The sequence below is a fragment of the Roseovarius sp. CH_XMU1461 genome, from assembly GCF_037027165.1.
Classification (GTDB): Bacteria; Pseudomonadota; Alphaproteobacteria; order Rhodobacterales; family Rhodobacteraceae; genus Roseovarius; species Roseovarius nubinhibens.
Genome location: NZ_JAYMDV010000006.1, coordinates 54,805 through 136,180, shown reverse-complemented (window position 1 = coordinate 136,180; position 81,376 = coordinate 54,805). Strand labels below are relative to the sequence as shown.

Below are 81,376 nucleotides of genomic sequence, written 5' to 3'. Positions count from 1 at the left end.
AAGACGGTCTGCGCTTCGCCATCCGTGAAGGCGGTCGTACCGTCGGCGCTGGCGTCGTCTCGAAAATCATCGAATAAGAAAACCCTCTGGGTTCGACGAGGGAGGCCGGGTGGTCCGGCCTTCCTCCTATCAACTCCAACGCCGCGAAAGGCTAAAAAATGCAAAGCCAAAACATTCGCATTCGGCTGAAGGCATTCGATTACCGCGTACTGGATGCCAGCACGCAGGAGATCGTTAACACCGCGAAGCGCACTGGCGCGAACGTGCGTGGCCCGATCCCGCTGCCGAACAAGATCGAGAAATTCACCGTTCTGCGTGGTCCCCACGTGAACAAGAAATCTCGCGATCAGTTCGAGATCCGGACGCACAAGCGTCTTCTCGACATCGTAGACCCGACCCCGCAGACCGTGGACGCGCTGATGAAGCTCGACCTGGCCGCTGGCGTCGACGTCCAGATTTCGGTCTAAGGAGGGCAGTTCGTTATGTTGCGCTCTGGTGTTATCGCAAAGAAAGTCGGCATGACCCGGCTTTTCATGGAAGACGGCAAGCAGATCCCTGTGACCGTTCTCCAACTGGACAAACTGCAGGTGGTTGCCCAGCGTACCCCCGAAGCCCATGGCTATTCGGCGGTTCAGCTCGGTGCTGGCTCGATCAAGGCAAAACGCGTGAGCAAAGCCATGCGCGGTCACTTCTCGATCGCCAAGGTGGAGCCCAAGCGCAAGATCGCGGAATTCCGCGTCGCGCCTGAGAACCTGATCAACGTGGGCGAAGAGATCACGGCCGACCATTACTTCGAAGGTCAGTTCGTGGACGTTTCGGGCACCTCGATCGGTAAAGGTTTTGCCGGTGCCATGAAACGGCACAACTTTGGTGGTCTGCGCGCCACGCACGGTGTTTCGATCAGCCACCGGTCGCATGGTTCGACCGGTCAGTGTCAAGACCCGGGCCGCGTCTTCAAAGGCAAGAAAATGGCCGGTCACATGGGTGCTGCCCGTGTCACCACCCAGAACCTGCAAGTGGTCAAAACCGACGCCGACCGTGGCCTGATCATGGTCAAAGGCGCCGTGCCGGGCTCCAAAGGTGGTTGGGTGACGGTCAAGGACGCAGTCAAGAAACCGTTCCCCGAGAACGCGATCCTGCCTGCTGCTCTGAAATCCGCCGCTGAAGAAGCCGCGAAAGCCGCTGAAGAAGCCGCTGCAGCCGCAGCCGCCGAAGCAGAAGCCGCCGCAAAGGCCGCAGCTGAAGAGCAGGCCGCACAGGAAGCCGCAGCACTGAACGAGGCCGAGGCCGACATTCAGGCTGAGAAGAAGGAAGGCGAAGAATGAAACTCGACGTGATCAAACTGGACGGCGGCAAAGCCGGCTCGGTCGATCTGGGCGAAGACATCTTCGGCCTGGAACCGCGTGCCGACATCCTGCACCGTGTGGTCCGCTGGCAGCGTAACAAAGCGCAGCAAGGCACCCACAAGGTCAAGACGCGGTCGGAAACCAGCTACTCGACCAAGAAGATCTACCGCCAGAAGGGCACCGGTGGCGCACGCCATGGTGACCGGAACGCGCCGATCTTCCGCAAAGGTGGTATCTACAAGGGCCCGACGCCGCGCAGCCATGCGCATGATCTGCCCAAGAAGGTCCGCATGCTGGGTCTCAAGCACGCGCTGAGCGCCAAGGTCAAAGCTGGCGAGCTGGTCATCATCGAGGCAGCGGATTCCGCTGGCAAAACCTCGGCTCTGGCCAAGCAAGTCAAGGATCTGGGTTGGAAACGCGCCCTGATCATCGACGGTGCCGAAGTGAACGCAGAGTTCGCCAAGGCCGCGCGCAACATCGAAGGTCTCGATGTGCTGCCGTCGATGGGCGCAAATGTCTATGACATCCTCAAGCGTGACACGCTCGTGCTCACCAAAGCGGGTGTCGAAGCACTGGAGGCTCGTCTGAAATGAGCGCGAAAGCAGAACATTACGACGTGATCCGCAAGCCGATCATCACCGAGAAGGCCACCATGGCCTCGGAAAACGGTGCGGTTGTGTTTGAAGTGGACATCGACAGCTCGAAGCCGCAGATCAAAGAGGCCGTCGAGGCGCTCTTTGGTGTCAAGGTCAAGGCCGTCAACACCACGATCGCAAAAGGCAAGACCAAGCGTTTCAAGGGGCAACCCGGCAAGCGCAAGGACATCAAGAAAGCCTATGTGACGCTCGAAGAGGGCAACACGATCGACGTCTCCACCGGCCTCTGATCGGCCCGGAGTGACATCTTAGGCCCCGGCTGTGCAAACGGCCGGGGCCTTTCTGTTTCGCCCCTCGCGTGACCGGATCTGGCGGCGCGGGGCCTTGGGCGGGGCAGGGGTGGAGGCAGGGGGCGATTTATTGGGCAAGTCCCTTGACCTTGGGGGCGGTGTCGCCTAAACGAGCCCATCGGCAAAGCCCCGGATTCGTCCGGGGCTGTGCGTTTGTTCGCAAGAGCATCTAACCGGGCACCTACGGGGGCCTATAGACCAGGCCACCTTCGGGGGGCTGTAAACATAGGCAGGCAAGACCTGCCGTTAGCTAACGGAAGACAGAAAGCATGGCACTCAAGTCGTATAAGCCAACGACGCCGGGCCAGCGCGGGCTGGTGCTGATCGACCGTTCGGAGCTGTGGAAAGGACGCCCCGTCAAAGCCCTCACCGAGGGTCTGACGAAATCGGGTGGCCGGAACAACACCGGACGTATCACATCGCGTCGTCGCGGTGGTGGGGCGAAACGCCTCTACCGGATCGTAGACTTCAAACGGAATAAATTCGACGTGGCGGCAACCGTCGAGCGGATCGAATATGACCCGAACCGGACCGCCTTTATCGCGCTGGTGAAATATGAGGACGGCGAACAAGCCTATATCCTCGCACCTCAGCGTCTGGCCGTGGGCGACAAAGTGTACGCCGGCGCCAAGGTCGATATCAAGCCGGGCAACGCGATGCCGTTCTCGGGCATGCCGATCGGTACCATCGTTCACAACATCGAACTGAAACCCGGCAAGGGCGGCCAGATCGCACGCGCCGCGGGCACCTATGCCCAGTTCGTTGGTCGTGATGGTGGCTACGCTCAGATCCGTCTGAGCTCGGGCGAGCTTCGCATGGTGCGTCAGGAATGCATGGCCACCGTCGGTGCCGTGTCGAACCCCGACAACTCGAACCAGAACTACGGTAAAGCCGGTCGTATGCGCCACAAGGGCATCCGTCCGAGCGTCCGTGGTGTCGTCATGAACCCGATCGACCACCCCCATGGTGGTGGTGAGGGCCGTACCTCGGGTGGTCGTCACCCGGTGACGCCCTGGGGTAAGCCGACCAAGGGTGCCCGCACCCGCAACAAGAACAAGGCGTCGCAGAAGCTCATTATCCGCTCGCGCCACGCCAAGAAGAAGGGCCGTTAACACATGGCACGTTCTGTATGGAAAGGCCCCTTCGTTGATGCCTACGTCCTGAAAAAGGCCGAGGCAGCACGCGAGTCGGGCCGCAATGAAGTCATCAAAATCTGGTCGCGTCGTTCGACGATCCTGCCCCAATTCGTGGGTCTGACGTTCGGCGTTTACAATGGTCAAAAACATGTGCCGGTCAACGTGACCGAGGACATGATCGGTCAGAAGTTCGGTGAGTATTCGCCGACCCGTACCTACTACGGGCATGCGGCCGACAAGAAAGCGAAGCGGAAGTAAGTCATGGGCAAGGAAAAAAACCCCCGCCGCGTGGCAGACAACGAAGCAATGGCCAAACTGCGCATGCTTCGCACCAGCCCGCAGAAACTGAACCTGGTTGCGGCGATGATCCGTGGCAAGAAGGTCGACAAGGCTCTGAACGACCTGACCTTTAGCCAAAAGCGGATCGCGCAGGACGTGAAGAAATGCCTTCAGTCCGCCATCGCCAACGCTGAAAACAACCATAACCTGGATGTGGACGAGCTGATCGTGGCCGAGGCCTATGTCGGCAAGAACCTGGTCATGAAGCGCGGTCGCCCGCGTGCCCGTGGTCGGTTTGGCGCCCTGCGCAAGCCGTTCTCGGAACTGACCATCAAGGTGCGTGAAGTTGAGGAGCAAGCCTAATGGGTAACAAAGTCAATCCGATTGGCATGCGCCTTCAGGTGAACCGCACCTGGGACAGCCGCTGGTACGCCAACACCAAGGACTATGGCAATCTTCTGCTCGAAGATATCGCGATCCGCGAATTCATCGAGAAAGAGTGCAAGCAAGCCGGCATCAGCCGTGTGATCATCGAGCGTCCGCACAAGAAGTGCCGCGTCACGATCCACACTGCGCGCCCGGGCGTGATCATCGGCAAAAAAGGCGCCGATATCGAAACCCTGCGCAAGAAGCTGGCCGCAATGACCGACAGCGAACTGCACCTCAACATCGTTGAAGTGCGCAAGCCCGAGCTGGACGCCGCCCTGGTGGGTGACAGCATCGCGCAGCAGCTGGAACGTCGTGTGTCCTTCCGTCGCGCCATGAAGCGTGCCGTGCAGAACGCGATGCGCATGGGCGCCCTGGGTATCCGGGTGAACGTCGCTGGCCGTCTGGGTGGTGCCGAGATCGCACGTACCGAATGGTATCGTGAGGGTCGGGTTCCGCTGCACACGCTGCGTGCCGATATCGATTACGCCCACTCTGAAGCCATGACGCCCTACGGCATCATCGGTATCAAGGTGTGGATCTTCAAGGGTGAGATCATGGAGCACGACCCGTCGGCCCGCGATCGCAAAGCCCAGGAACTCCAGGATGGTCCTGCGCCGCGTGGCGCCGGCGGCCGTCGCTGAGGAGGGTGAAAGATGCTACAACCAAAGCGTACAAAATTCCGCAAGATGCACAAAGGTCGGATCAAGGGCCAAGCCAAAGGCGGTTCTGATCTCAACTTTGGGTCTTTCGGTCTGAAAGCCACCCAGCCCGAGCGCGTCACTGCGCGGCAGATTGAGGCGGCGCGTCGTGCGATGACCCGTCACATGAAGCGTCAGGGTCGTGTCTGGATCCGGATCTTCCCGGATACTCCGGTGACCTCGAAGCCTACCGAAGTTCGGATGGGTAAAGGTAAGGGGTCGGTCGACTTCTGGGCCTGCAAGGTGAAGCCGGGTCGCGTGATGTTCGAGATCGACGGCGTGGCCGAAGATGTGGCGCTCGAAGCGCTGCGTCTGGCGGCGATGAAACTGCCGATCAAGACCCGTGTGGTTCAGCGCGAAGACTGGTAAGTCTTTTCGATACCAAGATAAAAAGCCCCCGTCGCGATTGCGGCGGGGGCTTTTTCTTTGGCGGGTGCTGTGGGATTGAGGCGGTCCGGGGGAGTGTGGTCCGTCAAGTTAAGCGGCCCGTTACAGCGCAAGGCGGAGCTGGCAAGCGGGGCCTGTTCGACGCTGATAGAGCGACTTCGGATGAGGGCGCGCGAGGTGTCGCCCGCCGGAAAGGGGCCGGGGATAAGTTTCAACTTGGGCCAAAAATGGCGGGTCGGTAGGTCGTCGGTATCACGTCGGTAAAGCGACTGTGGTGATTTCCGGGCGGTGGGCGGGTGCCGCCTGGCCCGTCTCAGTTGATCGAAATGTGCAAAAATGCGACAATGCAAGGCCGGGTAGGGTGATCTTGTGTTGGTGGCGCACATTGGGGGGCAGCGAGATGACAGAGACCGCATGGTTCTATGAGCTGAAGGGCGAAAGACGTGGGCCGGTGTCGGAGGCGCAGGTTGAGGCGCTGGTGGATGCCGGGATCATAGATGCCCATACGCGGGTTTGGTCCGAGTTGCTCGACAGCTGGACGCCCGTGTTCAAGACCGATTTGCGCGGTTTTCTGAGCGGGCCCATCGGCGCGCCGCCGCTGGATCAGGGCGGGGCGTCGCCAGAGGTTCAGGAAGAGGGGCGGACTCAGGGGCCGAGCCACAGGCGTGAACCCGGGACGGGGGCGGCACAGGGGGCACCGGGCGCGGCGCAGGATCAAGCGCCACCGCTGAGCGACATGGCGACAGCGGCAATGGGCGAGGTCTGGGAGGCGGAGACGCTGGCGGGCGGCGAAAGCGATGTGGCCTATGTCAAACAGCACTTCATGCGGCTGGAGCCGTCGCGCTATGTGACCTATCTCTTTTTCGTGCCGCAGATCCTTCTGTCGGGGCTGCTGGGCTTTGCCAGCCTCACGGCCGAGACGGTTCTGACGCGGGCGCATTTCTATGATCTCTGGATGAGCGACGGCATGATTGCGGTCACGTCGCTGCTGTTTTTCGGCGGCATGATCGCCTTTCTCACCTTTGTCTATCGCGCGGCGCAGAATGCCGGGGCCTTGACGCGGGGCAGCTTCAAGCCCGCGCCATGGGCTTGCGTCGGGTGGTATTTCGTGCCGGTCCTGAACCTGTGGATGCCGCTGAAGACGATGTTGGCCATCGCGGCGGTCTCGGACAGGTGGCACCGCGCGCCATTCAAGATCTGGCAATGGTGGCTGCTGGTGCTGGGCTCTGCCGTGCTGTCGCTGACGGCGACGCTGATGGTGGAGAGCCGGGTGCATCTCTTTGGGTCGTTCAACGGCACGCTGGTCTTTTTCGCGATCTCGCTTCTGGGGGAGGCGGCGGCGATCGGCTGTGCGATGGAGATGATGAAGGCGGTCAACCGGATGCAGAGCAGGCATCGGGACGAGATACTCGAGACGCGCGGCATCGACTGAGCCAGGGCTGTCGCCTCTGTTGCGCCATTGCGACGGGCCGGATCGCGCCGGGTGCGGGGCTGGATCGGGCGGGGCGGGGCGTTTTGTGCTATACTCCGCCCCTGAGCCAAGAGGGAGATGGAGAGATGTATGCACGGGTCACGCCTTATCAGATGAAGCCCGGGTCGCGGGGGGCGGCCACCAAGAAGCTCGAGACGCTGAAGGAGCGCATCCTTGGGATGAAGGGGATGCACAGCTTTACCAATGTGATGAATGACGACCACGCCGGTTACATCATCGCGCTGGTGGAGAGCCGCGCGCTCTCCGAGGCCAATGCGGAGACGGTCAAATCGCTCTGGGGAGAGTTTGCCGAATATCTGGTCGAGCCGCCGAAGCCGCAGGGCTATGACGTGATTGTGGATTGGCACAAGTAAGCCCAAGTGACTTGGATCGAAGGGGACCGGCGGCAGAGCGCGCCGGTCTCTTTGTGTCTGGTGGGGGGCTGCCCGGGTATCTGCCGGGGGGATCAGGCCCAGCGGTAGTTGAAGCTCACCGAGATGCGGTCGTCTTCGGACATGTTCATCGGCACTTCGTGACGCAGCCAGCTTTCCCACAAGAGCACGTCGCCCACGGCGGGGGTGACATAGATGAACTGACGCAGCTCGTCGCGGGCGGTTTTGCGGCGGGCGGGGGCGGCCATCATCATCGCGTGGCGCGGGTCTTCGAGCTTGAGCGCCGAGGTGCCGCCGGGCATCGAGACATAGGTGGTGCCGCTGATCACCGAATGCGGGTGGATATGCGAGGCATGGCTGCCGCCCTCGGGCAGGATGTTGATCCAGAGATCCTCGAGCTCGAGCGCGCGACCGTCGAGATCGAACTCGAGATCCTCGGCAAAGGCCGCGACATGGGCGTCGAGCGATTTCACCAGATCGGCAAAGATCGGAAAGCGCCAGGGCAGGTCGGTGAGCGAGGCGTAAGAGGTATAGCCCGGATAGCCGTTTTCCTCGCACCAGCCCTGACCGGCCTCGTCATCCTCGGCGATGGCATAGCAGGAGGTCTCCATTTCCTCGGCGTCGATGGCGGGGCCATGGTCCGACAGCGGGGCGTGATAGAGACGGGTGACGAAGAGCGAGGAAATCTGTGCCATGGGGGCCTCCTTGGTTGCCTGCGTCCTAGCGGATTTGGCGGAGGTTGGCGAGGGGGGAGGGCTGATCCAGCCTTTGACAGCAGGCGGATTTGATTTCACGATAGGGGTATAGGTTTAGAGGGTATTCATTTGCTTCAAGACATTTCCGACCTGATTGTTGATTGCGATGATTTCGCAACCGTCGCCAACAGAGCGCAGCAATTCTGCCCCTTTGAGGCCATTGGGATGGTTCGGCAGGAAATCCGGCATTCCAGTTTTCTGTGCTACCTCATGGACCCGTCTCGCCCGCATGGCTTGGGAGAGATAGGGCTGCGCGCCCTCTTGATGGCTTTGGCCAAGGATCAGCCCGCGGAGAAGCTCGATTTTCATTTCCGTGAGCTCGCGCAGGCACGGGTTTGGCGTGAGAGGTTTCACATCGACATCCTGATCGAGATACCGCCGTCCGGCGGTGGCGGCAAAGGATTGGTGGTGGCGGTCGAGCTCAAGGTCGATGCCGCCGAGCGACAGGACCAATTGTCCGATTATACGACACGTTTGGCGAGGCATTACAGCGACCGGAGCTGGAAGCGGGTTCATTGCTTTTTGACACCCGACGGGCGGGCGGGGGGCACCCACGGGGAGATTGAATGGATCAATATCTCCATGGGCGATCTCCTCGCACGGATCGATGCGGGGATCGAGCGGGCCGGAGAGACGGGAGAAGCAAGCCAGCTCTTCAAATCTTATCTGAACATGATGAAGAGGCATAATATCGTGAAAGAAGACAGCGACCCAGAGCTGACACGCGCCGTGCAGGAGGTCTGGAGAAAGCACAAGGAAACGCTTGATTTTCTCATGGAGCATCGACCTGATCCTCTGGCCGAGGTTTGGTCAGAGTTGGGTGCCCGTCAAGAAATGGTCGCAGAAGCACTGAGGAAATGTGCCGACATCGCTGTTGTGCCCGACGATGCGGGTCATCGGATTTACAGGTTTTCCTTCGAGGGCTTGAGGGAGGACTGTCCTAATCTTTTTCGCGGCTCGTCCCGCTGGCTAAGTTCTGGGGCGCAATGTGTGTTTGAGGTCACGCTTCAGCAGGAGGCAGTGGTGGCCAGCCTTGTGGTCGGTCCTGCGGGTGAGCAGCCTGAGTTTCGTGAGGCGCTCATGGCTGTCCTCGATGAGGGGCAAGCTGCTACGGGGAGGACTTACGCTCATTACTGGACCAAGACGATTGCCACTTGGGATGAGATGCTCTTTGTCGAGGACAAGCTCGAGGCTCTCATCTCGGCGTTGAGCACCTATGCCGGCGAGCGGGCGAAAGAGGCCATTACGGCGATCCGGTCCGCCCAGGAGCAGATGGTGAACGCTGATTAGGCCTCCTGCCGAGGGTTTACTCTGCGGCGATGCGCATGGTGGATTGCGCGGATTGTTCTGCGAGGTCGGCGGCGAGGCGGCGGGCGAGGCGCTTTTGTTGGCGCCAGACGGGGACCACGGCGGCGGATTTGGGGGCGCCGCGGTCGGCTTCGAGATCGGGGCAGAGGGCGCGGAGTTCGGCGCGGGCCTGATCGGTCAGCGCGTTCCAGGCGGTTTCGCCGAGCAGCAGGCTCTCGCTCGGGGCGCCTTCGGCGGTGAGGATGGCGTGATCGTCCAGAAGCAGGTGGATATAGCGGAAGCTCTCGCGGGTACCGTCCACGTCGACGCCATCGAGGGCGGTGAGGTGAAGGGCCGCGACGAGGGCGTGGTCGCTGTCGAAGAGCCGGCGGCAGAGCGGTGAGTGGACGAGCATCCGGTGCTGGCGCGAGATCCAGAGATCGGCGCGGGGCAGGCCCTGGCCCAGGGCGCCGGCGCTGATCTTGATGGGGCGGAGCCGGGGGCTCTCGGCGATGTCTTCGGGGGTGATCTGACGCTGGCCGATCCAGCGGATGGCGCGGGGGCCTTGTTCGGTGCTGACCAGATCGCCGATCTGCAGGCTCTCTACCGGGACCGGGCCATCGGGCGTGTCGATGGCGGTGCCGTCGACGAAACAGACCATCAGCGAGATATTGTCAACAATCGCGCCGAGCGAGTCGTTCGGCCCAAGCTCGGTGAAGCGAACCGTGTAGTTGCCGGCGTCGGGGAAGGTCACCGGCAGCGAATATTGCTGCATCGTGTTGGCGGTGGGAAAGAAGCTCTGGGTGGCGATCACATTGCCATTGCTGTCGAGAATGTCGACGCGGAAGCCTTCGCGGCCGGCGTTGGAGTTCGAGGCGGTGCGCAGGGCGGAATCGAAGGTGAGTTCGGTGGTGGTCGGGTAGGGCACCTCGACCACTTGCTGCATCACGGTAACCTGATTGGAGTAGCCGTCCATTTCGGCGACACGGCTGGTGCCGCCGTTGCCGAGATAGGCGCCTTCGTTGTTGGTGGCCTCGATGTCATTGCCGTTCCAGCCGGCGGCGCCATTGTCAAAGCCGCCGTTCGTGATCAAATCTCTGGGGGGCACGGGGTCTCTCCTAATACGTTATCTATACTCATGATCTAAAATTATGCGCGCCGCGGGGGGGGGCGGTCGGGGGTAGGCTAGTCCGGGAATGGTTCAAAACTATGGCAAGCCCCGGGAGAAATCCGGAGCTTGCGGTGGGTTTGTGCGAGCGGTGTTATTCGGCGGCGATGTCTGTGAGGGCTTGGCCCGTGGTTTCGGCAGGAGGGGCTGCTGCGAGATCGGCGGCGAGGCGGCGGGCGAGGCGTTTTTGTTGGCGCGAGATCGGGATGACGGCGGCGGATTTGGGGGCGCTGCGGTCGGTGTCGAGATCGGGGCAGAGGGCGCGGAGTTCGGCGCGGGCCACGTCGGTGAGCGCGTCCCAGGTGGGGTCGTCGAGCAGCAGGCTCTCGCTCGGGGCGCCTTCCGCGGTGAGGATGGCGTGATCGTCCAGAAGCAGGTGCAGGTAGCGGATGCTCTCGCGGCTGTCATCGACCTCGACGCCATCGAGGACGGTCAGGTGATGGGCCGAGACGAGGGCGTGGTCGGCGTCGAAGAGCTTGCGGCAGAGCGGGGTTTGGATGAGCATCCGGTGCTCGGGTGACACCCACAGATCGGCGCGGGGCAGGTCTTGGCCGAGGGCGCCGGCGCTGATCTTGACGGGGCGCAGCTGGGGATTGGCGGCGAGGTCGTCGGGGGTGATCTGGTGCGCGTCGATCCAGCGGATGGGGCGGGGGCCGTGTTGAGTGCTGACCAGATCGCCGATCTGCAGGCTCTCGATCGGGGCGGGGCCGTCGGGCGTGTCGATGGCGGTGCCTTCGACGACACCGACCAGCAGCGAGATATCCTCCTCCAGCACGGCCACGTTCGGCGCGAGCTCGGTCAGGCGCAGGGTGTAGCTGCCGGCCTCGGGGAAGGTCACGGGCATCGCATAGGCCTGATAGGTGTTGGAGGGGGGGAAACTCTGGCTGGCGATCCCATGGCCCGCGCGGTCGAGAATATCGACGCGAAAGCCTTGGCTGTCGGCCGTGGCGTTGGGTTTGGGGCGCAGAAGGGAATCGAAAGTGAGCGCGGTGGTGGTGGCCTCGGGCAGGTCGATCACCTGTTGCATCACGGTGATCTGATTGCCGGCATCGTCGGTTTCGACGACGCGGTCGGCGCGACCGTTGCCGGGATAAAGGTTTTGAGAAATTCGGGCGTCGACATCGGCTCCGGTCCAACCGGTCGCGGGATCGTCGAAACCACCGCTCGTCATAACATCTCTGGGGGCCACGGCCTCACTCCAATACACATGTTTACTCATACACACAGGCAGGCGGGCGGGCCCCGGTGGGGGTCTTTGGCCTGCTTGGGATCAAGGTTAACGGCAGAATCGTTCAAAATTAAGGCAAAGCCCGCGGCGGGCCATAATGTTGCCATAGTTGTCGCCCGGGGATTGCGGCGGGGCAGGCGGTCTGGCAGAAGAGGCAGGCGCGGTTTGGCCTTTATTTTCCGTGCTGCGCGCTTGGGGGTTGCTTTATCCCCGAACTGGGTCTAAACGGCCCCTTCATTCACCTACTCCACCGGAATCAGGGTGACGCGATAATCGCGGCCCCCCGGTGATGTTGAAAGGAACATGGCTATGAACGCCACCGAACTGCGTGATAAAACGCCTGATCAGCTCAAGGAAGAGCTGGTCAACCTCAAGAAAGAGCAATTCAACCTGCGCTTTCAGGCCGCGACCGGTCAGCTGGAGAACCCGGCCCGTCTGCGTCAGGCCCGTCGTGCCGCCGCGCGCGTCAAGACCATTCTGAACGAAAAAGCCCAAGCGGCCGCCGAGTAAGGAGCGAGAGACATGCCCAAACGTATCCTTCAAGGTCGCGTGACCAGCGATGCAAACGCCCAAACCGTCACGGTTTCGGTCGAACGTCGTTTCAAGCACCCCGTGCTGCAGAAAACCATCCGTAAGTCCAAGAAATACCGGGCTCACGATGAAAACAACGCTTTCAAAGTCGGCGATACCGTCCGCATCATCGAATGCGCGCCGAAATCGAAAACGAAACGTTGGGAGGTTCTGGAGGCGTAAGCCCCCGGAGCCTTTCGGCTTAACGAAACCCTGGGGCCAATGACGCTTAGCGGTCCCAAAGGTCGGGAGACACCAAATGATCCAGATGCAGACCAATCTGGATGTCGCTGACAACTCCGGCGCTCGCCGGGTGCAGTGCATCAAGGTTCTGGGTGGTTCCAAGCGTAAATACGCATCCGTTGGCGACATCATCGTCGTCTCGGTCAAGGAAGCCATCCCGCGCGGTCGCGTGAAAAAGGGCGACGTCCGTAAGGCCGTCGTCGTGCGCACCGCCAAAGAGGTTCGTCGTGAAGACGGCACCGCCATCCGTTTTGACCGCAACGCCGCCGTGATCCTGAACAACGCAGGTGAGCCGGTCGGTACGCGTATCTTTGGCCCGGTGGTTCGTGAACTTCGCGCGAAGAACTTCATGAAGATCATCTCGCTCGCCCCGGAGGTGCTGTGATATGGCTGCTAAACTGAAAAAAGGCGACAAGGTCGTCGTCCTGTCCGGCAAGGACAAGGGCAAGGAAGGCACGATCACTTCGGTTGACCCCAAGTCGGGCAAAGCCGTGGTCGAAGGCGTGAACATGGCGATCCGCCACACCCGCCAGAGCCAGACCAGCCAGGGCGGCCGTCTGCCCAAGGCGATGCCGATCGATCTGAGCAACCTCGCGTTCCTCGACGCCAACGGCAAACCGACCCGCGTGGGTTTCAAAACCGAAGGCGACAAGAAAGTGCGCTTTGCCAAGACCACGGGGGACGTGATCGATGCTTGATACCGCAACCTACACCCCGCGTCTGAAGACCCAGTTCAAGGAGGCGATCCGCCCCGCCTTGAAAGAGGAATTCGGCTATAAGAACGACATGCAGATCCCGCGTCTGGAAAAGATCGTTCTGAACATCGGCTGTGGCCGCGAAGCGGTCAAAGACAGCAAGAAGGCCAAATCGGCGGTCGAAGATCTGACCACCATTGCCGGCCAGCGCGCTGTGATGACCATCGCCAAGAACTCGATCGCGGGCTTCCGTGTTCGTGACGGCATGCCGATGGGCGCCAAGGTCACCCTGCGTGGCGACCGCATGTATGACTTCCTCGATCGTCTGATCACTGTGGCCATGCCCCGTATCCGCGACTTCCGCGGCGTATCGGGCAAGAGCTTTGACGGCCGTGGCAACTATGCCATGGGCATCAAAGAGCACATCATCTTCCCCGAGATCAACTTCGACAAGATCGATGAATCCTGGGGTATGGACATCGTCATCGCAACCACGGCTCAGACCGACGCCGAAGCAAAGGCACTGTTGAAGCACTTCAACATGCCCTTCAACAGCTGACGCCGCGGGAGGATTTGAATAATGGCTAAAAAAGCAATGATCGAACGCGAAAAGAAGCGCCAAAAGCTGGTGGAGAAATACGCCACCAAGCGCGCCGCGTTGAAAGAGATCGTCAACGACGAGAGCAAGCCGATGGAAGAGCGTTTCCGCGCCTCCCTGAAGCTGGCCAAACTGCCGCGCAACAGCTCGGCAACCCGGCTGCACAACCGCTGCCAGCTCACCGGGCGTCCGCACGCCTACTATCGCAAACTGAAGATCAGCCGGATTGCGCTGCGCGAGCTTGGCTCGTCGGGTCAGCTGCCCGGCATGGTCAAGTCGAGCTGGTAAGGAGGGCACGATATGAATGATCCTATCGGCGATATGCTCACCCGTATCCGCAACGCGGGTATGCGTGGCAAGTCCACCGTCATGGTCCCGGCCTCGAAAATGCGCGTGCGCGTTCTCGATGTGCTGGCAGGCGAAGGCTACATCCGTGGCTATGAAGAGATGACCGGTGCCAATGGCCACCCGGCGATCGAAATCAGCCTGAAATACTTCGAAGGCACCCCTGCCATTCGCGAAATGAAGCGGGTCTCCAAGCCCGGTCGTCGCGTCTACATGGGCGTCAAGGACATCCCGACGGTCCGTCAGGGCCTGGGTGTGTCGATTGTCTCCACCCCCAAAGGTGTGATGTCGGATGCAAATGCACGCGCGGCCAATGTCGGTGGCGAAGTGCTCTGCACCGTATTCTGAGGAGGCCTGAACCATGTCTCGTATCGGAAAACAGCCCGTAGCCCTTCCCGATGGCGTCACTGCCACCGTGTCGGGTCAGACCCTCGAAGTGAAAGGCCCGAAAGGCGTCAAGACCTTCACCGCGACCGACGATGTTACCCTTGAGGTGACCGATGGTCAGGTGACCGTGACGCCCCGTGGCAAGTCCAAGCGCGCCCGTCAGCAGTGGGGCATGACCCGCACTGTGGTTTCGAACCTCGTGTTCGGCGCCAAGGACACGTTCAAGAAAGAGCTGGAAATCCGCGGTGTGGGTTACCGGGCTCAGCTTCAGGGCAATGTTCTGAAACTGAACCTCGGCCTCAGCCATGATGTCGATTTCCCCATTCCGGAAGGTGTGACTGTTACCGCGCCCAAGCCGACCGAACTGGTCGTCGAAGGCACGGACAAGCAGCTCGTCGGTCAGGTCGCGGCCAATATCCGCGACTGGCGTCGTCCCGAGCCCTACAAGGGCAAAGGCATTCGCTACAAAGACGAGTACATCTTCCAGAAGGAAGGCAAGAAGAAGTAAGGGACGCGAAAAAGATGGCAAACAGCAAGAGAACTCTGTTTCTGAAACGCCGCCTGCGCGTTCGGAACAAACTTCGCAAGGTCAACGCCGGGCGTCCGCGCCTGAGCGTGCACCGTTCGAACAAGAACATCAGCGTGCAGCTGATCGACGATGTGAACGGCGTGACGCTGGCTTCGGCCTCGTCGATGGAAAAAGATCTGGGCGTTGTCGGCAAGAACAACATCGAGGCCGCCACCAAGGTGGGTGCCGCGATTGCCGAGCGCGCGAAGAAAGCCGGTGTGGTCGAAGCCTATTTCGACCGTGGCGGTTTCCTCTTTCACGGCAAGGTGAAGGCTCTGGCCGACGCTGCGCGTGAAGGTGGTCTGAAGATCTAAAGGTGCAGGCGGCCTTTCGGGGCCGCCTCGATGATCCGGAGGCGGGACCTTGTGTTCCGCCTACCTGGATTGAGTGATTGGCACGATTGGCCGTGCCGCTTGGAAAGGACGCCAGATGGCAAGAGAAGATAACCGTCGGGACCGCCGCGATCGCGACGAGACCCCGGAATTCGCAGATCGCCTGGTCGCGATCAACCGCGTCAGCAAAACCGTTAAAGGTGGTAAGCGCTTCGGCTTTGCCGCTCTGGTCGTTGTTGGCGATCAAAAAGGCCGCGTCGGCTTTGGCAAGGGTAAGGCCAAGGAGGTCCCCGAGGCCATCCGTAAAGCCACCGAGCAAGCCAAGCGTCAAATGATCCGCGTGCCGCTGCGCGAGGGCCGGACGCTGCACCACGATGTCAAGGGCCGTCACGGCGCTGGCAAGGTGGTCATGCGCACCGCACCGCAAGGTACCGGTATCATCGCCGGTGGTCCGATGCGTGCCGTGTTCGAGATGCTGGGTGTGCAGGACGTGGTCGCCAAGTCGATCGGGTCGCAAAACCCCTATAACATGATCCGCGCAACGCTGAACGGTCTGACGCAAGAATCGAGCCCCCGTATGGTGGCCCAGCGTCGTGGCAAGAAAGTCGCCGACATCCTGCGCAAGGAAGATGCCCCCAAGGTCAGCGGTGAGCAGGCCCCCGTGGTAGAGGAGGCCTAAACCATGGCTAAAACCATCGTCGTCAAGCAGATCGGCAGCCCGATCCGCCGCCCCGCCAAACAGCGTCAGACGCTGATCGGCCTGGGCCTCAACAAGATGCACAAGACCCGCGAGCTGGAAGACACCCCGTCGATCCGCGGCATGGTCCGGAAGATCCCGCATCTCGTCGAGATCGTCGAAGAAAAAGGCTAAGCTCTGCGCCTTGCAGATTAGTCAGACACCCCGGCTCGCAATGGCCGGGGTGTTTTCATATGCGGGGCGTGGGAGTGTCCAGGGCCGGTGTGTCGGGGGGCGAGGGCAGGGGGCGGCGGTGAGGCGCCTCAGATGCCCTTGCAATGGCTCTGCCTTGGGTCTATACGCCCGCGGGTGGCCTTTGGGCCGCGACTCGATCAAACCAAGAAACGCCGTGGTTGGCCCCATCACGCTTCGGGGGCCACATCCGGCAAAGGAGAAGCGACATGAAACTCAATGAACTGCGCGACAATCCTGGCGCAACCAAACGCAAAAAACGCGTTGGCCGTGGTCCCGGCTCTGGCATGGGTAAAACCGCCGGTCGCGGTATCAAAGGTCAGAAGTCCCGTTCGGGTGTGGCGATTGCCGGCTACGAGGGTGGCCAAATGCCGCTCTACCAACGTCTGCCGAAGCGCGGCTTTAACAAGCCGAACCGCAAGGCCTATGCCGTTGTGAACCTGGGTCTCATCCAGAAATTCGTCGATGCCAAGAAACTCGACGCGAAAAAAGCCATCACCGAAGATGCGCTGATCGAGAGCGGCCTCGTGCGTCGCAAGCTCGACGGCATCCGCGTTCTGGCGAAGGGCGACGTGACTGCCAAGCTCAACATCGAAGTGACCGGCGCCTCCAAGGCGGCCGTGGACGCGGTGGAAAAAGCGGGTGGCTCGCTCAAGGTCTCCGCAGCAGCTGTGCAGGCGGCCGAATAAGAGGTTGTGGGCGCCGCTCGTGGCGCTTACATACCTTTTCAAGTTTTCCAACTGACGCCGCCTGAGCCGGAAAACGGCTCTGGCGGCGTCTGCATATGAAAGAGACGCCTGAATGGTATCCGCAGCAGAACAAATGGCGGCCAACACCAGCTGGTCCGCATTCGGCAAGGCAACCGATCTTCGCAAACGTATCTTCTTCACGCTTGGGCTGTTGATCATCTATCGGCTTGGCACCTGGGTGCCGGTGCCGGGAATCGATGGGGCAGAGCTTCGGGAATTCATGGAAGGTGCAGCGGCCAGCATCGGCGGCATGCTGAGCATGTTCACCGGCGGCGCGCTCGGCCGGATGGGGATTTTTGCCCTCGGCATCATGCCCTATATCAGCGCCTCGATCATCGTGCAGCTCATGACGGCCATGGTGCCGGCGCTTGAGCAGCTCAAGAAAGAGGGCGAGCAGGGCCGCAAGAAGATCAACCAGTACACCCGCTATGGCACGGTGGCGCTGGCGACCTTGCAGAGCTATGGCCTCGCGGTCAGCCTGCAGTCGGGCGGTCTGGCAAGCGATCCGGGCATGTTCTTTATCGCGTCTTGCATGATCACGCTGGTGGGCGGCACGATGTTCCTGATGTGGATCGGCGAGCAGATCACCGCACGCGGCATCGGCAACGGCATCTCGCTCATCATCTTTGTCGGCATCATCGCCGAGCTTCCCGCCGCGCTGGCGCAGTTCTTTGCCAGTGGCCGGTCGGGCGCGATGAGCCCCGCGGTGATCGTGGGTGTCATGCTCATGGTGGTGGTGACCATCGCCTTTGTGGTGTTCATGGAGCGCGCGCTGCGCAAGATCCACATTCAATATCCGCGCCGTCAGGTGGGGATGAAAGTCTATGACGGCGGCAGCTCGCACCTGCCGGTCAAGGTCAACCCGGCGGGCGTGATCCCGGCGATCTTTGCCAGCTCGCTGCTGCTGCTGCCGGTGACCATCAGCACGTTTTCGGGCAATCAGACGAGCCCGGTGATGTCGACGATCCTCGCCTATTTCGGGCCGGGGCAGCCGCTCTACCTCATCTTCTTCGCGCTGATGATCGTCTTCTTTGCGTATTTCTATACCTATAACGTGGCCTTCAAGACCGATGACGTGGCGGACAATCTGAAGAATCAGAACGGGTTCGTGCCCGGTATCCGTCCCGGCAAGAAGACCGCGGAGTATCTCGAGTATGTTGTGACGCGTATCCTGGTGCTTGGGTCCGCCTACCTTGCGGCAGTTTGTCTCCTTCCGGAGATTCTGCGTTCACAGCTCGCCATTCCGTTCTATTTTGGCGGCACGTCGGTTCTGATCGTGGTGTCCGTCACTATGGATACGATCCAGCAGGTGCAGTCGCATCTTCTGGCCCACCAGTATGAGGGGCTGATTGAAAAATCGCAGTTGAGCGGTAAGGGAAAGCGTCGCTCGCGTAGAAAAGGGACACAACGTCGATGAATATTATCCTTCTCGGACCGCCGGGTGCCGGCAAAGGCACTCAAGCGCAACTCCTCGTGCAAGAGCGCGACATGATCCAGCTGTCGACCGGCGACATGCTGCGCGAGGCCAAGGACAGCGGCACCGAGATGGGTAAGATCGTCGCCGATGTGATGGCGCGGGGCGAGCTCGTCACCGACGAGATCGTCATCGGCCTGATCCGCGAAAAGCTCGACGGGGACCGCAAGGGCGGGTTCATCTTCGACGGGTTCCCGCGCACGCTGGCCCAGGCCGATGCGCTGGCGGGTCTGCTGGCCGAGAAGGGTGAGAGCCTTGATGCGGTGATCGAGATGCAGGTGGATGACGAGACGCTGGTCAAGCGGATCGTCAACCGCGCCGAAGAGGCCCGGGCCGCAGGCAAGCCGGTGCGCGCCGATGACAACGCCGACAGCGTGCGCATCCGGCTCATGGAATATTACAAGAAGACTGCGCCGCTCATTGGCTATTACCACGCCAAGGGGCAGCTCAAATCGGTGGACGGCCTGGGCGCCATCGACGAGGTGCGCGGCGCGATCGGCTCGCTGCTGGGCTAACCGGCGCGCGGCGAGATCAAGAGATCGAGACATGGCAGGCACCCGAAGCGCGCGCTTCGGGTGTTTTGCGTTTTTGGGGGGCGGCTATTTTCTGGTGGGGCTGGACCGGTGGGGCAGGGGCGTGGTGTTCTGCTCGCAGGGGTCACCTTATCCGGTGGGATAGTGCCTATGGATTTTATGGGAACGGCGGTATAGCGTCTTTCGAAATTCGTTTCGATACACATGATGTTCAGCAAAAGGGATAGGACAAATGAAACGTTCTTTGCTCGTGATGTGTGTGTTGCTCGCAGGGTGCGCGGAAACTTCAGTTACTCCGATTTCGAAGAATAGCTTTTTACTAGACGTCAGCGCCGAGCCGGTTTGTGGCAGCACCGGCGCGTCTAAAGTCGCCGGAAAGATGGCGGCGATAGAAACTCTGCGTGCCGGCTATGACGGGTTTCTGATCCAAGGTGCAGGCATGCAAAACAATACGCAGGTCATTCAGACCGCCCCGACCGGCGCCTATACCAGCAGTACCTACACTGGGTATGGGAACACGATGACGGGTCACTCCACCACGACCTACACTGGCGGCGGGCCGATGATTTTGGGAAGCTATGATCAACGTCTTGTGGTGCGGATGGTCAAGCGGAACGAGCAGCTGTTCAAACAGGCTGTAGATGCGCGGCAATATCTGGGCGCGGATTGGCAGGAACTGGTGAAGTCGGGCATCAACACATGCACCTAAAGAGCCTTCTTTCTGTTTGCGGGGTTGTCGCCCTTGGTTTTGCCTCGCCCACAGCGGCGGGGATGATGGTCGACAACCCCGGGTTTTGCGATGCCAGTGATGGCGAGCAGGAGCTGGCGGATATGGTGACGCTCGAACCGGAGGGGATCTTCAGCCATGGGCTGCGCTGTGTCTGGGTCGGGGCGCCGCAGAGCTATCGGCCGGGGCGGGTGGTGCGCCATCTTGAGGCCGAGTGCGATGACGGGGCGCGGCAATGGCGGGTCGGGTTCAATGTCACGGTCAATGAACGGTCGCGGGTCAATGTGGTGAGCCGCGAGAGCACCGGCCTGCCGGAGTATTATTTCGACTGTGACAGCTGGGGCTGGAAGGGCTGGGACGCGCAGTCAAACACTGGTAGAGACCGGTAAGAGCTGCTGTCGCATAATCGTCCGGCGGGGCAGAGGACCGCGCAGATCGGCCTTGGGCGGCTATAGCTCTTGACGCCCCTGACAAATCCCCCTAACCAGCCCTATCTCTCATGAGATGCTGATTCTGACCGGGTCGCCCCCGAGACGGATCGACCACCTTAGATCAGCTGCGGCCCGATGCGTCCTGCTTCGGGCCTGTGTTGTGAAAAAAGGGTCTGGTACTACGGACCCGCAACGAAAAGGAAAGTGACACGTGGCACGTATCGCCGGCGTAAACATCCCGACCCATAAACGGGTCCCGATCGCCCTGACTTATATCACCGGTATTGGCAACACTTCGGCCAAAGCCATCTGCGAAGCGGTCGGCATCGACCTGACCCGTCGCGTCAACGAACTCTCGGATGCCGAAGTTCTGGCCGTTCGCGAACATATCGACGCCAACTACATGGTGGAAGGCGACCTGCGCCGTGAAACGCAGATGAACGTCAAGCGCCTGATGGACCTCGGCTGCTATCGCGGCCTGCGCCACCGCCGGAACCTGCCGGTTCGCGGTCAGCGTACCCACACCAACGCTCGTACCCGCAAAGGCCCCGCAAAGGCCATTGCCGGTAAGAAGAAATAAGGGAGGGCTTGATCAATGGCACGTGATACTCGTCGCGGGAAGCGCAAGGTTTCCAAGAATATCGCCACTGGTGTGGCGCATGTGAACAGCTCGTTCAACAACACCAAGATCCTGATCTCGGACGTGCAAGGCAATGCGATCGCTTGGTCGTCGGCCGGCACCATGGGTTTCAAAGGTTCGCGGAAGTCGACCCCCTATGCCGCACAGATGGCCGCAGAAGACGCGGGCAAGAAGGCACAGGAACATGGCATGAAGACCCTCGAGGTCGAAGTGCAGGGTCCGGGTTCGGGCCGTGAGAGCGCGCTGCGCGCCCTGGCCGCTGTCGGTTTCAACATCACGTCGATCCGTGACGTGACGCCGATCGCCCACAATGGCTGCCGCCCGCCGAAGCGCCGCCGGGTCTAACTATTTATTCTGGGCTGGGGCCGCGTGTTTTCGCACGGCCCCAGTCCGTCATTTTGAAACCTCGGGCGTTTCCGGCCTTTGGACATGGGGCCGGGAACAGGAATGGAGGGACGCATGATCCATAAGAATTGGGCAGAACTGATCAAGCCGACACAGCTCGACGTCAAGCCGGGCAATGACCCGCTGCGTCAGGCGACTGTTGTGGCGGAACCGCTGGAGCGGGGCTTTGGCCTGACGCTGGGCAACGCGCTGCGCCGCGTTCTCCTGTCGTCGCTGCAAGGTGCCGCCATCACCAGCGTTCAGATCGACAATGTTCTGCATGAGTTTTCCAGCGTTGCCGGTGTCCGCGAAGACGTCACCGACATCGTGCTGAACCTCAAGGGCGTTGCCCTGCGCATGGATGTCGAAGGCCCCAAGCGCCTGTCGATCTCGGCCAAAGGGCCGGGCGTCGTCACCGCCGCCGACATCTCGGAAACCGCTGGCATCGAAGTGCTGAACCGCGACCATGTGATCTGCCACCTCGACGAGGGTGCCGATCTCTATGTCGAACTGACGGTCAACACCGGCAAAGGCTATGTCGCGGCTGACAAGAACAAGCCCGAGGACGCGCCGATCGGCATGATCCCGGTCGATGCGATCTACAGCCCCGTGCGCCGTGTCAGCTATGACGTGCAACCGACCCGTGAAGGTCAGGTTCTCGACTATGACAAGCTCACCATGAAGATCGAAACCGATGGCTCGATCACGCCGGATGATGCCGTGGCCTTTGCTGCGCGTATCCTGCAGGATCAGCTGTCGATCTTCGTGAACTTCGACGAGCCCGAGGCCGCTGGCCGTCAGGACGAGGATGATGGTCTCGAGTTCAACCCGCTGCTTCTCAAGAAAGTGGACGAGCTGGAACTGTCGGTGCGCTCGGCCAACTGCCTGAAGAACGACAACATCGTCTATATCGGGGATCTGATCCAGAAAACCGAAGCAGAGATGCTGCGCACGCCGAACTTTGGCCGCAAGTCGCTCAACGAGATCAAGGAAGTGCTCTCGGGCATGGGTCTGCATCTCGGCATGGATGTCGAGGACTGGCCGCCCGACAACATCGAAGATCTGGCGAAGAAGTTCGAAGACGCCTTTTAAGAATTCGGCTGCGCCTTCGGGCGCAGTCGCATACCCCGGGCAATCCCGCCCCCAGGAGAGCGGCTGACACGCATCAGACCGCCGGACAAAGCAAAAACAGAAGGACTTAAACCATGCGTCACGCAAGAGGTTACCGCCGCCTGAACCGCACCCATGAACACCGCAAGGCGCTGTTCGCGAACATGGCAGGCTCGCTCATCGAACATGAGCAAATCAAGACCACGCTGCCCAAGGCCAAAGAACTGCGCCGCATCGTGGAAAAGCTGATCACGCTCGGCAAGCGTGGCGATCTGCACGCCCGTCGTCAGGCCGCCGCTCAGCTCAAGCAAGACCAGTATGTCGCGAAGCTTTTCGACGTGCTCGGCCCCCGCTACAAAGAGCGTCAGGGCGGCTATGTGCGCGTTCTGAAAGCTGGCTTCCGCTATGGCGACATGGCGCCGATGGCGATCATCGAATTCGTCGAGCGTGACGTCGATGCCAAAGGCGCAGGCGACAAAGCCCGCGTTGCCGCCGAAGACGTGGCTCTGGCCGACGACTAAGACATTCGACCTCCTTGAGGTCAGGGAAAGCCGCCGGAGAGATCCGGCGGCTTTTTCGTGTCTCGGGGGCAGGGATCAATCAGCGTCGAGTTCGGCTTTGATGATCTCTTCGATCTTTTCGATCGGGTGGTTGGTCAGGTTCTTGGGGATGTCGGCGACTAGTTTGTTGAGCACTTCCTGGTGCATTTCCTGACGCAACACGCCCAAAACCTGCGGCGCGGCGGCGATCACCAGATGATCGAAGGCGCCTTTATGGGCCTCTTTGTAGAGAATATCCGACAGGTCCTTGGCAAAGCGTTCCTTGGCCAGTTCGTGCCAGTCGGTGTCATCCAGCGCCGAGCGCTGGCCGACGCCGGTGTCCCGCATCCGGCCCGGGCGGTTGGCGGATTGTTCGATGTCCGACGGGTTCTCTTGATGCTCTTCGTCGGTCACTTCGAAATGCGGGTTCTCGTGATCGGTCAGGTTGCGGATAAAGAGCGCCTTTTCGCTGTCGGTGACCACGACCATCGTGTTGTTTTTCAGTCTCGCCATGTGCTTAGCCCTCTTTCTTGTCGTTGCCGGTGCCGTGGTGACCGCCGAGCCCGCCTTGGCCCTTTTCGTCGGATTTGGTGACGCGGGTGGCGCCGGGGCGGTCGTCGGTCGCCTGTTTGAGAAGGTCGCGGGTGCCGACCTTGCGTTCGAGATTGCCATCGGCGCGGCCCTGTTGGCCGGGGGTCTTGGCGTCGTCGGTATAGGCCTCCGTTTCGCGGCGGCCATCTTTGGATCTTGCACGTTCTGCCATGGGGTACCTTCCTTTCTTCTGCTCTCTCAACGCGGCAGGAGAGGGGGCGGTTCCGGCGCGGCGGCTTGCATTCGCGCGGCTCGGCGACATATGACTGAGACCAGTTCATCAGTGAGGGACGATGCCCCAGATGCGATATCTTCTTGCCGGATTGTGTTTTGCCATGTTGCCCCCCGCTGGCGCGGCGCTGGCCCAGGATCAGATGCAGGTGCCGCAGAGCCCGGCCGAGATCAGCCTCGGCTTTGTGCCGGTGGTCAAATCGGCGGCCCCCGCCGTGGTCAATATCTATGCCCGCCGGGTGGTCGAGACGCGCAGCAATCCGTTCATGGATGATCCGTTCTTTGGCCGGATGTTTCGCGATTTCGGGCAGAGCCGGCCACGGGTGCAGAACTCGCTCGGCTCCGGGGTGATCCTGTCGGCGGATGGGATCGTGGTGTCCAACCATCATGTGGTCGGCGGGTCGACGGATATTCGCGTGGTTCTCAATGACCGGCGGGAATATAGCGCGCATGTTCTGCTGGCGGATGAGGATAGCGATCTGGCGGTGCTGCAGCTTGACGGCGCAGAGGACCTGCCGGCGTTGGAGCTGCGCGAGAGCGGCACGGTCGAGGTCGGCGAATTGGTGCTGGCCATCGGCAACCCGTTTGGCGTGGGTCAGACGGTGAGCAGCGGCATCGTGTCGGGGCTGGCGCGGTCGGGGCTGGCCACTGGCAATGGCCGGGGGCTGTTTATCCAGACCGATGCGCCGATCAACCCGGGCAATTCCGGCGGGGCGCTGGTCGATGTGGCGGGGCGGCTCATCGGGATCAACACGTCGATCCTGTCGCGGTCGGGTGGGTCGAACGGCATTGGCTTTGCGATCCCGGCGGATATGGTGGCGCAGTTCGTGGCGCAGGCCCGGTCGGGCGAAGAGCGGTTCGAGCGGCCCTGGATGGGGGCGACCGGGCAGCCGGTGTCGCAGGATATGGCCGAGGCGCTCGGGCTTGACGGGCCCTATGGCGTGGCGCTGACCGAGCTGCACCCGGCGAGCCCCTTGGCCGAAGCGGGCTATGGGGTGGGGGATGTGATTCTCACCGTGGATGGCACGCCGGTCTTTACGCCCGAGGAAATCCTCTATCACCTGGCGGTGGCGGGGGCCGGGGCCAGGGTGGTCATCGAGGGGATGGTTGAGGGCGAGATGTCGCAAACCGAGGTCACTTTGGTCAAGGCGCCGGATGTGCCGCCGCGCGCGCCGCTGACGACCTCGGAGGCGACAGTTCTGCCCGGCATGGCGCTGTCGACGATCAACCCGGCGGTGCAGGCCGAGTTTGGCCTGCCGATGGGGATCGAGGGGGTGATCATCGAGGACCCCGGCCCGCTGGGCGCGCGGCTCGGGGTGCGGCCGGGCGATATTCTGCGGGCGGTGAATGACATGCGGGTCAGCACCGGGGCCGAGGCCGAAGAGGCGCTGGCCCGGGCGAGCCGTCGGCTCAACCTCGATATTCTGCGTGGCGGGCGGCGTGTCGTCCTGCGCTTCAGGCTCTGAGCGGATGGCGGATCTCTTTGACAGCACAGCGGGGCAGGCCCCTGCAGGCAAGCCGGGGCCGAGGCCGCTGGCCGATCTGATGCGGCCACAGTCTCTGGGCGAGGTGATCGGGCAGGAGCAGGTGCTCGGCCCCGAGGCACCGCTTGGGGTGATGCTGGAGAACGGCAGTCTCGGCTCGCTCATCCTCTGGGGGCCGCCGGGGGTGGGCAAGACCACCATCGCGCGGCTCCTGGCGGCGGAGACCGATCTTCATTTCGTGCAGATCAGCGCGATTTTCACCGGCGTGCCGGAGCTGCGCAAAGTGTTCGAAGAGGCGCGGATGCGCCATGGCAACGGGCGCGGGACGCTGTTGTTCGTCGATGAGATCCACAGGTTCAACAAGGCCCAGCAGGATGGGTTTCTGCCGCATATGGAGGATGGCACGATCCTTCTGGTGGGGGCGACGACCGAGAACCCGAGCTTTGAGTTGAACGCCGCTTTGCTCAGCCGGGCGCAGGTGCTGGTGCTCGAGCGGTTGGCGAACCGCGATCTCGAACGGCTGGTGCAGCGGGCCGAGAAGATGATGGACCGGGCGCTGCCGCTCACCGGGGAGGCGCGCGAGGTGCTGCTGGACATGGCCGATGGCGATGGCCGGGCGCTGTTGAACCTGGTGGAGCAGGTCATGGCGTGGAAGAGCGCGCAAAAGCTCGACCCGGAGGCGCTGTCGAAACGGTTGATGAAACGCGCCAGCGTCTATGACAAGAACGGTGAGGAGCATTACAACCTCATCTCGGCGCTGCATAAATCGGTGCGGGGCTCGGACCCGGATGCGGCGCTTTACTGGTTTGCGCGGATGCTCAAGGGGGGCGAGGACCCGCGGTATCTGGCGCGGCGGATCACCCGGATGGCGGTCGAGGACATCGGGCTTGCCGATCCGCAGGCGCAGGCGCAGTGTTTGCAGGCTTGGGAGACCTATGAGCGGCTCGGCAGTCCCGAGGGGGAATTGGCGCTGGCGCAGGCCTTGGTCTATCTGGCGCTCGCGCCGAAATCCAACGCCGCCTATGTCGCTTATAAGACAGCCATGCGCGAGGCGGGGCGCACCGGGAGCCTGCCGCCGCCGAAACATATCCGCAATGCGCCGACCAAGCTCATGAAAGAGCAGGGCTATGGCGCGGGCTATGCCTATGACCATGATGCGGAGGACGGGTTTTCGGGGCAGAACTATTTCCCCGAGGACATGCCCCGGATGGCCGCCTATTTCCCCGTCGAGCGGGGATTTGAGCGGGAGCTGCGCAAGCGGTTGGATTTCTTCGCGAAATTGCGGGCGAAACGCGGCTAGGGCCGGAAGCCGCCAGAGAGAATCGCAGTGAGGTGGCGCTAACAGCACCGGGCGGGGGCGTGGGGCCTCGGTCCGGGGTTCGGCGTCGCGCGCAGGCGCGTGCTGACGCTCAGAGACGTGTTCTGGCGCAAAATCGCCCCATAATGTGATCGAAACCTTCCATAAATCCTCTGGCGGTACGGCAGGTTTCGTGTTTTGTTATCAATATGTCGCTTTCAAGCCGCCACATAGGCCATGTTGCACGAAACTCTATGCTTGGGGACCAATCCGAACCCGGTTGGTCACTGCGACAGCATCATAAAAAAATATAAGCTCAGGGAGAGACCATGAAAAATTCCGAGACTGACATGCTGATGAAGCGTCTAGCGGAGGAGGCTCGCCAGGGCCGGATTTCGCGCCGCTCGTTCATGCATTATTCGATGGCGGCCGGGATGACCGCCTCGGCTGCGACAGGGCTCTGGACCGGATCGGCGCAGGCGGCCCCCAAGCGGGGCGGCACGCTGCGCGTGGCCCAGCATGATGGCAACACGTCGGATCAGCACGATCCCGGCCAGTACCAGTCGAACTTTGAGATCGGCTTTGGCCATACGGTGCGCGCCTATCTGACGATGATCAATCCCGATGGGACGCTTGGCCCGGATGTGGCCAAGGAATGGTCGGCCTCGCCCGATGCGACCGAATGGACCTTTGTGATCAACGAAAAAGCCACCTTCCACAATGGCAACAAGGTGACCGGCGCGGATGTGGTGGCCTCGATGAACCATCACCGGGGCGATGACACGACCTCGGCGGCCAAGGCGCTCTTGGCGGATGTTGTCGATCTGACCGACAATGGCGACAATTCGGTGACTTTCAAACTGTCGGGCGGCAATGCCGACCTGCCGTGGCTGATGACCGATTATCACCTCGCGATTCTGCCCGCCAAGGAAGACGGGTCGATCGAATGGCAATCCGGCATCGGCTGTGGCCCCTATAAGGTGGCCGAGCTCGAGTTCGGCGTTGGTGGCCGTTTCGTGCGGCATGACGACTGGCACGGTGAGGGCGCGTGGTTCGACGAGATCCAGATCCTCGTGATCAACGATCCGAACGCCCGTCAGACCGCGCTTGTCACCGGCGACGTGGATACGGCGAGCCTTCTCGACAACAAGACGCTGGCGCTTTTGTCGCGTGATCCCAATATCGAGGTCGACAACGTGGCCTCGGCGCAGGCGATCACCATGCCGATGTTCTGTGACCAGGCACCGTTCGACAATGTCGACGTGCGCAACGCGCTCAAGCTGGCGATCAACCGCGAAGAGCTGGTCGAGAAGATCACCTTTGGCGCGGCGACCGTGGGCAATGACTTCCACCATTCGCCGGCAATGCCCTATTGGCCCGAGGATATCCCGCAGCGGGAATATGATCCCGAGCAGGCCAAGGCGCTTCTCAAGAAGGCCGGGGCAGAGGGGCTCACCGTCAACCTGTCGACCGCGGATTCGATCACCACGGGGGCCGTGGATGCGGCGGTTCTCTACTCGGAACAGGCCAAGGCGGCGGGGATCACGATCAACGTCGTGCGCGAGCCCAATGATGGCTATTGGTCGGATGTCTGGCTCAACAAGCCCTGGTGCATGGTCACCTGGGGGGCGCGCCCGACGCCGGATGTGATGTATAGCCTCGCCTATAAATCCGACGCGGCCTGGAACGAGAGCCATTGGCAGAATGAGCGGTTCAACGAACTGCTGCTCGAAGGCAAGGCCGAGCTCGACGATACGCGGCGTGGCGAGATCTATCACGAGATGGCGATGCTGGCGCGTGATGATGGCGGTACGGTGATCCCGTATTTCCCGAACTTCATCTATGGCCGCCGGTCGAACGTCAAACATACCGGTGCGCTGGCACCGTCCTGGCAGATGGACGGCTATCGCTATGCCAGCCGTTGGTGGTTCGACGGCTAAACAATCGGGCCCGGCATCAGAAGGTGCCGGGCCTTTTCAGCCGCTGTGCCCGTTGGGGCAGGGCGGCTGACGCATCTCTGGGCCCCACGGATCGCGGCAGAGCGACCACCCGGTCCAGACACAAAATGCGCAATTGACCACCTCCGGTCTTTTCCCAAAGCTGGAGGCAAAAATAAAAATCAACAGGAGGGACACATGGGAGACATTCTGAGACTGGTGGGCAAACGGCTCGGTCTCGGTCTGGTAATTTTGCTGGTAATCTCGGTCATCATTTTCTTCATGGTCGAACTGCTACCGGGCGATATTGCACAGGCCGTGCTCGGACAGGGCGCAACCGAAGAAAACCTGGCCGCGCTGCGCAAGGAGATGGGGCTCGATCAGCCTGCCATCGTGCGCTATTTCGATTGGCTTCTGGGGGCGCTGACCTTCGACTTTGGCCAATCCATTGTTACCGGCAATTCCGTCGCTGCGATCATCGGCGACCGCTTTACCAAGACCTTGTTCCTCGCGGCCTATGCGGCCGTTATCGCGGTGCCCGTGGCGATCACGCTCGGGGTGGTGGTGGCGCTGCTGCGCAACTCGATCTTTGACCGGGTGGCCAACGTCGTGACGCTGACCTTCATCTCGTCGCCCGAGTTCTTTCTCGGCTATATCCTGATCCTCTATTTCGCGGTGAAATGGGGCATGTTCCCGGCCATCTCGTCGATCAATGACGGGATGACATTCTTGGAGCTGCTCGAGCGGACCTTCCTGCCGGCGCTGACGCTGGTTCTGGTGGTGGTGGCGCATATGATGCGGATGACGCGTGCGGCGATCATCAACCTGCTGGCCTCGCCCTATATCGAGATGGCGCGGCTCAAGGGCACGCCGCCGTGGAAAGTCATCGTGAAACACGCGCTGCCCAACGCCTGGGCCCCGATCATCAACGTGATCGCGCTCAACCTTGCCTATCTCATCACCGGGGTGGTGCTGGTCGAGGTGGTGTTCGTCTATCCGGGCATCGGTCAGGCGCTGGTGGATGCGGTGAGCAAGCGGGACTTCCCGATCGTTCAGGCCTGCTGCCTGATCTTTGCGGCGACCTTCATCCTGCTCAACCTCGCGGCTGACGTTGGTTCCATTCTCACCAACCCGCGCCTGCGGCATCCGAAGTAAGGAGGACCTGATTATGAGTATCTTTGTCATCGGGTTCTATACCCTTCTTTTGGCGGGCTCGACCGCGGCGGCCTATTTCAACTATCGCCAAGCTTTCATGCTGCTGTTTTCGCTGACGCTGGTGTCCTTTGTTCTGGGCATCATCGGCGGCGCGGGGGCGCTGCAATGGGTGGCGATCTGTGCCGGGCTTCTGGCGCTGTCGGCGATGATCTCCTACGCGTTCCGCGAGTTCCTGATCCTGATTGTCAGCGACAACATGGCCAAGGAATTGCGGACTGCGCCGCTCACGGCGGCGTTCGGGATGTTCGTCATCTTCACCTATGCGATTGCGGCGATCTTTGCGCCGATGATCGCGCCCCATGGCGAGGCCGAAGTGATTTCGAGCGCCTTTGCCCCGGCGGATGAGAATATGCTTCTGGGCGCCGATCAGCTTGGCCGGGACATGTTCAGCCGTCTGATCTATGGCGCGCGGAACACGATCTCGCTGGCGCTGGTGGGGACGGTTCTGGCCTTTACGCTCGGGGCGCTTGCCGGTCTGTTGGCGGCGGTGCGCGGCGGTTGGTTCGATCAGGCGATGGGCCGGTCGGCGGATGTGATCATGTCGATCCCGTCGCTGATCTTTGGTCTGCTGATGGTGTCGATCTTTGGCTCGCTGCCGACCAACCCGGCCTGGCTCAACCTCTTTGGCGGCAATGCCGGGCAGGCGGATTTCGTTCTCGGCACCGCGATGATGGTGTTCTTTGGCATGTTGGTGGGGCTTTTGGTTCTTGCCACGATTGCCGAGAATATCGCGGGCTGGATCGTCAAGGGCGCCATCGTTCTGGGCATTGTGGTGCTGATCTCGATGGCGATGTCGACGATTTTCAACTCGTCCGAGATCATCCTGATCCTCGTCGTGTCGGTGATCTATTCGCCGCGTGTCTATCGTCTTACTCGGGCGGTGGCTGGCAACGTGGTGGTGATGGATTACATCGAGGCGGCGCGGCTTCGTGGCGAACGGCGCTGGTATCTCATCCGTCGCGAGATCCTGCCCAACTCGACCGCGCCGCTGGTGGCGGAGTTCGGGCTCGAGTTCTGTTTCGTCTTCCTGCTGATCTCGGGGCTGAGCTTCCTTGGTCTCGGTATCCAGCCGCCGACGGCGGATTGGGGCTCGATGGTGAAGGAGAATGCGACGCTGATTTCGTTTGGCGAGATCACCCCGCTGATCCCTGCTGCGGCAATCGCGTTGCTGACCGTGGCTGTGAACTTTGTGGTTGACTGGATGCTGTTCCGGTCCTCGGGCCTGAAGGAGCAATAATCATGAGCCAAGACAAATCAGTCCTCCTCGAGATCAAGGATCTGCGGATCCAAGGCTACTCGGATGAAACCTGGGTCGACATCATCAAAGGTGTCGACCTGACCCTCCACCGCGGCGAGGTGATGGGCCTGATCGGCGAGTCCGGCGCAGGCAAATCGACCATCGGCGCGGCGGCCATGGGCTATGCACGGGACGGGACGCGGATCGTCGAGGGCTCGAAGATCGAGTTCGACGGGATGGAGCTTACCACCGCGTCCGAATCCGAGCGGCGGGCGCTGCGCGGGTCGCGCATCGCCTATGTGGCGCAATCGGCGGCGGCGTCTTTCAACCCGGCGCATAAGCTCATCGATCAGCACACCGAAGCGCCGCTGCAATACCGCATCAAGAAGCGGATGGAAGCGCAGGAAGATGCGGTCGATCTCTATCGCAGGCTGCGTCTGCCGAACCCCGAGGAGATCGGGTTTCGCTATCCGCACCAAGTGTCGGGCGGGCAGCTGCAGCGGGCGATGACGGCGATGGCCATGTCGTGCCGGCCGGATCTGATCATCTTTGACGAGCCGACCACCGCGCTTGACGTGACGACCCAGATCGAGGTGTTGGCCGCGATCCGCGATATCGTGGATCAATTCAACACCGCCGCGATCTATATCACCCATGACCTCGCGGTCGTGGCGCAGATGGCGGACACGATCAAGGTGCTGCTCAAGGGCAATGAGGTCGAGGAAGCGCCGACCGAAGAGATGCTCAAGAACCCGAAGGAGGATTACACCAAATCCCTCTGGGCGGTGCGCAGTTTCGAGAGCCCGCAGCGGCATCGGCCCAAGGATGCTACGCCGTTGATTTCGGTGCAGAATGTCGATGCGGCCTATACCAACGGACCGAAGATTCTCGATGATGTCAGCTTTGACATTTACGAGGGGATGACGGTCGCTGTGGTGGGGGAATCCGGGTCCGGCAAATCGACCACGGCGCGGGTGATCACCGGGCTGTTGCCGCCGCAAAAGGGGCAGGTTCTGTTCCGAGGCGAGCCGTTCCCGCCCGACTATCGGCAGCGCAACCGAGACCAGCTCCGGCAATGTCAGATGATCTATCAGATGGCTGATACCGCCTTGAATCCCAAGGTGAAAATCAGCGAGATCATTGGCCGTCCGGCGCAGTTCTATTCGGGGCTGACCGGGGTGAAGCTCAAGAACCGGGTGGATGAGCTGCTCGACCTGATCGAGCTTGATCCGTCGAAGTTCTACAACCGTTACCCGCCCGAGCTCTCGGGGGGGCAGAAGCAGCGGATCGGCATTGCGCGGGCGCTGGCGGCGGAGCCGACGTTCATCGTCTGTGACGAGGTGACCAGCGCGCTGGATCAGCTTGTGGCGGAGGGGATCTTGCGGCTGTTGGACCGGCTGCAGAACGAGCTCAACCTTGCTTATATGTTCATCACCCATGACCTTGCGACAGTGCGCTCGATTGCCGATGAGGTGATCGTCATGCAGCAGGGCAAGGTGATCGAACAGGGGCCGAAGGACGAGATGTTCACCCCGCCGCACCATCCCTATACCGACCTTCTGCTGAGCTCGGTGCCGGAGATGGACCCGAACTGGCTCACCACGCTTCTGGAAGAGCGCGGGGTCGATAATGTGGGCGATGCGGCGGCGGCGAAGATCGATCCGAACGACGCCAAGATCACCTGATCAGCCAGCAAGACGAGAGGACGGGCGCCCGGCTGGGTGCCCGTTTTTCTGTTTGCTGTCAGTCAGTTGGCTGTGATCAGACGATGGCCGACGCGGTCAGCAAAAGCGTCGCGACAATGGCACCATAGACGATGGCCACGGCCTGCCAGCTGGCGCTGTGGATGCGCATTTCGCGGATGAGTTGGTCACGGGTCATGGCGACCTCCTTTGGGAAGAGCCCCTCGGGGATGTAGAGAAGAGAAAACGGCGTGGGGGATACCCTGCGCCGTTCTGCGTGTTGATGTCGGGGGAGGGGCGCGAGGGCCCCGGTCCTGTGCCTAGACGGTTGGCTTAGACGATGGCCATCGCCGAGAGCACCAGTGCGCCGACCATCCCGGCATAGACCACCAGCACGGATTGCCAGGTGGCACTATGCATACGAAGTTCGCGGTTCAGTTCATCGCGTGTCATGTTTGCCTCCTGAGCTGATGGGTTGACCAATCGGACACTGTTACGTTCTGAGCCCCACATAGCTACTTTTTCTTAACGCGCAATTAAAAATCGGAAAAAAATTCATGCAATGAATGCATGGCTGGCAGAACGCATGTGCATGTCTGAGGAGGGGATTGCGAGTTATTGAATTTGTTCAATAATTTTCGCGCTCAGCTGCGTGTAACATCCCTGTGTCAGAGGTTCAACCCCTCGCGATTTTGCAAGATGTAACAAACCGTGAGCCCTTTGGGGCGGCGTGCGCCCTGTTTACCCGCCTGTCAAAGGGGCGAAAGGGCCGCAAAAATGCCCTGTCGGCAGGACGTCGGTATTGCGTCGGCAAAGCGACAGTATGGATTCTCGGGCCTTGGCGCCAAGAATCGTCGCGTTAACCGTCGTTTCTTTGATTGAATGCCCCCCGTCTCCTGCCTAACGATGCGCGGTACGACAGGCGACGGGGATCGCCATGACAGGGGCCATGACAAGGGGGCCACGACAGGGATGGGCAGCGCAGAGATGGAATTCGACTATATCGTGGTGGGGGCTGGATCGGCGGGCGCGCCGCTGGCGGATCGGCTGAGCGAGGATGGCACGGCGCGGGTTCTGGTGCTCGAGGCGGGGGGGCATGACCTCAGCCCGTGGATCCGGATGCCCATCGGCTATGGCAAGGCGTTCTACGACAAGCGCATCAACTGGAAATTCACCACCCAGCCCATCGAGGGGCTCAAGGGGCGGCAGAGCTATTGGCCGCGCGGCAAGGTTGTCGGCGGCTCGAGCGCCATCAATGCGATGGTCTGGGCGCGCGGGCATCGCGAGGATTACGACGATTGGGCGACCCAGGCCGATGCGCCGGAATGGCGCTGGGACGAGGTGGCGCGGGTGTTCCGCAAGATCGAGGATTGGCAGGGCGAGGACAGCCCGGTGCGCGGACGCGGCGGCAAGGTCTCGGTCGAGCGGATCGAAGACCGGATGCACCCGATCTGTGAGCAGTATCTGCAGGGCGCGCAGCAGGCGGGCATCCCGTTCAACAGCGATTACAATGGCGAGGATATGGAAGGCGTGTCGATCTATCAGATCAACACGCGCAAAGGGTTCCGGGCCTCGACCAACCAATGCTACCTGCGCGGCGCGGCCAAGCGGCGCAACGTGGCGCTCGAGAAACATGCGCATGTGCTGCGGGTGGTGATCGAAGAGGGGCGGGCCACCGGGGTCGTCTATCGCCAGAAGGGCGTCGAGCGGGTGGCGCGGGCGCGGCGCGAGGTGATCCTGGCCGCCGGGGCGGTGATGAGCCCGGCGATCTTGCAGCATTCGGGCATTGGCGACGGCGGGCATCTGGCGAGCCTCGGGATCGAGCTCAACCATCATGCACCGCGGGTTGGACGGCATTTGCAGGACCATCTCGGGGCCGACAATCTCTATCGTGCGACGGTGCCGACGCTCAACCAGGTGCTGCGGCCCTGGCTCGGGCGGGCGCGGGTCGGGCTGCAATATGTGATGACGCGCGGCGGGCCGCTCAGCCTCAGCGTCAATCAGGGCGGCGGCTTTGTGCGGCTGCGCGAGGGGACCGGGCGGCCCGATGTGCAGCTCTATTTCTCGCCGGTCTCCTATACGCGCGCGCCGGTGGGCAAGCGGCCCTTGATGGCGCCCGATCCGTTCCCCGGGTTTCTCATGGGGTTCAACCCGTGCCGGCCGACGAGCGAGGGGCATTTGGGCATCACCAGCCCTGATCCGATGGCGGCGCCGGAAATTCATCCCAACTATCTCAGCACCGATCATGATTGCGAACTGATGGTGGCGGGGCTCAAGCTGGTGCGGCGGATCGCGGCCAGCAAGGCGATGCGCGAGGTGATCTCGGCCGAGCTTTTCCCCGGTGAGGCGCTGGCGGATGACGAGGCGCTTCTCGATTATGCGCGTTCGACCGGCTGGACGGTGTTCCACCCCAGCGGCACCTGCCGGATGGGGCGCGACCCGGATCAGGCGGTGGTCGACACGCGGCTGCGGGTGCATGGGGTCAAAGGGCTGCGGGTGGCGGATGCGTCGATCTTTCCGATCATCCCCACCGCCAACACCAATGCGCCGTCGATCATGGTCGGCGAGCGGGCGGCCGAGCTCATCCGTGAGGACAACCGTTAAGGGGTGTCGGCCTCGGGGGCGCTGCGCATGATCTCCATGAAGGCGCGGATGACCTTGACGTCGCGGCGCTGGGTCAGGTGCACCATCACCTCGGTCATGGTCAGGTCGGCATCGGTGAGGCGCAGCAGGCGGAGCCGGTCGTCGGGCCGGTATTCCGCGTGGCTGACAAAGCCGATGCCGGCGCCTGAGGCCACCAGTTCGCGCACCGCCTCGCGGCCCTCGGCGGTGATGGCGGGGGTCAGGCGCAGTTTGCGCCGCGTTGCCTCATCCACCAGTTTGGCGCGGGTTTTCGAGCCCTGTTCGCGGAAAATGAGCGGCAACTCGCGGAGCGCGTCGAAGCGCAGCGTGGTGGTGGCCTCGGGCAGGAAGTCGCGGGCGCAGAAGGCCACGATATCGGTGGTGGAGAGATCGAGCGTGTCCATGTCGCTGCCTTGCGGCGGGCTGCCGACGACGCCGATTTCCGCATCATAGCTGCGCAGGGCGGCGAGGATGTCCTCGGTGTTGCCGGCGCTCAGGGTGACGCGGACGGCGGGGTAGCGTTTGCGAAAGCGGCTCAGCGCGTCGGTGATATGGTGGGCGGCGTCGGCGATGATGCGCAGCTCGCCCTCGATGGCGGCGCGGGATTCCGAGAGATATTCGCCGATCTGATGTTCGGTCTCGAAAAACTGCTTGGTCATGCGAAAGAGCTCTTCGCCGGCGCGGGTGAGCCGGACCTTGCGGCGGTCGCGGTGAAAGAGCAGCACGTCGTGATCGGTCTCGAGCTTGCGCACCTGTTCGGAGATGGCGGGCTGGGTGATCAAGAGCGCCTCGGCGGCGCGGGAAAAGCCGCCCAGGCGGGCGACATGGTGAAAGGCGCGGAGCTGTGAGTAGCGCATGGCAGGCGTTCCATAGGTTCAGCCTATATAACCATCTGAATTAGGAATTTCACATATATTTCGCGCTGGGGCATGAGAGGGGGCAGATGCCGCCTTTGGGAGAGCCGCAGATGACGCAAGGACCACGGATTGACCCGCCCCGCCTGAACGAGCCCTATCTGCTCACACCCGGGCCGCTGACCACCTCCTATGCCACGAAAGAGGCGATGCTGCGCGACTGGGGCAGTTGGGATGGCGATTTCCGGGCGATGACGGCGGAGATGCGCAAGCGGCTCTTGGCGCTGTTGGGGCCGGGGGCGGAAGCGTTCGACTGTGTGCCGATCCAAGGCTCGGGCAGCTATTGCGTCGAGGCGATGCTCGGCTCCTTCGTGCCGCGCGATGGCAAGGTTCTGGTGCTGGCCAACGGGGCCTATGGGCTTCGGGCGGCGAAGACGATGGAATATCTGGGGCGCGATTTTCACCTGCTCGACAAGGGGGATTACCTGCCGCCGCGCGGCGCCGAGGTGAGTGCGATCCTCGAGGCGGACCCGGCGATCACCCATGTGCTCGCCATTCATTGCGAGACAAGTTCCGGCATTCTCAACCCGGTGGAAGAGATTTCGGCCGCGACCTATGCGGCGGGGCGGGAATTGCTCATCGACAGCATGTCGGCCTTTGGGGCGCTGGGGCTGCGGCCCTGGGAGATCCGCTATGAGGCGATGGTCAGCTCGGCCAATAAATGTATCGAAGGCGTGCCGGGGTTCGGCTTTGTCATCGCGCGCAAGGAGGCGTTGCAGCGGGCGGCGGGCAATTCGCATTCGCTCAGCCTCGATGTGGAGGCGCAATGGGCGCATATGGAAAAGACCGGGCAGTGGCGGTTCACGCCGCCGACCCATGTGGTGGCGGCCTTTCTCGAGGCGCTGCGCCAGCATGAGGCGGAGGGCGGTGTCGCCGGGCGCGGCGCGCGCTATGCCCGCAACCGCGATGTGATGGTCGAGGGGATGCGGGAGCTCGGGTTTGAGACGCTTCTGGCCGAGCGCTGGCTCAGCCCGATCATCGTCACGTTTTTCTGTCCGGCGGATGAGAAATTCGTCTTTGACCGGTTTTACGAGCTGATGAAGGCCAAGGGGTTTATCATCTATCCCGGCAAGCTCACCGTGGTGGAGAGCTTTCGCATCGGCTGTATCGGGCAGATGGACGAGCATGTGATGCGGCAGGTGGTGCGTGCCGCGCAAGAGACATTGGCGGAGATGGGCGTGGCGAGCGCTGCCCCGCCTGCCGCCGCGTTGGAAGAACGCGCCAAGCTGGCCGCGTGAGGAAAAGGACAAAGCGATGACCATTCAAACCCCTGTCGAGGCCAATGCCCGCGTCTATGCGACGCCGAAAGTGCCTGCCATTGCCATCTGTCTCGACGGGTGCGAGCCGGAGTATCTGGACCGGGCCATCGAGGACGGGCTGATGCCGACGCTCAAGCGGATGCGCGAGACCGGCACCGATCGGCTGGCGCATTCGGTGATCCCGAGCTTTACCAATCCCAACAATCTCAGCATTGCGACGGGGCAGCCGCCCAAGGTGCATGGGATTTGCGGCAATTACCTCATTGATCCGGAGACCGGCGAAGAGGTGATGATGAATGATGTGCGTTTCCTGCGGGCGCCGACGGTGTTTCAGTCCTTTTACGACGCGGGCGCGCGGGTGGCTGTGGTCACCGCCAAGGACAAGCTGCGGGCGCTGTTGGGCGCGGGGCTGAAATTCGACGAGGGCCGCGCGAAATGTTTCTCGGCCGAGCGGGCCGACAGCACCACCGAGGCCGAGCATGGGCAGGAGACGGCGAGCAGCTGGCTCGGCATGGCGCAGCCCGAGGTCTATTCCGCCGATCTGTCGGAATTCGTCTTTGCCGCGGGCGTCAAGCTTTTGAAAGAGTGGCAGCCGGATGTGATGTATCTCACCACCACCGATTACATTCAGCACAAGTTCGCCCCCGAGCAGCCCGAGGCCAAGGCGTTCTATGAGATGTTCGACCGCTATCTCACCGAGCTCGACGCGCTGGGCGCGGCGATCGTGGTCACGGCGGATCATGGCATGAAGCCCAAGCATCATTCCGATGGCAGCCCCAATGTGATCTATGTGCAGAGCCTTCTCGATGAGTGGCTTGGCGCGGGACAGGCGCGGGTGATCCTGCCGATCACCGACCCTTATGTGGTGCATCACGGGGCGCTGGGGTCTTTTGCCACGGCCTATCTGCCCGAGGGCTGTGACCAGAGCGCGATCATCGAGCGGCTGGCGGCGCGCGACGAGCTGATCCTTGTGGTGGACAAGGCCGAGGCGATGTGGCGGTTTGATCTGCCGGGTGACCGGATCGGCGATATCGTGATGATCTCGGGCGAGAATATCTGCATCGGCACCAGCGAGGAGCGGCATGACCTTGCCGCGCTCAAGGAGCCGCTGCGCAGCCATGGGGGGCTGACCGAACAGGAGGTTCCCTTTATCGTGAACCGGGTGCTGGACCTGCCGGACCAGCCGGAGCAGTTGCGCAATTTCGATGCGTTTTTCTATGCCACCATGGCGGCGGCGCAGTAAGGGGGACCCAAGATGGATGGACAGATGAGCAAGGATGAGCTGCGTCACGAAGGCATGCGGATCGGTGGCGAGGTGGTGTTCACCGACGAGGTGATCGAGGTGCGCTACCCCTATACCAATGAGGTGGTGGGCACGGTGCCTGCGGGGCGGGCCGAACATGCCGCCCGCGCCTTTGAGATCGCGGCGAATTACAAGCCGAGCTTTACCCGCTATGAGCGGCAGCAGATCCTGTTTCGCGCCGCCGAGCTGATCCGCGAGCGGCGCGACTGGCTGGCGAAATGGCTCACGCTGGAGCTGGGCATCTGTCATCAGCATGCGCTCTATGAGACGGGGCGGGCCTATGACGTGTTCACGCTGGCCGGGCAGATGGCCATTCTCGACGATGGCGAGGTGTTTTCCTGTGACCTGACCCCGCAGGGCAAGGACCGCAAGATCTACACCATGCGCGAGCCGGTGCGGGCGATCAGTGCGATCACGCCGTTCAACCATCCGCTCAACATGGTGAGCCACAAGATCGCGCCCGCCATTGCCACCAACAATTGCGTGGTGTGCAAGCCCACCGAGCTGACCCCGCTCACGGCGATTGCGCTGGCGGATATTCTCTATGAGGCGGGGCTTCCGCATGAGATGTTCCAGATCGTCACCGGCTGGCCCAAGGATATTGGCGACGAGATGGTGACCAATGAGAACATCGACATCATCACCTTTACCGGCGGCGTGCCGGTGGGCAAGATGATCGCCGAGAAGGCGGGCTATAAGCGCACGGCGCTCGAGCTTGGCGGCAATGATCCGTTGATCGTCTGCAATGATCTGAGCGATGCCGATCTCGAGAAGGCGGCGACGCTGGCGGTGGCCGGGTCCTGTGGCAATTCGGGGCAGCGCTGCACGGCGGTGAAGCGCATTCTCGTGCAGGAGAGCGTCGCCGACCGCTTCGTGCCGATGGTGGTGGAGAAGGCCAAGGCCATTCGCTTTGGCGATCCGCAGGATCCCGAGACGCAGCTCGGCTGTGTGATCCATGCCGAGGCGGCGGAGCTGTTTGAAAAGCGGGTCTATATGGCCCAAGAGCAGGGCGCCGAGATCCTCTATCATCCGGGGCGCGAGGGCGCGCTCTTGCCGCCGATCGTGGTCGACCGGGTGCCGCATGAGAGCGAATTGGTCATGGAAGAGACCTTTGGCCCGATCGTGCCCATCGTGCGGGTGCCTGATGACGATGTTGAGGTGATGAAGATTTCCAATGGCACGCCCTTTGGGCTCAGCTCTGGCGTCTGCACCAATGATCTCAACCGGGCGATTGCCTATATCAACGGGTTGAACGTGGGCACCTGCAACATCTGGGAGCAGCCGGGCTATCGCATCGAGATGTCACCTTTTGGGGGCATCAAGGACAGCGGCAATGGCGTCAAGGAAGGCGTTCTCGAGGCGATGAAATTCTTCACCAATGTGAAGACCTATTCGCTGCCCTGGCCGCGCTGAGCGAGGTTGGATCAGGGAGACGGGGGCCGGGCGGCCCCCGTGCCTCCGGCGGGGATATTTCGGGCCAGAAGAAGCGCCGATTTCTAGGGGGAGCGCGGGATGCAGCATGTCGAGGGCGAAGACAACCGGTCCGAGGCGCGGGCCGCCTGGGCGCAGGCGCAAGGGGCGGGGCCGGGGGCCGCGCTCATCGCGCGCGATGCCGAGGCGTTCTTGCATCAGAGCCTGTCGAGCCCTTGTGTCAGCACCATTGCGCGGGCCGAGGGGATCTGGATCGAGGATCTCGAGGGGCGGCGCTACATGGATTTCCATGGCAATTCCGTGCACCATCTGGGCTATGGGCATCCCAAGGTCATTGCGGCCATCAAGGATCAGCTCGATACGCTGCCCTTTGCGCCGCGGCGGTTCACCAATGAGCCTGCGGTGGCGCTGGCCGAAAAGCTCGGGGCGGTGGCACCGGGGGATCTCAGCAAGGTGCTTTTCACCACCGGCGGGTCGGACGCCAATGAGGTGGCTCTCAAGATCGCGCGGGCGGCGACGGGGCGGTTCAAGACGCTGAGCTTCTGGGATGCGTTTCATGGCGCGGGGTTTGGCGCGGCCAGTGTTGGCGGCGAGGCGACCTTTCGCAGCCATATCGCCGGGCCGCTTTTGCCCGGGGCCGAGCATGTGGCGCCGTTTCATTGCTATCACTGTGCCTATGGCCATCCGGGGCCGGAGGCCTGTGGCCTCGCCTGTGCCAAGATGGTCGACTATGTGCTCGCGCGCGAGGGCGATGTGGCGGCGGTGATTGCCGAGCCGATGCGGGCGGTGCCGGTGGTGCCGCCGCCGGGCTATTGGCAGGCGGTGCAGGCGGCCTGTCACCGGCATGGGGCGCTGTTGATCATGGATGAGATCCCCACCGGGCTTGGCAAGACGGGGGAGATGTTTGCCTTTGAGCATGACGGGATCACGCCGGATATCGTGACGCTGGGCAAGGCGCTGGGGGGCGGGGTGTTGCCGATCGCGGCGGTGCTGGCGCGGCGGGATCTCGATGTGTGCGGGGAGTTTGCCATCGGGCATTACACCCATGAGAAGAACCCGGTGACGGCGCGGGCGGCGCTGGCGACGTTGGAGGTGATCGAGGAAGAGGATCTCGTGGCGCGGGCGGCGCGGCTTGGGGAGGCGGCGCAGGCGCGGTTGCGCGGGCGGCTCTCGGGGCTGGCGAGTGTCGGTGATATTCGCGGGCGGGGTCTCATGTTCGGGGTGGAGATTGTCCGCGACCGGGAGGGGCGGGTGCCGGCGCCGGGTTTGGCCGAGCAGATCTATTACCGCAGTCTCGCGGCTGGGGTAAGTTTCAAGATCAGCGCGGGCAATGTGCTCACCCTGTCGCCGCCTTTGGTGATCGCCGAAGAGGATCTCTGGACGGCGCTCGATCATGTGGCGGCGGCGGTGGAGGCGGTGACGGAGGCGGCGGGGCTTTGCTGAGCCGCGGGGCGCAGCGGAACCGGGGCGCGGAGGCGCGCGTTTTCCTGTCATAGCAGACAGGAGATTTTTATGGCCCAGCAGGAGCGCGGCGGCACCGAGCGCGAGAGTGCCGCGCAGATCATCGAGAGCGTCAGAGACCGGGTGCGCGCGCGGCGCGAGCCTGAGGTGGGCGATGTGATCACGGTGCTGGGGCGCAAGAGCTATGCGCCGCTCTTGATGGTGCCGGGGCTGGCGCTGGTGTCGCCGCTGAGCGGCATTCCGGGGTTTTCGTCGATCTGCGGGATCACCATTGCCCTCGTGTCGTTGCAGATGATGGCGCATCGCCGGGTGCTCTGGCTGCCCAAATGGCTGCGGCACCGGCATCTCGACAAGGAGCGGGGACCGAAGGTGATCGGCTGGTTCCGGCGGCCGGCGCGCTGGCTCGACCGGGTGTCGCGCAACCGGATGGCGCTCTTGACGCGGCGGCCCTTGGTGGTGCTGCCGCTGAGCTTTTGCCTCTTGGCGGGGCTGATCATTCCGTTTCTGGAAATGCTGCCCTTTACCTCGTCGATCCTTGGCGGGGTGGTGGCGATCATCGGGGCGGGGCTCTTTGCGCGCGATGGGCTGATCACGCTCTTGGGCATGGGACTGGTGATCGCGGCGGTGAGCGCGGCGATCTATGCCATCTGACCGGGCGGGACGGGGGGACGGCCCTAGAGGCCGGCCCCGGTGTTTTCACGGCTGAAATAGACATCTTCGTCGAAGCGCGATTTTTCCTCGGCATCAACCTCCATCGGGGTGAAGGTGACATGCAGTTCGAACCGGTCGGCGCGCTGTTCGACCTCGAGCGTGCCGCCGAGCTGCGAGGCGAAGGATTCGATCAGTTTCGAGCCGAGCCCGGTGCTGTCGTAATCCGCATCGCTGGGCGGGATCGGCTTGCCCTCGGCGTCGAGCGCCAGCGAGTTCACCACGCTGAGCGTGATTTCGGTCTCGCCGGTGCGTTTCAGCGCCACGTCGATCCAGGTGCGCCCGTCCTCGTCGGGACCGCAGTATTTGACCGCGTTCATTGCCGCCTCGGTCGCCAGAAGGGTCAGCGGCACCGATTGTTCGGGGTCGATGGTGATGCGGTCGAAGGCGGTGGCAAATTCGATCCGTTCCTTGCCGTCCTTGCCGGGGCCGACGACGATCATCTGGCGGATGATGTCTTCGAGCAGGCTGTCGGCCTCGATCTGGGCGAGCTTGCGCGACATGTAGAGATGTCGGTGGATGGAGGCGAGGGCCATGACCCGGTCCTGCACCCGGCGCAGCACGCGCTTGGTCTCGTTGCCGCTGGCATTGCGGATCTGCATGTTCATCATGCTCGAGATCAGTTGCAGGTTGTTTTTCACCCGGTGGTGGACCTCGCGGAAGAGGGTCGAGATCTGATCCACATCCTCGCGGCGGCGGTCCTCGTGCCGGGCGATGCGGTGGGTCATCGAGAGAAAGGCCTGGGCCACCACCTCGATTTCCGGCGGGGCGTTGTCGAGCCGCGCGTTGTTGAGCCCGCCATGGCCTGCGGAATAGAGATACATCCAGTGGCGCAGCCGCCGCACATGGCGGATCACCAGACGGTGGATGCCGATATAGGCCACCAGGAGCGCCACGATCCACATCACCACCGGGAAGAAAATGGCGATGGTTTCCTCGGCGCCCATGAAGAGGCCGGAATTGGCCTGGGGTTTCCAGCTGCCCAGCGCGAAAACGCGGCCCTGAACAATCGGGACCACGGCGTAATCGCGGGGTTGGTCGCTGCGGTTGGTGCCTGGAAAGCTTTGCCTGCCGCCTCTGGCGAGATCGGCGAGGCTCAGATCGCGGGGCAGGAGATTGCGCCGGTCATCGCCGAAATGTTCGGTGGCCAGGACTTCGCCGCCGGAATCGAAAAGCGCCAGTTCGACCTGACCGATGCCGGTTTTGAGCGCGGCATTGGCGATGTCGACCGGGATGGCGATCCAGATCTTGCCGAGATATTCGCCCTCGGAAATCACCGGGGTGGTGATCGACAGGGTGGCGGAATTGCCAAAGAAGCTCTGCGGCAGGACCGAGAGTTCCGGCGAGGGGCTTTCAAATTCGGTGGAAAGCCCGCCGATGTCGCTCAGATCGCGGTGGTCGCCATTCGAGGCGCAGATCACCTCGCGGCCGGAATTGACGAAACCGGCAAAGACGAAATCGGGCGTGCGGCGCACGGTCTCGGTAAAGACCGTGTCGCAGGTGGCCACATCTTCATCGAGGACAATGGCCGCCGAGGCGAGGGCTTCGGCGGCGCTGATGGCGGAGCGCACGAGTTCCTGAGCGCGGGCGCTGGCGAGCTGGGTCTGTTCCAGCAGCGCGGCCTCGGACACGGCGCGACGCTCGGCAATCACCGAGGACGTCTGATAGAGCGAAATCAAGCCCAATGGCAGGATCGCCACCGTCAGGACCAGCGCCAGTTTCGGGGCAAGACCTAGACGGGGGATGCGGGCAGCAGGCGTCTTATCCCCCTTCATGCCGCCGAAAACTGGGAAATTACAGCAAGGGTTGCAGGGTCGGTCATTTCCAGCTCGTCGTCATCGTCCAGTTGCATCAATTCGGCCAGCCGTTTGCGGGCGCGGTTGGTCCGGCTCTTGATCGTGCCGACCGCACAGCCGCACATTTCGGCGGCATCTTCATAGGAAAAGCCTTCGGCGCCGACAAGGATGAGCACTTCGCGCTGTTCATCCGAGAGCTCGACAAAGGCGCGGCGAAACTCCGACATGGCGAGGCGTCCGTCGTGGGCGGGTTTCTCCGACAGGGCGCCGGCCATCACGCCATCGGGATCTTCGACCTCGCGGCGGCGTTTGCGGTATTGGGAATAATAGGTGTTGCGCAGAATGGTGAACAACCAGGCCCGCATATTGGTGCCGGCCTCGAATTTTTCGATATTGCCCCAGGCCTTGACCACGGTGTCTTGCACCAGGTCGTCGGCGGCGGCCGTATTGCGGGCGAGGCTCATGGCGAAGGCGCGCATGGCTTGCAGGTGCTCGACCAGCTCTTCTTTGGGATCGGTTTTGGGGGGTGTCACTTTGTGTCCTCGGATGACTCGGAGCTGGTGGACTGCTCCTGTTCCTTGTCCCGCAATTGGCGCAACAGGTCGGTGAACCTATCCGGCACCGGTTCGTCCGCCATTTCCGAGTACACACGGCGGATGTTTTCATCTATTTGTTTGTTCAACACGGTCTGCCTGCGCTTTTGCATCATGAGTATTTTTCGTCCACGCCGAATTTAGCTGTTATTTTCGCATCCGGCGGGAACTTAACACGAGTATCAGCGTTTGGTTCCATGAAACTGGAAAAAAATTGAGGGCACCTAAAACATGGAAGCTTCCGTACACAGCGATATCACCGCGTCCGTCGCGCAGGAATTGCCGTTTCTGCGCCGATATGCGCGGGCCCTGACCGGCAATCAGCAAAGCGGCGACCATTATGCCGCGGCCACATTGGAAGCGATCCTCGAAGATCTCGACTCGTTGCGCCGCGCCAGTTCGGTTCGGGCGGGCCTGTTTGGCGCGTTCCACCAGATCTGGGTGACCTCGGGCACGCCGGTGGAAGAGCTCGATGCCGACAACACGCCGGAAGCCACCGCGCAGCGCCGTCTCTCGGCTCTGACCCCCAACACGCGAGAGGCGCTTTTGTTGCATAGCATCGAAGGTTTTTCGGGGCAGGAAGTGGCGGAGATCGTCAATGTCGGCAAGGACGAGGCCAATGAGCTCATCTCCATCGCGCGCGGCGAGATGATCAATGCCATGAAGGGCCGGATCATGGTCATCGAGGATGAGGCGATCATCGCCATGGATATTTCCGCCATCGTCGAAGAGATGGGCCATGATGTCACCGGCATCGCGCGCACCCGCGATCAGGCGGTGGAACTGGCGCGCAAGGATATGCCGGATATGATCCTCGCCGATATTCAGCTGGCGGATAAATCCTCGGGCATCGATGCGGTGTCGCATATCCTCAGCGAAATGGGCGAGATCCCGGTGGTGTTCATCACCGCCTTCCCCGAGCGTCTGCTGACCGGGGAGCGGCCGGAGCCTGCGTTCCTGATCACCAAGCCCTATACGGAAGAGCAGGTGCAATCGGCGGTGAGCCAGGCGATGTTCTTTGCCAGCACCGAGACGCTCAAGGCCTGATCGGCCAAAGGTTACAGTCGGACCAAAAGAAAGCCCGGTTGCGATGCAACCGGGCTTTTGCGTGGCCTCCTCGGCCGTGGTCTGATGTCCCTGACTTAGGGCGCGCGGCCTTTGAAGGCGCGCGACACGAGCGCCACGATGAAGAGCACAAGGAACACGAAGAAGAGGATCTGCGCGATCCCGGCAGAGGCCGATGCGACTCCGCCAAAGCCAAAGATCCCGGCCACGATGGCGACGATGAAGAAGAGAATTGCCCAATACAGCATAATGAACTCCTATGGTTGCGGTGTCGGTTTTAGGTTGCGACTGAGGGGGTAACGCCGGGCTTGGCACGCGGGTTCCCTCAAACCCGGACGATTGCGGGGGCGCCGCATCTCTTTTCATGTTCAGGGGTCTGGCGGGGAACTTTGCAGCAGCGGCGCGCGTTGAGCGGTGAACCGGAGTTACAAAAGGGATGAGTATCATGGCTCAAGGTAAAGCTGCATCGACGCAACAGGATGTTGAGGAATTGTCGGCCCAGATTGCGGCGCTCAAGACCGATCTGGGGGCGATTACCGAGACCCTCAAATCGCTGGGCGTGCACAGTGGCGAAGAGGCGGCGGCGCGCGCGCGCGAGCTGGCCGCGCAGGTGCAGAAAACGGGCCGCGAGGGGCTCAGCTATGCTCAGAATTCGGCGGAAGAGATGGGCGCACAGGCCGCGCAGGCGGTGCGCAACCAGCCCGCCACCGCGATGGGGCTGGCCGTTGGGGTCGGGTTTCTGCTCGGTTTCATTTCCGGACGCAAATGATGCTGCAGGCGGTGATGTCCGCAACCAAGGAGCAGGCGCGCCAGACGGCGCGCTCTGCTGCGTTGACGGTGGCCGGTGGGGTTTTGTGCCTCGTGGGGCTGGGGTTTTTGACCGCAGCCCTTTGGATCGTTCTGGCGACGGAATATGGCGCGCTCATCGCGGCGCTGCTGCTTGGGGGGCTCTATCTGATCCTCGGCGGTGCGGTGCTGGCGTTTGGGCGCGAGCCGCAATCGCGGGTCAGACCCGAGGCGCGGCCGGTGATGCCACAAGAGCCGCCCGCCGCGCCGCCGCGACCCTCGGACCCCTGGCTCGATCTGGCCGAGGGGTTTGCGCGGGGGCTGCAGGCCGGGCGCGAGATCCGCAGAGATAGACGGTGAGACCGGCGCCAGCCAAGGGCGCGAGCCAAGGACGTGCGTGAGAGTGTGACGAGTATCCCCGCGGTGTGATCCGCGCGGCCCGTGAGATGTGGCCCAATCATAAGGACAGACAGATGCGCCGCTATATGATGGCTGACCCGGTTGTGCGGGTGTCGCTGGTGTTGATTGCCACGACGCTGGGCTTTGGGGCGCTCAAGCTCGGGGCGGATGTGTTCGCGCCCTTGGTCTTTGCGCTGGTCACCGGGGTGATCCTAGCGCCGCTGACCGAATACCTCGACCGGCACAATGTGCCGAGCCGGATCTCGGCCTTTCTCATCTTGTTTCTGGGCTGTGCCTTTGTCGTGGTGCTGGCGGTGCTGATCGAGCCGATGATCTGGCAGGTGGCCGATCAATTGCCGCGCATCCGGCAGGAAATCCGGAGCTGGATCGCCGAGCTGCGCAATCTGCTCAGCGGGTTGGAGGATATGAACAAGGAGGTCGAGCAGGCGCTCGGCGGCGATGGCCAGAGCAAGGAAAAAGAGGGGGTGGATGCGGTACCCGATCTCACCGCCGCGCTGTTTCTGGCGCCGCAGATCATCGCGCAGGCCTTGATCTTCATCGGCACGCTGTTGTTTTTCCTGATGACCCGCAAGGGCATCTACAGCTGGCTCTCTCGTCATATTGGCGATGATGAGGATACCGAAGTGATCCAGGAGCGGTTCACCACGGTAGAGCGGCTGGTGTCGCAGTATTTCATTACGATTTCGGCGATCAACGCGGGGCTTGGCCTGGCCGTGGGCACGGTGATGACGCTGCTCGGGCTGCCCGGCGGCTGGCTCTGGGGGCTTGTCGCCTTCATGGTCAATTTCGTGCTCTATGTCGGGCCGATCACCTTTTTGCTGGCGCTTCTGGTCACCGGAGTGGTGGTCTTTGACGGGGTGATGAGCCTTGCGCCGGCGGCGGCCTATCTGATGATCAACATGATCGAGGCGCAGTTCGTGACGCCCGCGCTGCTTGGCCGCTATATGTCGGTGAACCCGCTGTTGATCTTTGTGTCACTGGTGTTCTGGCTTTGGCTCTGGGGGCCGATTGGCGCGATCATCGCCATTCCGGTCACGGTGTTCGTGCTGGTGATGCTGGATATTTTCCACCCCGCCGAAGAGGCGGAAGGGTTTGGCGACGAGGCCTGAGGCGCAGGCCTCGTGCGTCAGACGATTTCTTCTGAAAACCCGGGCAAGGGCTGGGCCGCCTCGCGGGCGGCATCGGAATCGTAGCGCACCAGAAAGCCGCTGCGCGCATGGGGCGGCAGGGTCGAATTGTCGTTGATGAGCCGTTGCCAGAGATCAAAGGCGGTGTCGGGGGCGAGGTAGGATTTGCGCCCCTCGAGCGCGTCGGGAAGCCAATGGCCCATGCAGCGGCGGCGCAGCTGGTCGATCTGCTCGGGGCGGGTGATATGGACGCCCGCCTCGGTGTCCCAGCACAGGCTGCGCCCGTTGAGATTGGCCGAGGACAGGACCGCGGCGCGATCATCAAAGATCGAGACCTTGGAATGGACATAGATCAGCGGCGCGTCATGCAGCGTGTCGCGCCCGTCGCTTTCGCGGCGGCGCGGTTGCACGGGCGAGGACACGATGAGCCGATCCGGCCCAAAGGCGCGGGTGATCATCGTCAGGCAGCGCAGTTGCAGATGTTCGCCATAGCGCGCGTCGAGCCCGTAATGCGGGTCAAAGGCCACGTCTTCGGGGGCGGCGGGCAGGATCAGGATGAGTTTCAGCCCCGGGCAGTCGCGGGCGCGGCGGGCGAGGGCCCGGGCCAGCGGCACATGGCGCAGGAATTGCGTCTCGAGATAGATCAGCCGCTCAGAGCGGTCGATTTCGCTCAGGTGGGTCTGACGCAGCTCGTCGCAGACGTTCATCGGCGAGACCCGCGCGAAGTTGCGGCTGCGCGGGCGCGACAGGGTGCGCAGGAAGGCGGGGTTGATCTCGGGCGGGGCGGCGCGGCCTGCGGTCACGTCGAGAAAGCTGTCGAGATGGGCGCGGGCGGCGGCGACCACCGGGCCGGTGCAAAACACCTGCACATCATGCCAGGTGCGCGCGGCGGGGCGGTCGTGGCGTTTCGTGTCATAGCGCCGGTCGTTCACATCGAGCCCGCCCACCGACAGGAGGCGATCGTCAAAGACCGCCATCTTCTGATGGTGAGTGGCTGGAAAGAGCGTGACGCGCGACGGGTAGGTCTTGAGCGTGTCGGTCTCGGCGCAGGGTTCGGCGATGCCGACAAGGCGCGGCATTTCGGCGAGGAAGGGCGCGCGGCTGTCGCTCGGCAGCTTGGCCCAGCTGTCGCGGATCTCGCGCAGTTTGCGGTTGATCAGCGGGCGAAAGAAGAGGCAGGGCAGCGGTCCGACCTTGGCGTCATGTAGTGAGGCGGTGAAGGTCAGATCGCAGCCGGGCTGGGCCAGTTCGCGCACGGCGCAGACCTGACGCCGGGTGCGGCAGGTCTTGCGGTGCAGGTCGGGGGCGGCGACGGGATCGAAATCGGTGATGATCAGCCGGATCCTCACGCCCCGGTCGAGGCAATGGACAAAGAGATCGAACCAGCTCTCGCCGATCTTACGGGCCTCGGGGGAGTGCAGCTTGGTGCGCAGGTCAAAGATGCGGAAGCTGCAGGTGACGGTGTCGCTGGCGTCGAGGAAGGCGCGTTCGAGCGCCGGGTAGGCCTCTTCGGCGGTGATGCAGACCTTGAGCGTGTCGATGGCGTGGCCGGTCCCCGCGTGACCCTCTTCGGCCCGTGGGGCGTCGTCGTGCCGCGAGATGTCTGCCTGTGCCACGCGCGTAACCTTTCACTGCGGTTGAGTGTCTGCATCGGCGGATATTTATCAAGCCCTTCCGTGCGGGCTATCGAAAACTCAGCCCCCGCCAGCGAGGTGACGGGGGCTGACATCCGAGGGACAATCGGATGGTTTGGCACATGCAGGGTAAGGGACAGGACGTTGCATGTGCCTGGGACGAGGGAGGTTTCTCTCGGTCTTGTTGGGATAACCCGGCGGCGGCGGTCGGGTTCCGCGTGGTGGTGAATTTTTTTCGCGGAGACTGCGGCGCGGCAGGATCAGGCTTTGGCGGCCGGGTCTGGCGCGCTTTCAGCCTCGGCACCCTCGTCCGGGGCGCGGCGCAGATGGCCGTCTTCGCTCACCTGATGGTCCGAGACATAGGCGTCGCGATCGCCCGGCGGGCGGGGCGGGCCGACAGTGGTGTCGGCGGCGGTTTCAAGCTCGAGCTCGGCGTTGATCAGCGCGCCGATGAGCACGACATAGGCGCTGATGTAGAACCAGAAGAGAAGCGCCACCAGCGCCCCGAGCGAGCCGTAGACCTCGTTGAACGAGCCGAAATTGCGCAGGTAGGTGGAAAAGGCGATAGAGCCCGCGGCCCAGGTCGCCAGCGCAAAGAGTGCGCCCGGTGAGAGCCATGACACCGTCGCGCCGCGCCGGTTCGGGCCATAGCGGTAGAGCAGCCCGAAACACAAGAGCACCACCCCCATCAGGATCGCCCATTTCGCGGCGGAGACGAACATCTCGACCTTGATCCCGAGGTTGAGGAAGGCCAGCGCCACGGGCAGGGCGATGACCAGCGCAAAGGCCACCAGCGCGGCGGCGATCATCACGATGGTGAGGGCCACGGCCACGCCATAACGTTTCAACGGGTTCTTGCGGTGGTCTTCGCGGTAGATCGAGTTCAGCCCGCGAATGAGCGCCGCCGTGGCGTTCTTGGCCGACCAGATCGACAGGGTGAGCGAGATCACCGTGGTCCATTGCAGCGTCGTGTTGTCGGCCACGATGAGCGCGGTGATCTGTTCCTGCACCAAGAGATAGGCTTCTTCGGGCATGAACTGCCGGGCCACGTCAAACTGCGACAAGAGCTTGCTCGGGTCACCGGCAAAGCCCCAGATCGCCACCATGGCGGTGACCGCCGGGAAGAGCGACAGCAGCGCATAGAAGGCGACCCCGGCGGAGATCAGCCCGATGTTGAGCCGATCGATGCCGCCAAATACCCGCCCCATGCTGCGCCCCCAGGCGCGCAGTGGGAAACCGGTGGGGGTACGGGGTCGCAGTATCGCCATGTCAGGCGGCGGCTGCGGATTTCGGGCCGGCGAGCAGCCAGATCAGGAAGCCCAGCAGCGGCAGCAGGACCACGAGAACCACCCAGAGCACTTTCTTGCCGGTGGACGCGCCAGAGCCGATGATCGACACAATGGCCCAGATGTCGAGCACCAGAAGAATAAAGCCGCCAATTCCGCTGAGTTCCGTCATGATCTTACCTTTCTACACCAAGAGGACACGCAAACGGGCGTTTGCGCAACCTCTCAACCGGGGCGGGGAGGAAAAGTTCCCCGCGCCGGTCAGCGTGTTGTCAGGTGATCTTAACCCTGAAGCGGCAGAACGTCCAAATCGCCTTCGAGGCGGGCCTGCATCGCCTGGGCCGCGGCATGGGCACCGGCGGCGGTGGTGAAATAGGGCAGCTTGTCATAGAGCGCGACCGAGCGGATCTCGCGGCTGTCCTCGACCGACTGGGTGCCTTCGGTCGTGTTGATCACCAGATGGATGCCACCGTCCTTGAGCATGTCGACGATATTGGGCCGGCCCTCATAGACCTTGTTGACCACCTCGCAGGCGATGCCGTTTTCCGTGAGGAAAGCGGCCGAGCCACGGGTTGCCACGATTTCGAAGCCGAGATCGATCAGGGTGCGGGCGGTGTCGGCCATGGCCGGGGTCTTGTCGGCATCCTTGATCGACAGGAAGACGCGGCCTTCGGTGGGCAGGATGGTGCCCGCGCCGAGCTGTGCCTTGAGGAAGGCACGGGCAAAGGAGCGATCCCAGCCCATGACTTCGCCGGTCGAGCGCATTTCCGGGCCGAGGATCGTATCGACGCCGGGGAAGCGGGCGAAGGGCATGACCGCCTCCTTGACCGAGAACCACGGCATCGCCGGATCGGCGAGGGTGAGCGGATCGGCCATCGGCACGGTGCCGGGCTTGGCGTCCTTGGCATAGCTGCCACGATGGGCAAAGTTCGACAGCGGCTCGCCCGCCATGACGCGCGCGGCGATGGAGGCGATGGCGCTGTCGGTGGCCTTGGCCACGAAGGGCACGGTGCGCGAGGCGCGCGGGTTGACCTCGATCAGATAGATGTCATCGCCCTTGACCGCGAATTGCACGTTCATCAGCCCGACCACGTTCAGCGCCAGCGCCAGCGCGCGGGTCTGTTCCTCGATCCGGGTGATGATGTCTTGCGACAGCGAGTAGGGGGGCAGCGAACAGGCGCTGTCGCCCGAGTGGACGCCCGCCTCTTCGATATGCTGCATGATGCCCGCGACATGCACGTCCTTGCCGTCACAGATCGCGTCGACATCGCATTCGATGGCGCCCGAGAGATAGCCATCGAGCAGCACCGGGCTGTCGCCCGAGACCACCACCGCCTCGGCGATGTAGCGTTCGAGCTGGGCCATGTCGCGGACGATTTCCATGGCGCGGCCACCCAGAACATAGGACGGGCGGATCACCAGCGGGAAGCCGATTTCATCTGCAATGGCAAGCGCTTCGGCGTCGGAATGGGCGATGCCGTTATGCGGCTGTTTGAGGCCGAGACGGTTGACCAGATCCTGGAACCGTTCGCGGTCTTCGGCGAGGTCGATCGCGTCGGGCGTGGTGCCGAGGATCGGGATGCCTTCGGCTTCGAGCGCATTGGCGAGCTTGAGCGGCGTCTGGCCGCCGAACTGAACGATGACGCCATGCAGCGTGCCGTTTTGCTGTTCGGTGCTCAGGATTTCCATCACATGTTCAAAGGTCAGCGGTTCGAAATAGAGCCGGTCCGACGTGTCATAATCCGTCGAGACGGTTTCCGGGTTGCAGTTGACCATGATGGTTTCATAGCCGGTGTCCGACAGGGCGAAACAGGCGTGACAGCAGCAATAGTCGAATTCGATCCCCTGACCGATCCGGTTCGGGCCGCCGCCGAGAATGACCACCTTCTTGCGGTCGGAGGGGCGGGCCTCGCATTCCACCTCGCCCATCACCGGGCTTTCATAGGTGGAGTACATATAGGGGGTCTGGGCCTCGAATTCGGCGGCGCAGGTGTCGATGCGTTTGAAGACGGCGGTGACGCCTGCGGCGCGGCGGGCGGCGCGGACTTCGGTTTCGGTCTTGCCGGTCAGGATGGCGAGCCGGGCATCGGTAAAGCCCAGCATCTTGACCGCGCGCAGCCCGTGTTCGTCGCTCGGCAGGCCATTGGCGCGGATCTCGGCCTCGGCCTCGACGATTTCGCGGATACGCTCGAGGAACCACGGATCAAAGGAGGTGACGGCCTGAATTTCGTCATTGCTCAGCCCTTCGCGCATCGCCTGGGCGATGGTGCGCATCCGGTCCGGCGTCTGACGGCTGATCGCCTTGATGACGGCTGCCTTGCCGGCCTCGGTGGGGCCTGCGCCTTCGATCTCGACCTCGTCGAACCCGGTGAGCCCGGTTTCCATCGAGGCCAGCGCCTTTTGCAGGCTCTCGTGGATGGTGCGGCCGATGGCCATGGCTTCGCCCACCGATTTCATCGCGGTGGTCAAGAGCGGCTCGGAGCCGGGGAATTTCTCAAACGCAAAGCGCGGGATCTTGGTGACCACATAGTCGATGGTCGGCTCAAAGCTCGCCGGGGTGACCTTGGTGATGTCATTGTCGAGCTCGTCGAGCGTGTAGCCCACGGCGAGTTTCGCGGCGATCTTGGCAATCGGGAAACCGGTGGCCTTGGATGCCAGCGCCGAAGAGCGCGACACGCGCGGGTTCATTTCGATCACGACCATGCGGCCATCGACGGGGTTCACCGCCCATTGCACGTTCGAGCCGCCGGTTTCTACGCCGATCTCGCGCAGCACGTTGATCGAGTGGGTGCGCATGATCTGATATTCTTTGTCGGTCAGGGTGAGCGCCGGGGCCACGGTGATAGAATCACCGGTGTGCACGCCCATCGGATCGACGTTCTCGATCGAGCAGACGATGATAGCGTTGTCGGCCTTGTCGCGGACGACCTCCATCTCGAACTCTTTCCAGCCCAGCAGGCTCTCGTCGACGAGAATCTGGTTGACCGGCGAGGCATCCATGCCGGTGCGGCAGTAATGGATATAGTCGTCGCGGTTGTAAGCGACGCCGCCGCCGGTGCCGCCGAGGGTAAAGGCGGGGCGGATGATGGCGGGCAGGCCGATGTCTTCGAGCGCCTCGAGCGCGATCTGCACACCGGCGTCGAGATCGGCATTGCCGTTCTCTTTCTTGGGGGCGGTGACGATGGTGGCGCGGGGGTTTTCGATGCCGAGACGGTCCATCGCTTCGCGGAAGAGCTTGCGATCTTCGGCCATTTCAATGGCTTCGCGGTTGGCGCCGATCAGCTCGACGCCGAATTTCTCGAGCACGCCCATATCGGCCACCGCCAGCGCGGTGTTGAGCCCGGTCTGACCGCCCATCGTCGGCAGGAGGGCGTCGGGGCGTTCCTTCTCGATGATCTTGGCGACGATCTCGGGGGTGATCGGTTCGATATAGGTGGCGTCGGCCAGTTCGGGATCGGTCATGATCGTGGCCGGGTTGGAGTTCACCAGGATGACCCGGTAGCCCTCTTCGCGCAGGGCCTTGCAGGCCTGAGCGCCGGAATAATCGAACTCGCAGGCCTGCCCGATGACGATGGGGCCGGCCCCGATGATCATGATGGACGAGATATCGGTTCTTTTTGGCATGTCATTCCCCGGAGCAGCGCAAATTGGTGGCGTTATAGCTGTCGCGCGTCTCGGCGCAAGGGGGCGTGGTGTGGTTTTGAGGGTGCCAAGCAGGGAGCGAGCGTTTACATAGCCCCGATCACCGGAACAGGGGATGGATGGTGCAGATTCGCTTTGATCACGGGCCGGAGGGTGCGGCGTGCCGGTTTGACGCCGCGCGGCACGAGATTGTGGCCCATCAGCCGGACGAGGTGCCCGAGGCGCTGGCCGCGCTCGATGCGGCGCGGGCGGCGGGCGCGTGGATCGCGGGCTATGCGAGCTATGAGCTGGGCTATGCGCTCGAGCCGCGGCTGGCGCCGTTGATGCCCGAGGGCCGCGCGCTGCCGCTGCTGCGGTTCGGGGTCTATGACGCGCCTGAAGAGGCGGCACCGCTGGTGTCCGGGCCCGCCGCGCTTGCCAAGTTTGCGCCGCGCTGGTCCGAGACAGACTATGCGGCGGCGTTTCAAGTGGTGCATAATTATATCTGTGCGGGCGATTTCTATCAGGCGAACCTGACCTTTCCGATTGATATGCGGGCGCAGGGCAAGGCGGAGGCGCTCTATGCGGCGCTGGCCGAGGTGCAGCCGGTGCGGTTCGGCGCGCTCATCGAGGCGGCGGGGCAGCCGGCGATCCTGTCGCGGTCGCCCGAGCTCTTCTTTCGCACCGATGCGGCGGGCCATATCGAGACGCGGCCGATGAAGGGCACCCAGCCGCGCAGCGACGACCCGGCCGAGGATGCGCGCGCGCGGTTCTTTCTACAGTCGGATGAGAAGAACCGGGCCGAGAACCTGATGATCGTCGATCTCTTGCGCAATGACCTGAGCCGGGTGAGCCTGCCCGGGTCGGTGCGGGTGCCGGAGCTCTTTACCATTGAGAGCTATGAGACGGTGCATCAAATGACCTCGCTGGTGACGGGGCAGATGGTGCCGGGGACGGGGCTTGCCGAGATCTTCGCGGCGCTTTTCCCCTGTGGGTCGATCACCGGCGCGCCCAAGCTGCGGGCGATGGAAGTGCTGCGCGAGCTCGAGCCTTGGCCGCGCGACATCTATTGCGGCACGATCGGCTGGGCCGCGCCGGATGGGCGGTCAGAGTTCAACGTGGCGATCCGCACCTTGATGCTCGACGACGGGCAGGTGCGGTTCAACGTGGGCGGCGGGCTCGTCTATGACAGCACCGCCGATGGAGAATATGAGGAGGCGCTGTGGAAAGCCCGCTTTGCCCGCCGGATGATCCCGGGTTCCGACTGATCGAAACGCTGCGCTGGGAGCCGGGGCAGGGCGCGCGGGAGGCCGCGCGTCATCTGGCGCGGCTGGCCCGGTCGGCGCGGGCGTTCGGCATCGAGGTCGAGGGCGCCCGCGAGGCACTGGCCGGGGTTGTGGGCGAGGCGCCCTTGCGGCTGCGGCTGACGGTGGATGCGGCGGGGCGGGCCGAGCTGACCTGCGCGCCTTATGTACCGCTGCCCGAGGGCACGGTCTGGCGGGTGGGGCTGGCGGAGACGCGGCTTGCGTCGGACGATCCGTGGTTGCAGCACAAGACGACGCGGCGGGCGCTCTATGATCAGGCACGGGCGGATCTGCCGGGCTGGATCGACGAGATGCTCTTTTGCAATGAGGCGGGCGCGGTTTGTGAAGGGACGATCACCAATCTTTTCGTGCCGCGCGGCGGCGTGCTGCTCACCCCGCCGCAGGCAGAGGGGCTGTTGCCCGGTATCCTGCGCGAGAGATTGATCGAGGAGGGGCGGGCGCGCGAGGCGCGGATCATGCCGGACGATCTGAGCGACGGGTTCTTTGTCGGCAATGACCTACGCGGGCTGATCAAGGCGCGGTTGGTTTAGCGCACTGATGTCGTGCATTGGTGTAGCGCCAAGGCCACGCGCGGCGCGCAGGTGATCAAAACCGGTGACAGGGGGCGCGCGGCGGGCTAGTCTTAGCCTCATCCACATGACGCCCAAACGAGGATGGGGGATACGCGATGTATAGAGGACTCTGGTTTACCCACGGCTGATGCCGCCCGGAGTCCGTCTTGCGCGATGGGCCTGAGGGCCGCGCATGCCGATACATCGCCCTTCCTGACTACCCTCTTGGATATTATCCGTCATGTCCCGTTTTTACCGACTTTTCGAAACCCTCGTTGATCCCTTTGCGCCCGCGTCCAAGGCGACGCCGCCGGCCTCGCTCTGGGCTTATCTCACCTCTCATTATGGGCCGTTCTATCGCTGGATGGCCTGTCTTGCCTTGACCGGCATCGTTGTGGCGCTCATCGAGACCGGGCTCATCTTTTACTCTGGCCGGGTCATCGACCTGATTTCCGCAGGCGGGCCCGAGGGCTTTTGGTCGCGGCACGGGGCCGAGCTCGGGCTGGCGGTGCTGGTGATCCTTCTGGCGCGGCCCTTGATGATCACGCTGCAACATCTTCTGCTTGAGCAGATGCTGGCCTCGAATATGCAGGAACAGGTGCGCTGGCGCGCGCATCAGCATCTCTTGGGGCAGTCGAGCGGCTATTTCCAGAACGAATTCGCCGGGCGGCTCACCAATCGGGTGATGCAGGCGGGCGAGGCCGTAGAAGACGGCACCTACATGTTCTTCGAAGGCATCTGGTACGCGCTGAGCTATGTGCTCAGCGCGGCGGTGATCCTTGGCGGGGTGAACCCCTGGCTGGCGGTGCCCTTGGTGCTCTGGGTGCTGCTTTATGGGCTCTATGTGCGCCATATCGCGCGGCGGGTGGCGGTGGCCTCGGAGAAATGGTCGGATGCGCGGTCGATGGTGACGGCGCGGGTGGTCGATGCCTATGCCAATATCGAGACGATCAAGCTCTTTGCCCGGGACGGGGCCGAGGAACGCTATGTCCAGAGCGCGATGCGGCGGCTTCGGCTGCGGTTCCAGCGATTCCTGCGGTTGATGACCGAATTGGGTCTTGGGCTCGCGGTGCTGAACGGGCTGTTGCTCATCGGGGTGGTGGGGCCTGCATTGTGGCTGTGGTCCGTCGGTATCGTGTCGGTGGGCGAAGTGTCGGCGGCGGCGGCGCTCACGTTGCGGCTCAACGGGATGAGCGGCTGGATCATGTGGGTGGTGATCCGCATGTTCGAACATGCGGGTGTCATCCGCGAGGCGCTGCGGTCGCTGGCGGTGGAGCATGAGGTGCGCGATGCGCCCAAGGCCCCGGCGCTGGCGCTGCGTGAGGCGGGGATCGAGTTTCGCGGCGTGAGCCATCACTATGGCAAAGGGCGCGGCGGGCTCGACGGGGTCAACCTCGTGGTGCGGCCGGGCGAGAAGGTCGGTCTGGTCGGGCGTTCGGGGGCGGGCAAGTCGAGCCTTGTGAACCTCTTGTTGCGGTTCCGCGACCCGGAGGCGGGGCAGATCCTCATCGACGGGCAGGATTTGCGTCAGATCAGCCAATCCTCGCTGCGCGGGGCGATCGGCATGGTGAGCCAGGACAATTCCCTTCTGCATCGTTCGATCCGGGCCAATATCCTCATCGGGCGGCCCGAGGCGAATGAGGCCGAGATGGTCACCGCCGCCGAGAAGGCCGAGGCGCATGGCTTTATCAAAGGGCTGCGCGATTCGGCGGGGCGCAGCGGCTATGGCGCGCATGTGGGCGAGCGGGGGGTCAAGCTCTCTGGCGGGCAGCGGCAGCGGGTGGCGATTGCGCGGGTGATCCTCAAGGATGCGCCGATATTGGTGCTGGACGAGGCGACCTCGGCCCTCGATTCCGAGGTCGAGGCGGCGATACAGGACACGCTCTTTGGGATGATGGAGGGCAAGACGGTGATTGCCATCGCGCACCGGCTGTCAACCATTGCCCAGCTCGACCGGATCGTGGTGATGGACGCGGGCCGCATCGTCGAGGAGGGGAGCCATGATGGTCTGTTGGCGCGGGGCGGCATCTATGCCGATCTCTGGGCGCGGCAATCGGGCGGGTTTCTGGGCGCGGAGTGAGGCGGGCGACGTGAGCCCCCTGAGTATCCGCCGCGCGGGTCGGGCGGGGTTTTGCACGCAAATCCCCGCCCATCCGGCGATTTGCGTGTTAAAATCCTGTTACCTGCCGGGAAACCGGGGGTGCGGGACTTGACGGGGGGGGCGATTCCGCCTAATCACCCGCGAACGGAATTCGGGGCGCTGCCTGTGGCGGTGCCCGCTTCATATTTCGGCGGGCGGTGGCCTGCTGGACAAGCTACGAGGATGATCCCATGTCGCGCCGCTGCGAACTGACCGGAAAAGGCCCGATGGTTGGCAACAATTCCAGCCATGCCAATAACAAAACCAGACGTCGGTATCTGCCGAACCTGAACGACGTGACGCTGCAGTCGGAAACCCTGAGCCGTGGCATCAAGCTGCGGATCTCGGCCCACGCCCTGCGCTCGGTCGATCACCGTGGCGGTCTGGACGCCTTCCTGGCGAAAGCCAAGGATAGCGAGCTCTCGACCACCGCGCTGAAGGTCAAGAAAGAGATTGCCAAGGCCCAGGCTGCGAACGCCTGAGACGCCTGAGCGTTTCGCAAGATTGAACAGCCCTGCCGGATGCGGCGGGGCTGTTTTTCCTGTTGTGGCGGGGCGTTAGGGGCCGGTGTTCATCCTGTCGCGCCCTTGCGCAGGCCATTTGCCGCAGGGCCGTGGCTATCACTGGCGAGACGGCGTGCGCGGCGCTAGATTGACCGCGATGATACGGTTTGCGATCTCTTACCTTCTGGTGCTGAGCCTGCTTTTGGCGGGGCAGATCACCAGCCTCGCGCGGGGCGGTGGCATGACGGATGTGGTCATGGTGCTCTGCGGTGGCGAGGGGAGCGTGCCGATGCCGGGCGACGACCGCGCGCATCTGCCCTGTGACGATTGCGTCATGGTGGCGGGGCTGGCGGTGCTGCCCGGGGCGCTGGCGATGGTCGCGCCGGGGGCGTCGCGGGACCGGGCCTATGCGCTGCCGGTGGCGCAGGGCTATGTCGATCTGGGGTTTGCGCCGGTGGCGCGGGGGCCGCCTGTGGCGCGCGCCTGACCCCAAGATAAATTCAAAATTCCCATAGAGTTGAAGGAGAGACCTCATGTCTTTCAAAGCGTTTTTTGCCGCAGCCCTGCTGGTGGCGTCGCCCGCGTTGGCGGGGGAGATCGAAATCACCGATGCCTATGCGCGCAGCGCCTCGCCGGTGGCCAAGACCGGAGCGGCGTTTCTGGTCATCGAGAATCACGGGGCGGCGGATCGGCTTCTGTCCGTCGCGTCGCCTGCGGCCAAGCTGGTGCAGCTGCATGATCATGTGGATGCGGGCGATGGCGTCCTGCAGATGCGCCATAGCGAAGACGGGTTTGAGCTGCCCGAGGAGGGTGTTCTGACGCTCGAGCGGGGCGGCAAACATGTGATGTTCATGGGGCTGACCCAGCCCTTTCGCGAGGGCGAGAGCGTGCCTCTGACGCTGACCTTTGAGCAGGCCGGCGATGTCGTGATCGAGGTGCCGGTGGACCTGCAGCGCAGCGAGATGGGCGGCCATGATCATTCGGGCCGTGCCGGTCATTCCGATCATTCCGGGCACGGCACGAAGGAGTGATCATGCCTCAGCCGGCCAGCAGGGTCTCGACAAACTCAGGCACGATCTTGCTGGCCGGGCCATAGTGGGCCTCGTCGAAATCGCGGGCGTTTTCAAAGGGTTCTAGGTTGAGCTCGACCGTGCGCGCGCCGAGGCGGCGGCAATGCTGGGCATAGGCGGCGGCGGGGTAGACCTGACCGGATGTGCCGATGGAGACAAAGAGATCGGCCCCGTTCAATGCGGGGTCGATCACCTCGGCCCCATAGGGGATTTCGCCGAACCAGACCACATCGGGCCGGGTGGCGGGGGCCGCGCAGGCGGGGCAGCGATCGGCGGGCTGCATCACCAGCGGCGCGGGCCAGCGATGGTCGCAGGCGGCGCAGAGGGCGCCCATGAGCGTGCCGTGCATCTGGAGGACCTGGGGGGAGCCGGCGCGGTGGTGGAGGTCGTCGACATTCTGGGTGATCAGCGTGACCTCGCCGGGGTGCTCGCGGGCGAGGCGGGCGAGGGCGAGATGGGCCGGGTTGGGCGTGGCCTCGGCGGCTTGGGCGCGGCGGGCGTTGTAGAATCGGTGCACCAAATCGGGGTCGCGGGCAAAGCCTTCGGGGGTGGCCACATCTTCGATGGCGTGCTGGGCCCAGAGACCGCCTTCGTCGCGGAACGTGCCGAGGCCGCTCTCGGCGGAGATCCCTGCGCCGGTCAGGATGACGATCTTTTCCATGGGCGTGATTTCCTGTAAGTCATTGGCAAAGGAGATGTTTCATGTCCCAGCCTATCCTCTTTGTCTGTCTTGGCAATATCTGCCGGTCACCTGCGGCGGAGGGGGTGTTTCGCCAGATGAGGCCGGGGCATCCGGTCGATAGCGCGGGCACCGGGGGCTGGCATGTGGGCGAGCCGCCGCATGGGCCGATGCAGGTCGCCGCAGAGGCGCGGGGCTATGATCTGTCGCCGCTCCGGGCGCGGCAATTCGTGGTGGCGGATTTTGACCGGTTCGATCTGATCCTCGCGATGGATGACCAAAATCTCGCCGAAATCAAACGTCTGCAACCCGTCGGTAACACGTCGGTATTGCGACGGTTGACGGATTACGCCCCGGAGGCGGGGCGCGACCATGTGCCGGACCCCTATTACAGCGGCGATTTCGACGGCACGCTCGACCTCATCGTGCGGGCGGTGCGGGGGCTCTGTCAGAGCCTCGATGAAGCCCCGGATCAGGGCGCGGATCGGGGTCGGGATCAGAACCCGCGATAACCCGAACAGGCCCCGGCCAGTTTCGGATTCTTCGAAGGCGGGATTTGGCGGCTGAAAAATGAGACGGGGGGTCGGGGGAAAATCCTTGCCGAAAGGCCGATGAGGGGCGCATTTCAAAGCGGATAGGAGTTTTGCCATGCCGCTTACATATCTCAAGACCGCCACGCCGCAGCCTCAGGAGGCGCTCAACGACATCGCCGATACGGTGCAGCTCATGCTGGGTCGGATCAAGGCCGGGGGCGCGCAGGTGGCGCTTGAATATGCCCGCCAGCTCGATGGCTGGAGCGGCGAGATCACCGTGAGCCGGGCCGAGATCGACGCGGCCATCGCGCGGGTGCCGCAATCTCTCAAGGATGACATTGCCTGGGCGCATGAGAACATCCGCCGCTTTGCCGAGGCCCAGCGCGCCACGGCGCAGGACATGGAAATCGAGCTGCGCCCCGGTCTCATCGCCGGGCAGAAGCAAATCCCGGTCGCGGCGGCGGGCTGCTATGTGCCGGGCGGGCGCTATACCCATATCGCCAGCGCGCTGATGAGCATCACCACTGCACGGGTTGCCGGGGTCGAGGATGTCACCGCCGTGTCGCCGCCCTGCATGGGCGGGCCGATCCCTGACGAGATGCTCTATACGATGGATCTGGCAGGGGCGACGCGCATCCTGTGCATCGGTGGTGTGCAGGGTGTGGCAGCGATGGCCTTTGGTCTCTTTGGTGCGCCCGAGGCGGATATTCTGGTGGGGCCGGGCAATGCCTATGTGGCCGAAGCCAAGCGGCAGCTCTTTGGTCCGGTGGGGATCGACATGTTTGCCGGGCCGACCGACAGTCTGGTGCTTGCCGATGACAGCGCCGATCCGGAGATCGTGGCGATCGACCTCATCGGTCAGGCCGAGCATGGGGTGAATAGCCCCGTCTGGCTCGCCACCACCGATACGGCGCTGGCCGAGGCGGTGATCAAGGCGGTGCCCGGCGTGATCGACAGCCTGCCCGAGCCGAACCAGAGCGCCGCGCGGCAGGCGTGGCATGATCTGGCCGAGGTGGTGGTCTGCGACAACCGCGAGGAGATGGCGCAATATTCCGACGAAAAGGGCCCGGAGCATCTGCATGTGCAGGCGCGCAACCTCGATTGGTGGCGCAAGCGGCTGCACAGCTATGGCTCGCTCTTCCTCGGTGAAGAGACCACGGTGACCTTTGGCGACAAGGCCTCGGGGCCGAACCATGTGCTGCCGACCTCGGGGGCGGCGCGCTATACCGGCGGGCTGTCGGTGCATAAATTCCTCAAGACCGTGACCTGGCAGACGGTGGATGCCGAGGCGCTGCCCGATCTGGCGCGTGTCAGCGCGGTGATCAGCCGTGCCGAGCGGATGGAGGGCCATGCCCGCGCCGCCGATATCCGTCTTGAAAAGCTCGTGCAGGCCAGCGCGCCGAAGGCGGCCAAGGCCTGAGCTGCGGGGCTTGTGCCGCTCTCAACTCCGGGCGATAACCCGCGAAAGATGGGCGATAATTCGGGGGATCAGGCGATGCGATCTGTAGGTATTTTGGGCGGCATGGGGCCAGAGGCCACGATCCTTCTCATGCAGAAGGTGCTGGGCGCGGTGACGGCCCAGGATGACGCGGATCACCTGCCGCTCATCGTGCATCAGAACCCGCAGGTGCCGAGCCGTATCAAGGCGCTCCTGGAAGGCGGCGGCGAAGACCCCGGTCCGGTGCTCGCCGCGATGGCGCAGGATCTCGAGCGGGCGGGCGCGCAGGCGCTGGCCATGCCCTGCAACACGGCGCATCACTATGCCGATGCGGTGCGCGAGGCGAGCGGGCTGCCGTTTCTCGATATGCTGGAATTGACCGCCGCGCATCTGGCGGCGCTTGGGGCCAAGCGCATCGGCATGCTGGCCTCGCCCGCGACGCGGCGGGTCGGTGTCTTTGACCGTGTGTTCGCGGCCCATGGCCTCAGCCCGGTGTGGACCGGGGATGAGGATGAGATGCTGGCGATCATTCGCGCGGTGAAGGCGGGCGAACCGATGGCGCCGCTCGGCCCGCGGTTGCGGGGCTTGGCGGATGCGATGGCGGGGGCCGATCACTGGCTCGTGGCCTGTACCGAGCTGTCGCTGATGACCGGCGCGCTGGAGGGCGGGCCGGGCTGGACCGACAGTCTCGATTGTCTGGTGGCCGGGGTGGCGGAGTTCGGCTTCGCCTGAGCTTTGCCCTAGCGGGTCGGCACCGGCTCGCCGCTGCGGTAATCATAAAAGCCACGGCCCGATTTGCGCCCGAGCCAACCCGCCTCGACATATTTGGTGAGCAGCGGGCAGGGGCGGTATTTGGTGTCCGCCAGCCCATCGTGCAGCACGTTCATGATCGCAAGGCAGGTGTCGAGCCCGATGAAATCGGCCAGTTCCAGCGGCCCCATCGGGTGGTTTGTGCCGAGCTTCATCGAGGTGTCGATCGAGGTCACATTGCCGACGCCCTCATAGAGCGTATAGACCGCCTCGTTGATCATCGGCATCAGGATGCGGTTGACGATGAAGGCCGGGAAATCCTCGGCTGAGGCGGCGGTTTTGCCAAGCTTCTCAACCACTTCGTGACAAGCCTGAAAGGTTTCCTTGTCGGTGGCGATGCCGCGGATGAGCTCGACCAGCTGCATCACGGGGACCGGGTTCATGAAGTGGAACCCCATGAATTTCTCGGGCCGGTCGGTGCGGCTCGCGAGCCGGGTGATGGAGATCGACGAGGTGTTCGACGTCAGGATCGTATGCGGGGCGAGATGCGGCACGAGATCCTCGAAAATCGCGGCCTTGAGCGCCTCTTTTTCGGTGGCGGCCTCGATCACCAGATCGGTGGCGCCGAGATCGGCGAGGGTGAGCGTCGTCGATATCCGCGCCATGGCGGCGTCGCGATCCTCGGCGCTGACTTTGCCGCGGCTGACCTGGCGGTCCATGTTGCCGGTGATCGTTTCGATCCCGCGGTCGAGCGCGTCCTGGCTGATGTCGGTCAAGAGCACCTCATAGCCCGCCAGCGCCATCACATGGGCGATGCCATTGCCCATTTGTCCTGCTCCGATGACGCCGATTTTCCGGATGTCCATTCACTTTGCTCCGCATCTTTGAGTTGGGCGCAGGATAGGCCCCCGAGGCGGGGGGCCGCAAGGGGCGCAGGGTGCGAAAGATTCTCGGCAAATTGCGTCTTTAGACATTTCTCAACAGCTTTGCGCGAATCCTGCCCATGGGTGAAAGAGAGGTGGGACTTATGGCCTATGAACGCCAGGGGGAAACCCCGCTTGACTATATGCCATGTCGCTATGGCATGTCGAAACTCCTGTTCCGGGGACCGAGGCGCAGTTTGAGCGGCCGCTATGCCGCGTTTCTGGGTGGGACGGAGACCTATGGAAAATTCATCGCGCGGCCGTTTCCGTCGCTGATCGAGACGCGGACCGGGGTGAAATGCATCAATTTTGGCTGGCCGAATGCGGGGATCGATGCGTTTTTGCATGATCCCGATGTGCTCAGCGCGGCGGCGGGGGCACGGGCGGTGGTGCTGCAGGTGCCGCCGGCGCAGAATATGTCCAACCGGTTCTACCGGGTGCATCCGCGGCGCAATGACCGGTTTGTCGAGGCCTCGCCGATGCTGCGGGCGATTTTCAATGAGGTGGATTTTACCGAGTTTCATTTCACCCGGCATATGCTGAGCCGGTTGCGGGAGCAGTCGCTCGACCGGTTTGCGTTGGTCCGGGATGAGCTGCAGGCGGCGTGGCTGGCGCGGATGCGGCTGCTGATCGAGCGGATCAACGCGCCGGTGGTTCTGCTGTGGCTCTCGGCGCATGAGATGCGGCGCGATGCGGGGATGCCCGATCTGATCGAGGACCCGGCCTTTGTCACGCGGGGGATGATCAAGGCGCTGATGCCGATGGTGCGCAGCGTGGTGGACGCGACGGCGAGCGCCGAGGCCATGCAGGCGGGGGCGCAGGGCATGGTGCATTCCGATTTCGAGGCGACAGTGGCGTCAGAGCTGCTCGGCCCGCAGGTGCATCAGGAGACGGCGGCGCGGTTCGGCCCGGTGATCGAAGAACTGGTGAATGCGTGAGAGGGTCAAGTGGGCCATGAAAAAGGCCCGCCGAGGGGGCGGGCCTGGAGTGTTCAGGGCGTTAAAGGAGGCCATGTTTGCGCGTGTAGTCCTCTATGCGCTTTTCGATCTCCGGGGTCGTGCCCTGCCGGAAGCATTGGTCGAAGGCGGGGTCGTAGACGTCCTTGATCTGTTCGTAGGCTGAGTAATCGCCGGTTGCGAAGTCAGCGTAGATCTCGGGATCGCCGATTTCTTGCAACGCGGCTTCGGTACAAACACAGGCGTAGACGATCATCGACAGGGACGGCTCTTCGCCGCCCGTGGCCTCCATGTAGCTCTGAACCGATGCGGGGTAGCAGCTATCCACGAATGTCTCCCAGCTGCCGTCGCCCAGTTTCGGGGTCGGCTTGGCGGATAACGAGACGCCGAAGGCCGTTGCGAGACCCTGTTCGATACGGGTCATGTGTTCGCTGTCACAGCCCTGCGTCGTCAGCAATGTGTCGACACCGTTGCGCACTCCGGAGAGGGGGTTGCTGTTCAGAAATTTGATGTTCGCTTTCACCCAAGGGACGAATTCGGGTCTGACGGCGATGGACCCGGTCAGCGTCTGTGTCTCGCTGTTCATTTCCACGCCGTAACTGTTCACCTCTGATTTTTTGACGGTGACAGAAAACGGGACCTCCTCGGCATTCGCAAAAATGCAGCTTGCTGGGTGTTTCGCGATCGCCTGTAGAATGTGGAAGGCATCGGTCGCGATTTCGGACTTGGAGGCCAAGGAGGGATCGTTTTCATAGATGGCCCTGAAGCCAGGAAAGATCGACATGTTTTGTGCAAGCTCTGGCGGCAAACCCTCAGCGAAGCTGGCGGATCCGAAGGCCAGGAGGAGAGAGCTTGTTGCAAGAATTCTCAGTTGCGGTTTGGCCATTCTTACAATCCTTCATGCGGAAATAAGTCTAAAGGCGAAACGTTACCGGCAAATCTAAAGGTAAGACCGTACCGGACGTGGTGCAAAAGTAAAGAAACCGCTCTGACGGGCCCGACGTGAGCGGGGATTAGAAAGAAGTGGCCGAGCCGGTGCGGGACCGGCAGCCCATAAGAAAAAGGCCCGCCGAGGGGGCGGGCCTTGTCGATTTTGCAGAGATCTGAGCGATCAGAGCTTGGAGGTCAGCTCGGGGACGGCTTCGAAGAGGTCCGCCACGAGGCCGTAATCGGCGACCTGGAAGATCGGGGCTTCTTCGTCCTTGTTGATCGCGACGATGATCTTCGAGTCCTTCATGCCGGCGAGGTGCTGGATGGCGCCCGAGATGCCTACGGCGATGTAGAGATCCGGTGCCACGACCTTGCCGGTCTGACCGACCTGCCAGTCGTTCGGGGCATAGCCCGAATCGACGGCCGCGCGCGAGGCGCCAACGGCGGCGCCGAGCTTGTCGGCGAGGGCTTCGATGATCTTGAAGTCTTCTTCGGAGCCGACGCCACGGCCGCCCGAGACGACGACGCCTGCCGAGGTGAGCTCGGGGCGGTCGCTTGCGGCAACCTTGTCTTCGACCCATTCCGACAGGCCGGGGTTTTCAGCGGCCGAGATGGTTTCGACCGAGGCCGAGCCGCCGTCGCCCGCCGCATCGAAGGTCGAGGTGCGGAAGGAGATGACTTTTTTCGCGTCCGAGGATTTCACCGTCTGGATCGCGTTGCCGGCGTAGATCGGGCGTTCGAACGTGTTGCCATCGACAACACCCGACACGTCCGAGATCACCATGACGTCGAGCAGAGCGGCCACGCGGGGCAGCACGTTCTTGGCGTCGGTGGTGGCGGGCGCGACGATATGTTCGTAATCGCCTGCGAGGCTGACCAGCAGCGCCGCGGTGGGTTCCGCGAGGCGGTGACCGAGCGAGGCATCTTCGGCGACGAGCACTTTGGACACGCCGTCGATCTTGGCGGCGGCTTCACCGGCGGCGGCGGCATTTGCCCCACAGCACAGCGCGGTCACATCGCCCAGTTGTTTCGCGGCGGTGACGGCCTTTGCGGTTGCGTCGAGCGCCAGTTCACCATCGGTGACTTCTGCGAGAAGAAGAACAGCCATTACACAGCCCCCACTTCTTTGAGTTTCGCCACGAGCTCGTCGACCGAGCCCACAATCTCGCCTGCCTTGCGGGCCTCGGGTTCGTCGGTCTTGACGATTTCGAGACGCGGGCTGACATCGACGCCGTAATCGGCGGCGGTTTTCTCGTCGAGCGGCTTTTTCTTCGCTTTCATGATGTTGGGAAGCGAGGCGTAGCGCGGCTCATTGAGGCGCAGATCGACGGTGATGATGGCGGGCATCTTGACCTTGATCGTTTGCAGGCCGCCGTCCACTTCGCGGGTGACGAGCGCGCTGTCACCATCGATGTCGAGGCCGCTGGCAAAGGTGCCTTGGCTCCAGCCGAGCAGCGCCGAGAGCATCTGACCGGTGGCGTTCATGTCGTTGTCGATCGCCTGCTTGCCCGCGAGGACGAGACCGGGCTGTTCTTCTTCGACGACCTTGGCGAGGATCTTGGCCACGGCCAGCGGTTCGATGTCGGTGTGAACGTCGTCGGCGGCAACCACGAGAATGGCGCGGTCGGCCCCCATGGCGAGCGCGGTCCGCAGGGTTTCCTGCGCCTGCTTGACACCGATCGAGACCGCGACGACCTCATCGGCCTTGCCGGCCTCTTTCAGGCGGATCGCCTCTTCGACGGCAATCTCGTCGAAGGGGTTCATCGACATTTTCACATTGGCAAGATCGACACCGCTCCCGTCCGCTTTGACGCGCACTTTCACGTTATAGTCGATCACGCGTTTGACAGGCACAAGCACCTTCATTGGCATGGTCTCCCTTGAAAAAACACCTGACCAGTCGAGTCAGGCGCAAGCTATCTCGCAGGGTTTTACCGAGTCGCGACCGGGGACAACAGGCCAAAATCGTCATTATTGGGCTCTGTGACGTCGCGATGCTGCCCGGCGTGCCTCGCTGAGGAAACTTTGTTGCGAATTGCCGCCAGCCTGTTCCGCAGGCGGGCGCGGATCAGCGGTTGGCGCCGGGCACCCAGAGCACGTCGGCGCGGCCTTCGTCATTGGCCATGCGGGCGGCGGCGAAGAACCAGTCGCTCAGCCGGTTGAGGTATTTCACGGCGGCCGGGTTCACCGGTTCGTCGCCCGCCAGTTCCACGGCGAGCCGTTCGGCGCGGCGCGACACGGTGCGGCAGAGGTGGAGCTGGGCCGCGAGGCGGCTGCCGCCGGGCAGGATAAAGCTGCGCAGCGGTGTGAGCGTGGCGGTCATCGCGTCGATTTCGGCCTCGAGCCGGGTCACCTGTTGGTCGCTCATCCGCAGCGGCGGGTAGTCGGCCTCGGCATCCTTGTCCATGTCGGGGGTGCAAAGATCGGCGCCGAGATCGAAGAGATCGTTCTGGATGCGGGCGAGGGCCTGATCCATGTCGCTGTCGGCCTCGGCCTCGATCCGGGCGAGACCGACGGTGGCGTTGGTTTCATCGACCGTGCCATAGGCGGTGACGCGGGCCGAATGTTTGGCGACGCGGGTGCCATTGCCGAGGGCGGTGTCGCCCTTGTCGCCGGTGCGGGTGTAGAGCTTGTTCAGGACCACCATGTCATTGGCCTCCGCTGCTGCGCAGCCAGACAAAGCCGAGAATCAGCAGGACTGCGATGAATTGCGCGGCGATGCGCCAGCGCATGATCTTGTTGGCGTGTTTGCGGTTGAACTCGCCGCCCCGGCCAAAGGTTGTCACGCCGAAGACAAGGATGCCCAGCACGATGACACAGGCGGCTGCCACCACCCAGAAGAGGGGATCTTGGGCCATTTGAGGGCTCCTTTCGTGATCTGTTATTGCCTAGATATCTAGGCGGCACTCGCCTGAAACCGAACCGGAAATGTGCCGGTTGCGGCGTTTGGTCCGGGGCTTTGGCCTGTGCGCGCTGGTCAGGCGCCGTCGAAGGCGCAGAGCATGTCGACATCCATCCCCATGGCGCGCAGCCGGGCCGCGCCGCCAAGCTCCGGCAGGTCGACGGCAAAGCTGCAGCCGACCACCTGACCGCCGAGCCGCTCGATGAGGCGGATGCCGGCCTCGGCGGTGCCGCCGGTGGCCAGCAGGTCATCGACCAGCAGCACCCGTTCGCCGGGTTCGATCGCGTCTTCGTGGATCTCGACCACGGCCTCGCCATATTCGAGCAGATAGGCCTCGGAGATCTTGCTGCCGGGGAGTTTGCCGGCCTTGCGGATCGGCACGAAGCCACAGCCCAGCCGATGCGCTATGGCACCGCCGAGGATGAAGCCGCGGGCTTCGAGCCCTGCGACCTTGTCGATGTCGCGGCCCTGGGCGGCCTCGACCATCTGATCGACGGCGAGGGAAAAGCCTGCGCCATCGCCGAACAGCGTGGTCACATCGCGGAACATGATCCCCTCATGGGGGAAATTCGGGATGGTGCGGATATAGTCTTTGACGGTTTTCATAAGGCTGTTCTAGCAGTGCGTGTGTCGGAGCGCCATATTCAATTGCTGCGCCGCAGCGTCGCGGTCATCACCCCCATCGCCACCAGAGCCATGCCGCCCGAGCGGGTCAGCCAGGTGATCACGGCGGGGCGGCGGATGGTGCTGCGCAGCCGGTCGGCCAAGAGCGCATAGGCCAGCGCGTTGAGGGCGGCGAGGGTCACGAACGTCGCGACGAGGATGACGAATTGCGGCAAGAGCGGCGCGTTGAGCGTGACGAATTGCGGGACAAAGGCGATGAAGAAGGCGATGGATTTCGGGTTGAGCGCGGTCACCCCCGCCGCGTGCCAGAAGACGCCGCGGGTGGTGATCTCGCGGGTGGGGGTGGCGTCGAGCCCCTCGGAGGGGGCGGAGCGCAGCAGTTTGATCCCCATCCAGACCAGATAGGCCGCGCCGATCCATTTTAGCGCGGTGAAGAGCGTGGCCGAGGCCAGCACCAGCGCGCCGAGACCGGCGAGCGAGGCGGACATGGCGACGAGATCGCCCAGCGCCACGCCGGCGGCGCTGGCAAGCGCCACGCTGCGGCCTTTGGAGAGCGCGTAGCTCAGCACCAAGAGGACCGTGGGGCCGGGAATGAGCAAGAGCGCGGTGGAGGCGGCGACGAAGGCGAGCCAGAGATCGAGAGGCATGGGCGGAGCTTTCGGTTAAAGGAGACTGGCTAGAGAAGACGGCCCGCCACCGCGTCGAGCCGCGCCACGAGGGCGGGGTCGCGGGCGTCGGGCGCGGTGAGGATAGCATGATCGAGAGCGCGGTCACAGCCATGCGGGCAGGGCGCGCGCTCGGCCTCGAGCAGGCCGGGGAGCCGTTCGATCATGGCGCGGCCCTTGTCGGCATTGCCGGTGAGCGTGGCGATGATCTGGGTCACGTCGACCTCGCCATGATCGGGATGCCAGCTGTCGTAATCGGTGACCATGGCGATGCTCGCATAGCAAAGCTCGGCCTCGCGGGCGAGCTTGGCCTCGGGCATGTTGGTCATGCCGATGACGTCCGCGCCCCAGTGTTCGCGGTACATGCGCGATTCCGCCAGCGTCGAGAATTGCGGGCCTTCCATGGCGAGATAGGTGCCGCCGTCATGCACGGTGATGCCCGCGTCGATGGCGGCGGTGAGGCAGGCCGCCGAGAGCCGGGGGCAGGTCGGGTGGGCGACGCTTACATGGGCGACGCAGCCGGGGCCAAAGAAGGATTTCTCGCGGGCGAAGGTGCGGTCGATGAATTGATCCACCACGACGAAATCGCCGGGGGCCATCGCCTCGCGGAACGACCCGCAAGCAGAGACCGAGATAACATCGGTGACGCCCAGCCGTTTCAGCGCGTCGATATTGGCGCGATAGGGCACGGAGGTCGGCGTGTGGCTATGGCCGCGCCCGTGACGGGGCAGGAAGGCCAGCGCCATGCCGTCGAGCGTGCCGGTGAGGATCTGATCCGAGGGCGCGCCCCAGGGGGTCTCTACCGTTTGCCATTCAGGCGATTGCAGCCCGTCGATCTGATAGAGGCCCGATCCACCGATCACGCCCAGCATTGTCTTGGTCATCTTTGGTCCTTTCGCTTGGCCCGGATCGTGGCGTGGGCGGCGGCGAAGTCAACCCGTCACGGGTCGCGATCTGCCGCATCTGTCGCGAAAGTGAGGGGTGGGGGATTGACAGGGGGCGCAACTAGGTAGACTGGTCTACCTAGTTACTTGGTGCGGAGGGCTTGGCGTGGCACATACCAAAGGCGAGACGGCGCGGGACCGGCTGCTGCGGGCGGCGGAAGAGCTGTTTTACCAAGATGGGATCGTGGCGACCGGCATCGACCGGATCATCGCGCGTGCCGGGGTCGCCAAGCAGAGCCTTTACAACAATTTCGCCTCCAAATCGGCGCTGGTCGAGGCCTATATCGAGGCGCGCCATGCCGAGTGGCTGGCGTTTCATGCGGCGCGGGTTGAGGGGCTCGATGATCCGCAGGCGCGGATCCTGGCGGTGGTCGATGCCTATGCGGATCACGCGAATTTCGCCTATGAGCGCGGGTTTCGCGGCTGTGGGCTACTCAATGCGGCGGCGGAATTGCTGCCCGGGGATCCGGGCCGTGCGGCGGTGCGGCGGCATAAGGAAGAGGTCGAGGCGATCCTGCGGTCCGAGCTTGCCGAGATCTGCGGCGAGGGGGCGGCGGCGCGCTATGCGCGGCAGTTCGCCTTTCTCATCGAAGGGGCGATGGTGCGCGCGGGGCTTGAGGGCAGCGATGCCTGTCTGCGCGAGATGCGCGACATGTTGAGTGTGATGATGCCGGGGCAGGATCCGGCGGGTGAGGAGTAAAGTGATGGCGCAGGGAATGAGTTTTGCCGGGGTGGCGGCAGTTTTGGTGGCGTCGATCCTCTGGGGGACCACGGGGACGGCGGCGACATTCGCGCCGGAGATGAGCCCGGTCGCCATCGGCGCGGCGGCGATGGGGTTTGGCGGGCTGTTGCAGGCGCTGGTGGCGCTGGGCGGGCTGCGGCGGCACCGGGCAGGGATCATGCGGGAATGGCGCTGTCTGTGGCTCGGGGCGGTGGCGGTGGCGCTCTATCCGCTGGCGTTCTACGCCTCGATGCGGCTGGCGGGGGTGACCATTGGCACGCTGGTGTCGCTGGGGTCCGCACCGCTGTTGTCGGCCTTGATCGAATACCGGCTCGACGGGCTGCGGCTCAGCCGGCGCTGGATGATCGGGGCGGCGATCGGCCTTGTGGGGATGGCGCTCTTGAGCCTTGCCGAGACCGGCGGGCATGGGGTGGGCGGCACGCATCCTCTGGCCGGGGCGCTGTTGGGGCTTGGGGCCGGGTTCACCTATGCGCTCTATTCCTGGACGGCGCGGCGGATGATGCAGCGCGGGATCAGCGCGCGGGCCACGATGGGGGCGACCTTTGGGCTGGGCGGGCTGCTGCTCATGCCGGTTCTGGCGCTCACCGGCGCCGGGTTTCTCGACAGCTGGCAGAATGCGGGCGTGGGGATCTACATGGCGGTGGTGCCGATGTTTCTGGGCTATCTCGCCTTTGGCTATGGGCTGGCGCGGGTGGCGGCGAGCCTCGCCACCACGCTGACGCTGTTCGAGCCGGTGGTGGCGGCGCTCTTGGCGGTGCTGGTGGTGGGTGAACGACTCGATCCGCTCGGCTGGACCGGGGTGGCGCTGGTGGTGCTGTGCCTGCTGTGGCTCACCTGGCCGGTGCGGCCGGGGGTCGCAATGCGCAAAGCGCCTGCGGGCTAGGCAAGCCGGGGTGCGCCCGCCGCGCATTTGTCACGGTTGACGGGCGAGGCCGGGGCGCAAGACGGGGCGGAGTTGTCAAAACCCGGTCAAACGGGTAGGGGGCGCGCAAATGCCCGCAATCCCAAAAGGACGATACCCCGTGAAAAAGACCCTTCTCGCGGCGCTAGCCAACAATATCTCGATGCCTGATCTGAGCATCATGCAGGATGAACATCTGACCATGGGCCGGGTGCGCACCGAGCTTTTGTCGGGGCTCACCGTGGCGCTTGCGCTGGTGCCCGAGGCGGTGGCCTTTGCCTTTGTCGCCGGGGTGCATCCGCTGGTCGGGCTCTATGCCGCGTTCCTCGTCGGTCTGGTGACCGCGGTGATCGGCGGGCGGCCGGGGATGATCTCGGGCGCGACCGGAGCCTTGGCAGTGGTCATGGTGGCGCTGGTGGCGGAGCATGGCGTCGAATATCTCTTTGCGACCGTGGTGTTGATGGGCATTCTTCAGGTGATTGCCGGGGCGCTCAAATGGGGCAAATTCATCCGTCTGGTGCCGCATCCCGTGATGCTTGGCTTTGTGAACGGGCTCGCCATCGTGATCTTTCTCGCGCAGCTCGGTCAGTTCAAGGAGCCGGGCAGCATGGTCAACACCGGCCATGGCATGTCGGGGGGTACCTGGCTCGCCGGGGTCGAGATGATGACCATGCTGGGGCTTGTGGCGCTGACCATGGCGGTGATCTGGGTCATGCCGCGCATCACCCGCATCGTGCCGGCACCGCTGGCGGGGATCGTGGTGGTCGCGGGGCTGGTGATCGGGCTTGGGCTCGAGGTGCCGCGGGTCGGCGATCTGGCCTCGATCGAGGGCAGTTTCCCGGCCTTCCATTGGCCCTTTGGTCAGGGGGAGGGGCTCTATGGGACGCCTCTGGCGCCTCTCAACCTCGAAACCTTGCAGATCATCCTGCCCTATGCGGTGATCCTCGCGGCAATTGGCCTTATCGAGAGCCTGCTGACCCTCAACCTCGTGGGTGAGATCACCGGGCGGCGGGGCGGTGCGAGCCAGGAATGTATCGCGCAAGGTCTGGCCAATACGCTCACCGGGTTTTTCGGCGGCATGGGGGGCTGTGCGATGATCGGCCAGTCGATGATCAATGTGAAATCGGGCGGGCGGACGCGGATTGCCGGGGTGGCGGCGGCGTTGTTCCTGCTGATCTTTATCCTCTTTGCCGCGCCGCTGATCGAGCAGATCCCGCTCGCGGCGCTGGTCGGTGTGATGTTCATGGTGGTGATCGGGACGTTTGCGTGGAACTCGTTCAAGATCCTGCGCAAAGTGCCGATGACGGATGCCTTTGTCATCATCCTCGTGACCGTGGTGACGGTGATGGAAGACCTCGCGGTGGCGGTGGTCGTGGGGGTGATTGTCTCGGCGCTGGCCTATGCGTGGAACAATGCCAAGCGCATCCACGCGGTCGAACGCGAGTCGGTGACCGAGAAGGGCGCCAAGGTCTATGAGATCCAGGGGCCGCTGTTCTTTGGCTCGACCGATGGCTTTGTCGAGCTCTTCGATTACGAGGGCGATCCGGAGGTGGTGATCGTCGATTTCGATGCGAGCCGGGTGGTGGACCAATCGGCGCTGCAGGCGATCGAGACGGTGGCCGGGCGCTATGAGGCCGAGGGCAAGCGGATCATGCTGCGCCATCTGAGCCGCGACTGTCATCAGCTTCTGACGCGGGCGGGGCATCTGGTGGTCGATAGCGACGACGATCCCGATTACGCGCTGGCGGTGGATTACGGTGTGCGGACCGGGGTGCTCGGGGGGCATTGAGCCGGGGCCATAGCGGCACAGAAAAGGGGCGGGTCCGAGAGGGCCCGCCCCAACTGCTCTTGGGTCTTGGTCTTGCGGTCTTGGTCTTGGCTGAGACCTGAAGCGCGGCTGGCCTTAGTGGCCGAAGATATGCAGGCGGCGCGAGAGGCGCAGGCCGCCGAGGCGGATCGCCGCGATGCTGCGGGTCAGGCCCAGCACCAGATCGCGGGTGTGTTCGGCGCGCATCTGGCGGCCGAGTGCCACATAGTGATCCACGTCGAGCGTGCCATCGGAACGCAGCTTGGTGTCTTCGTCAAAGCCAAAGGCATCGGGTGTCAGATCGGTTTGGGAGGTGTCGGACTTGGTCACGGGAGGTCTCCTTGTCATCTCTGTTTCCAGATGTAGCCATCTTCTGGCGGAAGGGAATGACAGTTGGGTAACCATCCCGTGATAATCGTCATAAATGCTGACCTTTTGGCTGATTTTTCTGCACCTGCACAGTTTTCGAGCAGGGTGAAAACGCAAATAGCGCCCGGTTTTTAAGGCCGGACGCTATTTTGATGCTGTGCTGCGGCATGGAATGCTGCATTTGCGAGAGGTGAGTCGCGGCGGGGTTAGACCTCGGGGCGGGCCAGTTCGAACACCTCGCGGACGGCGGCGTAATCCATGTAGCCGAGCCGCGCGATGGGCACAAAGCTCGTGACATCAAAGCGGCCATCGCGGAGGCAGTCCTCGCGGATATGAACGCCGGTGACCTCGCCGAAAATGGCGAAATTGGCGGCGCCCTTGAGTTGCAGGATCTCGGTCACCTTGCATTCGAGCGCGGCGGGGGCGTCGGCCACGCGGGGGCAGTCGATCGTCTCGCAGGGCGCCGAGGCGAGGCCTGCGCGGACGAACTCATCGCTCTCGGGCGGCAGGGCGGCGGAGCTTTCGTTCATCTGATGCAGCATCGCCTCGCTCACCACATTGACGCAAAACGTGCCGCTGTCGCGGATGTTGCGCAGGCTGTCTTTTTCATTGGTCGAGGAAAACATCACCTGGGGCGGGACGTAAGCCACTGCGTTGAAAAAGGAATAGGGCGCGAGATTGGCCACGCCATCGGCGCTCTTGGAGGATATCCAGCCAATGGGACGCGGCGAGACGATGGCGTTGAACGGGTTGTGCGGCAGGCCATGACCGTCTTCGGGGCGGTAAAACATCGCGCGGGGCTCCTCGGGTGATTTTCTAGGTTTGTGCAAGGCTTACGCCCGTGATAACCGCTTTGCCACCCGAAAACGCCCAGAAAGGCCGCCTGCACAGTGTTCGAATTACGCCCGGAAACCGCGGAGGACTGGTGGGAGGTCGAAGCGCTCTATGATCTGTGCTTTGCACCCGGTCGTGAGGCGCTGTCGTCCTATCGGTTACGCGACGGTATTACGCCGGTATCCGGTCTGTGCCTCGTGGCGCGCGATCCGAGCGGTATCGTGGCCGGTGCGATCCGCTATTGGCCGGTGATGGTGGGCGCGGCGCGGGCGCTGTTGCTCGGGCCGGTGGCGGTGCACCCGACGCGGCAGGGCGAGGGGCTTGGCGGCTTGCTCATTCATGGCAGTCTCGACAAGGCGCGCGAGCAGGGCTGGCCCCGGGTGATGCTGGTGGGCGACGCGCCCTATTATGCGCGCTTCGGGTTCGAGCGGCTCGACGGGGTCGAGATGCCGCCGCCGACCAACCCGGACCGGGTGCTGGGCATCGCGCTGCGGCCCGATGCCTGGGCGGGCGTCACCGGCCATGTGACCAAAGTCACCTGATCCGCAAATTATCTTGAAAATCTCTGGCGCGTGCCGATCTTTAGAGGATGAGCACACCTGATCTGACCCTGTTGGGCCCGCCGATTTCCGAGGATGACACGCAAAAGGCGCTGCAGGCCTTGGCGTTGCGCCATGCCCGGGCCGATGGGCTCGGGATGCAGGTTCTCAACGCGCTGGGCGGGTCGGCCGCCGATATCATGGGCCGGTTGCCGGCGCCGATCCGCGACCGGATGGAGGGTGCCACCGCCGAGGCGCTGCGCCTTGCGATGGAGGCGGCGCATCGGTCGCGCGGCGTGGTGGGCGGCCAGCCCGGCTGGCTCAACCGGGCGGTGACGACGGCGATGGGGGCGGCGGGCGGTCTCGGCGGCATGCCGGGGGCGATGGCCGAGCTGCCGGTGACCACGGCGATCCTTCTGCGCACCATTCAGGACGTGGCCGAGGAAGAGGGGTTTGACCCCTCGGAGGAAAGCGTGCGCTATGATTGCATTCAGGTCTTTGCGGCCTCTGGCCCGCTGGAGCGGGATGACGAGGCGGATCTGGCCTTTCTCGGCACGCGGCTCGCGGTGACGGGGCCGGCGCTCAACGCGCTGATCGCGCGGGTGGCGCCGCGTCTGGCGGCGGTGCTGGGGCAAAAGCTTGCGGCGCAGGCGGTGCCGGTGCTGGGGGCGGCGGCAGGGGCGGCGGTCAACTACGCCTTTACCGGCTATTATCAGCAGATGGCGCATGTGCATTTCGGGCTGCGGCGGCTGGCCATCGAGGCCAACCGCGATCATGATGAATTGGTCGCGGAGTTTCGCAAGCTGATCACCGCGCCGGCGGTCAAACGCGGCTAGGGCCGCGTTTCAGCGTCCCGTTCAGGGCCCCGTGCAGACCTAATCAGAGCTTGCCGCGCAGATAGTCCATGGCGGCGGGGCGTACCGATTGATCGCCGCGCTCGGCGGCCTCGTGGATGAGCGCGTGCAGCTCTGTCAGGTCGATGCGGCGCAGGATGGATTTCACTGGACCGATGGAGGCGGGGCGCATCGAGAGGCTGCGCAGGCCGATGGCGGCGAGGCAGGCGGCCTCGACCGGGCGGCCCGCATCCTCGCCACAGAAGCTCAGCGGTGTGCCGGTCTTTTCGCAGCGTTTCACGATGTTTTCGAGAAAGGTCAGGAAAGAGACGTTGAGCGTGTCATAGCGGCGGCGCACCAGCTCGTTCTCGCGGTCGGCGGCAAAGAAGAATTGCTTGAGATCATTGCCGCCGATGGAGAGGAAATCGACATCGCGGTAGAAACTGTCGGGCGCATAGGCGAGCGACGGGGTTTCCAGCATCGCGCCGACCTTGAGATCGGAGGGCAGCGGGTGGCCGAGGATGCGTTCGCGTTCGAGCGCCTTGTCCATTTCGGCACGGGCGGCGGCGAATTCCTCGAGCTGGGCGACAAAGGGGAACATCACCGACAGCGGCCGCCCGGCGGCGGCGCGCACCAGCGCCTGCAGCTGCATCCGCATCACCCCGGGCCGGTCGAGACCGATCCGGATGGCGCGCCAGCCGAGCGCCGGGTTGGGCTCGTCCGTGGCCTTCATATAGGGCAGCACCTTGTCCGAGCCGATGTCGAGCGTGCGGAAGGTCACCTGTTTGCCCTGCGCCGCATCCATGACGCGGGCGTAGAGATCGCTCAGCTCGGCGCGTTTCGGCATGTGGTTGCGGATCAGGAATTGCAGCTCGGTGCGAAAGAGGCCGACGCCCTCGGCGCCAGAGCCCACGAGGCTCGGCAGATCGGCCATGAGACCGGCGTTCATCATCAGCCCGATGCGCGCCCCGCAGAGCGTTTCGGCGGGTTTGTCGCGGATCGAGGCATAGCGCTCCTGGGCCTCGGCCTGCATCGCCATCTTGTCGACAAAGGCGGCGCTGATCGTGTCGTCGGGGCGCAGATGCACGATGCCCTGATCGCCGTCGATGAGCACCGGATCGCCGTTGAGCGCCTCGGTGGTGATGCGTTCGGCATGGATCACCAGCGGGATCGCCAGCGCCCGGGCGACGATGGTGGCATGGCTGCCGACCGCGCCCTCTTCGAGCACGATCCCCTTGAGCGAGCGGCCATAATCCAAGAGTTCCGCCGGGCCGATATTGCGGGCGATGAGGATCGGATCGGGCGGCATTTCCGCGCCGGTTTCGCGGCCCTGACCGGTCAGGATGCGCAGGAGCCGGTTGCTCAGATCGTCGAGATCGTGGAGCCGGTCGCGGAGATAGGCGTCGGTGGCCTTTTCCATCCGCGACCGGGCGGTGGATTGTTCCTTTTCGACCGCGGCCTCGGCCGAGAGACCGCGGCCGATGTCCTCTTCCATGCGCCGCATCCAGCCCTTGGAATTGGCGAACATCCGGTAGGTTTCAAGAACTTGCAGCTGTTCCTTGTCGCCGCTGCGCACATCCGAGAGCATCCGGTCGACGCCGACGCGCAGGGTCTCCACCGCCTCGGTGAGCCGTTCCAACTCGGCCGCCGGGTCGTCGGCGATCGGGTTGGTGACCACGACGCGCGGTTCGTGCAGCCAGACATGGCCGCGCGCGACGCCCTCTTGGGCGACATGGCCGCGGAACATGACCGGGTGTTGGTGGCGGGCCGACATGGCCGCGCCTTCGCCGACGAAAGCGCCGAGCTCGGCCATTTCGGCGATGACCATGGCGACCACTTCGACGGCATAGATTTCCTCGTCGGAATAGCTGCGCGCCTGTTTCGACTGGACCACCAGCACGCCGAGCGTTTCGCCCAGCCGCTGGATCGGCACGCCAAGGAAGGAGGAATAGGCCTCTTCGCCGGTCTCGGGCATGTAGCGAAAGCCGCGCGTGGCGGGGGCGTCATCGGTGTTGATCACCTTGCTGGTGCGGGCGACCCGGCCCACGAGGCCCTCGCCGAGCCGCATCCGCGTCTGGTGCACGGCCTCGGCGTTGAGACCTTCGGTGGCGCAGAGTTCGAGCGTTTCCTCGTCGCGGAAGAGATAGATCGAGCAGACCTCGGTGCGCATTTCTTCGGAGATCAGCGAGGTGATCCGGTCGAGCCGCGTCTGGCCGCCGGTTTCCTCTGACATGATCTCGCGCAGACGGCCAAGCATCTGGCGGCTGTCGGTGATAAAGCCGTCCATCATGGTGAAACTCTCGCCATGCACCGTCTCCCCTCGGTGCCGCGCCGAAGATATTCAGATTCGGCGGCGGCGTCTTTGCTATTCTTTCTTCTATCATGACGTGTAATCATAAGAAATTCCATGTGTTTCGCGTCAGACGGGAAGGCTCTGATCGGTGCGCCGTAAAAACAGGCAGTTGTGATGGTAAAGGACAGGTTTTCATCAGTCGGGCGGGTGTCGGCGGGGCTGTTGGCGCGGCTGCGCGGGCGGCGGATCTGGGGTCTGGCCGGGCTTGGGCTCTTGGCGCTGGGGCTGGTCCTGTGGGGGCGGTACGAGCCGTCGGAGACACGGCGCGGGGTGCTCGGCGCCAGCGTATATGCGGTGAGCGCGCGGATCGCGGAGCAGGCCGGGATGGAGGCGCCAGCGGGCGTTTTCGTGATCTCGGTGCTCGACGGGTATGCGGCGCAGGAGGCGGGTCTGAAACTTGGTGACATACTCCTGTCTGTGGACGGGGTGGCGGTGGCGAGCCAAGGGGAATTTGAGGCAGCGCTGCGCAAGATCAAGCCCGGCGCAGAGGTGTTTTTCACGCGGCTCGGGAAGGAGGGGCCGGAAGAGATCGCCGTGAGGTTGCAAAGGTCTGGGGCGCGGGGGGGCTCAGCGTCCTCTGATGAGACATCTGAGACCGGTGAGCCCGGGGTCTTGGCGGCGGCGGAGATGCACTATGCGCGGCGGCTTGGGCTGCAGTTCAACGAGGGCGCGGAGCTCTGGGAGATGGGCGCGTGGGATCATCCCTGTCTGCGCTCTTATCTGGTGCCGCGCGGTGGCGTGCCGGTGTTTCTCGACGGGCGGGCGGCGACGGTGCATGAGATCGCGGCGCAGAGCGCGCCGGATCTCGGCACCGAGGCGCAGGCGGCGCAGTATCTGCGCTATTACAACGGTCATATCTGGGCCAAGGCGGGCGCGTTCGAAGTGATCGAGCGGGCGGCGGAGCTGCCGGGCGGCGAGGGGGCGGCGCTGGCGCGGCCCGGGCCGGTGCGGATCGAGGGGCGCGGTGAGACGATGCAGGCCGAGGCAGTGGTGCTTTATGCCGGGCAGCTCTTTCGGGCGCGCTATGCCTTTGGGGAGGGCGGGCGGATCAAGATGCTGAGCGATGAGAAGCTGGGCAAGATTTCGGCGAGCGATACGGTGTTTCGCGCGGGTCAGCGCTGTGCCACCGATGGGCAGAGCCGCGAGGCGACCGGCTATCCGGTGCCGCCCGCCATGGCGGGAGAGTGGGAAAATGTCGCCGGACCAGAGTTTTACGAGGTCCGGCAACTGATCTTGATGGGCGAGGGCTAGGCCTAAGGTCTTAGCTCTCAGGCCCCAGCCTTTAGGCCTTGTCGAGCTCGAACGCGTCATGCAGCGCCTGCACGGCGAGCTCCATGTATTTGCGGTCGATCAGCACCGAAATCTTGATCTCGGAGGTGGCGATGACCTTGATGTTGACGCCTTCGTCGGAGAGCGTCTTGAACATCTTGGCGGCGACGCCCGACTGGCTGCGCATGCCGATGCCGACGGCCGAGACTTTGGCGACATCGGTGTCGGCCACCAGATCGTGATAGTTGATGTCGCCCCGGGCCTTCGCATCCGCCATGGCCTTTTCGGCGCGTTTCACCTGATCGGTGGGGCAGGAGAAGG

93 protein-coding genes (1 of these 93 cut by a window edge) are annotated in these 81,376 nt (G+C 63.4%); 65 read left to right on the top strand and 28 right to left on the bottom strand.

Features of this window, described 5'->3' with window-relative positions; all coding sequences use genetic code 11:
- The 12 genes from WA237_RS15950 to WA237_RS15895 form a co-directional block, all read left to right on the top strand.
- On the top strand, positions 1–77 hold a 77-nt coding region (locus WA237_RS15950), incomplete at its 5' end, for a hypothetical protein (protein WP_219435318.1).
- 81 nt (positions 78–158) lie between these two features.
- On the top strand, positions 159–467 hold the full coding sequence (gene rpsJ, locus WA237_RS15945; protein ID WP_009812396.1) for a 30S ribosomal protein S10: 309 nt from the start codon (positions 159–161) through the stop codon (positions 465–467).
- Between the two features lie 15 nt (positions 468–482).
- Positions 483–1,325, top strand: a complete 843-nt coding sequence (rplC, locus tag WA237_RS15940; protein WP_040617769.1) for a 50S ribosomal protein L3 — start codon at positions 483–485, stop codon at positions 1,323–1,325.
- Complete coding sequence (gene rplD / locus WA237_RS15935) at positions 1,322–1,939, top strand: 50S ribosomal protein L4 (protein WP_009812393.1); 618 nt, start codon at positions 1,322–1,324, stop codon at positions 1,937–1,939. Before rplC ends, rplD begins: the two co-directional genes overlap by 4 nt.
- Complete coding sequence (locus tag WA237_RS15930; protein ID WP_009812392.1) at positions 1,936–2,232, top strand: 50S ribosomal protein L23; 297 nt, start codon at positions 1,936–1,938, stop codon at positions 2,230–2,232. The genes rplD and WA237_RS15930 overlap by 4 nt, the downstream gene beginning before the upstream one ends.
- 329 nt (positions 2,233–2,561) lie before the next feature.
- Positions 2,562–3,404 carry a 50S ribosomal protein L2 gene (gene rplB, locus WA237_RS15925; protein WP_009812391.1) on the top strand — a complete coding sequence of 281 codons (843 nt, stop codon included), beginning with the start codon at positions 2,562–2,564 and terminating at the stop codon, positions 3,402–3,404.
- A 3-nt stretch (positions 3,405–3,407) separates the two neighbouring features.
- Complete coding sequence (gene rpsS / locus WA237_RS15920; RefSeq protein WP_009812390.1) at positions 3,408–3,686, top strand: 30S ribosomal protein S19; 279 nt, start codon at positions 3,408–3,410, stop codon at positions 3,684–3,686.
- Positions 3,687–3,689: 3 nt separating this feature from the next.
- Entirely contained in the window at positions 3,690–4,070 is a 381-nt protein-coding gene (gene rplV / locus WA237_RS15915; RefSeq protein WP_009812389.1) for a 50S ribosomal protein L22, read from the top strand.
- On the top strand, positions 4,070–4,777 hold the full coding sequence (rpsC, locus tag WA237_RS15910; protein WP_009812388.1) for a 30S ribosomal protein S3: 708 nt from the start codon (positions 4,070–4,072) through the stop codon (positions 4,775–4,777). The genes rplV and rpsC overlap by 1 nt, the downstream gene beginning before the upstream one ends.
- A 12-nt stretch (positions 4,778–4,789) precedes the next feature.
- Positions 4,790–5,203, top strand: coding sequence for a 50S ribosomal protein L16 (gene rplP, locus WA237_RS15905; RefSeq protein WP_009812386.1), 414 nt, complete (start codon positions 4,790–4,792; stop codon positions 5,201–5,203).
- Between the two features lie 418 nt (positions 5,204–5,621).
- On the top strand, positions 5,622–6,653 hold the full coding sequence (locus WA237_RS15900) for a DUF4328 domain-containing protein (protein ID WP_336098800.1): 1,032 nt from the start codon (positions 5,622–5,624) through the stop codon (positions 6,651–6,653).
- Positions 6,654–6,778: 125 nt separating this feature from the next.
- On the top strand, positions 6,779–7,066 hold the full coding sequence (locus WA237_RS15895) for a hypothetical protein (protein WP_216014602.1): 288 nt from the start codon (positions 6,779–6,781) through the stop codon (positions 7,064–7,066).
- A 92-nt stretch (positions 7,067–7,158) separates the two neighbouring features.
- Here WA237_RS15895 and WA237_RS15890 read toward each other — a convergent pair whose 3' ends face one another.
- Positions 7,159–7,779, bottom strand: a complete 621-nt coding sequence (locus WA237_RS15890) for a 2OG-Fe(II) oxygenase family protein (protein ID WP_336098798.1) — start codon at positions 7,777–7,779, stop codon at positions 7,159–7,161.
- Positions 7,780–7,908: 129 nt separating this feature from the next.
- On the opposite strand from WA237_RS15890, the gene WA237_RS15885 reads away from it, so the two are divergent.
- Positions 7,909–9,129: a PD-(D/E)XK nuclease family protein gene (locus WA237_RS15885; protein WP_336098796.1), complete on the top strand. Its 1,221-nt coding sequence runs from the start codon at positions 7,909–7,911 to the stop codon at positions 9,127–9,129.
- Between the two features lie 16 nt (positions 9,130–9,145).
- Here WA237_RS15885 and WA237_RS15880 read toward each other — a convergent pair whose 3' ends face one another.
- Entirely contained in the window at positions 9,146–10,234 is a 1,089-nt protein-coding gene (locus WA237_RS15880) for a Hint domain-containing protein (protein WP_336098794.1), read from the bottom strand.
- 154 nt (positions 10,235–10,388) lie between these two features.
- Positions 10,389–11,465 (bottom strand): Hint domain-containing protein, encoded by a 1,077-nt coding sequence (locus WA237_RS15875; protein ID WP_336098792.1) that lies wholly within the window; start codon positions 11,463–11,465, stop codon positions 10,389–10,391.
- A gap of 366 nt (positions 11,466–11,831) precedes the next feature.
- Between WA237_RS15875 and rpmC the strand changes: the two genes are divergently transcribed.
- The 20 genes from rpmC (at position 11,832) to rplQ (ending at position 22,757) form a co-directional block, all read left to right on the top strand.
- Positions 11,832–12,032 (top strand): 50S ribosomal protein L29, encoded by a 201-nt coding sequence (gene rpmC / locus WA237_RS15870; RefSeq protein WP_009812380.1) that lies wholly within the window; start codon positions 11,832–11,834, stop codon positions 12,030–12,032.
- 12 nt (positions 12,033–12,044) lie between these two features.
- Positions 12,045–12,275: a 30S ribosomal protein S17 gene (gene rpsQ / locus WA237_RS15865; protein WP_009812379.1), complete on the top strand. Its 231-nt coding sequence runs from the start codon at positions 12,045–12,047 to the stop codon at positions 12,273–12,275.
- A 76-nt stretch (positions 12,276–12,351) separates the two neighbouring features.
- On the top strand, positions 12,352–12,720 hold the full coding sequence (rplN, locus tag WA237_RS15860; protein WP_007427594.1) for a 50S ribosomal protein L14: 369 nt from the start codon (positions 12,352–12,354) through the stop codon (positions 12,718–12,720).
- A 1-nt stretch (position 12,721) separates the two neighbouring features.
- Positions 12,722–13,033 (top strand): 50S ribosomal protein L24, encoded by a 312-nt coding sequence (rplX, locus tag WA237_RS15855; RefSeq protein WP_009812377.1) that lies wholly within the window; start codon positions 12,722–12,724, stop codon positions 13,031–13,033.
- Positions 13,026–13,589 carry a 50S ribosomal protein L5 gene (rplE, locus tag WA237_RS15850; RefSeq protein ID WP_009812376.1) on the top strand — a complete coding sequence of 188 codons (564 nt, stop codon included), beginning with the start codon at positions 13,026–13,028 and terminating at the stop codon, positions 13,587–13,589. The genes rplX and rplE overlap by 8 nt, the downstream gene beginning before the upstream one ends.
- A 21-nt stretch (positions 13,590–13,610) precedes the next feature.
- The gene (gene rpsN / locus WA237_RS15845; RefSeq protein ID WP_040617766.1) at positions 13,611–13,916 is read left to right on the top strand and encodes a 30S ribosomal protein S14; all 306 of its coding nucleotides are present in this window, start codon (positions 13,611–13,613) and stop codon (positions 13,914–13,916) included.
- A 12-nt stretch (positions 13,917–13,928) separates the two neighbouring features.
- Positions 13,929–14,321 carry a 30S ribosomal protein S8 gene (rpsH, locus tag WA237_RS15840; RefSeq protein WP_009812374.1) on the top strand — a complete coding sequence of 131 codons (393 nt, stop codon included), beginning with the start codon at positions 13,929–13,931 and terminating at the stop codon, positions 14,319–14,321.
- 13 nt (positions 14,322–14,334) lie between these two features.
- Positions 14,335–14,868: a 50S ribosomal protein L6 gene (rplF, locus tag WA237_RS15835; RefSeq protein WP_216014605.1), complete on the top strand. Its 534-nt coding sequence runs from the start codon at positions 14,335–14,337 to the stop codon at positions 14,866–14,868.
- 14 nt (positions 14,869–14,882) lie between these two features.
- Positions 14,883–15,242, top strand: a complete 360-nt coding sequence (gene rplR / locus WA237_RS15830) for a 50S ribosomal protein L18 (protein ID WP_009812372.1) — start codon at positions 14,883–14,885, stop codon at positions 15,240–15,242.
- Positions 15,243–15,357: 115 nt separating this feature from the next.
- Positions 15,358–15,939: a 30S ribosomal protein S5 gene (rpsE, locus tag WA237_RS15825; protein WP_009812371.1), complete on the top strand. Its 582-nt coding sequence runs from the start codon at positions 15,358–15,360 to the stop codon at positions 15,937–15,939.
- Positions 15,940–15,942: 3 nt separating this feature from the next.
- Positions 15,943–16,131 carry a 50S ribosomal protein L30 gene (rpmD, locus tag WA237_RS15820; protein ID WP_009812370.1) on the top strand — a complete coding sequence of 63 codons (189 nt, stop codon included), beginning with the start codon at positions 15,943–15,945 and terminating at the stop codon, positions 16,129–16,131.
- A gap of 266 nt (positions 16,132–16,397) precedes the next feature.
- Positions 16,398–16,877, top strand: a complete 480-nt coding sequence (gene rplO, locus WA237_RS15815; RefSeq protein ID WP_286906843.1) for a 50S ribosomal protein L15 — start codon at positions 16,398–16,400, stop codon at positions 16,875–16,877.
- A gap of 112 nt (positions 16,878–16,989) precedes the next feature.
- Positions 16,990–18,354, top strand: a complete 1,365-nt coding sequence (gene secY, locus WA237_RS15810) for a preprotein translocase subunit SecY (protein WP_040617764.1) — start codon at positions 16,990–16,992, stop codon at positions 18,352–18,354.
- Positions 18,351–18,926 (top strand): adenylate kinase, encoded by a 576-nt coding sequence (locus WA237_RS15805; RefSeq protein ID WP_009812367.1) that lies wholly within the window; start codon positions 18,351–18,353, stop codon positions 18,924–18,926. Before secY ends, WA237_RS15805 begins: the two co-directional genes overlap by 4 nt.
- Before the next feature lie 250 nt (positions 18,927–19,176).
- Positions 19,177–19,653: a hypothetical protein gene (locus tag WA237_RS15800; RefSeq protein ID WP_336098790.1), complete on the top strand. Its 477-nt coding sequence runs from the start codon at positions 19,177–19,179 to the stop codon at positions 19,651–19,653.
- Positions 19,654–19,715: 62 nt separating this feature from the next.
- Positions 19,716–20,060 (top strand): hypothetical protein, encoded by a 345-nt coding sequence (locus WA237_RS15795; RefSeq protein ID WP_336098789.1) that lies wholly within the window; start codon positions 19,716–19,718, stop codon positions 20,058–20,060.
- Positions 20,061–20,313: 253 nt separating this feature from the next.
- Positions 20,314–20,682: a 30S ribosomal protein S13 gene (gene rpsM / locus WA237_RS15790; RefSeq protein ID WP_009812365.1), complete on the top strand. Its 369-nt coding sequence runs from the start codon at positions 20,314–20,316 to the stop codon at positions 20,680–20,682.
- A gap of 15 nt (positions 20,683–20,697) precedes the next feature.
- Entirely contained in the window at positions 20,698–21,087 is a 390-nt protein-coding gene (rpsK, locus tag WA237_RS15785; RefSeq protein ID WP_009812364.1) for a 30S ribosomal protein S11, read from the top strand.
- A 114-nt stretch (positions 21,088–21,201) separates the two neighbouring features.
- On the top strand, positions 21,202–22,218 hold the full coding sequence (locus tag WA237_RS15780; RefSeq protein ID WP_009812363.1) for a DNA-directed RNA polymerase subunit alpha: 1,017 nt from the start codon (positions 21,202–21,204) through the stop codon (positions 22,216–22,218).
- 113 nt (positions 22,219–22,331) lie between these two features.
- Positions 22,332–22,757, top strand: coding sequence for a 50S ribosomal protein L17 (gene rplQ / locus WA237_RS15775; RefSeq protein WP_009812362.1), 426 nt, complete (start codon positions 22,332–22,334; stop codon positions 22,755–22,757).
- 75 nt (positions 22,758–22,832) lie between these two features.
- Here rplQ and WA237_RS15770 read toward each other — a convergent pair whose 3' ends face one another.
- Together WA237_RS15770 and WA237_RS15765 are read right to left on the bottom strand one after the other, a co-directional pair.
- Positions 22,833–23,288, bottom strand: coding sequence for a host attachment family protein (locus tag WA237_RS15770; RefSeq protein ID WP_336098786.1), 456 nt, complete (start codon positions 23,286–23,288; stop codon positions 22,833–22,835).
- 4 nt (positions 23,289–23,292) lie between these two features.
- Positions 23,293–23,538 (bottom strand): hypothetical protein, encoded by a 246-nt coding sequence (locus WA237_RS15765; protein WP_009812360.1) that lies wholly within the window; start codon positions 23,536–23,538, stop codon positions 23,293–23,295.
- A gap of 130 nt (positions 23,539–23,668) precedes the next feature.
- Between WA237_RS15765 and WA237_RS15760 the strand changes: the two genes are divergently transcribed.
- From WA237_RS15760 to WA237_RS15730, 7 genes are all read left to right on the top strand, one after another.
- The gene (locus WA237_RS15760) at positions 23,669–25,063 is read left to right on the top strand and encodes a trypsin-like peptidase domain-containing protein (protein WP_442970272.1); all 1,395 of its coding nucleotides are present in this window, start codon (positions 23,669–23,671) and stop codon (positions 25,061–25,063) included.
- A gap of 4 nt (positions 25,064–25,067) precedes the next feature.
- A complete protein-coding gene (locus WA237_RS15755; protein ID WP_009812358.1) occupies positions 25,068–26,381 on the top strand; it encodes a replication-associated recombination protein A in 1,314 nt (437 codons plus the stop codon).
- 326 nt (positions 26,382–26,707) lie between these two features.
- Entirely contained in the window at positions 26,708–28,318 is a 1,611-nt protein-coding gene (locus WA237_RS15750) for an ABC transporter substrate-binding protein (RefSeq protein WP_336098785.1), read from the top strand.
- Positions 28,319–28,513: 195 nt separating this feature from the next.
- Positions 28,514–29,470 (top strand): ABC transporter permease, encoded by a 957-nt coding sequence (locus tag WA237_RS15745; RefSeq protein ID WP_009812356.1) that lies wholly within the window; start codon positions 28,514–28,516, stop codon positions 29,468–29,470.
- A 13-nt stretch (positions 29,471–29,483) separates the two neighbouring features.
- Positions 29,484–30,767: an ABC transporter permease gene (locus WA237_RS15740; RefSeq protein WP_336098784.1), complete on the top strand. Its 1,284-nt coding sequence runs from the start codon at positions 29,484–29,486 to the stop codon at positions 30,765–30,767.
- A 2-nt stretch (positions 30,768–30,769) separates the two neighbouring features.
- Positions 30,770–32,452, top strand: coding sequence for an ABC transporter ATP-binding protein (locus WA237_RS15735; protein ID WP_009812354.1), 1,683 nt, complete (start codon positions 30,770–30,772; stop codon positions 32,450–32,452).
- A 969-nt stretch (positions 32,453–33,421) separates the two neighbouring features.
- A complete protein-coding gene (locus WA237_RS15730; protein ID WP_336098782.1) occupies positions 33,422–35,053 on the top strand; it encodes a GMC family oxidoreductase in 1,632 nt (543 codons plus the stop codon).
- Here WA237_RS15730 and WA237_RS15725 read toward each other — a convergent pair.
- Complete coding sequence (locus WA237_RS15725; RefSeq protein ID WP_336098781.1) at positions 35,050–35,928, bottom strand: LysR substrate-binding domain-containing protein; 879 nt, start codon at positions 35,926–35,928, stop codon at positions 35,050–35,052. The genes WA237_RS15730 and WA237_RS15725 overlap by 4 nt on opposite strands.
- A gap of 110 nt (positions 35,929–36,038) precedes the next feature.
- Here WA237_RS15725 and WA237_RS15720 point away from each other — a divergent pair, with 110 nt between their 5' ends.
- From WA237_RS15720 to WA237_RS15700, 5 genes are all read left to right on the top strand, one after another.
- Complete coding sequence (locus tag WA237_RS15720; RefSeq protein WP_336098780.1) at positions 36,039–37,223, top strand: 2-aminoethylphosphonate--pyruvate transaminase; 1,185 nt, start codon at positions 36,039–36,041, stop codon at positions 37,221–37,223.
- 16 nt (positions 37,224–37,239) lie between these two features.
- Positions 37,240–38,487: a phosphonoacetate hydrolase gene (phnA, locus tag WA237_RS15715; protein ID WP_336098779.1), complete on the top strand. Its 1,248-nt coding sequence runs from the start codon at positions 37,240–37,242 to the stop codon at positions 38,485–38,487.
- Between the two features lie 24 nt (positions 38,488–38,511).
- Positions 38,512–39,960, top strand: coding sequence for a phosphonoacetaldehyde dehydrogenase (gene phnY / locus WA237_RS15710; protein ID WP_336098778.1), 1,449 nt, complete (start codon positions 38,512–38,514; stop codon positions 39,958–39,960).
- A 99-nt stretch (positions 39,961–40,059) separates the two neighbouring features.
- A complete protein-coding gene (pbfA, locus tag WA237_RS15705) occupies positions 40,060–41,421 on the top strand; it encodes a (R)-1-hydroxy-2-aminoethylphosphonate ammonia-lyase (protein ID WP_336098776.1) in 1,362 nt (453 codons plus the stop codon).
- A 69-nt stretch (positions 41,422–41,490) separates the two neighbouring features.
- Positions 41,491–42,090: an exopolysaccharide biosynthesis protein gene (locus WA237_RS15700; protein ID WP_336098775.1), complete on the top strand. Its 600-nt coding sequence runs from the start codon at positions 41,491–41,493 to the stop codon at positions 42,088–42,090.
- Positions 42,091–42,113: 23 nt separating this feature from the next.
- Here the strand turns inward: WA237_RS15700 and WA237_RS15695 are convergent, their stop codons facing one another.
- Genes WA237_RS15695 through WA237_RS18675 form a run of 3 tightly spaced genes read right to left on the bottom strand, consistent with a single transcriptional unit; the run spans position 42,114 to position 44,649 of the window.
- Positions 42,114–43,922, bottom strand: a complete 1,809-nt coding sequence (locus tag WA237_RS15695; RefSeq protein ID WP_336098773.1) for a sensor histidine kinase — start codon at positions 43,920–43,922, stop codon at positions 42,114–42,116.
- Positions 43,919–44,476, bottom strand: a complete 558-nt coding sequence (locus tag WA237_RS15690; protein WP_009812343.1) for an RNA polymerase sigma factor — start codon at positions 44,474–44,476, stop codon at positions 43,919–43,921. The genes WA237_RS15695 and WA237_RS15690 overlap by 4 nt, the downstream gene beginning before the upstream one ends.
- The gene (locus tag WA237_RS18675; RefSeq protein ID WP_442970274.1) at positions 44,473–44,649 is read right to left on the bottom strand and encodes a NepR family anti-sigma factor; all 177 of its coding nucleotides are present in this window, start codon (positions 44,647–44,649) and stop codon (positions 44,473–44,475) included. The genes WA237_RS15690 and WA237_RS18675 overlap by 4 nt, the downstream gene beginning before the upstream one ends.
- A gap of 118 nt (positions 44,650–44,767) precedes the next feature.
- Between WA237_RS18675 and WA237_RS15680 the strand changes: the two genes are divergently transcribed.
- Positions 44,768–45,583, top strand: coding sequence for a response regulator (locus tag WA237_RS15680; RefSeq protein WP_009812341.1), 816 nt, complete (start codon positions 44,768–44,770; stop codon positions 45,581–45,583).
- 95 nt (positions 45,584–45,678) lie between these two features.
- Here WA237_RS15680 and WA237_RS15675 read toward each other — a convergent pair whose 3' ends face one another.
- Positions 45,679–45,849 (bottom strand): DUF1328 domain-containing protein, encoded by a 171-nt coding sequence (locus WA237_RS15675; RefSeq protein WP_009812340.1) that lies wholly within the window; start codon positions 45,847–45,849, stop codon positions 45,679–45,681.
- 197 nt (positions 45,850–46,046) lie between these two features.
- Between WA237_RS15675 and WA237_RS15670 the strand changes: the two genes are divergently transcribed.
- The 3 genes from WA237_RS15670 to WA237_RS15660 all read left to right on the top strand — a co-directional run bounded on the left by WA237_RS15670 (position 46,047) and on the right by WA237_RS15660 (position 47,916).
- A complete protein-coding gene (locus WA237_RS15670; RefSeq protein WP_156783286.1) occupies positions 46,047–46,370 on the top strand; it encodes a DUF883 family protein in 324 nt (107 codons plus the stop codon).
- A gap of 14 nt (positions 46,371–46,384) precedes the next feature.
- Positions 46,385–46,747 carry a phage holin family protein gene (locus WA237_RS15665; RefSeq protein ID WP_336098769.1) on the top strand — a complete coding sequence of 121 codons (363 nt, stop codon included), beginning with the start codon at positions 46,385–46,387 and terminating at the stop codon, positions 46,745–46,747.
- Between the two features lie 113 nt (positions 46,748–46,860).
- Positions 46,861–47,916: an AI-2E family transporter gene (locus WA237_RS15660; protein ID WP_336098768.1), complete on the top strand. Its 1,056-nt coding sequence runs from the start codon at positions 46,861–46,863 to the stop codon at positions 47,914–47,916.
- 17 nt (positions 47,917–47,933) lie between these two features.
- On the opposite strand, the gene WA237_RS15655 is transcribed toward WA237_RS15660, so the two are convergent.
- From WA237_RS15655 to carB, 4 genes are all read right to left on the bottom strand, one after another.
- Positions 47,934–49,550, bottom strand: a complete 1,617-nt coding sequence (locus tag WA237_RS15655) for a phospholipase D family protein (RefSeq protein ID WP_336098767.1) — start codon at positions 49,548–49,550, stop codon at positions 47,934–47,936.
- Positions 49,551–49,828: 278 nt separating this feature from the next.
- Positions 49,829–50,776, bottom strand: coding sequence for a YihY/virulence factor BrkB family protein (locus WA237_RS15650; RefSeq protein ID WP_336098766.1), 948 nt, complete (start codon positions 50,774–50,776; stop codon positions 49,829–49,831).
- Positions 50,777–50,837: 61 nt separating this feature from the next.
- Entirely contained in the window at positions 50,838–51,026 is a 189-nt protein-coding gene (locus WA237_RS15645) for a PLDc N-terminal domain-containing protein (protein WP_009812334.1), read from the bottom strand.
- Positions 51,027–51,136: 110 nt separating this feature from the next.
- A complete protein-coding gene (carB, locus tag WA237_RS15640; RefSeq protein ID WP_336098763.1) occupies positions 51,137–54,478 on the bottom strand; it encodes a carbamoyl-phosphate synthase large subunit in 3,342 nt (1,113 codons plus the stop codon).
- A 140-nt stretch (positions 54,479–54,618) separates the two neighbouring features.
- On the opposite strand from carB, the gene WA237_RS15635 reads away from it, so the two are divergent.
- From WA237_RS15635 to WA237_RS15610, 6 genes are all read left to right on the top strand, one after another.
- Positions 54,619–55,743, top strand: a complete 1,125-nt coding sequence (locus tag WA237_RS15635; RefSeq protein WP_336098762.1) for an aminodeoxychorismate synthase component I — start codon at positions 54,619–54,621, stop codon at positions 55,741–55,743.
- Positions 55,698–56,330 carry an aminotransferase class IV family protein gene (locus WA237_RS15630; RefSeq protein WP_336098760.1) on the top strand — a complete coding sequence of 211 codons (633 nt, stop codon included), beginning with the start codon at positions 55,698–55,700 and terminating at the stop codon, positions 56,328–56,330. Before WA237_RS15635 ends, WA237_RS15630 begins: the two co-directional genes overlap by 46 nt.
- A 262-nt stretch (positions 56,331–56,592) precedes the next feature.
- Positions 56,593–58,431, top strand: coding sequence for an ABC transporter ATP-binding protein (locus tag WA237_RS15625; protein ID WP_336098758.1), 1,839 nt, complete (start codon positions 56,593–56,595; stop codon positions 58,429–58,431).
- A 251-nt stretch (positions 58,432–58,682) separates the two neighbouring features.
- Positions 58,683–58,973, top strand: a complete 291-nt coding sequence (gene rpmB / locus WA237_RS15620) for a 50S ribosomal protein L28 (RefSeq protein WP_009812329.1) — start codon at positions 58,683–58,685, stop codon at positions 58,971–58,973.
- A 178-nt stretch (positions 58,974–59,151) separates the two neighbouring features.
- Entirely contained in the window at positions 59,152–59,481 is a 330-nt protein-coding gene (locus tag WA237_RS15615; RefSeq protein WP_336098756.1) for a hypothetical protein, read from the top strand.
- 46 nt (positions 59,482–59,527) lie between these two features.
- Positions 59,528–60,025, top strand: a complete 498-nt coding sequence (locus tag WA237_RS15610) for a copper chaperone PCu(A)C (protein ID WP_336098755.1) — start codon at positions 59,528–59,530, stop codon at positions 60,023–60,025.
- A 7-nt stretch (positions 60,026–60,032) separates the two neighbouring features.
- Here the strand turns inward: WA237_RS15610 and WA237_RS15605 are convergent, their stop codons facing one another.
- Positions 60,033–60,725 carry an NAD-dependent deacylase gene (locus WA237_RS15605; protein WP_336098754.1) on the bottom strand — a complete coding sequence of 231 codons (693 nt, stop codon included), beginning with the start codon at positions 60,723–60,725 and terminating at the stop codon, positions 60,033–60,035.
- Positions 60,726–60,766: 41 nt separating this feature from the next.
- Between WA237_RS15605 and WA237_RS15600 the strand changes: the two genes are divergently transcribed.
- The 3 genes from WA237_RS15600 to WA237_RS15590 all read left to right on the top strand — a co-directional run bounded on the left by WA237_RS15600 (position 60,767) and on the right by WA237_RS15590 (position 63,446).
- Positions 60,767–61,255, top strand: a complete 489-nt coding sequence (locus WA237_RS15600) for a low molecular weight protein-tyrosine-phosphatase (RefSeq protein WP_336098753.1) — start codon at positions 60,767–60,769, stop codon at positions 61,253–61,255.
- A gap of 136 nt (positions 61,256–61,391) precedes the next feature.
- Positions 61,392–62,696 carry a histidinol dehydrogenase gene (gene hisD, locus WA237_RS15595; protein WP_336098752.1) on the top strand — a complete coding sequence of 435 codons (1,305 nt, stop codon included), beginning with the start codon at positions 61,392–61,394 and terminating at the stop codon, positions 62,694–62,696.
- 75 nt (positions 62,697–62,771) lie between these two features.
- On the top strand, positions 62,772–63,446 hold the full coding sequence (locus tag WA237_RS15590; protein WP_336098751.1) for an aspartate/glutamate racemase family protein: 675 nt from the start codon (positions 62,772–62,774) through the stop codon (positions 63,444–63,446).
- 8 nt (positions 63,447–63,454) lie between these two features.
- On the opposite strand, the gene WA237_RS15585 is transcribed toward WA237_RS15590, so the two are convergent.
- Positions 63,455–64,330, bottom strand: coding sequence for a 3-hydroxybutyryl-CoA dehydrogenase (locus WA237_RS15585; protein ID WP_040617758.1), 876 nt, complete (start codon positions 64,328–64,330; stop codon positions 63,455–63,457).
- A gap of 161 nt (positions 64,331–64,491) precedes the next feature.
- Between WA237_RS15585 and WA237_RS15580 the strand changes: the two genes are divergently transcribed.
- Entirely contained in the window at positions 64,492–65,325 is an 834-nt protein-coding gene (locus tag WA237_RS15580) for a DUF6473 family protein (RefSeq protein ID WP_336098749.1), read from the top strand.
- 61 nt (positions 65,326–65,386) lie between these two features.
- On the opposite strand, the gene WA237_RS15575 is transcribed toward WA237_RS15580, so the two are convergent.
- From WA237_RS15575 to WA237_RS15540, 8 genes are all read right to left on the bottom strand, one after another.
- Positions 65,387–66,229, bottom strand: a complete 843-nt coding sequence (locus tag WA237_RS15575) for a hypothetical protein (protein WP_336098748.1) — start codon at positions 66,227–66,229, stop codon at positions 65,387–65,389.
- 225 nt (positions 66,230–66,454) lie between these two features.
- Complete coding sequence (locus WA237_RS15570) at positions 66,455–67,381, bottom strand: electron transfer flavoprotein subunit alpha/FixB family protein (RefSeq protein WP_009812319.1); 927 nt, start codon at positions 67,379–67,381, stop codon at positions 66,455–66,457.
- Positions 67,381–68,139, bottom strand: coding sequence for an electron transfer flavoprotein subunit beta/FixA family protein (locus tag WA237_RS15565; protein WP_009812318.1), 759 nt, complete (start codon positions 68,137–68,139; stop codon positions 67,381–67,383). Before WA237_RS15565 ends, WA237_RS15570 begins: the two co-directional genes overlap by 1 nt.
- Positions 68,140–68,341: 202 nt before the next feature.
- Positions 68,342–68,920, bottom strand: coding sequence for a cob(I)yrinic acid a,c-diamide adenosyltransferase (locus tag WA237_RS15560; RefSeq protein WP_336098746.1), 579 nt, complete (start codon positions 68,918–68,920; stop codon positions 68,342–68,344).
- A gap of 1 nt (position 68,921) precedes the next feature.
- A complete protein-coding gene (locus WA237_RS15555; RefSeq protein WP_009812316.1) occupies positions 68,922–69,131 on the bottom strand; it encodes a twin transmembrane helix small protein in 210 nt (69 codons plus the stop codon).
- A 119-nt stretch (positions 69,132–69,250) separates the two neighbouring features.
- Positions 69,251–69,781 carry an adenine phosphoribosyltransferase gene (locus WA237_RS15550; RefSeq protein WP_009812315.1) on the bottom strand — a complete coding sequence of 177 codons (531 nt, stop codon included), beginning with the start codon at positions 69,779–69,781 and terminating at the stop codon, positions 69,251–69,253.
- A gap of 38 nt (positions 69,782–69,819) precedes the next feature.
- A complete protein-coding gene (locus WA237_RS15545; protein ID WP_336098743.1) occupies positions 69,820–70,446 on the bottom strand; it encodes a LysE family translocator in 627 nt (208 codons plus the stop codon).
- Positions 70,447–70,475: 29 nt separating this feature from the next.
- Positions 70,476–71,348 (bottom strand): S-methyl-5'-thioadenosine phosphorylase, encoded by an 873-nt coding sequence (locus tag WA237_RS15540; RefSeq protein WP_336098742.1) that lies wholly within the window; start codon positions 71,346–71,348, stop codon positions 70,476–70,478.
- A gap of 166 nt (positions 71,349–71,514) precedes the next feature.
- On the opposite strand from WA237_RS15540, the gene WA237_RS15535 reads away from it, so the two are divergent.
- The 3 genes from WA237_RS15535 to WA237_RS15525 all read left to right on the top strand — a co-directional run bounded on the left by WA237_RS15535 (position 71,515) and on the right by WA237_RS15525 (position 74,840).
- Complete coding sequence (locus WA237_RS15535) at positions 71,515–72,108, top strand: TetR/AcrR family transcriptional regulator (RefSeq protein ID WP_336098740.1); 594 nt, start codon at positions 71,515–71,517, stop codon at positions 72,106–72,108.
- Between the two features lie 4 nt (positions 72,109–72,112).
- On the top strand, positions 72,113–73,033 hold the full coding sequence (locus WA237_RS15530) for a DMT family transporter (protein ID WP_216014638.1): 921 nt from the start codon (positions 72,113–72,115) through the stop codon (positions 73,031–73,033).
- 181 nt (positions 73,034–73,214) lie between these two features.
- A complete protein-coding gene (locus WA237_RS15525) occupies positions 73,215–74,840 on the top strand; it encodes a SulP family inorganic anion transporter (protein ID WP_442970273.1) in 1,626 nt (541 codons plus the stop codon).
- A 114-nt stretch (positions 74,841–74,954) separates the two neighbouring features.
- Here the strand turns inward: WA237_RS15525 and WA237_RS15520 are convergent, their stop codons facing one another.
- Together WA237_RS15520 and WA237_RS15515 are read right to left on the bottom strand one after the other, a co-directional pair.
- Positions 74,955–75,188, bottom strand: a complete 234-nt coding sequence (locus WA237_RS15520) for a hypothetical protein (protein ID WP_009812309.1) — start codon at positions 75,186–75,188, stop codon at positions 74,955–74,957.
- A 245-nt stretch (positions 75,189–75,433) separates the two neighbouring features.
- Positions 75,434–76,018, bottom strand: coding sequence for a flavin reductase family protein (locus WA237_RS15515; RefSeq protein WP_336098737.1), 585 nt, complete (start codon positions 76,016–76,018; stop codon positions 75,434–75,436).
- A 99-nt stretch (positions 76,019–76,117) separates the two neighbouring features.
- Here WA237_RS15515 and WA237_RS15510 point away from each other — a divergent pair, with 99 nt between their 5' ends.
- Positions 76,118–76,603 carry a GNAT family N-acetyltransferase gene (locus WA237_RS15510; protein WP_040617756.1) on the top strand — a complete coding sequence of 162 codons (486 nt, stop codon included), beginning with the start codon at positions 76,118–76,120 and terminating at the stop codon, positions 76,601–76,603.
- A gap of 47 nt (positions 76,604–76,650) precedes the next feature.
- Positions 76,651–77,436: an EcsC family protein gene (locus WA237_RS15505; RefSeq protein WP_336098736.1), complete on the top strand. Its 786-nt coding sequence runs from the start codon at positions 76,651–76,653 to the stop codon at positions 77,434–77,436.
- 43 nt (positions 77,437–77,479) lie between these two features.
- Here WA237_RS15505 and ptsP read toward each other — a convergent pair whose 3' ends face one another.
- Complete coding sequence (gene ptsP / locus WA237_RS15500) at positions 77,480–79,723, bottom strand: phosphoenolpyruvate--protein phosphotransferase (RefSeq protein WP_040618231.1); 2,244 nt, start codon at positions 79,721–79,723, stop codon at positions 77,480–77,482.
- 177 nt (positions 79,724–79,900) lie between these two features.
- On the opposite strand from ptsP, the gene WA237_RS15495 reads away from it, so the two are divergent.
- The gene (locus WA237_RS15495) at positions 79,901–81,037 is read left to right on the top strand and encodes a PDZ domain-containing protein (protein WP_336098733.1); all 1,137 of its coding nucleotides are present in this window, start codon (positions 79,901–79,903) and stop codon (positions 81,035–81,037) included.
- A gap of 31 nt (positions 81,038–81,068) precedes the next feature.
- Here the strand turns inward: WA237_RS15495 and WA237_RS15490 are convergent, their stop codons facing one another.
- Positions 81,069–81,376, bottom strand: the end of a protein-coding gene (locus WA237_RS15490) for an aspartate kinase (RefSeq protein WP_009812303.1). The gene runs 928 nt beyond the window's last position; the window shows 308 of its 1,236 coding nt (coding positions 929–1,236); its start codon lies beyond the right edge, outside the window; the stop codon is at positions 81,069–81,071.

Bases quoted from the DNA above. Each gene is read 5' to 3' on its own strand.
- rpsJ (WP_009812396.1), top strand. From the start codon at position 159: ATGCAAAGCCAAAACATTCGCATTCGGCTGAAGGCATTCGATTACCGC.
- rplC (WP_040617769.1), top strand. From the start codon at position 483: ATGTTGCGCTCTGGTGTTATCGCAAAGAAAGTCGGCATGACCCGGCTT.
- rplD (WP_009812393.1), top strand. From the start codon at position 1,322: ATGAAACTCGACGTGATCAAACTGGACGGCGGCAAAGCCGGCTCGGTC.
- WA237_RS15930 (WP_009812392.1), top strand. From the start codon at position 1,936: ATGAGCGCGAAAGCAGAACATTACGACGTGATCCGCAAGCCGATCATC.
- rplB (WP_009812391.1), top strand. From the start codon at position 2,562: ATGGCACTCAAGTCGTATAAGCCAACGACGCCGGGCCAGCGCGGGCTG.
- rpsS (WP_009812390.1), top strand. From the start codon at position 3,408: ATGGCACGTTCTGTATGGAAAGGCCCCTTCGTTGATGCCTACGTCCTG.
- rplV (WP_009812389.1), top strand. From the start codon at position 3,690: ATGGGCAAGGAAAAAAACCCCCGCCGCGTGGCAGACAACGAAGCAATG.
- rpsC (WP_009812388.1), top strand. From the start codon at position 4,070: ATGGGTAACAAAGTCAATCCGATTGGCATGCGCCTTCAGGTGAACCGC.
- rplP (WP_009812386.1), top strand. From the start codon at position 4,790: ATGCTACAACCAAAGCGTACAAAATTCCGCAAGATGCACAAAGGTCGG.
- WA237_RS15900 (WP_336098800.1), top strand. From the start codon at position 5,622: ATGACAGAGACCGCATGGTTCTATGAGCTGAAGGGCGAAAGACGTGGG.
- WA237_RS15895 (WP_216014602.1), top strand. From the start codon at position 6,779: ATGTATGCACGGGTCACGCCTTATCAGATGAAGCCCGGGTCGCGGGGG.
- WA237_RS15890 (WP_336098798.1), bottom strand. From the start codon at position 7,779: ATGGCACAGATTTCCTCGCTCTTCGTCACCCGTCTCTATCACGCCCCG.
- WA237_RS15875 (WP_336098792.1), bottom strand. From the start codon at position 11,465: ATGACGAGCGGTGGTTTCGACGATCCCGCGACCGGTTGGACCGGAGCC.
- rpmC (WP_009812380.1), top strand. From the start codon at position 11,832: ATGAACGCCACCGAACTGCGTGATAAAACGCCTGATCAGCTCAAGGAA.
- rpsQ (WP_009812379.1), top strand. From the start codon at position 12,045: ATGCCCAAACGTATCCTTCAAGGTCGCGTGACCAGCGATGCAAACGCC.
- rplN (WP_007427594.1), top strand. From the start codon at position 12,352: ATGATCCAGATGCAGACCAATCTGGATGTCGCTGACAACTCCGGCGCT.
- rplX (WP_009812377.1), top strand. From the start codon at position 12,722: ATGGCTGCTAAACTGAAAAAAGGCGACAAGGTCGTCGTCCTGTCCGGC.
- rplE (WP_009812376.1), top strand. From the start codon at position 13,026: ATGCTTGATACCGCAACCTACACCCCGCGTCTGAAGACCCAGTTCAAG.
- rpsN (WP_040617766.1), top strand. From the start codon at position 13,611: ATGGCTAAAAAAGCAATGATCGAACGCGAAAAGAAGCGCCAAAAGCTG.
- rpsH (WP_009812374.1), top strand. From the start codon at position 13,929: ATGAATGATCCTATCGGCGATATGCTCACCCGTATCCGCAACGCGGGT.
- rplF (WP_216014605.1), top strand. From the start codon at position 14,335: ATGTCTCGTATCGGAAAACAGCCCGTAGCCCTTCCCGATGGCGTCACT.
- rplR (WP_009812372.1), top strand. From the start codon at position 14,883: ATGGCAAACAGCAAGAGAACTCTGTTTCTGAAACGCCGCCTGCGCGTT.
- rpsE (WP_009812371.1), top strand. From the start codon at position 15,358: ATGGCAAGAGAAGATAACCGTCGGGACCGCCGCGATCGCGACGAGACC.
- rpmD (WP_009812370.1), top strand. From the start codon at position 15,943: ATGGCTAAAACCATCGTCGTCAAGCAGATCGGCAGCCCGATCCGCCGC.
- rplO (WP_286906843.1), top strand. From the start codon at position 16,398: ATGAAACTCAATGAACTGCGCGACAATCCTGGCGCAACCAAACGCAAA.
- secY (WP_040617764.1), top strand. From the start codon at position 16,990: ATGGTATCCGCAGCAGAACAAATGGCGGCCAACACCAGCTGGTCCGCA.
- WA237_RS15805 (WP_009812367.1), top strand. From the start codon at position 18,351: ATGAATATTATCCTTCTCGGACCGCCGGGTGCCGGCAAAGGCACTCAA.
- WA237_RS15800 (WP_336098790.1), top strand. From the start codon at position 19,177: ATGAAACGTTCTTTGCTCGTGATGTGTGTGTTGCTCGCAGGGTGCGCG.
- WA237_RS15795 (WP_336098789.1), top strand. From the start codon at position 19,716: ATGATGGTCGACAACCCCGGGTTTTGCGATGCCAGTGATGGCGAGCAG.
- rpsK (WP_009812364.1), top strand. From the start codon at position 20,698: ATGGCACGTGATACTCGTCGCGGGAAGCGCAAGGTTTCCAAGAATATC.
- WA237_RS15780 (WP_009812363.1), top strand. From the start codon at position 21,202: ATGATCCATAAGAATTGGGCAGAACTGATCAAGCCGACACAGCTCGAC.
- rplQ (WP_009812362.1), top strand. From the start codon at position 22,332: ATGCGTCACGCAAGAGGTTACCGCCGCCTGAACCGCACCCATGAACAC.
- WA237_RS15770 (WP_336098786.1), bottom strand. From the start codon at position 23,288: ATGGCGAGACTGAAAAACAACACGATGGTCGTGGTCACCGACAGCGAA.
- WA237_RS15765 (WP_009812360.1), bottom strand. From the start codon at position 23,538: ATGGCAGAACGTGCAAGATCCAAAGATGGCCGCCGCGAAACGGAGGCC.
- WA237_RS15760 (WP_442970272.1), top strand. From the start codon at position 23,669: ATGCGATATCTTCTTGCCGGATTGTGTTTTGCCATGTTGCCCCCCGCT.
- WA237_RS15755 (WP_009812358.1), top strand. From the start codon at position 25,068: ATGGCGGATCTCTTTGACAGCACAGCGGGGCAGGCCCCTGCAGGCAAG.
- WA237_RS15750 (WP_336098785.1), top strand. From the start codon at position 26,708: ATGAAAAATTCCGAGACTGACATGCTGATGAAGCGTCTAGCGGAGGAG.
- WA237_RS15745 (WP_009812356.1), top strand. From the start codon at position 28,514: ATGGGAGACATTCTGAGACTGGTGGGCAAACGGCTCGGTCTCGGTCTG.
- WA237_RS15740 (WP_336098784.1), top strand. From the start codon at position 29,484: ATGAGTATCTTTGTCATCGGGTTCTATACCCTTCTTTTGGCGGGCTCG.
- WA237_RS15735 (WP_009812354.1), top strand. From the start codon at position 30,770: ATGAGCCAAGACAAATCAGTCCTCCTCGAGATCAAGGATCTGCGGATC.
- WA237_RS15730 (WP_336098782.1), top strand. From the start codon at position 33,422: ATGGGCAGCGCAGAGATGGAATTCGACTATATCGTGGTGGGGGCTGGA.
- WA237_RS15725 (WP_336098781.1), bottom strand. From the start codon at position 35,928: ATGCGCTACTCACAGCTCCGCGCCTTTCACCATGTCGCCCGCCTGGGC.
- WA237_RS15720 (WP_336098780.1), top strand. From the start codon at position 36,039: ATGACGCAAGGACCACGGATTGACCCGCCCCGCCTGAACGAGCCCTAT.
- phnA (WP_336098779.1), top strand. From the start codon at position 37,240: ATGACCATTCAAACCCCTGTCGAGGCCAATGCCCGCGTCTATGCGACG.
- phnY (WP_336098778.1), top strand. From the start codon at position 38,512: ATGAGCAAGGATGAGCTGCGTCACGAAGGCATGCGGATCGGTGGCGAG.
- pbfA (WP_336098776.1), top strand. From the start codon at position 40,060: ATGCAGCATGTCGAGGGCGAAGACAACCGGTCCGAGGCGCGGGCCGCC.
- WA237_RS15700 (WP_336098775.1), top strand. From the start codon at position 41,491: ATGGCCCAGCAGGAGCGCGGCGGCACCGAGCGCGAGAGTGCCGCGCAG.
- WA237_RS15695 (WP_336098773.1), bottom strand. From the start codon at position 43,922: ATGAAGGGGGATAAGACGCCTGCTGCCCGCATCCCCCGTCTAGGTCTT.
- WA237_RS18675 (WP_442970274.1), bottom strand. From the start codon at position 44,649: ATGCAAAAGCGCAGGCAGACCGTGTTGAACAAACAAATAGATGAAAAC.
- WA237_RS15680 (WP_009812341.1), top strand. From the start codon at position 44,768: ATGGAAGCTTCCGTACACAGCGATATCACCGCGTCCGTCGCGCAGGAA.
- WA237_RS15675 (WP_009812340.1), bottom strand. From the start codon at position 45,849: ATGCTGTATTGGGCAATTCTCTTCTTCATCGTCGCCATCGTGGCCGGG.
- WA237_RS15670 (WP_156783286.1), top strand. From the start codon at position 46,047: ATGGCTCAAGGTAAAGCTGCATCGACGCAACAGGATGTTGAGGAATTG.
- WA237_RS15665 (WP_336098769.1), top strand. From the start codon at position 46,385: ATGTCCGCAACCAAGGAGCAGGCGCGCCAGACGGCGCGCTCTGCTGCG.
- WA237_RS15660 (WP_336098768.1), top strand. From the start codon at position 46,861: ATGCGCCGCTATATGATGGCTGACCCGGTTGTGCGGGTGTCGCTGGTG.
- WA237_RS15650 (WP_336098766.1), bottom strand. From the start codon at position 50,776: ATGGGGCGGGTATTTGGCGGCATCGATCGGCTCAACATCGGGCTGATC.
- WA237_RS15645 (WP_009812334.1), bottom strand. From the start codon at position 51,026: ATGACGGAACTCAGCGGAATTGGCGGCTTTATTCTTCTGGTGCTCGAC.
- carB (WP_336098763.1), bottom strand. From the start codon at position 54,478: ATGCCAAAAAGAACCGATATCTCGTCCATCATGATCATCGGGGCCGGC.
- WA237_RS15625 (WP_336098758.1), top strand. From the start codon at position 56,593: ATGTCCCGTTTTTACCGACTTTTCGAAACCCTCGTTGATCCCTTTGCG.
- rpmB (WP_009812329.1), top strand. From the start codon at position 58,683: ATGTCGCGCCGCTGCGAACTGACCGGAAAAGGCCCGATGGTTGGCAAC.
- WA237_RS15615 (WP_336098756.1), top strand. From the start codon at position 59,152: ATGATACGGTTTGCGATCTCTTACCTTCTGGTGCTGAGCCTGCTTTTG.
- WA237_RS15610 (WP_336098755.1), top strand. From the start codon at position 59,528: ATGTCTTTCAAAGCGTTTTTTGCCGCAGCCCTGCTGGTGGCGTCGCCC.
- WA237_RS15605 (WP_336098754.1), bottom strand. From the start codon at position 60,725: ATGGAAAAGATCGTCATCCTGACCGGCGCAGGGATCTCCGCCGAGAGC.
- WA237_RS15600 (WP_336098753.1), top strand. From the start codon at position 60,767: ATGTCCCAGCCTATCCTCTTTGTCTGTCTTGGCAATATCTGCCGGTCA.
- hisD (WP_336098752.1), top strand. From the start codon at position 61,392: ATGCCGCTTACATATCTCAAGACCGCCACGCCGCAGCCTCAGGAGGCG.
- WA237_RS15590 (WP_336098751.1), top strand. From the start codon at position 62,772: ATGCGATCTGTAGGTATTTTGGGCGGCATGGGGCCAGAGGCCACGATC.
- WA237_RS15585 (WP_040617758.1), bottom strand. From the start codon at position 64,330: ATGGACATCCGGAAAATCGGCGTCATCGGAGCAGGACAAATGGGCAAT.
- WA237_RS15580 (WP_336098749.1), top strand. From the start codon at position 64,492: ATGGCCTATGAACGCCAGGGGGAAACCCCGCTTGACTATATGCCATGT.
- WA237_RS15575 (WP_336098748.1), bottom strand. From the start codon at position 66,229: ATGGCCAAACCGCAACTGAGAATTCTTGCAACAAGCTCTCTCCTCCTG.
- WA237_RS15570 (WP_009812319.1), bottom strand. From the start codon at position 67,381: ATGGCTGTTCTTCTTCTCGCAGAAGTCACCGATGGTGAACTGGCGCTC.
- WA237_RS15565 (WP_009812318.1), bottom strand. From the start codon at position 68,139: ATGAAGGTGCTTGTGCCTGTCAAACGCGTGATCGACTATAACGTGAAA.
- WA237_RS15560 (WP_336098746.1), bottom strand. From the start codon at position 68,920: ATGGTGGTCCTGAACAAGCTCTACACCCGCACCGGCGACAAGGGCGAC.
- WA237_RS15555 (WP_009812316.1), bottom strand. From the start codon at position 69,131: ATGGCCCAAGATCCCCTCTTCTGGGTGGTGGCAGCCGCCTGTGTCATC.
- WA237_RS15550 (WP_009812315.1), bottom strand. From the start codon at position 69,781: ATGAAAACCGTCAAAGACTATATCCGCACCATCCCGAATTTCCCCCAT.
- WA237_RS15545 (WP_336098743.1), bottom strand. From the start codon at position 70,446: ATGCCTCTCGATCTCTGGCTCGCCTTCGTCGCCGCCTCCACCGCGCTC.
- WA237_RS15540 (WP_336098742.1), bottom strand. From the start codon at position 71,348: ATGACCAAGACAATGCTGGGCGTGATCGGTGGATCGGGCCTCTATCAG.
- WA237_RS15530 (WP_216014638.1), top strand. From the start codon at position 72,113: ATGGCGCAGGGAATGAGTTTTGCCGGGGTGGCGGCAGTTTTGGTGGCG.
- WA237_RS15525 (WP_442970273.1), top strand. From the start codon at position 73,215: ATGCCTGATCTGAGCATCATGCAGGATGAACATCTGACCATGGGCCGG.
- WA237_RS15515 (WP_336098737.1), bottom strand. From the start codon at position 76,018: ATGTTTTACCGCCCCGAAGACGGTCATGGCCTGCCGCACAACCCGTTC.
- WA237_RS15505 (WP_336098736.1), top strand. From the start codon at position 76,651: ATGAGCACACCTGATCTGACCCTGTTGGGCCCGCCGATTTCCGAGGAT.
- ptsP (WP_040618231.1), bottom strand. From the start codon at position 79,723: ATGATGGACGGCTTTATCACCGACAGCCGCCAGATGCTTGGCCGTCTG.
- WA237_RS15495 (WP_336098733.1), top strand. From the start codon at position 79,901: ATGGTAAAGGACAGGTTTTCATCAGTCGGGCGGGTGTCGGCGGGGCTG.